The sequence below is a fragment of the Thalassospira sp. genome (assembly GCF_002709775.1).
GTDB lineage: Bacteria > Pseudomonadota > Alphaproteobacteria > Rhodospirillales > Thalassospiraceae > Thalassospira.
In genome coordinates this window covers 1-115,343 of sequence record NZ_PAQR01000008.1, presented here as the reverse complement: position 1 = coordinate 115,343, position 115,343 = coordinate 1, and the positions used below count along the sequence as shown (strand labels likewise).

The 115,343-nt window shown below is 56.6% G+C and carries 74 protein-coding genes, 1 tRNA gene, 1 pseudogene and 1 riboswitch (1 of these 77 running past the window's edge); of the genes and pseudogenes, 33 read left to right on the top strand and 43 right to left on the bottom strand.

Going from position 1 to position 115,343, the window contains the following annotated elements:
• The 6 genes from phoB to CMO10_RS04530 form a co-directional block, all read right to left on the bottom strand.
• Positions 1-487: the 5' portion of a phosphate regulon transcriptional regulator PhoB gene (gene phoB / locus CMO10_RS04555; protein WP_033067877.1), read on the bottom strand. Its footprint begins 212 nt before the window's first position; the window shows 487 of its 699 coding nt (coding positions 1-487); it begins with the start codon at positions 485-487; its stop codon lies off the left edge, out of view.
• A gap of 17 nt (positions 488-504) precedes the next feature.
• Complete coding sequence (phoU, locus tag CMO10_RS04550) at positions 505-1,227, bottom strand: phosphate signaling complex protein PhoU (protein ID WP_297019085.1); 723 nt, start codon at positions 1,225-1,227, stop codon at positions 505-507.
• A gap of 21 nt (positions 1,228-1,248) precedes the next feature.
• On the bottom strand, positions 1,249-2,052 hold the full coding sequence (gene pstB / locus CMO10_RS04545; protein ID WP_082049784.1) for a phosphate ABC transporter ATP-binding protein PstB: 804 nt from the start codon (positions 2,050-2,052) through the stop codon (positions 1,249-1,251).
• A gap of 1 nt (position 2,053) precedes the next feature.
• Positions 2,054-3,403, bottom strand: a complete 1,350-nt coding sequence (pstA, locus tag CMO10_RS04540; RefSeq protein WP_297019083.1) for a phosphate ABC transporter permease PstA — start codon at positions 3,401-3,403, stop codon at positions 2,054-2,056.
• On the bottom strand, positions 3,396-4,775 hold the full coding sequence (pstC, locus tag CMO10_RS04535; RefSeq protein ID WP_297019081.1) for a phosphate ABC transporter permease subunit PstC: 1,380 nt from the start codon (positions 4,773-4,775) through the stop codon (positions 3,396-3,398). Before pstC ends, pstA begins: the two co-directional genes overlap by 8 nt.
• Positions 4,776-4,911: 136 nt before the next feature.
• Positions 4,912-5,946 carry a PstS family phosphate ABC transporter substrate-binding protein gene (locus CMO10_RS04530; RefSeq protein WP_297019079.1) on the bottom strand — a complete coding sequence of 345 codons (1,035 nt, stop codon included), beginning with the start codon at positions 5,944-5,946 and terminating at the stop codon, positions 4,912-4,914.
• 417 nt (positions 5,947-6,363) lie between these two features.
• On the opposite strand from CMO10_RS04530, the gene CMO10_RS04525 reads away from it, so the two are divergent.
• Positions 6,364-6,663, top strand: coding sequence for a hypothetical protein (locus tag CMO10_RS04525; protein WP_297019078.1), 300 nt, complete (start codon positions 6,364-6,366; stop codon positions 6,661-6,663).
• A gap of 108 nt (positions 6,664-6,771) precedes the next feature.
• Here the strand turns inward: CMO10_RS04525 and glcF are convergent, their stop codons facing one another.
• The 4 genes from glcF to CMO10_RS04505 form a co-directional block, all read right to left on the bottom strand.
• Positions 6,772-8,097, bottom strand: a complete 1,326-nt coding sequence (gene glcF / locus CMO10_RS04520) for a glycolate oxidase subunit GlcF (RefSeq protein ID WP_297019076.1) — start codon at positions 8,095-8,097, stop codon at positions 6,772-6,774.
• A complete protein-coding gene (gene glcE, locus CMO10_RS04515) occupies positions 8,097-9,356 on the bottom strand; it encodes a glycolate oxidase subunit GlcE (RefSeq protein ID WP_297019074.1) in 1,260 nt (419 codons plus the stop codon). The genes glcF and glcE overlap by 1 nt, the downstream gene beginning before the upstream one ends.
• Before the next feature lie 101 nt (positions 9,357-9,457).
• Complete coding sequence (locus CMO10_RS04510; protein ID WP_297019150.1) at positions 9,458-10,942, bottom strand: FAD-linked oxidase C-terminal domain-containing protein; 1,485 nt, start codon at positions 10,940-10,942, stop codon at positions 9,458-9,460.
• 15 nt (positions 10,943-10,957) lie between these two features.
• Positions 10,958-14,428 carry a pyruvate carboxylase gene (locus CMO10_RS04505; RefSeq protein ID WP_297019072.1) on the bottom strand — a complete coding sequence of 1,157 codons (3,471 nt, stop codon included), beginning with the start codon at positions 14,426-14,428 and terminating at the stop codon, positions 10,958-10,960.
• Positions 14,429-14,862: 434 nt separating this feature from the next.
• Here CMO10_RS04505 and CMO10_RS04500 point away from each other — a divergent pair, with 434 nt between their 5' ends.
• From CMO10_RS04500 to CMO10_RS04490, 3 genes are all read left to right on the top strand, one after another.
• The gene (locus tag CMO10_RS04500; protein ID WP_297019070.1) at positions 14,863-16,266 is read left to right on the top strand and encodes a cache domain-containing protein; all 1,404 of its coding nucleotides are present in this window, start codon (positions 14,863-14,865) and stop codon (positions 16,264-16,266) included.
• Positions 16,267-16,317: 51 nt separating this feature from the next.
• A complete protein-coding gene (locus tag CMO10_RS04495) occupies positions 16,318-16,998 on the top strand; it encodes a response regulator transcription factor (RefSeq protein WP_297019068.1) in 681 nt (226 codons plus the stop codon).
• A gap of 168 nt (positions 16,999-17,166) precedes the next feature.
• Positions 17,167-17,895: a Crp/Fnr family transcriptional regulator gene (locus CMO10_RS04490; RefSeq protein ID WP_297019066.1), complete on the top strand. Its 729-nt coding sequence runs from the start codon at positions 17,167-17,169 to the stop codon at positions 17,893-17,895.
• Between the two features lie 18 nt (positions 17,896-17,913).
• Here the strand turns inward: CMO10_RS04490 and CMO10_RS04485 are convergent, their stop codons facing one another.
• The 4 genes from CMO10_RS04485 to CMO10_RS04470 all read right to left on the bottom strand — a co-directional run bounded on the left by CMO10_RS04485 (position 17,914) and on the right by CMO10_RS04470 (position 20,849).
• Complete coding sequence (locus CMO10_RS04485; protein WP_297019065.1) at positions 17,914-18,639, bottom strand: hypothetical protein; 726 nt, start codon at positions 18,637-18,639, stop codon at positions 17,914-17,916.
• 104 nt (positions 18,640-18,743) lie between these two features.
• Positions 18,744-19,103 carry a TraR/DksA family transcriptional regulator gene (locus CMO10_RS04480; protein WP_044829254.1) on the bottom strand — a complete coding sequence of 120 codons (360 nt, stop codon included), beginning with the start codon at positions 19,101-19,103 and terminating at the stop codon, positions 18,744-18,746.
• A gap of 98 nt (positions 19,104-19,201) precedes the next feature.
• Positions 19,202-20,416, bottom strand: coding sequence for a hypothetical protein (locus CMO10_RS04475; RefSeq protein WP_297019063.1), 1,215 nt, complete (start codon positions 20,414-20,416; stop codon positions 19,202-19,204).
• 133 nt (positions 20,417-20,549) lie between these two features.
• The gene (locus CMO10_RS04470) at positions 20,550-20,849 is read right to left on the bottom strand and encodes a hypothetical protein (protein WP_297019061.1); all 300 of its coding nucleotides are present in this window, start codon (positions 20,847-20,849) and stop codon (positions 20,550-20,552) included.
• Between the two features lie 486 nt (positions 20,850-21,335).
• Between CMO10_RS04470 and CMO10_RS04465 the strand changes: the two genes are divergently transcribed.
• From CMO10_RS04465 to CMO10_RS04450, 4 genes are all read left to right on the top strand, one after another.
• Complete coding sequence (locus tag CMO10_RS04465; RefSeq protein WP_297019059.1) at positions 21,336-23,204, top strand: ABC transporter substrate-binding protein; 1,869 nt, start codon at positions 21,336-21,338, stop codon at positions 23,202-23,204.
• 46 nt (positions 23,205-23,250) lie between these two features.
• On the top strand, positions 23,251-25,611 hold the full coding sequence (locus tag CMO10_RS04460) for an ATP-binding protein (protein ID WP_297019057.1): 2,361 nt from the start codon (positions 23,251-23,253) through the stop codon (positions 25,609-25,611).
• Between the two features lie 270 nt (positions 25,612-25,881).
• Positions 25,882-26,106, top strand: coding sequence for a hypothetical protein (locus CMO10_RS04455; protein WP_044829258.1), 225 nt, complete (start codon positions 25,882-25,884; stop codon positions 26,104-26,106).
• Between the two features lie 171 nt (positions 26,107-26,277).
• On the top strand, positions 26,278-26,505 hold the full coding sequence (locus CMO10_RS04450) for a hypothetical protein (RefSeq protein ID WP_044829259.1): 228 nt from the start codon (positions 26,278-26,280) through the stop codon (positions 26,503-26,505).
• 119 nt (positions 26,506-26,624) lie between these two features.
• Here the strand turns inward: CMO10_RS04450 and gltB are convergent, their stop codons facing one another.
• Together gltB and CMO10_RS04440 are read right to left on the bottom strand one after the other, a co-directional pair.
• Positions 26,625-31,175, bottom strand: a complete 4,551-nt coding sequence (gene gltB / locus CMO10_RS04445) for a glutamate synthase large subunit (protein ID WP_297019052.1) — start codon at positions 31,173-31,175, stop codon at positions 26,625-26,627.
• 28 nt (positions 31,176-31,203) lie between these two features.
• Complete coding sequence (locus tag CMO10_RS04440) at positions 31,204-32,634, bottom strand: NAD(P)-dependent oxidoreductase (RefSeq protein WP_297019050.1); 1,431 nt, start codon at positions 32,632-32,634, stop codon at positions 31,204-31,206.
• Positions 32,635-32,899: 265 nt separating this feature from the next.
• On the opposite strand from CMO10_RS04440, the gene CMO10_RS04435 reads away from it, so the two are divergent.
• Together CMO10_RS04435 and CMO10_RS04430 are read left to right on the top strand one after the other, a co-directional pair.
• A complete protein-coding gene (locus CMO10_RS04435; RefSeq protein ID WP_044829262.1) occupies positions 32,900-33,730 on the top strand; it encodes an undecaprenyl-diphosphate phosphatase in 831 nt (276 codons plus the stop codon).
• 48 nt (positions 33,731-33,778) lie between these two features.
• Positions 33,779-34,324, top strand: coding sequence for a GNAT family N-acetyltransferase (locus tag CMO10_RS04430; protein ID WP_297019049.1), 546 nt, complete (start codon positions 33,779-33,781; stop codon positions 34,322-34,324).
• Here CMO10_RS04430 and CMO10_RS04425 read toward each other — a convergent pair.
• The 7 genes from CMO10_RS04425 to CMO10_RS04395 form a co-directional block, all read right to left on the bottom strand.
• Positions 34,321-35,082 carry an enoyl-CoA hydratase/isomerase family protein gene (locus CMO10_RS04425; RefSeq protein ID WP_297019048.1) on the bottom strand — a complete coding sequence of 254 codons (762 nt, stop codon included), beginning with the start codon at positions 35,080-35,082 and terminating at the stop codon, positions 34,321-34,323. The two genes, CMO10_RS04430 and CMO10_RS04425, sit on opposite strands and share 4 nt — an antisense overlap.
• Complete coding sequence (locus CMO10_RS04420) at positions 35,079-36,389, bottom strand: phenylacetate--CoA ligase family protein (protein WP_297019047.1); 1,311 nt, start codon at positions 36,387-36,389, stop codon at positions 35,079-35,081. The genes CMO10_RS04425 and CMO10_RS04420 overlap by 4 nt, the downstream gene beginning before the upstream one ends.
• Entirely contained in the window at positions 36,386-37,081 is a 696-nt protein-coding gene (locus tag CMO10_RS04415; RefSeq protein WP_297019046.1) for a TetR/AcrR family transcriptional regulator, read from the bottom strand. Before CMO10_RS04415 ends, CMO10_RS04420 begins: the two co-directional genes overlap by 4 nt.
• 131 nt (positions 37,082-37,212) lie before the next feature.
• On the bottom strand, positions 37,213-37,488 hold the full coding sequence (locus CMO10_RS04410) for a DUF3572 domain-containing protein (RefSeq protein WP_297019045.1): 276 nt from the start codon (positions 37,486-37,488) through the stop codon (positions 37,213-37,215).
• A 28-nt stretch (positions 37,489-37,516) separates the two neighbouring features.
• The gene (locus tag CMO10_RS04405; protein ID WP_297019044.1) at positions 37,517-37,909 is read right to left on the bottom strand and encodes a hypothetical protein; all 393 of its coding nucleotides are present in this window, start codon (positions 37,907-37,909) and stop codon (positions 37,517-37,519) included.
• 68 nt (positions 37,910-37,977) lie between these two features.
• Entirely contained in the window at positions 37,978-40,719 is a 2,742-nt protein-coding gene (locus CMO10_RS04400) for a cation-transporting P-type ATPase (RefSeq protein ID WP_297019043.1), read from the bottom strand.
• A gap of 264 nt (positions 40,720-40,983) precedes the next feature.
• Positions 40,984-41,070: transfer RNA gene (locus CMO10_RS04395), tRNA-Leu, on the bottom strand.
• A gap of 470 nt (positions 41,071-41,540) precedes the next feature.
• Between CMO10_RS04395 and CMO10_RS04390 the strand changes: the two genes are divergently transcribed.
• The 3 genes from CMO10_RS04390 (at position 41,541) to CMO10_RS04380 (ending at position 44,058) form a co-directional block, all read left to right on the top strand.
• Positions 41,541-42,944 (top strand): hypothetical protein, encoded by a 1,404-nt coding sequence (locus CMO10_RS04390; protein WP_297019042.1) that lies wholly within the window; start codon positions 41,541-41,543, stop codon positions 42,942-42,944.
• A 136-nt stretch (positions 42,945-43,080) separates the two neighbouring features.
• Positions 43,081-43,767, top strand: a complete 687-nt coding sequence (gene bluB / locus CMO10_RS04385) for a 5,6-dimethylbenzimidazole synthase (RefSeq protein WP_044829268.1) — start codon at positions 43,081-43,083, stop codon at positions 43,765-43,767.
• Positions 43,768-43,803: 36 nt separating this feature from the next.
• Positions 43,804-44,058 carry a hypothetical protein gene (locus CMO10_RS04380; RefSeq protein ID WP_297019041.1) on the top strand — a complete coding sequence of 85 codons (255 nt, stop codon included), beginning with the start codon at positions 43,804-43,806 and terminating at the stop codon, positions 44,056-44,058.
• A 47-nt stretch (positions 44,059-44,105) separates the two neighbouring features.
• On the opposite strand, the gene CMO10_RS04375 is transcribed toward CMO10_RS04380, so the two are convergent.
• The 5 genes from CMO10_RS04375 to CMO10_RS04355 form a co-directional block, all read right to left on the bottom strand.
• Positions 44,106-44,450 (bottom strand): hypothetical protein, encoded by a 345-nt coding sequence (locus CMO10_RS04375; RefSeq protein WP_297019040.1) that lies wholly within the window; start codon positions 44,448-44,450, stop codon positions 44,106-44,108.
• Positions 44,451-44,520: 70 nt separating this feature from the next.
• Positions 44,521-45,282 (bottom strand): competence/damage-inducible protein A, encoded by a 762-nt coding sequence (locus CMO10_RS04370; RefSeq protein WP_082049786.1) that lies wholly within the window; start codon positions 45,280-45,282, stop codon positions 44,521-44,523.
• Between the two features lie 62 nt (positions 45,283-45,344).
• Positions 45,345-45,776 (bottom strand): 8-oxo-dGTP diphosphatase MutT, encoded by a 432-nt coding sequence (gene mutT / locus CMO10_RS04365; protein WP_063088498.1) that lies wholly within the window; start codon positions 45,774-45,776, stop codon positions 45,345-45,347.
• A gap of 85 nt (positions 45,777-45,861) precedes the next feature.
• Positions 45,862-47,736 (bottom strand): O-linked N-acetylglucosamine transferase, SPINDLY family protein, encoded by a 1,875-nt coding sequence (locus CMO10_RS04360; protein ID WP_297019039.1) that lies wholly within the window; start codon positions 47,734-47,736, stop codon positions 45,862-45,864.
• Between the two features lie 39 nt (positions 47,737-47,775).
• On the bottom strand, positions 47,776-49,818 hold the full coding sequence (locus tag CMO10_RS04355; protein ID WP_297019038.1) for an O-linked N-acetylglucosamine transferase, SPINDLY family protein: 2,043 nt from the start codon (positions 49,816-49,818) through the stop codon (positions 47,776-47,778).
• Between the two features lie 240 nt (positions 49,819-50,058).
• Here CMO10_RS04355 and CMO10_RS04350 point away from each other — a divergent pair, with 240 nt between their 5' ends.
• Positions 50,059-50,940, top strand: a complete 882-nt coding sequence (locus tag CMO10_RS04350) for an alpha/beta hydrolase (protein ID WP_297019037.1) — start codon at positions 50,059-50,061, stop codon at positions 50,938-50,940.
• Between the two features lie 62 nt (positions 50,941-51,002).
• Here the strand turns inward: CMO10_RS04350 and secA are convergent, their stop codons facing one another.
• On the bottom strand, positions 51,003-53,711 hold the full coding sequence (secA, locus tag CMO10_RS04345; RefSeq protein ID WP_297019036.1) for a preprotein translocase subunit SecA: 2,709 nt from the start codon (positions 53,709-53,711) through the stop codon (positions 51,003-51,005).
• 335 nt (positions 53,712-54,046) lie between these two features.
• Between secA and CMO10_RS04340 the strand changes: the two genes are divergently transcribed.
• From CMO10_RS04340 to argJ, 4 genes are all read left to right on the top strand, one after another.
• Complete coding sequence (locus CMO10_RS04340) at positions 54,047-55,162, top strand: hypothetical protein (RefSeq protein WP_297019035.1); 1,116 nt, start codon at positions 54,047-54,049, stop codon at positions 55,160-55,162.
• Positions 55,163-55,216: 54 nt separating this feature from the next.
• Positions 55,217-56,350: a hypothetical protein gene (locus CMO10_RS04335; protein WP_297019034.1), complete on the top strand. Its 1,134-nt coding sequence runs from the start codon at positions 55,217-55,219 to the stop codon at positions 56,348-56,350.
• A 277-nt stretch (positions 56,351-56,627) separates the two neighbouring features.
• The gene (locus CMO10_RS04330; RefSeq protein ID WP_044829274.1) at positions 56,628-57,494 is read left to right on the top strand and encodes a peptidylprolyl isomerase; all 867 of its coding nucleotides are present in this window, start codon (positions 56,628-56,630) and stop codon (positions 57,492-57,494) included.
• Positions 57,495-57,694: 200 nt separating this feature from the next.
• Positions 57,695-58,924, top strand: coding sequence for a bifunctional glutamate N-acetyltransferase/amino-acid acetyltransferase ArgJ (gene argJ, locus CMO10_RS04325; RefSeq protein WP_044829275.1), 1,230 nt, complete (start codon positions 57,695-57,697; stop codon positions 58,922-58,924).
• A gap of 81 nt (positions 58,925-59,005) precedes the next feature.
• Here the strand turns inward: argJ and CMO10_RS04320 are convergent, their stop codons facing one another.
• Both CMO10_RS04320 and CMO10_RS04315 read right to left on the bottom strand, forming a co-directional pair.
• Positions 59,006-60,280: a pentapeptide repeat-containing protein gene (locus CMO10_RS04320; protein WP_297019033.1), complete on the bottom strand. Its 1,275-nt coding sequence runs from the start codon at positions 60,278-60,280 to the stop codon at positions 59,006-59,008.
• A gap of 188 nt (positions 60,281-60,468) precedes the next feature.
• Positions 60,469-61,734, bottom strand: a complete 1,266-nt coding sequence (locus CMO10_RS04315) for a pentapeptide repeat-containing protein (RefSeq protein ID WP_297019032.1) — start codon at positions 61,732-61,734, stop codon at positions 60,469-60,471.
• 314 nt (positions 61,735-62,048) lie between these two features.
• On the opposite strand from CMO10_RS04315, the gene CMO10_RS04310 reads away from it, so the two are divergent.
• The 4 genes from CMO10_RS04310 (at position 62,049) to CMO10_RS04295 (ending at position 67,255) form a co-directional block, all read left to right on the top strand.
• Positions 62,049-63,272, top strand: a complete 1,224-nt coding sequence (locus tag CMO10_RS04310) for a response regulator (protein WP_297019031.1) — start codon at positions 62,049-62,051, stop codon at positions 63,270-63,272.
• Between the two features lie 129 nt (positions 63,273-63,401).
• Positions 63,402-64,625, top strand: coding sequence for a response regulator (locus CMO10_RS04305; RefSeq protein WP_297019030.1), 1,224 nt, complete (start codon positions 63,402-63,404; stop codon positions 64,623-64,625).
• A gap of 12 nt (positions 64,626-64,637) precedes the next feature.
• Entirely contained in the window at positions 64,638-65,840 is a 1,203-nt protein-coding gene (locus tag CMO10_RS04300) for an HD domain-containing phosphohydrolase (RefSeq protein ID WP_297019029.1), read from the top strand.
• A complete protein-coding gene (locus CMO10_RS04295; protein WP_297019028.1) occupies positions 65,840-67,255 on the top strand; it encodes a two-component system sensor histidine kinase NtrB in 1,416 nt (471 codons plus the stop codon). Before CMO10_RS04300 ends, CMO10_RS04295 begins: the two co-directional genes overlap by 1 nt.
• Positions 67,256-67,260: 5 nt before the next feature.
• On the opposite strand, the gene CMO10_RS04290 is transcribed toward CMO10_RS04295, so the two are convergent.
• The 3 genes from CMO10_RS04290 to CMO10_RS04280 all read right to left on the bottom strand — a co-directional run bounded on the left by CMO10_RS04290 (position 67,261) and on the right by CMO10_RS04280 (position 69,211).
• Positions 67,261-67,581 carry a YnfA family protein gene (locus tag CMO10_RS04290; protein WP_297019027.1) on the bottom strand — a complete coding sequence of 107 codons (321 nt, stop codon included), beginning with the start codon at positions 67,579-67,581 and terminating at the stop codon, positions 67,261-67,263.
• A 25-nt stretch (positions 67,582-67,606) separates the two neighbouring features.
• A complete protein-coding gene (locus CMO10_RS04285; protein WP_297019026.1) occupies positions 67,607-68,617 on the bottom strand; it encodes an asparaginase in 1,011 nt (336 codons plus the stop codon).
• A 171-nt stretch (positions 68,618-68,788) separates the two neighbouring features.
• Positions 68,789-69,211: a response regulator gene (locus tag CMO10_RS04280; RefSeq protein WP_044829281.1), complete on the bottom strand. Its 423-nt coding sequence runs from the start codon at positions 69,209-69,211 to the stop codon at positions 68,789-68,791.
• 285 nt (positions 69,212-69,496) lie between these two features.
• A riboswitch (cobalamin riboswitch) is annotated at positions 69,497-69,675 on the top strand.
• A gap of 123 nt (positions 69,676-69,798) precedes the next feature.
• Here CMO10_RS04280 and CMO10_RS04275 point away from each other — a divergent pair.
• From CMO10_RS04275 to meaB, 3 genes are all read left to right on the top strand, one after another.
• On the top strand, positions 69,799-71,847 hold the full coding sequence (locus CMO10_RS04275; RefSeq protein ID WP_297019025.1) for a methylmalonyl-CoA mutase family protein: 2,049 nt from the start codon (positions 69,799-69,801) through the stop codon (positions 71,845-71,847).
• A gap of 2 nt (positions 71,848-71,849) precedes the next feature.
• Positions 71,850-74,003, top strand: coding sequence for a methylmalonyl-CoA mutase (scpA, locus tag CMO10_RS04270; RefSeq protein WP_297019024.1), 2,154 nt, complete (start codon positions 71,850-71,852; stop codon positions 74,001-74,003).
• 68 nt (positions 74,004-74,071) lie between these two features.
• The gene (gene meaB, locus CMO10_RS04265) at positions 74,072-75,127 is read left to right on the top strand and encodes a methylmalonyl Co-A mutase-associated GTPase MeaB (protein WP_297019023.1); all 1,056 of its coding nucleotides are present in this window, start codon (positions 74,072-74,074) and stop codon (positions 75,125-75,127) included.
• Positions 75,128-75,187: 60 nt separating this feature from the next.
• On the opposite strand, the gene CMO10_RS04260 is transcribed toward meaB, so the two are convergent.
• Both CMO10_RS04260 and CMO10_RS04255 read right to left on the bottom strand, forming a co-directional pair.
• A complete protein-coding gene (locus tag CMO10_RS04260; RefSeq protein WP_297019022.1) occupies positions 75,188-75,340 on the bottom strand; it encodes a hypothetical protein in 153 nt (50 codons plus the stop codon).
• Positions 75,341-75,483: 143 nt separating this feature from the next.
• A complete protein-coding gene (locus CMO10_RS04255; protein WP_161794633.1) occupies positions 75,484-75,633 on the bottom strand; it encodes a hypothetical protein in 150 nt (49 codons plus the stop codon).
• Positions 75,634-75,838: 205 nt separating this feature from the next.
• Here CMO10_RS04255 and CMO10_RS04250 point away from each other — a divergent pair, with 205 nt between their 5' ends.
• The gene (locus tag CMO10_RS04250; RefSeq protein ID WP_297019021.1) at positions 75,839-76,837 is read left to right on the top strand and encodes a tRNA dihydrouridine synthase; all 999 of its coding nucleotides are present in this window, start codon (positions 75,839-75,841) and stop codon (positions 76,835-76,837) included.
• Between the two features lie 86 nt (positions 76,838-76,923).
• Here the strand turns inward: CMO10_RS04250 and CMO10_RS04245 are convergent, their stop codons facing one another.
• The 3 genes from CMO10_RS04245 to CMO10_RS04235 all read right to left on the bottom strand — a co-directional run bounded on the left by CMO10_RS04245 (position 76,924) and on the right by CMO10_RS04235 (position 103,323).
• Complete coding sequence (locus tag CMO10_RS04245) at positions 76,924-99,270, bottom strand: M10 family metallopeptidase C-terminal domain-containing protein (protein WP_297019020.1); 22,347 nt, start codon at positions 99,268-99,270, stop codon at positions 76,924-76,926.
• A gap of 244 nt (positions 99,271-99,514) precedes the next feature.
• Positions 99,515-100,822 carry an HlyD family type I secretion periplasmic adaptor subunit gene (locus CMO10_RS04240; protein ID WP_297019019.1) on the bottom strand — a complete coding sequence of 436 codons (1,308 nt, stop codon included), beginning with the start codon at positions 100,820-100,822 and terminating at the stop codon, positions 99,515-99,517.
• Entirely contained in the window at positions 100,822-103,323 is a 2,502-nt protein-coding gene (locus tag CMO10_RS04235) for a type I secretion system permease/ATPase (protein WP_297019018.1), read from the bottom strand. The genes CMO10_RS04240 and CMO10_RS04235 overlap by 1 nt, the downstream gene beginning before the upstream one ends.
• Positions 103,324-103,743: 420 nt before the next feature.
• On the opposite strand from CMO10_RS04235, the gene CMO10_RS04230 reads away from it, so the two are divergent.
• The 3 genes from CMO10_RS04230 to CMO10_RS04220 all read left to right on the top strand — a co-directional run bounded on the left by CMO10_RS04230 (position 103,744) and on the right by CMO10_RS04220 (position 105,817).
• Complete coding sequence (locus CMO10_RS04230; protein WP_297019017.1) at positions 103,744-104,637, top strand: M48 family metalloprotease; 894 nt, start codon at positions 103,744-103,746, stop codon at positions 104,635-104,637.
• Between the two features lie 6 nt (positions 104,638-104,643).
• The gene (locus CMO10_RS04225; RefSeq protein ID WP_297019016.1) at positions 104,644-104,979 is read left to right on the top strand and encodes an HNH endonuclease signature motif containing protein; all 336 of its coding nucleotides are present in this window, start codon (positions 104,644-104,646) and stop codon (positions 104,977-104,979) included.
• Positions 104,980-105,088: 109 nt separating this feature from the next.
• Positions 105,089-105,817, top strand: coding sequence for a MarC family protein (locus tag CMO10_RS04220; protein ID WP_297019015.1), 729 nt, complete (start codon positions 105,089-105,091; stop codon positions 105,815-105,817).
• Positions 105,818-105,888: 71 nt separating this feature from the next.
• Here the strand turns inward: CMO10_RS04220 and CMO10_RS04215 are convergent, their stop codons facing one another.
• Entirely contained in the window at positions 105,889-108,273 is a 2,385-nt protein-coding gene (locus CMO10_RS04215) for a transketolase (protein WP_297019014.1), read from the bottom strand.
• A 585-nt stretch (positions 108,274-108,858) separates the two neighbouring features.
• Between CMO10_RS04215 and CMO10_RS04210 the strand changes: the two genes are divergently transcribed.
• On the top strand, positions 108,859-109,761 hold the full coding sequence (locus tag CMO10_RS04210; RefSeq protein WP_297019013.1) for a substrate-binding periplasmic protein: 903 nt from the start codon (positions 108,859-108,861) through the stop codon (positions 109,759-109,761).
• A 91-nt stretch (positions 109,762-109,852) separates the two neighbouring features.
• Here the strand turns inward: CMO10_RS04210 and CMO10_RS04205 are convergent, their stop codons facing one another.
• Complete coding sequence (locus CMO10_RS04205) at positions 109,853-111,079, bottom strand: methionine gamma-lyase (protein ID WP_297019012.1); 1,227 nt, start codon at positions 111,077-111,079, stop codon at positions 109,853-109,855.
• Between the two features lie 225 nt (positions 111,080-111,304).
• Between CMO10_RS04205 and CMO10_RS04200 the strand changes: the two genes are divergently transcribed.
• Complete coding sequence (locus tag CMO10_RS04200; RefSeq protein WP_297019011.1) at positions 111,305-112,930, top strand: sigma 54-interacting transcriptional regulator; 1,626 nt, start codon at positions 111,305-111,307, stop codon at positions 112,928-112,930.
• Positions 112,931-113,039: 109 nt separating this feature from the next.
• Positions 113,040-113,822, top strand: coding sequence for a 3-hydroxybutyrate dehydrogenase (locus CMO10_RS04195; RefSeq protein ID WP_297019010.1), 783 nt, complete (start codon positions 113,040-113,042; stop codon positions 113,820-113,822).
• A 77-nt stretch (positions 113,823-113,899) separates the two neighbouring features.
• On the opposite strand, the gene CMO10_RS04190 is transcribed toward CMO10_RS04195, so the two are convergent.
• Together CMO10_RS04190 and CMO10_RS04185 are read right to left on the bottom strand one after the other, a co-directional pair.
• Positions 113,900-114,082 (bottom strand): YegP family protein, encoded by a 183-nt coding sequence (locus tag CMO10_RS04190; RefSeq protein WP_297019009.1) that lies wholly within the window; start codon positions 114,080-114,082, stop codon positions 113,900-113,902.
• 68 nt (positions 114,083-114,150) lie between these two features.
• A complete protein-coding gene (locus tag CMO10_RS04185) occupies positions 114,151-115,035 on the bottom strand; it encodes a LysR substrate-binding domain-containing protein (RefSeq protein WP_297019008.1) in 885 nt (294 codons plus the stop codon).
• A 121-nt stretch (positions 115,036-115,156) separates the two neighbouring features.
• Between CMO10_RS04185 and CMO10_RS04180 the strand changes: the two are divergent.
• Positions 115,157-115,343: pseudogene (locus CMO10_RS04180) on the top strand (S-(hydroxymethyl)glutathione dehydrogenase); the annotation flags it as partial.

The window sequence follows — 115,343 nt, the reverse complement described above, 5'->3', positions numbered from 1 at the left end:
GCAGACGGAATTCCGTCGGGCCAAGATGGATGGCCTTGCCATTGCGGCTGACACGGTGAGCGGCGAGATCCATTTCGATATCGGAATAGATCAACTGCCCTTGTGGTTGCGCCGGACCGGATCGGCGGAGAAGCGCACGGATACGCGCCAGCAGCTCGCCAATGGCAAACGGCTTGGTGACATAGTCATCAGCACCGGTATCAAGACCACGGATACGGTCGCCTTCTTCGCCGCGTGCAGTGACCATGATCACCGGCAAATCGCGGCTTTCAGGCTTGCGACGGATCTGACGGCAGACTTCGATGCCCGACATCACCGGCAGCATCCAGTCGAGCAAGACAAGATCGACATGGGTTTCAGCCATGATTTTCAACGCTTCGTCACCGTCTCCGGCTTCGACAACCTGCATCCCCTCTCGTTCGAGGTTGTAGCGCAACATGGTTACGATTGCAGCCTCGTCCTCGACGATAAGAACCGTTGGGTCCATCTTCCTATGCTCCAGTGTCACTCATTTGGTTCGACAACAGCGAAGTTCGCTGCGTCGTTTTTTGGCCGTTCAATGCCCGGCAGGTCTTCGCCCTTGATCCGGTAATAGATCGTTTCGGCGATGTTGGTGGCGTGGTCACCGATACGTTCGATGTTCTTGGCAATGAACAGCAAATGGGTCGACGCGGTGATGTTGCGCGGATCTTCCATCATGTAGGTCAGCAATTCGCGGAACAGCGAATTGTACATGTCATCGACTTCCTGATCGCGTTCCCAGACACGGTGGGCCTTGTCGGCGTCGCTTTCGATATAGGCGTCCAGGACATCCTTGATGATTTCCTGGGCCAGCTTGGCCATGTTCGGGATCGCCTGGACCGGGCGGATCGGCGGGATCTGGTTGAGCACCTGTGCGCGTTTGGCGATGTTTTTCGCAAGATCACCGATGCGTTCAAGATCGTTTGACAGCTTAAGGGCCGTTACGACCTGACGCAGGTCATCTGCCATCGGTTGACGGAGCGCCAGCAGACGGACGGCAAAGTCCTGGACTTCCTGTTCGAGAACGTCGATGCGCTGATCGGACAGGATGACTTTTTCGGCCAGCTCGGAATCGCGTTTGACGATGGAGCGGATCGAGGAAATAAGCTGGCTTTCGGCAAGCCCGCCCATTTGCGAGATGATGTTGTTCAGACGGGTCAGTTCCTCGTCGAACGAACTTACGATATGGGTATGTTCTTCAGCCATTTATGCGTACTCCTGGCTCACTTAACCGAAGCGGCCGGTAATGTAACCCTTGGTGCGTTCGTCCTTCGGGTTGGTAAAGATTTGATCGGTTTCGCCGACTTCGACCAGCTTGCCGAGATGGAAGAACGCGGTGCGCTGTGACACACGGGCAGCCTGCTGCATGGAGTGGGTCACAATCACGATCGTGTAGTTTGAGCGCAGCTCGTCGATCAGTTCCTCGACCTTCGCAGTCGCGATCGGATCAAGGGCCGAGCACGGCTCATCCATCAGGATGACTTCCGGGCTAACGGCGACCGCACGTGCGATGCAAAGGCGCTGCTGCTGACCACCGGAAAGACCGGTTGCCGGCGACTGCAGGCGATCTTTGACTTCTTTGAGAAGACCGGCACGCTCAAGCGAGGTCATGACGATTTCGTCAAGCTCGTCACGGGAATTGACCAGACCATGAATACGCGGGCCATAGGCCACGTTGTCATAGATCGATTTCGGGAACGGGTTCGGTTTCTGGAACACCATGCCGATGCGTGCGCGCAGCTGAACCACGTCGATGCGCTTGTCATAGATGTCGCGGCCATCAAGGGTGACTTCGCCTTTGATGGTGACACCGTCAATGGTGTCATTCATGCGGTTAAGGCAGCGCAGGAAGGTGGATTTACCACAGCCCGACGGGCCAATCAGCGCGGTTACCTGCTTTTCGGCGATATCCAGGTCGACCTCATACAGGGCCTGATTGTCGCTATAGAAAAGATCAAGGTTACGCGCAGTCATTTTCGGATTTTCGACCGACGGCTTTGCCGCCATTGCGCTCTGGGATACAGCAGCCATTTTACCACTTCCGTTCAAATTTTTTGCGCAGATACACAGCCAGTCCATTCATCAGGACAAGGAATGCCAGCAACACCATAATCGCTGCCGAGGTTTTCTCGACAAAGGCACGTTCCGGGCTGTCCGCCCACAGATAGATCTGGACCGGCAGAACCGTTGCCGGGTCAAGTGCCCCGCCCGGGATATCGACAATAAAGGCCACCATACCGATCATCAGAAGCGGTGCGGTTTCACCCAAAGCCTGTGCCATGCCAATGATCGTCCCGGTCAGGATGCCCGGCATCGCAAGCGGCAGGACATGATGGGTCACGGTCTGAACCGGGGATGCCCCAAGACCCAATGCAGCCTGACGGATCGACGGCGGCACCGCCTTGATCGCAGCCCGCGAGGCAATGATGATGGTCGGCAGCGTCATCAGGGCCAGCGTCAAACCACCGACAACCGGGGCCGAACGCGGCAAGTGCATGACATTGAGGTACACCTCAAGACCAAGCAGACCAAAGACGATGGACGGCACAGCAGCCAGGTTGTTGATGTTGACCTCGACAATCTGGGTGAAGCGGTTCTTCGGTGCGAACTCTTCCAGGTAAACCGCGGCCAGAACACCAATCGGGAAGGACAGGGCCAGGGTCACAAGCAGGGTATAGAACGAACCAACCGCAGCCCCCCAGATGCCAGCCAGTTCCGGCTCGCGGGAGTCACCGCTGGTGAAGAAGCGGGTGTGGAACTGTTTTTCCACCGCGCCGGCTTCGACGAGGTCGTTATACCAGCTGACTTCCTGATCATTGAGGCGACGGTCGCCTTCAGCAACGGTCGGATCGATATAGCCTTTGTTCAGCATATCGAAATCATCACCCGAGATCAGCCAGATGGTGCGCGTCTGCCCGATCAGGCTCGGATTTTCGAGAACCCGTTCACGCAGATCATAAGAAGCGCCACCCGATACGATGCCATAAAGGTCACGCTTGTCACTGCGCGAGGTCACGTCCGGGAAGCGATCCCGCAGGGACTGCTTGATCAGACCATCAAAGTTCGCACGGCCAATCACGGCCGGATCACCGGTGCCATCCGGATCAATCACCGCCGGATCGAAATGCACTTCGAGCTGAACATAGGTCTGGTAAAAGGCGCTGTAGCCTTTCGAGCCGATCGAGGTTGCCAGCATGCAAAGCGCCAGAAGCGCGATACCGATCGCAACCAGGCCATAGATTTTAAAGCGGCGTTCGGCGGCGTAACGTTTTTTGATGTTACGGGCGATTTTCGGGCTGTCCCAGTCAACCGGCTTACGCAGATTGTCAGAGATCACTTTGGCCGCAGCTCTGTCTTCCATAAGAGATGCCATATCAGTCATATTTCTCGCGATACTTCTGAACAACCTTAAGGGCAAATACGTTCAAGCCCAAGGTGACAAGGAAAAGAACCAGCCCCAACGCGAAGGCCGAGAGGGTTTTGGCACTGTCAAACTCCTGATCCCCGACCAGAAGGGTGACAATCTGCACCGTGACGGTTGTTACAGCCTGAAGCGGGTTTGCCGTCATGTTCGCAGCAAGACCAGCCGCCATCACAACAATCATGGTTTCACCAATCGCACGCGACACCGCGAGCAACACCGCCCCGACGATGCCAGGAAGAGCCGCCGGGAAAATCACGTTGCGGATGGTTTCCGATTTGGTGGCACCCAGACCATACGAGCCATCGCGCAGAGATTTCGGCACCTGCGACATGACGTCATCAGAAAGCGATGAGACAAACGGAATGATCATGATGCCCATGACCAGACCCGCTGCCAGCGCACTTTCGGAACTGACATCAAGGCCCAGGATCGCACCGTTATCACGCAGGAACGGTGCAACGGTGAGGGCTGCAAAGAAGCCGTAAACAACCGTGGGAACGCCTGCGAGGATTTCCAGTGCCGGTTTGGCAATCGCACGGAATTTCGGAGAGGCATATTCGCCCATATAGATGGCTGAGAACAAACCGATCGGCACCGCAACGCACATGGCGATCAGGGTAATCAGCAGTGTCCCGACAAAAAGCGGGATCGCGCCAAAGGCACCCTCGGATGCGACCTGATCGGCGCGGATCGCGGTTTGCGGGCTCCATTCCAGACCAAACAGGAATTCGAGCGGGTTGATCTTGGTAAAGAAGTGCAGCGCTTCGAACAGAAGCGAGAAGACGATACCGACCGTGGAGAGGATCGCAATCGCCGAGCAGGCAATCATCACATAGCGCGCGATGCGTTCGATATTGTTACGTGCGCGCATGTCGGCTGTGATCTTGCGATAGGAAAGCGACAGGCCAAGGACCGCGCCGCTCAGCATCACAACGACCAGTGCGGCGTTGGCAATCGTCTGGATGTTGGCAAGACGGCGACCGGCATCAACAATTTCCGGTTCGACCGTCAGGTGCTGGCCATTGCCCGCTGCAATCAGTGAAATCGAGTTCAGCGCAAGCGACAGACGGCCGGAGTCATCAAGAATTTCCTGCGGCAAGTCGGACACGATCAGGGCTTCGATGACCGAACCCTGGAACATGTACCAGATCAAAAGCAGTGCGAGTGCGGGAAGACCGCACCATGCTGCTGTGTAAGCCCCGTAGTGAACCGGCAAGGAATGAAGATTGCTGTGTCGGCCGCCCGAGAGCGCTACGGCCCGCTGGCGTCCAAAATAAAAGGACAGCGCACAAAGTGCGGCAACCGCGAGCAACAGGAAAGACAGGGACATTATGTTAGATCCGTTCGCCAGATGAGCCTGCAGAAGTCAGTTCGTGAGGCCAATAGGACAGAAACAATAAACAAATCAAGTCGAGAAACAAAGAAACCGGTGGCAGAACAAGGCTGCCACCGGTTGAAAGATCGCGTTACATGCTCAGCGGCGAAAGGTTCATCGCTGCGTTGCGAACGGCTTCACGCTCAGCTGCATCCATCGGGATGAGGCCACGGTCAGCAAGGTAACCTTCTTCACCAAATGCTTTTTCAGCGGTGAATTCAGCAAGATATTCCTTGATGCCCGGGATGGTGCCAACGTGCGCGTTCTTCACGTAGAAGTACAGCGAACGGGAAACCGGGTAGTCGCCAGCAGAGATTGCTTCGAAGGTCGGAGCAACGCCACCGATGAGCGAGCCCTGAAGCTTGTCACCGTTCTGGTCAAGGAAGGAGAAGCCGAAGATGCCGAGTGCATCGTGGTTAGCTTCGAGTTTCTGAACGATCAGGTTGTCGTTCTCGCCAGCTTCAACATAGCCACCGTCTTCACGAACGCCAGCGCAGACAGCTTTGAACTGGTCTTTGTTGGTTTCTTCAAGAGCGGCGATAACCGGGAACTCTTCGCAAGCTTCTTCGAGTACCAGCTCGGTGAAGGCATCACGGGTACCGGAGGTCGGCGGCGGGCCGAGAACTTCGATTTTAACGTCCGGCAGGCTCGGATCGATTTCCGACCAGGTGGTGTAGAAGTTGTCTACGAGCGACTGGCCATCTTTGGACGGAACGGTTTTAGCAAGAGCAAGGAAGATCTGCTCTTTGGTCAGGTCAAGCTGCGGCGCAGCGTTGGAGTTCGACAGAACGATACCGTCGTAACCAACTTTAACTTCGGTAACTTCCGAAATGCCGTTTTCTGCGCATTTCTCAACTTCGGACTTCTTGATGCGACGCGAAGCGTTGGTGATGTCCGGATGCTGTTCGCCAACACCGGCGCAGAACAGCTTCAGACCACCGCCAGAACCGGTAGATTCGATAACCGGCGTTTTGAAAGAGGTGGTTTTACCGAATTCTTCTGCAACTGCGGTTGCAAACGGGAAGACGGTGGACGAACCAACGATACGAATCTGGTCGCGTGCTTCGGCAGCGCCAGCAAAGGCAACGCTCATCAGCGCCGCAACAGCAAGAGTCTTCTTCATCATAAATTCCCCAATGGTAGTTCCACTTCGGAACGGTGCAACGATCTGCGAGGCGGACTCTACCGCTGGGTGCTTACGGTATTGTGTCGCTTTTGTTAACGTTATGTGACAACGTATCAGGGCAGTAAAAAACGCGACTTCGAGCACGTAAGATCAATGACTTAGCGGATTTACATGCGCACCTGAAAAGGATGGATTTTCGTTTCAACACGCCATTTACGGGTCATTTACGACAGACTGTAACAATAACTGTCACATTTGCCGGATCCAGCCGTCCGACAGCTGATCCATCGTGACCGGCTTAGCCAATTGGCGATAATTGCCACCTAGGCCTTTACATGGCTCCCATTACACGCAACTGTTGGGCAATAGGGACCAAAAAACGCCGCGCATTGTTTGCAGGCACAACAGGAGCAAGATATGAGCAACGCCTCACTCGACGAGATTCAGGAACTGATTCAGAAGCTGTCTGGCGAACTGGGCGATATGTCCGAAGCCGCATCGCGTCATATTGATGACCTTCATGTCGCCGTGAACAACGTGGCATCCCACGTTCTGGCAATTGAGGCGGTTCTGACCCAGGTTGCACAGAAAGTCGATGTCGATGAGGCCGCAGCCGTTCAGTGGATTCGCGACAAGACCTCGGCCTATGCCGAAGACAGCAGCGAAAGCTCGGCTGCTGAGGGCATTGTTAAAAGCCTGCTTGGCAACGAAGAATAATAAGCCGCCATCTGGCGCACCATCCAAACGCGGATGGTCAGATACAAAAAGGACGGCAAGGGTTTCCCTGCCGTCCTTTTTCTTTTGGCGATTTGAAGCGAAGGTGGCCTAGCCCGCCAGTTCGGTCGCTTCAAACCGGTTGCGCAGTTTTTCGGGCACCGGGCCACCGGCAGCCCAATCAAGCAGCTGAACGGTATGGATGACCTTAAGATCGTCGGTTTCGATCTGCACCATGCAGCCGATATTGCCGGTGGCGACCAGATCAGGTTGGGTCGCGCGGATATTGCCGCGTTTGCGTTCCTGAAGTTGGCCGGCGATTTCGGGCTGGAGCAGGTTATAGACCCCGGCCGAACCACAGCACAGGTGGCCTTCGGCGATTTCAGCGACATCAAAGCCGGCCTGCTTAAGAAGATCACGCGGCGGTCGGGTGATCTTCTGGCCGTGCTGCATCGAGCACGCCGAATGATAGGCGACACGGGGATTCCCGTGGGTCGCCCCGGCAAAGATCGCACCATCAATATCAAGGCTAGCGAGATATTCGGTAATATCCTTGGCAAGGCCGGACACCGTTGCCGCCTTGTCGGCATAGGCCGCATCATGGCGCAGCATATGGCCGTAATCCTTGATCGTCGTGCCACAGCCAGACGCGGTAATGACGATGGCATCAAGCCCCTCGCCCGCGACTTCAGCGGTCCAGGCGTCAATATTGCCCTTGGCCTGAGTATGCGATTGTTCTTCCTTGCCCATGTGATGGACAAGCGACCCGCAGCAACCGGCACCCTTGGCAACCACGACCTCGATCCCGAGGCGGGTGAGTAGACGAACCGTCGATTCGTTGATTTCGGTTTCAAGCACCTGCTGGGCACAGCCGATCAGGATGGCAACGCGGCCCTTGCGTTCACCAATCGCCGGGATCACCTGGGGTTTGTCGACCCAGCTTGGCGGATGCATGTGGCGTGCGCCCATCTTGACCATGCCCTTGAGCCGACCCGGCATCAGACGCGCAAAGGGTGCGGCAAATTTCGCCCCGATCAGCGACATCCGGAACAGGGTCGGGTTGGGCACGACAATCGACAGCAGCTTGCGCAGCAAACGATCACCTAGCGGGCGTTCATAGTTTTCTTCGATATGGGCGCGCGCATTGTCGATCAGGTGCATGTAATCGACACCGGACGGACAGGTGCTGGTGCAAGACAGACAGGACAGGCAGCGATCAAGGTGTTTGACCACCTTTTCGGTTGCCGGCTTGTCATTTTCCAGCATGTCCTTGATCAGATAGATGCGGCCACGCGGGCTATCGAGTTCGTCACCCAGTGTCACAAAGGTCGGACAGGTCGCAGTACAGAACCCGCAATGCACGCATTTACGCAGGATCTGTTCGCTTTCGGCAATCGCCGGGTTTTGAAGCTGTTCTGCTGAGAAGTTGGTTTGCATTATGCGCCCTCCCCGTTCTGAGAGATGGGAGCAATCCGCCCCGGATTGAGAATGCCATGCGGATCGAGGTTTTCCTTGATCTTGGCATTGATGCGCGCAAGTGCCGGGTTTTCCGGATGGAAGACCGGGATGGTTTTGCGCAATTCACCTGACGCCCGCACCAGCACGGCCTGCCCGCCAGCCGCAGCGGCGATATCGCGAACGGCACTTACCGTTGCCGCAGGGATGTCCGATCCGGGCACCTGCAACCAGATCAGGCCACCGGCCCAATCCATCATGGCCCGTCCGCCAGCCTTTTCGATCAGCTGGGCACAAACATCGCCCCCGCTTGCCGGCGGGACCGAGACGCGCCAAAGCGTGCTGTCACTGTTTTCAGCGGCCGCAAACGGGGCGACATCGGCGACCACCTTCCAGATGCTGTGGCTGTGACTTTCCGGGACTTCATGACATTCGCCGAAATCGGCCAGCGCGCGACAAAGCGCATCTGCCCGCCATGCGACAGAAGGTTGCGGGCCTTCGATACGCAGCACCACAAGGCCACTGCCATATTCACCAGCCAGCGGCACATCCAAATGCGGGGCGTCTTCAGGCGCGATCCAGGCAGCGGCGGAGACTTCGTTTTCACTGCGCATCGCCAATGTCATGGCCTTGCCCGCCGCGCGCGGGTCGCTGCAGGCGACAATCACGGTGGCGGATGTTTCGTCATTTGGCATGACCTTGAGCGTCACGGTATGCATGACCCCAAGGGTACCAAAGGCACCTGCCATCAGTTTGGAGAGATCAAAGCCGGTCACGTTTTTCATCACCCGGCCACCGGATTTGAAATCCTCCGCCCGACCCGAAACCGCTTCAAACCCCAAAAGGTGATCGCGGGCAGCCCCGACCTTGATCCGGCGTGGGCCTGCAATGTTGCAGGCAACAAGCCCGCCAATGGTTCCGGCATCCGGACCGTTTGAAGCGTCCAGAAGGCCCGGGAAATTGCCCGGTTCGAAATGGAATTGCTGATTCTTCTCGGCCAGGGCCGCCTTGATTTCGGCAAGCGGCGTTCCGGCGCGCGCGGAAATCACCAGTTCTTCGGGCTGATAAAACAGGATGCCCGACAGTTTTGAGCAATCCAGCACCGCGTTGGTCTGAACATTGTGGCCATAGGCACGTTTGCTGCCGGAACCGATGATTTCAAGCGGGGTCTCTGATCCAAGCGCCCAACCGACTGCATCGCGCAGCTGGTCCGGCGTGGTGGGGGAAAGTACGTCCACCATAACTCTCTTTTCCTCTCCTGAGCCTGATCAACCGGATTTGCGGGAGCCGATTGGCAGGCCTTTTGTTTTGTCTTCTTTGGTCTTGTCTTGATGCGCCAATCCTAGAAGCGCGGGATATCCGGGAACTTGTCAGCCACCGCCTTGGCATGCAGGGTTTTAAGCTCCCCACAGCCATGCAAGGTCGGGAATACCTTGCCGGGGTTGAGCAACTGGTCTTCGTCAAAGGCCATTTTGATGCGTTCCTGATGCTTCATGTCATCAGTTGTGAACATCTCGCCCATCAGGTCGCGCTTTTCGACACCGATGCCATGTTCACCCGACAGAACACCGCCGACCGCGACACAGAGTTTCAGGATGTCAGCACCGAATGCCTCGGCCTTTTCAAGGTCGCCCGGCTTGTTGGCATCAAACATGATCAGCGGATGCAAGTTGCCATCACCGGCATGGAAGACGTTGGCAACGCCGAGCCCATGCTGTTTCGAGAGGTTCTGCATACCGGTGAGAACTTCGGACAGGCGACCACGCGGGATGGTGCCATCCATGCACATGTAATCAGGCGAAATACGGCCAATCGCCGGGAAGGCGTTTTTGCGGCCCGACCAGAACAGCAGGCGTTCTTCCTCGTTCTCGGAAATGCGGGAATAGACCGCACCACAATCCTTGGCGATCTTGCCAACCCGGTCGATCAGGTAATCGACTTCGACCTGCGGGCCGTCGAGTTCGACCAGAAGCAGGGCTTCGACATCGAGCGGATAGCCGGCCTGAACGAATTCCTCGGTCGCCTTGATCGCCGGGGCATCCATCATTTCAAGCCCGCCCGGAATGATCCCGGCGGCAATGATGGCCGCAACGCAATTGCCGCCTTCTTCGGATGAATTAAAGCCCAGCAACAAAGCGCGTGCAGTTTCAGGTTTGCGCAGGATGCGCACCGTCACCTCGGTCACGATACCAAGCAGCCCTTCGGAGCCGGTGACGATGCCGAGCAAATCATAGCCCGCCTGATCAAGGCCCTTGCCGCCGATGCGCAGGATTTCGCCTTCGATGGTGACCATCTCGACGCCGAGCACATTGTTGGTGGTAAGGCCGTATTTCAGGCAATGCACCCCGCCGGAGTTTTCAGCGATATTGCCGCCAATCGAACAGGCGATCTGGCTTGAGGGATCGGGCGCGTAATAGAAACCTTCGTGTTCGACCGCGCGCGTGATGCCAAGGTTGGTGACACCGGGCTGCACGACGGCCGCCCGGTTGTCCCAATCGATGTCGAGCACGCGATTGAATTTCATCATACTGATGGTGATCGCATCGGCCATCGGCAGTGCGCCACCGGACAAGCCGGTACCTGCACCGCGCGGAACGACACGGATTTTATGGGTATGACAATATTTCAGGATGTCTGCGACCTGCTGTGTGTTTTCAGGCAGCACAACAATCATCGGCAGTTGGCGGTACGCCATCAGCCCGTCGCATTCATAGGGCCTGAGCTGATCATCATCGACAATAACCCCGCCCGGTGACGGGATGATGTCCCGCATGGCCGCGATAATGTCCTTGCGACGTGCAAGGGTGTTCTGATCAGGCTCAGGCATCCTAAGCATCGGTGGTTACTCCTCCAATTCGACCAGCAAATCCTTGCTGTCGACCTGTGTACCGGCAGGGGCGTGGATTTTGGCCACGGTCCCGTCCCGTTCCGCGTGAACCGCGGTTTCCATTTTCATCGCTTCGAGCGAGCACATGACATCGCCCGCCTTGATCTTCTGACCTTCGGAGACATGCACCTCGACCACGAGACCGGGCATCGGGGCTGCGATATGCAGCTTGTTGCCGTCTTCGACCTTTGGTTTTGCCTTGCCCGAACCGGCCAGTGTTTTATCGGCGACCTTGACGGTACGCGGCTGACCGTTGAGTTCGAAGAACACGGTACGGTTGCCTTCCTCGTCGCCGGCTTCTGATGTGGTCAGATAGCGGATGACAAGGGTTTTGCCCTTTTCAAGATCGACCGAAATTTCCTGATTCTGGTTCATCCCGTAGAAGAAGACCGGGGTTGGCAGAACCGAAACGTCGGCGTTGTGGCTGCGGTGTTCGGCGTAATCAAGGAACACCTTGGGATACATCACATAGGATGCAACCTCGGCGTCGGTGATGTTGCTGCGATGGGTCTTCTTTTCGATTTCCTTGCGGGTGGCTTCGAAATCAATCGGCGGCAGTGATTTGCCCGGACGATCGGTAAGCGCCTCGCCACCCTTCAGCACCTTGCGCTGCAGGGCGGGCGGGAAGCCGCCAACCGGCTGACCGATTTCACCCCGGAAGAAGGAAATGACACTGTCGGGGAAGGTGATGTCCTTTTTGGGATCAAGAACGTCTTCCTCAGACAAACCGGATGTCACCATCATCAGCGCCATGTCGCCAACAACCTTGGAGCTTGGCGTCACCTTGACGACATCGCCAAACATGCGGTTGACCGCAGCATAGGCCTTGGAGACTTCGGGCCAGCGATCCTCGATCCCCAATGCACGGGCCTGCTGACGCAGGTTGGTGTATTGGCCACCCGGCATTTCATGGACATAAACGTCCGAGGTGCCGCTGCGGATGTCGCTTTCGAAACCGGCATAGTAACGGCGGATCTGTTCCCAATAGGTCGAGACTTCCTTGAGCGCCTCGGTCTTGAGACCCGGATCACGCGGCTGACCGATATAGTTATTGGCAATCGAACCCAGGTTTGGCTGCGATGGCAGACCCGACATCGAATCCATCGCCGCATCGACCGCATCAACACCGGCATCAATGGCCGCAATCACGGTGGCGGCGGAAATGCCGCTGGTGTCGTGGGTGTGGAAGTGGATCGGGATATTGACCGTGTCCTTAAGGGCTGTGACAAGTTCACGCGCAGCCGCCGGACGCAGGACACCCGCCATATCCTTGAGACCGAGAATATGGGCACCGGAGGATTCAAGTTCCCGGGCCATATTCACATAGTAATCAAGGTTATATTTCGGGCGTTTGGTATCGTAGATATCGCCGGTGTAACAGATGGTCGCTTCGCAGAGTTTGTCGGTTTTGAGAACCGATTCCATCGCGACCTTCATGTTTTCAACCCAGTTGAGGCTATCAAACACGCGGAAGACATCCATGCCGTGTTCAGCCGCCTGCTTGACGAAGTAATCCACGGCATTGTCGGGATAGTTCGTATAACCAACGGCGTTCGATGCGCGCAGCAGCATCTGGGTTAAGATATTTGGCACACGTTCGCGCAGCTTGACCAGACGATCCCACGGGTCTTCTTTGAGGAAGCGCATGGCAACGTCAAACGTCGCGCCGCCCCAGCATTCAATCGAAAACAGTTCCGGCAGACCATGCGCGTAGTAAGGCGCAATTTCGAGCATGTCATAGGTGCGCATGCGGGTTGCCAGAAGCGATTGATGGGCATCACGCATGGTGGTGTCGGTCATCAGGACGCGTTCCTGATCCTTCATCCAGCGCGAGAAACCTTCGGGGCCCAACTGATCAAGCTTTTGCTTCGTACCCGGACGAATTTCGCCAAGATCGATTGATTTTGGCATGACCGGGTCATGCAGATTGGTCGGCACCACGCGGCCTTCGACTTCCGGGTTGCCATTGACCGCGACTTCACCGATGAAGCGCAGCAAACGGGTCGCACGGTCACGACGGCGCACGAACTTGAACAGGTCGGGCGTTTCGTCAATGAAGCGGGTGGTGTATTCACCGGCGCGGAATTTCGGGTGATTGATCAGGTTTTCAAGGAAGGCAAGGTTGGTGGCCACACCGCGAATACGGAATTCACGCAGCGCACGATCCATACGGTCCACGGCCTCGCGCGGGGTGCTGCCCCATGCGGTGACCTTTTCCAGCATGCTGTCATAGAACGGCGTGATCACCGCCCCGGAATAGGCCGTGCCGCCATCCAGACGAATGCCAAAACCGTTGGCCCCACGGTAAACCTTGATGATCCCGTAATCGGGGACAAAGTTGTTTTCCGGGTTTTCGGTGGTGATGCGGCATTGAAGCGCGTGGTCACGCAGCTTGATCTTTTCCTGCCAGGGGATACCGGTTTCGGACGGGAAACCGATGCGCCCGCCCTGGGCGATCAGAATCTGTGCCTTGACCAGGTCAAAGCCGGTGACGCATTCGGTGACGGTGTGTTCGACCTGAATGCGCGGGTTGACCTCGATGAAATAGAATTTGGATGTGTCGACATCCATGAGGAATTCGACCGTACCGGCATTGACGTAATTGGCCGCCTTGCCCAGACGAATGGCCGCGTCACAGATTTCCTTGCGCTGGTCATCATTCAGGTACGGAGCCGGTGCGCGTTCGACGACCTTTTGATTTCGGCGCTGCACGGAACAATCACGTTCATAAAGATGGACGAGGGTGCCGTGGGTATCGCCCAGCAGCTGTACCTCGACATGGCGGGCGCGGCGGATCAGCTTTTCAAAGTAAACCTCGCCATTGCCAAAGGCGGCCTCGGCCTCGCGGCGTGCGGCCAGCACCTGCCCCGCCAGATCCTTGCCATTTTCAATGACGCGCATGCCACGGCCACCGCCGCCCCAGCTGGCTTTCAGCATCAGGGGATAGCCGATATCCTCGGCAATGCGGGTGACTTCTGCCATGTCTTCGGGAAGCGCACTTGAGGCTGGCATGACCGGCACACCGGCACTTTCGGCCAGATTGCGCGCAGAGACCTTGTTGCCAAGGGTGCGCATGACTTCCGAGTCCGGGCCGATAAACTGAATGCCGGCTTCGGCGCAGGCATCGGCAAAGTCGGGATTTTCCGACAGGAAGCCATAGCCCGGATGGATGGCATCGACATCGGCATCGCGCGCAACGCGCAGGATGTCCTCGATATCAAGATAGGCACGAATGGGTTTGTTGCCCTTACCCACCGTGTAGCTTTCATCAGCCTTGAAACGGTGAAGGGCGAAACGGTCCTCGTCAGAGAAGATCGCGACTGTGCGAATGCCAAGTTCGTTGGCGGCTCGCAAAACACGAATCGCAATCTCGCCACGGTTGGCGACCAGAAGTTTACGGATACGCTTTGGTGCTGAACGCGTCATGGACACCGGGCTCCTACCACATTTTCCTGGCAGGAACGTGCCTGTGCGCGCCTGCCAAAACCTAGTGAAACGCCACGATATGGTCCTTGAATGCGTTGCGGTGCGGGGATGCCTGCAACGCCATACCTTTTGTGGCGATACGGGATGCCGGCACGCGGAGATCTTGTGCAATGCATCCAGAGCTTTCGGCGCCCGGTGGGCAGGCGACGGTTCTGGTATATGCGCATTGCCCTCTCCCTGTCAAAGCATGATCTCACGAATTGGTAATACCAATTTTCGAAAAGCCCGACCAGTTTCTTTTCACCATATGGAACAGGCTGCCCGGACCTTCTCAACCCGCGTGGCTTGAAAACCGCGATCTTTCAGCGACTTTTGGCGCGGATATGCTATTGTCCGCGATCAGAAAAACTGAAAATCCCGAAACGGTTAGACCCATGCCGAAGCTTAATCTTCGACTAAAGTTTTTGCTGCTCTCGATCCTGCCGCTGGTTCTTGCAGCTTCTGCGATCTCCTGGTTGGTCTTTGCCCAGGCCGAACGTCTGGCCGAGGCCGAGATCAGGACCTTTGAACGCAATATCCTGCAGGCCCGCAAGGATGAGCTTAAAAGCTATCTCGAGCTCGCGATGGCCTCGATCGATCACATCTATTCGGTGGCAAGCCCGCTTGATGCGGTTTCAAAGGAACGTGTGAAGGCGATCATCGAAGACCTGAGTTATGGCGAGGATGGCTATTTCTTTATTTATGATCGCGATGGCACGGCCTTGGTCGACCCGCCAGAACCCTGGCGCCTCGGGCGGACCTATTGGAACCTGCGTGACATCAATGGCAATACGGTTATTCAGGGCCTGATTTTCAATGCGGAAAAGGGTGGTGATTTCATGCGCCACGTCTGGGACAAGCCATCGACCGGGGAGCCCACCGAAAAGATCAGTTATTCCCTAATGCTTGATAAGTGGGACTGGATGATCGGGACCGGGATTTATATCGACGATATCGCCGAGCAGGTCACCGAGATCGAGACAGAGGTTTCCACCCATATCCGCGAAACCACCATTTCCATTATTGGCGTCACCATTCTGGCCGTTCTGCTGGTGGGGATTTCGGGCACGGTTGTCACCCTTTCGGAACGCAAGCTGGCCGACTCAAAGCTTAAGGAACTGACCCACCGAGTTGTTGATGTGCAGGAACAGGAACGCCTTCGGGTGTCGCGCGAGCTGCATGACGGCATCAGCCAGATATTGGTGTCGGTCAAATATTCCGTCGAAACCGCGATTGCGCGGATCACGCAAAACCGTGACAACGCGATGGAGCCGATGGAAAAGGCCGCCAAGCGATTGCAGGACGCCATTCATGAAGTCAGACGCATTTCGCGCGATTTGCGCCCGGCCGTACTTGATGACCTTGGCCTGAAACCGGCAATCGAAAGCATGTGTGCGGAACTGCAAGACCGGTCGGGCATCCTGATCGAGGTAAAATGCGACAATGTCGATGGTCAGCTTGATATCGGCAAGAAGACGACGCTCTATCGCGTGCTGCAGGAAACGCTAACCAATATCGAACGCCATGCCGATGCAACGGTTGTGAAAATCTCGATCAAGCGCGAAGGCCAGAGCATCATCATGCGCATTGTCGATAACGGCGTCGGGTTTGAAACCAACCGCTATATCCGCAACCGCGATCCGCGCGCCGGCATCGGTTTGCGCAACATGCGCGAACGCATGGAGTTCCATGGCGGCGGGCTTGCGGTGCGCTCCGAACCCGACGATGGCACGAAAATCACAGCATTTATTCCCGCCAACAGCCAGAATGCCCTACCAGAGGACGCAATCAGCGGTTAATCTGACCCAAGCACACCCCGGATAGCTACGCCACAGGAATATGTTCGACCCATGACCAATGCCCTAAATCCCAATGAAGTTTATTCCACCGATCGGCCATTGCGGATTTTGCTTTGCGACGATCATGCCCTTGTAATGGATGGCATCAGGTCGCGCCTGGAGTGCTTTGAACATATCAATATCGTCGGCGAAGCCGGCAATGGGGCGGAAGCGCTTACCATGGCGGGCGATCTGCATCCTGATATTGTTCTGATGGATATTTCGATGCCGGTGATGAACGGCCTTGAAGCGGCTGAAAAGTTCCGTGAAACCCTGCCCGGCACCAAGGTCGTGATCCTGTCGATGCATGAAAACCCGGAATATCTGCGCACCGCCCAGCAGGCAGGTGCAAAGGGCTTCATCCTTAAAGACGTGTCATCAAACGACATGGTGCGTGCGATTGAAACCGTTGCCAATGGCGGGGAAGCATACAGCTCCACCTTTGATCGCATCAGCGATGGCGAAGACAACAACAGCGATGGCGTGCCGCTGACATCGCGTGAACGCACGGTCTTGCGCCTTCTGGCCAAGGGGGCGAGCAACAAGCATGTTGCCCGTGAACTGGACATCAGTGTCCGCACGGTTGAAACCCACCGCCGCAACATCAAGCGCAAACTTGATATCGACAGTTCGGCCGGTCTGGTGCGCTACGCCATTGAAAAGGGTCTGGTCACCCTTGATTCCAACGGCTGAAATCACGATCTGGATCACAGTTGTGCTCCGACCAGCATGACTATGCATTGATTTCACATTCTGGTACGGTACATTAGGTTCAGGATTGGATTGATTAAACTTTTCAATTCCGACCGTATCCGGGCGTGATCGACCACCCAGATCAGCCCGACGTCATGGGTAGAGAGCGTGAACCATACAGCAAGCTACACATTCCGACCCGAACTTGCGCGGTGCCGCGAATGCGGTGTGCGGAAATTTGCCCTGTTCAACAACCTGACGGACGAGGATCTGAAACTTGTCCATATGCCGGTTGAAGACATCACGCTGCCCAAACGCAACACGCTTTATAATGCCGGTGACCAGGCACAATCGATCTTTACCCTGCGCAGTGGTCTGGTGAAACTTGTGCATTACCTGCCCGATGGCAATCAGCGGGTGGTGCGCCTTGTCAAACCGGGCGGGACCATTGGCCTTGAAGCATTGGTCAGTGATTGCTTCACCCACCATGCCGAAGCGCTTCAGGACAGCAGACTGTGCCGCATCCCGATTGCGGTGATCGAGAAGCTTGATAACGAAAGCCCGCGTTTGCACAAACAGGTGCTGAAACGCTGGCATCAGGCGGTGATGGAATCCGATAACTGGCTGACCCAGATGTCGACCGGGACCGCGCGCGAACGCGTCGCCCGGCTTTGCCTGTTTTTGCATGATGACGTGACCGATACCTGCACCCTTCCGGGGCGTGAGGATATTGGCGCGATGCTGGGCATCACCACCGAAACCGCCAGCCGGATCATTGCCGATTTCAGACGTCAGGACCTGCTGGAATTCAAATCGCGCAATATCTTCGGGCTTGATATGCCGGGACTGCGTGAGGTTGCCGGTGTTGAAGGCCCAGACGCAGACGGCATGGACTGACCCGAACCGCTCCCAAAGCTATCTCATCGCTTCCTGCAAGGTCGTCTGGAAGGCAGAGTTCGGACCACAGGCAAGTGACAGCTTTTCATATTCACGCGGTGTGTCGATCTGGTCATGGCGGAGCCGACTGCGCCTGCGAATATCATTCAGCCGCCTTTTGAAATCCCGACCATATTCCGACATCAGACGCCGCATGGCACGTTGTGCATTGTCAGCCGGCATCGGGAACATCGCGCCGACCTTTTGCACGACATCATTGACCAGATCATCAAGGGCCGCGCGAATGTCGGCTTCCATGCCCTGATTGATTTTGACGTGTTCGCCTTCATGGGCATAGACCACGTCATATTCACAGGTGCCGCGCTGAAGTTCGGATGCGACATAGACCAGATGTTTGACGACATCGACCTTGGGATTGACCCGCACCGGATCAAGGCAATAACGGCCAACTCCGACTTCGCGCGGTTCAAAGCGCATGTCAAATGACGCCTGCACTTCATATTCGGTGAGGCCCGTCACCAGATAACGCGGATTTCCGCCCGCACGACTGTTAAGCCAGCGTACCGACCGGTGACGGTCAAGCATCGGGTCCATGTGATTGAATTCAAGAAAAGCTTCGGGCGCGCTGATCGGTGCGCAACTGCCCTGTGCCCGTGCCGGTACGGGGATCAGCAGCAGCAGCAACATAAACAGACCGATCACAAGCGCGCACAAAATGCCGCCTTTTGAAATCTGTCCTGTCATGTTCTGCCCGAACGCTGGCAAACGTTGCTCCTGCCTTTAATGAAAATGCTGCGCACAGAACAATCTGCACGCAGCGTTCATGGATATGTCTTTACGGCGGAATGTCAGACGTGGCTCACATGGTCGGCACAGTCGACACAAAGCGGGGTGGTCGGATCAAACTCAAGACGCTTGGCCTGGATCAGTTCGCCACAATTATGGCAATGACCGTATTCGTCGTCATCCATGCGCTTGAGGGTCTTTTCGATCCGCTCCAACTCGATCGCGCGGCGGCGTTCCTGTTCAAGATGCATTTCCTGATTTTGCAGGGCGTCCATACGCGACAGACGACCGACTGCCTGCTGATCCAGTTCGACCGGCTTGCGGTAGTCTTCTGAATGCGTGGAATGCGCCAGAATCTCGGCCCGTCGTTCCTCCAACCGGGTGCGCAATTTCGCAAGATCAATGTCTTTTCGATCCGTCATCCGAAACCTCGTTATGTGTTGTTGTTCTTACCCTTTAATATGGGGACACAATGGCGTTCTTCGCCAATACATAGGTCAAATTATTCAAAAAAAGCCCATCACGTGCAATTGCCGCAGGCATCGACAAGCTTTTCAAGCGCTGCCTTGGCCTCGTCATCATCAAGGCCTTCGGATTTTATCTTTTTCTGGATTTTGCAACAAAGCGCCGGTCCATCCGGGAATGGCTTATCGGTCCAGAACGGTGCGGTCGTGCCGAAATATCCCGCCTGATCAAGGAACGAGACACCGTAATAATAGGCCGCCCCGACCGAGTTATAGAAAGTCGGGTCATCAATGAAGCCCCCATCGGGTGTCATGGATTTGGTCAGGCACCAGTGCAGCACCTGCGCAATGTCCTTTGACGCGGCATTCTGGGTCGTGCCATCGACACTTGCCCAGCCGAGATCAAAAATCTTGGTGACGTCGTAATTGTTGTGATTGTTGAAATCACCATTGTGCTTCCAGCCGAACGGATAGGCATCATCGCGGATCGCAAGCGTGGTGTTGAAAATCTGCGTCCACAGATCGACCTTGCCGTGCTGATAGGAAATATTGTGGAAGGTCAGGCTGAGATCATTGCTTTTAAGAACGCCCTGATCGGTCGTATCAAACCAGCCGCCCCAATAGCCGCTTTGGCCATCCTGCCAGTCATCAAGCCATGATTTATAGGCACTGATATAGTCATCAGTCAGATCAAAGCCCTTCACGTTGGCTTTGAAGTAATCGCGGATTTCGCTTTTAAAGCACATCTGCGACAGGGCCGCGGTCACAGCCCCCAGCGCATCACGGCGATCAAGGCCATCGGCAAAAATCCGCGATGTTTTCTGGCCATCCAGCCAGGCGATCATTTTCTCAGACGTTGCTATTGGTGCAAGAAATGTCAGCGGATATTCGGGCGCCTGCCCTTCGTCGGCCAGGGTATTGACCGCATCAATCATCGCATCGACCTTAAGGAACCATTGGTCGTAGCACGGCCCCCAGGAACCGTCGCTGGCGACCTGTTTCTCGGCCCATGCCTGATCGGGGTTTTCGAGCGAGTTGGCAAAGCCATCAAGCTTGGCGGCAAGCGTTTTCCAGTCGGCGGTATATTGCAAAAGCCATTTGCATTCGATCATCTGCTGATCAGAGGCGGCCATGCTGTTGCCGGTTTTCTGGGCGGCAATCAGCTTTTCCTGCAGGGGCTCCAGCTTTGCCGCATAGGCCTTTTGTTGCGCGATATAGTCGGGATCAAAGATGCAAAACTGGTCGGTGATCAGTTTACTGAAATCGGTCAAAGCCCGCCCCTTAATACTTGCCACATTGGTGTCTTTCCAAAACCATGACAAAAACCGGAGCATATCCAAAGCATTATCGACAGACGGCCGGTTGGCACCAACCGCATGTTTGCGTGCGGAATTGAAATGAAGATTATTCTTCGAGCAGCCAGTTGCGGATAACGCGCAGCGCCTGATCCGGGTCGGTTTCGACAATCTTGGCCGCGACATTGGCCTTCTTGCGATCAATCATGCCTTCGACCCCGGCAACACTGAAGCCATCCTGATCCACCTCCGCCGGCAAGTTTGATGCCGCCGATGAGCTCGCCCGCAATCGATCACGCAAATTCTGATCCGATCCCGATTCGTAGCGCGGGATCGGTGCCGAGGGCTTTGGCCCCGGCAAAAAGGACGGCCCGTCATCTGTTTGATCGGGTTTGTAAGATTGCGTCATCGCAAGAACTCTTGTCTCGTATTCTGCAAGACTAACATATCGTGTCGGACGGGCGCGGCTTAAATCCCACAGCTGGAATTCTGTCCCCGTCAGACAAGGTATTTCGTTATATTCGATTAAAGGAAACTTTGATTTCTGCGGGTCTGCGGTGTTAGGCTGGAATCCGAAAAATTAAAAATCAAAGATGGGCGTTGGACTGTTTATACAGATCATCCGACGTCCGAAGGGAAAAACGGCAAATCAAAAAGTACGACTAAAGGCGAATCACGGTTCGAGAGCTGCAATCATCACGCGTACTGAACCGATACAAAAAACGCAGAATTGTGAATTTTGTACTTTATCAAGTCGTCATGTCTTACTAGTTTGAAAGGATCAATACACCACCCCTTTTGGGTAGCTGTTGCGATACTTTCGAAGAAAGCACACAAATCCACGGGGGCGAAGGTTTTTGTGAGGCACCATACTGTTATCCTGATTGTTGCGGTTATGGCAATGCTGACCGGCATTGGCAACGCGCACGCCGTTGAATTCGGGGAGGCACCCGAGCTTGCCAAGCAGGTTGAGGACGGAAGTCTTCCGCCGGTAAAGGACCGTTTGCCGACCACGCCGATGATCGTCACACCAAATGATCGGATGGGCACTTATGGCGGGACTTGGAAGATGGCCCAGCGCAACAAGCGCGACCACGCCCTTCTGATCCGCAATATCGGATATGAGCCCCTGCTGCGCTGGACGCCGCAATGGACATCGACCATCCCGAATGTCGCGCTTTCTTTCCAGCCGAGCGGCGATGCGACCGAGTTCTTTTTCCGTCTGCGTCCGGGCATGCGTTGGTCCGATGGTGCGCCGTTTACCGCAGCCGATATTGTGTTCTGGTATGAAGACATTCTGAACAACCCGGCCTTTGCCGATACGGTGCCGGAATGGCTGACATCAGGGGATAACACCGTTCAGGTCGATGCGATTGACCCGCATACCGTCGCCTTTCGTTTCAGCAAGCCATACGGATTGTTCCCGACCGCCCTTGCGCGGCCCGAAGGCGTTGAGCCGGTGAGCTATCCGGCGCATTTCCTGAAACCGCTTTTGCCGAAATATAATGCCAATGCTGATGCCGAGGCCAAGGCACTGGGCTTTGCCGACTGGAAAGAACGATTCATCGACGTGTTTGGCCAGCCCGGCACCATTGATGATCCCACACGTTGGGATAATCCGAATGTTCCGACGCTGAATGCCTGGGTTCTGACCGGGGTGTATGGCGAGGATGATCCGCTGGTTGCCAAGCGCAATCCGTATTACTGGAAAATCGATCCGGCCGGTCGCCAGTTGCCCTATATCGACAGGGTTTCCATGACGCTTGTGCCGTCCAAGGATGCCGCGAGCGACGCCGCCATTGCCGGCAAGGTCAATATGCAGGAACGCCATGTGACCAACCGGGCAGATGAAGTTCTGGAAAAGAACAGCGACCTGCAGCCCTTTACACTGGTTGAAAGCGATATGAATGTCCTGACCTTGTCGCTGAACCTCAATGACAAGGATCCGGTGTTACGCGATATCTTCCAGTCGAAGGATTTCCGTATCGCATTGTCCTATGCGATTGATCGCGAAGCGATTATTGACCGCTTTGTCCCTGGCGCGGTGCCCCATCAGGCGGCACCGCGCCCGGAAAGCCCGCAATACCATACCGTGCTGGCCCGGCAGTTCATGGCTTATAATCTTGAGCTGGCCCAGACCTATCTGGCGAAGGCCGGACTGACTGAAAGAGATGCCAACGGCATCCTGCTGCGCCCGGATGGTAAGCCGCTTTCCTTTGCGATTGATACCGAAGGTGCGAACCGGTTTGAGATGCTACAGGCTGTGATGCAGTATTGGCGTGAGCTTGGCGTTGATGTCACCGCGCGCAACCTGCCGCGTGACGAGTTTGTCGCCCTTCGCGAAGGCAACGACCACCACGCCAGTGCATGGGGTGGTGACGGCGGCCTTGATGCCATGGTGATTCCGATCAACTATTTGCCGATGTCATCAGAATCATCTTGGTTCGCGACCGGTTGGGCGCACTGGTATCTGAACCCGGATGATCCGAATGCCATTACCCCGCCAGGCGAGGTCCGCGACCAGTTTGCGCTGTATGACCGGTTGAAGGCGACAGCCAGCGCCGAAAAACAGAATCAACTTATGCGCGATATTCTCGACATCAGCGCCGATCAGTTTTACGTTATGGGAATTGCATTGCCGCCAAACAGAAAAGGCGTGGTGGCCCGGGATTTCCACAACGTTCCCAAGGTCATGCCAGCTGCCTGGAGTTATGCGACACCTGCGCCGACCAACCCAAGTCAGTATTTTATTCAGGCCGAGTAAAATCCACGACAAAGACGCATCATTCTGAACGGGGAGCCGATTTAACTTGAGGACGCTGTTTGACCGTTTGATCGGCAGTCTGGTTTTCAAGATCGCCTTTGCGATCATTGTCGTGGAAACCATCCTGTTTGGCCTGTTTGGCGGGTATTACGTGAATTATTTCGGGGCCGAGATTGACCGCAGGATCGCGGAACAGATCAGCACGCCCGGTCGGCTTATCCAGCAGGAACAGCTCAAGGTCTCGGTTCTGAGTGATGCGCAGCAGATGGAGCTTCTGCTCGGCCCGCATTTGCAGCAGGCCATGGCGATCGGCTTTGACGGCACGGTTTACCACTCCACCGATCCGCTCAAGGTTGGTGCCTCAATCAGCACGTTACCGAACTTCCCGACCGACGAGCTTCGCGCCGACATGACTGACCAGGTCCTGTTTACCGTCGATGACGAAACGGGAATGAGCATGGTCAGCATCACGCCGATCTTTGCGCTGAATGCCAATCAGCCGTTCATGTATGTTTACCTCAAGGTATCCACCAAGGGGCTTGAGGAAAGCCAGCGACAGATGCAGTCGGTGTTGCTGATCGGCTCGTTGCTGTGTGTGCTTCTGACCTCGGCGCTGATTTTCCTGTTTACCCAGCATACGGTGCTGAAACGCCTGATCACCGCAGCCCAGTTTGTGAACAAGATCCAGATTGGCAAGCTGAGCTCGCGCCTGACGCCGATGGGCCGCGATGAGATCGGAACCCTTGAACGTGGCCTGAATGCCATGGCCGAAAGTCTGGAACGCCGCACCCAGCAACATCAGGAAGCCCAGAATGCGCTGCGCGACAGTGAAGAACGGTTCCGTGACTTTACGCTGTCATCAGCCGACTGGTATTGGGAGATGGGCAGCGACCTTAAGATCGCCTTTGCTTCCTACAAGTTTTACCAGCTGATCGAGGAAATCAACGGATCGCCGCAAGGGCAATCGTTTGACAAGCTTGGCCTTCATCCCGAGCATCCGGAAGGCTGGGCCCATCTTCAACGTCATCTTGATGAACATACGGCGTTTTACAATATCGAGTTTTCCTGGACATCGCGGAGTGGCGAAAAGCAGTTCGGGCGGATCAATGGTGTTCCTGTTTTTGCGCTGGATGGCAGTTTCAATGGCTATCGCGGGACGGGTAGTAACATCACCGACCAAAAGCGTGCCGCCGAAGAACAGCATGCGCTGCAGCGCCAGCTTGCGACATCGCAAAAGCTTGAGGCGGTTGGCCAGATGGCTGGCGGGGTTGCCCATGAATTCAATAACTGCCTGGCCGGGATCCTCAGCTTTGCCGAGGTTGCCCGGGCAAAGATTGATGACCCCGAAAAGGTGAAGGAATATATCGACCACGTGATCTCGCTTGGCGAACGGGCCACCGGGGTTGCCGATCAGCTTTTGATGTTCTCGCGCCGTCGGATTGATCAGCCCAAGAATGTCCGGGTTGAAGCCATCTTTGCGGAGATGGAAAAGCTTCTGGTGACTTTGCTTGAGCACCGGATTGATTTGCAGATGTGGTCCGATGAGCCGGATCTTTATACCCGTGTTGATCCGACACAGCTTTCGGCCTGCTTGCTGAACCTTGCGATCAATGCGCGTGATGCGATGCCTGATGGCGGCACCTTGCAGATTTCATGCAGCAGTGCCGACATCCCGCCACTCGCCCAGCGTGATGCGGATGAAGATGACGATATCTATCCGCCCGAAGTCGAGGGCCAGTTCGTTGTCATCACGGTGCAGGATACCGGCACGGGCATCCCCGAAGATGTTGTCGAGCATATCTTCGAACCGTTCTTTTCGACCAAGGAGCCGGGCAAGGGCACGGGGCTTGGTCTTTCGATCGTTCATGGCTGGGTCGAGGAGACGCACGGCTTCATCAATCTTGAAAGTGTCGAGGGCGAAGGCACGACCTTTTCGATCTTTTTGCCGCGCACCGAGCCGGGTGCGGAGCCCGTGCATGAGGTCGATGATATCGGCGAGTTCCCGGGAAATGGCGAAAATATCCTGATTGTCGATGACGAACAGGCGCTGCGCACGACAGCCCAGATCATTCTTGATGATGCCGGATACCGCACCGAAGCGGCCAAAAGTACCGAAGACGCCCTCATCATCCTTGAGCAAAGCACGGGTGAGAATGCATTTGATGTCATCCTGACCGATGTGGTTCTGCCCGGACGGAGCGGGCCGCAATTGGTGATTGAGGCGTTGCGTCAGAACCCGCGTTATGGGGTGGTGTTCATGTCGGGCTATCCGGCACGATCCCGCAAGGAACTTGATAAGCTTCTGGGCAATTATGTCTTTGTCAAAAAGCCGTTCCGCCCCGCCCAGCTGCAAAAGGCCGTTCATGATGCGATCAAGCTGGCGGCCGAGCGCGCCAAGACGAGTTAAGCGCGCCTGCCAAACGTCGAGTCCCCAACCCTGACCATCGGGGAGAGGCGCATTTTTCGCCGATTGGTTAAAAAAATCTTACCCGTTTATATTAGGCCAAATGCTTGTAAACCAAGCATTTGGCGCGTATTGCCTTAATCTCGCACTGGATAGTGTGACAACCATCACTTATATCAGGGGGACAAGCCCATACCGTAGGTTTCAGAGAGTTTCTAAAGCCCCCGGTAAAGACATGGGCATCGCCCAACCGGAACAAGTGATGAGGTCAGGATGATCGGCTCAGTTCAAGGTTCAGGACTTGGTCCCGCGGCACAGGCCGTGAATGATGCAATTACGCCCAAAGGTGGTGCAGACCCCTCTTTGCCTTTCGCAGCCGCAGAAGGCGCGATCAATAAGGCAACCGGTCTTGCCAAGGTCATCGGTTCGATTGTGACCGAGCACCAGCCGCTTGAAACCAGCGGCAACCGTGGCACCAAAGTTAATATCCTAACGTGATTTTTCCCTCTCGTTAGCTTCCTCCGGGGTGGTCTTGTGGCCACCCTTTTTTCTGTGGGAATTTTTTGGGCCAGTGCCGGCCATTACCGCCTTGGCCGCATCTGTTGCGCGATCATGACAAATGCCTGACCACGTGATAGGGTTAGCGCGTTTTCAAACGTGGATGGTCAGATGGCAACCAACAGAATCGGGACAGGCTCCTCGCAAACCGGCCTTCAGGATGCGCGCGCGCGTCCGCAGGGTGCGATTGCGTCGCGTGGCCGGGTCAGTGCCAATTCCGATCAGCCATCCTCGGACAGCTTCATCGCATCCCAGCTTGCCCGCCTGCGCAACCTGATCGCTACTGATCAGATTGATCATAATGCCCGGCGCGGGACGTATCTGAACATCCTGCTGTAACCAGCCCCCAGCCTTTCAAAACCATCCCCCGAAAAGAAAAAAGCCCCGTACCGAAGTACGGGGCGAGTTCAATTGTCCAGGTGTGTTGGACAAGGGAGCTTGCGCAAAAGCGTGAGGGATCACGCAGTTGCCTGGTTTTCGCTCTCGGAGCGAATGGGGTGTTCCAGCTTGTCGACGATTTCCTTCGGCACGATCTGCCAGAAGTTGCCGCGTTCGCGATCCCAGTTATCGAGGATGGTGCGCGCGAAACCGCTTTCGGTTTCAGCCACATGCTCTTCGATCAGAGAACGGCAATGTTCGTCCCAATGCTGGGTTTCAATGCGCTGATACAGGATGGAGCCATCATTGACGACATCGGCAAAGATGTTCTCGCGGTCATAGATGAACGCCATGCCACCGGTCATGCCCGCCCCGAAGTTTTCACCAACGGAGCCAAGAATGACGGCCGTGCCACCGGTCATGTATTCACAACCGTTCGAGCCACAACCTTCGACCACGACGGTCGCACCGGAGTTACGCACACAGAAACGTTCACCGGCCTGACCGGCGGCAAACAGCTTGCCGGCGGTCGCACCATAGAGAATGGTGTTGCCGATGATGGTGTTTTCGTTGGTCTTGAGCGGACTTGAAGGCCGCGGACGCAGAACGATCGTTCCGCCCGACAGACCCTTGCCGACATAGTCGTTGGCATCGCCCTGAACTTCGATCTTAAGCCCCTGAACCGCAAAGGCACCAAGCGACTGACCAGCCGAGCCACGCAGACGGACATGGAGATGGCCCGGTTTCAGGCCGGTCATGCCGTATTTCTGCGTGATCAGCGACGACATCCGGGTGCCAATCGCACGCTGGGTATTCTGGATGTTGTATTGCAGCTGCATCTTTTCGCCGTCTTCGAGAAGCGGACGAGCATCCTTGATCATCTGGGCATCAAGGGTGTCAGGCACTTCGTTACGGCCTTCGATGGTGCAGAAGCGTGCATGATCGCCAGCATCTGCCTGTGCGAGTAGCGGGTTGAGGTCAAGGTCAACAAGGTCCTTGGCGCCACGGTGAACCTGCTGCAGCAGATCGGAGCGGCCAATGACCTCTTCGAGACGGGTGTAGCCAAGCTCGGCCAGAACGTCTTTGACTTCCTCGGCCATGAAGGTGAACAGGTTGACCAGCTTGTCTGCGGTACCAACGAATTTGGCGCGCAGGGCCGGATCCTGGGTACAGACACCGACCGGGCAAGTGTTGGAATGACACTGACGGACCATGATGCAACCAAGGGCAATCAGGGATGCCGTACCGATACCGAATTCCTCGGCACCAAGCATCGCACCCATGACAATGTCACGGCCGGTTTTGAAACCGCCATCAACACGCAGTTTGACCTTGTCACGCAGGTTGTTGAGTGTGAGCACCTGGTTGACTTCCGACAGGCCCATTTCCCAAGGAACGCCTGCATATTTGATCGAGGTCTGCGGGCTTGCACCCGTACCGCCGTCATAACCGGAAATCAGGATCACGTCGGCTTTTGCCTTGGCAACACCGGCGGCAATCGTGCCGACACCCGAACGCGACACCAGCTTGACGCAGACGCGGCAACGCGGGTTGATCTGTTTGAGGTCGTAGATCAGCTGTGCCAGATCTTCGATCGAATAGATGTCATGATGCGGCGGCGGTGAAATCAGGGTCACACCCGGCGTTGCATGACGCAGTTGGGCGATTTCCACCGTGACCTTGAAGCCCGGCAGCTGACCACCTTCACCCGGTTTTGCACCCTGGGCGACCTTGATCTGAATTTCTTCGCAGTTGTTCAGGTATTCGGCCGTGACACCGAAACGACCCGATGCCACCTGCTTGATCGAGGAACGCGCATTGTCACCGTTCGCACGCGGACGGAAACGTTCACGCGATTCGCCACCTTCACCGGAGTTCGATTTCGCACCGATACGGTTCATGGCGATCGCAAGCGCTTCGTGCGCCTCGGTCGACAATGCACCATGGGACATGCCCGGCGTTACGAAACGTTTGCGGATTTCGGTGATGCTTTCGACCTGATCCTGACGCACACCTTCGCGGTCGGAACGGAAATCAAGCAGATCACGCAGATGCAGCGGTTCACGCGAACGCAGACCATCCGAGAATTTCTTGAACGAATGGTAGCTGCCCGAGGTGACAGCAGACTGCAGGGTATGGATCAGCGGACCGGTCCAGACATGGCGTTCGCCACTGCGGCGATATTTATAAAGACCACCAACCGGCAGGGTCACGACATTGCCGTTAAACGCCTCTTTGTGCTGGGCGATGGTGCGGCGCTGGATGCCCTGAAGGCCGATACCCGAAATGCGCGACGGCATGCCCGGGAAGAATTCAGCAACAAGCGAGCGCGACAGACCGATACTTTCGAAGTTATAGCCACCACGATACGAGCTGATGATCGAGATGCCCATTTTCGACATGATCTTGAGCAGGCCGGCATCAATGGCAGCCTTGAAGCGCTGCATGACTTCTGCGGTGCTGTTCACATTCGGGAACAGGCCACGCGCATAACGATCAAGCAGACCTTCCTGTGCGAGATAGGCGTTCACCGTGGTCGCGCCAACACCGATCAGAACGGCAAAGTAATGCACATCCATGCATTCGGCCGAGCGAACGTTAAGCGAGATATAGGTGCGCAGCGACGTCTTGACGAGGTGGCTGTGAACGCCGCCGGTTGCCAGGATCATCGGGATTGCCGCACGGGTTTCAGAGATACCTTCGTCGGTCAGAATGACGTGAAGGGCACCACCGCGAACGGCTTCTTCTGCTTCGCGCTGAATGCGCGAGATCGCTTCGCGCAGCGCCATCTTGCCACCATTGATGTCAAAGGTGGTGTCGATTTCGACCGCACTGTCGCCCATATAACCGCGCATCGCGTCATATTCGGAGTTGGTCAGAACCGGGCTTTCGAGCTGCAGCAGATCGCACTGGCTTTCATCCTCATCGAGGATGTTGCCAAGGTTGCCGAGACGGGTTTTCAGGCTCATGACGCGCGCTTCACGAAGACTGTCGATCGGCGGGTTGGTGACCTGCGAGAAGTTCTGACGGAAGAAGTGATGCAGGCCGCGATAACGGTCCGAGAGGATCGCAAGCGGGGTGTCATCACCCATCGAGCCAATGGCTTCCTTGCCGTCCTCACCCATCGGATGGAGGATCAGTTCAAGGTCTTCATGGGTCAGGCCCATCGACTTCTGCAGACGCAGCAGGCGTTCTTTTTCGAAATGAGCCGGCTCGGTGCGTTCCGGTGAAATCAGGTCATCAAGCACCTTGGTGCGACCAACCCATTTCGACCAGTCGCGACGGGCGGCCAGCTGATCTTTCAGTTCCGCGTCATGGAGCAGTTTGCCTTCTTCAAGGTTGACCGCAATCATCTGACCCGGGCCGAGGCGGCCTTTTTCAACGCAGGCTTCCTCGTCGATATGAACCATACCGGTTTCGGAACCCGCAATCAGAAGACCATTGCCGGTCACCGCATAACGCAGCGGACGCAGACCGTTACGGTCCGTACCACCCATCAGCCATTTGCCGCCATAAGCCGCAAGAGCAGCCGGGCCGTCCCACGGTTCCATAACCGCGTTGCAATAGGCATAAAGGTTTTTATAGCTGTCTGGCGTGGAGGCCTTTTTCGACCAGGCTTCCGGCACCATCATGGTTTTCACCATCGGCAGGTCACGACCGGCACGCACCATCAGCTCGAACACGGCATCAAGGGCAGCGGAGTCAGACGAGCCAGGCTGGATCACCGGTTTGAGGTCATCGATGCTATCGGCGTAGGCATCGTGTGCCATGCGTGCTTCGTGGCTTTTCATCCAGTTGACGTTACCGCGCAGCGTGTTGATTTCGCCATTATGGGCAAGAACACGGAACGGCTGTGCCAACGGCCAGCTCGGGAAGGTGTTGGTCGAATAGCGCTGGTGATAGACGCAGAAGTTCGAAATGAAGCGGCTGTCACGCAGATCCGGATAGAAGGTATCAACGTCCTCGGCAAGGAACATGCCCTTGTAGATCACCGAACGGCACGACATCGAGCAGATGTAGAAATCCTTGATCGCTTCGGAAAGCACGGCTTTCTCGATGCGGCGACGGATCGCGTAAAGGTCGATTTCGAACTTTTCTTCGCTGACATCGTCGCGCACGCCGATCAGGACCTGCTCGATTTCCGGGCGGGTCTGGTTGGCTTTTTCACCGATGACCGACACGTCAACCGGCACCTGACGCCAGCCAAGAATGCCGTAACCCTGCTTGAGGATTTCGGTTTCAACAATCGCACGGCAACGTTCCTGTGCCGACATGTCGATACGCGGCAGGAAGACCTGACCAACAGCGATCAGGCTATCGGGGGCTTCCTGGTTGATGACTTTAAGATAAGCCTTGAAGAAGTCCTGCGGGATCTGAAGGTGGATGCCCGCGCCATCACCAGTCTTGCCGTCAGCATCAACAGCACCACGGTGCCAGATGGCCTTGAGCGCCTCGATCCCGGCTTCGACCACTTCGCGACGCGGCTTGCCGTCAATCGCACCGACAAGACCCACACCGCAGTTGGCATGTTCTTCGGCCGGATCATACATCCCGCTGGCTTCAAGATGAGCCGCGTTCTTTTCAAAACGGGCGATATCGTGTGCGCCCTTGCTGTGAACGATCTTGTTCATAACTCTCTCTCCTAATGCGGCAGCGGGATTAAGCGGCAGCTTCTTTGCGCGCCAGCAAATATTCATCAATCCGGTCCGCCGCATCGCGGCCATCGCGAATTGCCCAGACCACAAGCGAGGCACCACGGGCAATATCACCCGCAGCAAACACGCCATCCAGATTGGTCATCATGGTGCGGAAGTCGATTTTGACCGTGCCCCAACGCGACACACCAAGTTCCGGTGAATCAAACAGGGTCGGCAGATCTTCGGGTTCAAAACCAAGTGCGAGGATGACCATGTCGGCATCCATGGTGTAGCTCGAACCTTCGATGATTTCCGGGCTCTGACGGCCACCGGCATCCGGGGCACCAAGGCGCATCTTGACCGCACGCACACCGGTTACCTTGTCATCACCAACGAAGGCTTCCGGGTTGGTCAGCCAGACGAATTCAACGCCTTCTTCCTCGGCATTGGCAACTTCGCGCTGCGAGCCCGGCATATTCGCACGGTCACGACGATAGAGACACTTGACCGATTTCGCACCCTGACGGATCGCGGTACGGACACAGTCCATGGCGGTATCACCACCACCGATCACCACAACGTTCTTGTCCTTGGCATTAAGGGTACCGTCTTCGTAGGCAGCAACCTTGTCACCCAGACCATGGCGGTTGGACGTGGTCAGATATTCAAGTGCGGGATAGACGTTCGAGAGTCCTGCACCCGGCAGTTTCAGTTCGCGGGCCTTGTAAACGCCGGTCGCGATCAGAACGCTGTCATGTTTCTTGCGCAGGTCTTCAAGGGTGGCGTCGCGGCCAACTTCGAATTCGGTGTGCATGACAACGCCACCGTCTTCGAGAAGTTTCACGCGGCGTTCAACCACATCCTTTTCAAGCTTGAAGCCCGGAATACCATAAACCAGAAGGCCGCCCATGCGGTCATAACGGTCATAGATATGGACTTCATAACCCTTGAGACGCAGCTGTTCGGCTGCGGCCATACCACCGGGACCACCGCCGATGATACCAACCGACATGCCATTTTCCTTGGCCGGTTTCGGCGGCTTCACCCAGCCATTCGCAAAGGCGGTATCGGTGATGTATTTTTCGACGGAACCAATGGTGACGGCACCATGGGTCGATTGTTCGATGACGCAGTTGCCTTCGCACAGGCGATCCTGCGGGCAAATGCGGCCCGTAACTTCCGGCATGTTGTTGGTTGCAGCCGAGATGGCATAAGCCTCTTCCATGCGACCTTCGGTGGTCAGGCGCAGCCAATCGGGGATGTTATTATAAAGCGGGCAATGCGCCTGGCAGAACGGCACACCACACTGCGAACAGCGTGATGCCTGATCGGCAGCATTGGCGTCCTCGAACGGAGCATAAATCTCGTTGAAATCCGTGCGGCGCTCGGACGCTTCTCTTTTGTGCGGATATTTTTGTTCAAGATGAACAAACTTCAGCATCTTTTCTGTCATGACGGCCCTCTGGAAGGGTTTTATGTTGCGGGTTTCGCTCTGTATACGTGTCGAATAGGCAAGAATCCAGCACAAAATACCATTTAGGTCAATAAAGCTGACTTAAATATCCAGATTAATTTTGCGGCTTTTCATCCGAACCGCAATCAAATCACCGTAAGATTGTTTCAATAGTACCATAATGGTACTATTTATGCGTTTCGCCAAAATGGGCTAAACTGCTATAAGCGATCAGTTTTTGCAGCGAACAGGCACAGAGGCGGGCGTGACCCTACAGCACATTATTCTTCTGGCGGTCGTTCAGGGGATCACCGAATTTCTCCCGATCAGCTCATCTGGCCACCTGATACTGGCCCCGGCCATGACCGGCAGCGCGGATCAGGGTTTGTTGGTAGACGTCGCGGTTCATGTCGGTACTTTGGCCGCTGTTTTGATCTATTTCTGGCGTGATGTGTTCGCCATGCTCGGCGGATTCGTCCGGCTGTTTACCGGGCGTATCAACGCTGGTGCCCGTCTTGCCATTCATATTGTGCTGGCCACCATCCCGGTGATCGCTGTTGGATTTTACTTCAAGGTGTCCGGGATCGAGGAACAGTTGCGTTCCGTTGAGATCATCGCATGGACCACGCTTGGCTTTGGTGTGTTGCTGTGGTTTGCCGACAAGGTGGGCATGACCATCAACCGCCTTGAGCATATGCGTTGGGGCGGTGCACTCTTTATCGGCCTCGCACAGGTCCTGGCACTTGTCCCCGGTACGAGCCGTTCGGGCATCACCATGACGGCTGCGCGCTTCATGGGTTATGAGCGATCCGACGCTGCGCAGTTTTCCATGCTGATGTCGATTCCGGTTATTCTGGGTGCCGGCTTGCTGGCAGGCATCGATCTGCATCAGGCAGGCGACATCAACCTGACCGAAGACGTCCTGCTTGCAGCGGGTCTTTCCTTTATCACCGCGCTGATCGCCATTGCCCTTTTGATGAGCTGGCTGAAGCGGTCCAGCTTCACACCATTTGCGATCTATCGCATTTTGCTTGGTGGTGGACTTCTGGTCTGGATTTACGTCTATGGCGGCGCACCCCTGCCCTTCATGGGCTAAGTCCCACACTTAAAACGCCGTTCTGATCGACAAACCAAAGTGCCTGAGATGTATCTGCACCCCCTTGATCCGGTAAGAGATGGCCCGGACCTGCACGCTATTTTTGGCGATGATGATTGCTGCATGTGGCTGCCCGAACCAGCCACCCCGGACACTGAAACGACCATCGCGAAGCTCAAGGATTGGTACGGTGACTTTGCCGACACATCATGGGTCGTTTGCGAGACACCCGATGGACCGGCCCGTGGTGTTATTGCCTTTTATAATACCGGGCGGGATGCGGATATCTGGGAAGCGGCCTGCATGATCCATCCGACAGCGCGCGGGAAGAACTATGCCGCCCGCGGATTGGCGGCCGCGACGGAAGATCTGTTTGCCAAAACGTCTGCCCGCCGGATCTTTGCCGATATCGACCCGGACAATCACGCATCGCAAAAGACGTTCGAGAAGCTGGGTTTCACCCGCGAAGGCATTTTGCGCGGCGAGTGGGAAACCCATATCGGCATCCGGGATTCGGTGATTTACGGATTGCTGCGCACCGACCCCAGACCCGATATCCCCGGCAAACCGGAACTGCTGGTACGCCGCAGCTAAAAGGCGCTGAGCAGTTCCGTGGTTTTCGGATCAAGGAAACCGGCAACCGTTGCATCGGTTTCAAGCTGAAGCGCGCGGTGCATATCCGCCGTTGCGACCGAATTCAGCACCCGCTTCATCGCGCGTACCGAAAGTTCGGGCAGATTGGCAAGGTCATTGGCGACTGCGGTTGCCTCTGCGATCAGGTCCGCATCATCGACCACGCGCCAGGCAACCCCAGCCTCATGCAATTCGGTGGCGTCATAGCGTTTACCAAAGAACAGCATTTCGCGCGCCTTGTTCAGACCAACAAGGGCGGGAAGCAAGGCGGTCACTGCACCGGTGACAAACAGGTTCAGCGAGACTTCCGGGAAGAAGGCACGCGCCGAACGCCCCCAGATCGGGAAATCGCAATTGATCGCCCATTCAAACCCGCCACCAACGGCCCAGCCATTGATTGCACCGACCACCGGCTTGGGACCAAGGGTGATGGCGTGGGTGGCGCGCTGGATGGCGTTGACAAGGTCGCGTGCCTCAGCCTCGGTTTCCGGGTGGACATGTTCGCGGCGATCATCACCCGCACAGAACGCCTTGCCCGCACCGGTGAAAATGATCACGCGCGTTTGCGGGTCTGCATTGGCATCCTCGAACGCGCGGGCGACATCATCAATCAGACCACGGTTCATGGCATTCAGGCTACCGGGGCGGTTGAGCGTAATGGTCCGGACGCCGTTTTCACCCAGTTCGCTCAGCACGGTTTCATAGGTCATCTGGCTCATTCGTAGCTCCTGATCACGCGTTTGGTTTTGCCTTCGGTCACCGGGAAGGATCCGGCAGGCAGGATGGTGACGCGGGCCGTTGCGCCAAGCACCTTTTTGATTTCGGCTTCGACCGTCGCCGCCAGACCCGATGGGATATCCCCCGCCTGATCCTTTGCCATTTCGACCGATACCGGCAGGGCATCATAAGGGGGCGGCTGATCGAGCAGGATGCGGTAATCGCCCGACAGCTGATCGAACTGGCCGATCACGGCAGCGACCATGCTGGGAAACAGGTTAAGCCCGCGGACCACAACCATGTCATCCGAGCGCCCAACCACCCGGAAGCGGAAACCGGTGCAGCCACAACTGCAGGGTTCGGTTTCATCAATGGCGATGATGTCACCGGATCTGAAACGTACCAGCGGCTGACAATCGCGGATCAGGTGGGTTAGAACCAGCTCACCCTTGGCGCCAGCGCGCAGTTCAATCGCGTCACCTGTGTCCGGGTCAATAAGTTCGGGATAGAGAACATCAGATGCCAGAAAATGCAGGCGCGTATCATGCGGGCATTGGGCGGCGAAATTCGAAAACACATCCGAAACGCCGTAATTGGCATTGCGGGGCTCCATGCCCCAAACAGAACGCAGCCGTTCGCGAAATGCCGGATCATCCAGCCCCGGCTCCCCGCCAAACAAGCCAAGCTTAAGCCCGAGATCACGCGGTTTTAGACCGGGGAACTTTTCAGCAATGACGCGCTCGAGAACAGCGGGATAGGACGGCGTGCAGGAAATGGCGGTGATACCGACTTCCTGAATGGTGCGCACCAGAAGCTCCGTCCCGCCAACGCCAAATGGCACGACGAGCGCGCCGGTTTCTTCGAGCGTCATATGGTCGGTCACCCCGCCCATCCACATCTGATAATTCAGGCAATGCACGACGGTATGGTCGGGTGTGAGGCCCGCAGTGCGATGACTGCGCCCGCCAACGATCTGGGTGATACTTGCATCACGTGCCGACAGGGCAAGGTTCATCGCCTGCCCGGTCGTGCCTGATGTGCGGTGCAGGCGCACAGCCGTTTCCCGGCCGGATGCCAGATAGTTGCCAAAGGGCGGATGTTCGGCCTGCGACACACGTAGCTGCGATTTATCTAACAATGGCAGTTCGGCAAGATCGCGGATGTCCTTGGGCGGTGCCTTGCCCTGCCAGAGGTCGCGATAGAGTTCGGAATTTTGCGCAACATAATCGGCCTGTTTTTCCCAGGACGATTGAATGTGGGGCAATAGTTGATCGATCGGTGTTTTGTCCGCGTCGCGCATAACAGTCATGGTTCAAGCCCCCGTTGCCACAGCAGACTGAGGGTATCAATGACCGCTTCGCGCCCCTGTGAAATGGTTACGAGTGTCGGGTCGCCGATCAACAGCAAGCCAGACAGATATTGATCGGTCATTCCTCCCAGCGCGTAGGCGCGGCGCATCAGCTCTTCATGGCTGATGTCATTTTGTTTGCCGTCCCTGGCCAGTCGGCGCTCGATCCGCGTGACCACGGTGGTGATCCATTCGCGGTTCAGCTTCTGGAAGGCTTCCTGGGCCTCCGGGAAGCTTTCGATGTTATGGACCAGACATTTCATCAGGCCGGGATTTTGTTCAAACAGCATGAAATAGGCGGCGGTCGTGGCGCGGATCGAGCTATCCGAATTGGCTTCGGCCACCGCAAGCATCGCCTGCTGCACAAAGCCAACAAAGCCCAGCGTCAGATCACTGACCAGAACATGGCGGTCGGAAAAATAGATATAGAACGTGCCATGGGCGACCTTGGCGGCCTTGCAGATGGCCGAGACCTTAAGATCAAACAGGCTTTCGCGATCAAGCAAATGACAGGCGGCGACGCAGATTTCAGCGCGCGTGCGTTCACCCCGGCGCTGGCCTTGAGCCGCTTCGCGCAACGCCACCGCGTAGCTGAAGCTTTCGGGGCGGTCGAAATCAAAGCTGAAGTCAAAATCGCCTGGCGTTGCGGTCATATTGCGGGCCTGCCTTATCGATCAATTTATGAACATGACATCAGTTTCATATTTTAGATCAGGCATAAGGTCAAGCCACTGCATGGATGCTCTTGCCGGAAGTTTTGGACAAAACGGATTTTAAGGCTGGATCAGTCCTGCCAGATCGGGCCGCCAGACAGGACGATTTGCGCGCGTGCCGGGTCTTCGGGGGCGTAATCCGAATCCTCGACAAAGCGCATCAGAAACGGTTCGTGCGACAGCAGAAATTCAAGGGCGCCACACTGCACTTCGCTTGATCCGATCCCGGCTTTGAGGTCATCAAGCCCCATGCCGGTTTGCGCGATCAGACCCTGCAGCAATTCCTCATCCCCGGCGATGTGGGCGATGGCTCGAATGGCAAGCGTTTCAGCTGCGTCCTTGTTCATGGTTTTGACTGCCTGCGTGAATACGTTTCTATTTAAACCACTGCGCCTTGGCCATGGCGCGCCAGATTACCAGACCGGCAATCACAATAACCGCTGCGGCGATGCCGCCAAGACCATTGCCCGCCATCAGAACCAAGCCCCAGAAGCCAACCGTGCCAAAGCCGATGGCGAGGCTTAGGAAGGCGGATTTGGTCAGGGTGTCCTGATTTTTCTGGGCCATTTCGGCGCGCTTGATCTCATCAACGATCTCATACCAGGCCAGCTGCTGCCAACGGGAATATTTCAGCCCCTTGCGCGGCCCTTTGCGCAGGAACTCATCGAGCTGTTTGACGATATTTGCCGCGCGCTCTTCGGGGGCAACATATTTGCCCACTCGTTCTTTCTTGCGCGGGCCTTCGTCTTCTTCATCAGGTAAGGGCATGGGGGCCTAGCACGTGGTTGCGGCGATGTGTCATGGATAGGCGACATCTGCTTTACATCCGGTAAACATCACCCTGACGTGCGTTTCTGCCAATGGCGCAGGACCGCCTTTTCAATCTCGACCAGGACAAAGACGCTAAACCCGACACCAACCGCCATCGCCCAGCCAAGCGGCGGGATGGCGACGCTTTCAAACAGATACTGCATCGGCGGGGCATAGGTGTAGATCAGCTGGAAAATCACGACCAGTGCCACCGCGATCAATACCGGCCGACTGCCGACAAGCCCCTGTCGATTGACGGCTGATGCTGTCAGGAAGCGGGCATTGAAAAGATAGAACAACTCGAACATGACAAGCGTGTTGACCGCGACCGTGCGCGAGACTTCAAGATCAGCACCCCGGTTCTGGAACCAGACGAACACGCCAAATGTCCCGGCAACCAAAATGAGCGAGACAAAAACCGTCCGCCAAATCAGAAAGCCCGACAGCAAGGGCGCGTCCCGCCGGCGCGGTTGACGCTTCATGACATTGTCTTCGGCGGGTTCGAACGCGAGTGCCAAGGCCAGTGTCACCGCCGTGATCATGTTGACCCAGAGGATTTGCGGGGCTGTGATCGGAAGCAACTGCCCCAAAGCCAGCGCCATGACAATCGTCAGGGCCTCCCCCCCGCTGCTGGGCAGGATGAACAGGATCGATTTGACGAGGTTGTCATAGACCGTTCGGCCTTCCTCGACCGCGGCGGCGATGGAGGCGAAATTATCATCGACCAGAACCATCTCGGCGGCTTCCTTGGCGGCCTCGTTGCCCTTCTGGCCCATGGCGACACCGACATCGGCACGCTTGAGTGCCGGGGCATCATTGACGCCATCACCCGTCATGGCAACGACATGGCCCTCGGCCTGCAGGGCCTTGACCAGACGCAGTTTATGTTCGGGACTGGTGCGGGCGAAAACATGCGATTGGCTGGCAACATCGCGCAGGGCGGCGTCATCAAGCCCGTCAAGCTCGTGGCCGCTGACCACCCGTTCGCCGTCGCCCAGCCCCAATTGGCGGGCAATCGCACCGGCGGTGATGGCATGATCGCCGGTGATCATTTTAACCGCGATCCCGGCTGCCCGGCATTTGGCAACGGCGGCGATGGCTTCTTCGCGTGGCGGATCGACAAGGCCATAAAGGCCGATCAGAACCAGATCCTGTTTGACGTCATCAAAGACCAGCTGGTGATGGCCGTTATGGGTCGGGCGGAAGGCCAGTGCGAGAACCCGCTGACCGTTTTCGGCCATTTCCTGCATGCGGGCTTCCCAATAGGGACGATCAAGAACCTCCTGATACTCCGGCCCGCCTTGCGAGCTGCACATGCCCAAAATGCGTTCCGGCGCGCCTTTGACATAGATGAAGCCATGGCCTTCGGCATGGTGATGCAGGGTCGCCATGAAGCGATGTTCGGATTCAAACGGGATCACATCATGACGGGGCAACAGACGGTTTTCCGCGCCCGGTTCCAGTTCCGCCTTCATGGCAAGGGCGACCAGTGCGCCTTCGGTCGGGTCGCCATCGACCGACCATTGGCCATCCGTTTCATGCAGACCGGCATCACTACACAGCAACGCCCCGCGGGCCATTTCGGTCAGGCCCGGATGATCCGCCAGCGTGACCGGCTTGCCATCCAGCTCAAACCCACCTTCGGGGCGATAGCCGGTGCCGGTTACGGCATAAAGATGCTTGCCCGTCGCAAGGGACTGCACCGTCATTTCATTGCGCGTCAGTGTCCCGGTCTTGTCCGAGCAGATGACACTGACCGACCCCAAAGCCTCCACCACCGGCAAGCGGCGAATGATGGCACGGCGCGATGCCATGCGCTGCACGCCTGTGGCAAGCGCGATGGTCATGATGGCAGGCAGGCCTTCGGGTATGGCGGCGACCGCCAGTGCGACCGCCCCGACAAACATGTCAGCCGCCCCGCGGCCATGCACCCAGACGCCAATGGCAAAAGTGACAAAGGCCACCGCCATGATCGCGGCACTGAGCTTCCGCCCGAAGGTCGACATTTGGCGCAAAAGCGGTGTGGTCAGCGTGGTGACCTCGGACAGAAGCGCACTGATACGCCCGATTTCGGTTTTGGCCCCGGTGGCAACGACCACGCCGCAGCCCTGCCCGTGGGTGACCATGGTGCCGGAATAGGCCATGGAAAACCGATCGCCAAGGGCGGCGTCCTCTGCCACCGATGAAACGGCCTTGTCGACGGGAACGGATTCGCCGGTCAGGATGGCTTCCTGAATTTGCAGGCCCTTGACCCGGATCAGGCGCAGATCCGCCGGGACCTTATCGCCCGACTGCAGATGGATGATATCGCCGGGCACGACGTCTTCGGCGGGGATTTCGGTCTTGCGCCCGCCCCGTTCAACGATGGCGGCCAGCGACAGCATATTGCGGATCGCCTCCAGCGCGCTTTCGGCCCGGCCTTCCTGAACAAAGCCGATGATGGCATTGATCACCACCACCGCCAGAATGACAGACGTATCGACCCAATGTGCCAAGGCCCCTGTGACGAGGGCGGCCAGCAGCAGGACATAAATCAGCACATTGTTGAATTGCGACAGAAACCGGATCAGCGGCCCGCGCCGGCGCGGCGGGTCCAGACGGTTCGGGCCATACTCCGCCAGACGCGATGATGCTTGCTTTCCATCAAGGCCTTGCGGGCTTGTCTGGAAATCCTCCAGAGCCTGCTCTGCGGGCAAAGCGTGCCAGGGCCGGTCTGATTGCACCGGTTTCTTGGAAATCTCGGCAGGTTTGGCGGCGACTTTGTTCATGGCAATGCTGGCCTGTTGATGGCGTGATCAGCACATCACAGATCCTATCGCACTGCAACATCAGAGACAAGCAGCCCCAAAACAATCATCAGGTTACGAATAGTGCGGCAGCGGCAATGACGCCAAAGGCAATCAGATGAACCATCATCATTCTCCTGCGTTCGTGGTCAAACGAGCATCACAGGATGAAATACAAAGCAGAGAATTTCAGGGCGGGAATTCGACAATTTGATGCCGGGACCGCAAAAGGGTCGACCGGTGCGCTGGTGCGGGCGGCCGGACTTGAACCGGCAAAGCCTTAGGGCTGACGGATTTTAAGTCCGCTGCGTTTACCAATTTCGCCACGCCCGCGACGCGCGTTGGAACCGGCCAAGGCCGGTGCAAAGCGTTCTAGCGCGGCTTGGTTTTTGACGCAACATTCTATTGGCTCGGATCGCAACCTTTGCCACGCGTTTGGCACCTCAGCCAGCAATGGGGCAGAACTGCCCGTCTTTCTCCACATTCCGTGCATTTTCCTGTGTCAGGTTAGGGTCAGGTCACATTGATTTGGTTTAAATGGTTGACCGGATTTGTGCGGATACGCGGAGCAAAACCACAGGAAGATATGCATCTTTCAAGGCTTTGCGACAAAGTAGACCGTGCAAATCCGGTCAATCCGAAGGACAGACGTTATGTTTGCGAACTCCTGCGTCAAACCCCTTGCCCGGGATACCGACCCGCTCTGCGGGATTTTCCTTGGATTTCACAAACATAACGTCTGCCATTCAAATCAATGAGGCCTGACCCTAATCACTGACCAGAACAGAGATGTTTAACGTCAGATGCACAGGCCTTTTCAAACTGCCGTGATTGCCACGGTCTGTCTGGCGGCCATCGCCTATGTCATTCGCCGCGAGACAAGTCAGCCTCCCATCATAACGCAGGCCCTGGCCAGCGATGATGGCGCGCGCCCGGATGCGCCGGTTTTGCGCAACAAGACCACGACGCGCAGCGAAAACCAGCGCCGCCACATGAACCGCCTTTACGACAAGATGGACGAGGACCTTTATGACAGCCGGGTGGCGCCGCTGCTGTTTGATGGCTACGTCTCCCCGCCGCAACAGGCGACCGAACATCTGCAATTTGGCACCGGCACCCCGACGCCAAGTGAAATTCTCGCCGGTCGGAGCGCGCTTTCATCACTGGCGCGCAGGCTCGATCTTGATAGTGCGGCAGGCACCTTCCCCGCCCAGTCGCGCAGTGCGCATGCCCCGATCAGCATCTGGCTTGCGGGCAATCATTCAGAACTTGAAAACCGCATCACCGGGTCGGGCTATGACCCGGGCTTAAGTGGTGACACCATCTCGATTGATAGTGGTGTTGATTATCTGGTGGATGACGGGTTGGTTCTGGGCCTTGGCATTGGCTGGGGCAGCACGGTTGGAGAATCCGGCACCCGGCAATTGCATTACCGCGAAAACAACCTGGCCCTGTCGCCCTATTTCGTTTCGCGCGTCACGGACTGGTTTAACCTGCGCGGCAGCATCAGTCTGGGTCAAAGCACTATCGCCCAATCGCCGATTGGCACTGTGCCCGATAATCTGCGCTATGCGGAAACGCTTGATAGTACCAGCATTTCAAACAGCATCGGGTTTGGGTCTAATTACGAATTCGGTGCGGTGCCGCTAAGCATTCAGCTTGATGGCGATGTGATCACGGCACGCGAATATGTTGACGCAGCGCGCGCAACAGATGGCGGGCTTGTGGCGGGTAGCACGGCAACCACGCAGCTTTTTGATGCCTCGGTCGAGGCGCGCTATCGCCTTGCCCTTGGCAATCATCAGATCATCCCGTTTGCCGGGCAGGAAGAGACCATCTCGCTTCTCAATCAGAATTACGGGCGCAGCGGATCGACACGATATTATGCCGGGTCGGAATATGCCTATGACCCGTTAAACTTCGATCTCAGCATTCAAGGCTTTCGCGATATTGCCACCGGGGCTGAGGACATTACCGGCATCCGTTCAGAATTCTCGCTGATCCATGATGTTGCACGGTCCTCGATGACGCTGGAACCGTTTGTCAGTGTTGAGAGCACCAACCTTTATCTTGATACCGGCGGCGGGATTACCCAGCAATGGAGCCGCTTCCCGGCCAGTGTCAGTTTCGAGCTGCGGCGCAAGCTGACCTATGAAGTGGCACACGGGGATTATACTGGGCTTCTCACCATAGATGTCCCGTTCTAGGCGCAACCAGCCGAATGCTTGCGCAAAATGTGACCGCATTCGCATCACGGCATCATCTTGCTATTGGCGAGATCGGCGCTGACAGGTAGGGTGCACAACAAATAACGTTACCCCGCAATTCCATCAGGCCCGCGCCATGACCAAACCAGATCAGATTGCCGCAAACAGTGCACAGGACAACGATCCGACGCCGCCGGTTTTCGACAAGGCCTTCCAGAAGCAGTTCATTGATTTGTTGCTGTGGCGGCGTGATGTTCGGCGTTTTCGCACCGACCCGATCCCGCAGGAAGACATCGACGATCTGATCAAGGAAGCCTGTTTGGCACCGTCGGTTGGTAATTGTCAGCCGTGGCGCTTTGTGAAGGTCAATGATCCCGAGCGCCGCAAATCAATCCGCGACAGTTTCGAGCGCGCCAATAACGAGGCGCTGAACGACTATCACGGCGAACGGGCCAAGCTTTATGCGTCGCTTAAGCTTCAGGGCATGGATCAGGCGCCGGTGCAGTTGGCCGTCTTTGCCGATGAAGAAACCGAAGCCGGCATGGGGCTGGGCCGCAAGACCATGCCCGAAATGCTTGATTATTCGGCTGTGGCGGCGGTGCAGTTGCTGTGGCTGGCCGCGCGCGTCAAGGGCATCGGGGTTGGCTGGGTTTCAATCCTTGAACCCGATGTTGTTGGCAAGACACTTGATGTACCCGATCACTGGCGACTGATTGCCTATCTTTGCATCGGCTATCCGGAACAGGATCACGTCGTACCCGAACTGGTGCGCGAAGGCTGGCAGGATCGCATTGATCCCGACGCGCTCACACTTGAACGCTGATCGGCAAAACAGATTTCGAAACACAAGGAAGACAGAATGTCTGGCGAACAAGGCCACCCGAACAACCCCGAGCAGCCGCCACAGAAAAAGGGCCTGTCGAACGGGGTCTATTTCAAGATCATGGGCTATCTTCTGACCGCGGGCTGGGTCGGGTTCATTCTGGCGGCATCGGGCGGCGATTCAAGCCACCCTCTGTTTGATTATATCTTTATCGTGCCGCTGGCGGGCTGGATCATCGGCATGCTGGTCGCGCGCGTGATTGCCAAGAAGTCCGGCACGGACCGGCCATAAGGCCGATCAGCATACCCAACGAAAGGCGCCACAGGTTGGCGCCTTTTTTAATACCGGTCACCTGAATTGCGATTGCGGGTGCGTTCATCGCGGTAGCGGTCATCATCGGAAAAACCGCCCATGGTCATGATGCCGATGCCAAGGCTGATGCCGCCAAAGGTCACAAACAGACCAAAGAACAACAGGAAGATAAAGATCGGCGCATCACGCGACGACATCGCCAAGGTGTAGATCCCTCCGATATCGAAGAATAACACCAGTGCTCCGAAGACCAGTGCGCCGAACCCGCCATAGGCCGTGTGTTCGATCATGAATTTCACAATCGAGCGTGCTTCGCGCGCGGCCTGACTGTTGCGCGCTTCATGATGCGGATCGTGGTTCTGGTCAGTCATGTTCTCTTCCCGTCAAAAGGTCAGAACAATTCTAGACGCAGTGTTTGGTGATTACCTTGACCAAACGCAATCAAACAGCGCCGGTATCTTCGATCACGTCCTTGCCGCCTTCGATGATGGCAAGGCGAATGCGCTCTGACGCCTGATTGACGTCGTCGGGCTCTTCGCCGCGCACCACCAATGTGGTGCCAAGTTTGCCTTCGCGCAGGAACGGATAGGACCCGATATCGGTTGCAGGGAAATCGCCCTGAATTTCGGCCAGCACCTTGGCGATCGTGCCTTCAGGGATGTAACCCCCGACAGAACGCGACACCATCGGCTTGCCGCCGATCAACTGATGCTTGATGCCCTGGAACATGGCCTGCATGATCATCGGCACGCCGGCCATGACATAGACATTTTCCATGCGGAAACCCGGTGCCTTGGAGATAGGGTTTTGTACCAGTTCCGCCCCGACCGGAATGCGCGCCATACGCAGGCGGGCTTCATTGAGGTCTTCGGGGTTTTCATAATGGCTTTTGAGCAATTCGTGTGCGTCGGCATTCAGCTCAATCTCAACGCCAAATGCCTTGGCGACACATTCAGACGTGATGTCGTCATGGGTCGGACCGATGCCGCCGGTGGTGAAGACATAATCAAACTTTGCCCGGCATTCATTGACCGTGGCAATGATGGTGTCTTCGATGTCGGGGATCACGCGGGTTTCGGCCAGACGCACGCCAAGCGTATTCAGCTCTTCCGCCAGATAGGGCAGGTTCTTGTCATGGGTGCGGCCAGACAGGATTTCATTGCCGATAATAATCAGGCAGGCACGGACCGGATCAGACATCATAACCCCACAACATCATTCAAATTCTTTTGCCCTGAACCATACGCCACAACGATGCAGCTGGCTCACAGGAAATCGCGCAGCATTGCCACAAGCGGCACATCAGCCGGCGGCATCGGATAATCGCCGAGACGCACCGGGCGCACCCATTTCACCTGCTGGCCTTCCATCGGCGTAATTTCGCCTTTCCAGACGCGGCAGAGATAAAGCGGCATCATCAGATGGAAATCATCATAGGTGAAGGACGCAAAGGTAAAGGGCGCCAGGCAGCTTTCGGTGATATCAATGCCAAGCTCTTCCTTGAGCTCGCGCACAAGCGCCATTTCGGGTGTTTCCCCGGCCTCGACCTTGCCACCGGGGAATTCCCACAGGCCTGCCATGGATTTGCCTTCCGGGCGCTGGGCGATCAGCACGCGATGATCAATGTCGACCAGTGCGACGGCACTGACGAACACGGTTTTTTCCGGGATTTTGCCCTGGCGCAGGTCAACCGACATGCAGCCTTTATCTGGTTGTTCTATTGTCATGGCACTGTTTTATCGCGCCATCAAACCTTCGCCAAGAGCTGAAAGCATCGCGCCATCAAACTTCAATGTCATCAGGTGCCAATCCCTTGAGGTATCGATCATACGCCGCTTCATACCCGGCTTCGAGATCGCGGGTGTAGCCTTCGGAATCAAACAGCGGGCAGGTTTTGCTTTGATCCTTCACCTTCTGCTTCAAGGCCGCGATTTTTTCGGGGTTACGCGCCAGATCAAGAGCGATGGCCTCGTACTCGGCTTCGTCCTTTGCAATCAGTTCCGGCAGGTTTGCCGCATGAAGGATACTTGCCGCCACCCGCGCCGCAAATTGTTCGCCCGGCAGGGTCACAAGCGGCAAACCTGCCCAAAGCGCGTCACTCGCCGTCGTGTGGGCATTGACGTTAAAGGTATCAAGCAACAGGTCGCCATGTTTGTGGCGGGCAAGGTGTTCCGCTGGTGACAGTTTTTCGGCAAAGACCAAACGATCCGGATCGACACCACGTTTTTGTGCCTCATTACGCAAGTTTTGCGCTGCGTAATCATTGCCCTTGAACAACCACAGAACCGACCCTTCAACCTGTTTTAGGAGCCGCATCCAGATATCGAATTCACGCGGGGAGATCTTGTAGGTGTTGTTGAAACTACAGAAAACGAACCCGTCATCCGGCAGGCCGAAATCAGCGCGCGTCGTGTTCGTTTCGGGGATGAGACGCTGATCATCGTTGGGCTGATAACAGTGCGGCAGATAGATCGGCTTTTCCGAGAGATACTGTTTGTGCGTTTCGGGAACCGTGACCTTATCAACGACCATATAGTCGATGAAGTGGGCCCCGATGGTCCCCGGGTTGCCAAGATAGTTGATCTGAAGCGGAGCGGCACGGCGCGCGAAAATGCCGATCCGGCCCAGTTTTGTATGGCCTTTGAGATCAACCGCGATATCAATCTTCTTTTCGCGCGCAAGTGCGACAATCGCGTCATCCGATGCCCGCTCAACATCGGAGAAACTTTCAAAGTAACCTTTTGCCTGATCAAGGCTTTGGCTTTCCTTGATCAGGCCATATGAAAAGGCATGAATTTCAAACTTGTCGTGATCATGATGGCGCAGAAGCCCCATCATCAGCGAAAGCGTCGCGTGATCCTGAAAATCGGCGGAAAAATAACCGATGCGCAGCTTAGCCGGCCGTTTGGCTGGGCGGGGCAACTGCCATTGGGTACCGCGACCGAAATTAACCATCACCAGACGCTGGCTTCTGAGCAATTGCCGTTCCGGTACGTCTTCGAGTTTTAACAGCGGAAATGGTGAAACGACTTCCCCCTCAACGCCCAATGTATCGGCGGCACGCGAAAAGGCTTCAAACCCGGACCAGTCACACATCATTGCCATGGTGTAATACTGATTGGTCAGAGCACTTTTCATCGTGGGGGCAATAGAATACGCCTTGGCGTATCCTTGGGCCGCGGCCTGCAAATGACCCTTGATGAAGAAAGCTTTGCCCATGTTGCTATAGGCGTCGGCAAGTTGAGGATCGAGCTGAAGCGCCTTGGCAAAATACTGTAGTGCTGTGTCAACCTGCCCCACCTTCAGCAGAACATTGCCTGCACTGTTATAGGCTAGTGCATAGTTGGCATCACAGTTTACCGCACGCTGAAAGCATTGCAGTGCTTCGTTGAACTTGCCGATGCTTTGATAAAACATGCCAAGGTTCTGATGGGATTTCGGGCTTTGCGGTGCAAGTTCAACAACCTTCTCAAAGCTCTGCGCGGCCTCAACATAGTCCTTTTTCAGGAAATGGGCATTTGCCAAAAGGTCCCAAAGCACGACTGCATTGGAATTCGTTTTCAGCTGTTCTTTGCAAATGGAGATCGCCAGATCAGGATCATTGCTGCGCATGGCCTTTTCAATGCGCGCCACCACCTTTTCCATCGCCGTGCTCAAAACGTCTTCCCCATTCCCGGATCAAAATTCGCCAGTATGTTACGAACTTGCAAGGTCAATGTCTGCAGGAGCCTTGCCCGCGAGATAGCGCTCATAGGCTGCGTCATAGCCCCGCTCGAGATCAAGGGTATATGTTTTGGTGTCAAACAGCGGACAGGCTTTTACGTTTTCCGCCACCTTGGCCTTCATGGCAGCCAGCTTTTCCGGATGAAGCGCCAGATCAAGGGCGATGGCCTCGTAATCTTCTTCGGATTTGGCAATCAGCTCGGGAAGGTTTGCGGCCTTTAAGACGCTTGCTGCCACACGGGCGGCGAACTGTCTGCCGGGCAAGGTCACCAGCGGCAACCCGGTCCAGAGCGCATCACTTGCCGTCGTATGCGCGTTCACATTGAAGGTATCAAGGAACAGATCGGCATGTTTGTGGCGGGAAAGGTGCTTTGCTTCTGGCAGGTATCCTGCGAACACGAGGCGCGCTGGATCGACACCACGTTTTCCAGCTTCTTTTTGAAGGTTGAGCATTGCGTCTTCGCTTCCTTCAAACAGCCACAGCACAGAGCCATCGACCTTATTAAGAAGCCGCATCCAGATATCAAACTCACGCGGCGAAATCTTGTAATTGGCATTAAACGAACAGAAGACAAAACCATCTTCAGGCAAGCCGAGCTCGCTTCGGGTTTGTTTATTTTCCGGAAACTCGCGACCGCCATCATTTGGCTGATAGCAATGCGGCATATAGATGATTCTTTCGGAACAGGCGTTTTTGTAGTCGTCGGGAATGATGGTGTGATCAGCGATCAGATAGTCGATATAATCGGCCCCCAACGTTCCGGGATAACCAACATAGTTGATCTGGATCGGCGCCATCCGCGGGGCAAATAGTTGCGGTCGTCCGTTCTGGGTATAGCCCTTGAGATCGATCGCAATATCGACCCCCTGGTCACGGGCGTGCTGAACAATTTCCGCATCGGACGCATTGCGGACATCCCAGTTGTAATCAACCAGTTTTTGGAGCTGACCACGGCGCCAACCATCGGTCACGCTGCCATAGCTGTAGGCGTGAATTTCAAAGCGGCTTCTATCGTGCGCGCCGAAAAGCCCCATCATCAGGGAAAGCGTCGCATGATTGTGAAAATCAGCAGAGAAATAACCGATCTTCAGTTTTTCAGGGCGCGCTGCAGGGCGCGGAAACTGTTTAACGGGATCACGCACGGCAAGTTCCTGCGCCCGGTTTTCCGAGCGTTTTTTCTGCGCGTATGGATCGTCCTCAAAATGCAGTAAGGAAAATGGCGATACCGAATTTCCCGGCTTTCCAATTGGCTTAACATTTTGGAATTCGGGTGCGAGCGGATCCCAGTCACAGATTTGCGCGCGCGCATGAAGAAAGTCGGAAAGTGCGGTCATATTATTCGGGCGGAGTTTCGCAACTTGCTCGAACGCCTGTTTGGCAGCGCCGCGCTTCTTATTGCGATACAGGATAATACCAAGATTTTGATATGGTTTGGCCAGCTCCGGATCGTTCTTAATGGCCTGCACACAGAACTTTTCGGCTTCGTCCAAGCGCCCCATTTCCAACAGAACGCCACCGATGGCACACAGAACCCCTGCGTTCTCAGGTTCAAGATACCTGGCATTCTGAAAGGCTTGCAGAGCTAGTTCGTACCTGTTCTGCTCGGAAAACAATGTCGCGATATTGACCCAGGCCATGCCAAAGTTTTTATCGAGATCTATGGCTTTGCGCAGGCACCTTTCGGCTTCTACCGGGTTCTGATTTCTGGAGTAGCCAAGTCCCAAAAGGTTCCACACCTGGGCACTGTCCGGTGCGCCCTCGACCAGTTTCTGGGCGAGTTCGATGCCCTTTGCATATGCGCCCTGATCAATGAATTCCCTGGCTTTTACAAAAGCCTGCTGGGCCGACATGCCAGCACCCGATTTGGCATCCTGCAACTTTTCAAGTGCTGCCTTTGCACGTGTGTTTTTCGGGAAGTCTTGAAGAAACAGTTCATAAAGCTTGATGGCCTCATCGATCTGGCCCTGTTTTTCCAGCTTTTTGGCACGCTTGGACAGTTGATCAAAAGAGGACACTTTTACTGGATCTCCGTAATTGTAATTCGCGCGAAAAGTCTAGGAGCAGGCCATTAAGGACTGATAAACACAGGCCCCAATAATACGCATTGGATAGCTGGCTTTACACGCTTTGGTTGGTTGCCGCAAAGACACGCTTGTGTGATTCCCGCGGATATCGAAAGAATTGTTTTAAACGGATCGTGATCGGCTAACGTATTGAAGATACGAAATTTGAATTTGCACTGGTCCGTAATCCGTATGTTTCCAAAGAAAATCCTGAGCCTGACCACCAGCTCACTTGTCGCAATGGTGCTGCTGGCAGGCTGTGACAAGCTGGCTGCCTATAACCACTGGCAGGCGGGCGATATCAAACCCGATGTGGCGGCGCTTCCCTATGGGCCGGAGGCGCGGCAGGTTCTTGATCTTTATTTGCCGGATACATCGATGCAGCCCGCACCGCTTCTGGTGTGGTTTTATGGTGGGTCGTGGGATTCCGGAGATCGGGCGAAATATGCCTTTATCGCTCGGCGCTTTACCGAGCTTGGCTATGCAGTCGCCATTCCCGACTACCGGTTGGTGCCCGATGTGCGTTTCCCGGCCTTTATCGAGGACGGGGCATCGGCACTTGCGCAGATGAAAGACTATGCCGGGCAGAACCCGGATCAGATCAGGGACGTCCCGTTCCTGTTGGCCGGGCATTCTGCCGGGGCCTATAACGCGGTTCATATGGTGGCCGATCCGAACTATCTGCAACCGGTCGGGCTGGATGCGGATGATATTGCCGGGATTATCGGACTATCGGGGCCGTATGATTTTTATCCCTATGATGTTGCCGCAACTCAGAATGCGTTTGGCGATACACCCGCGCGTGACAGCCAACCGGTCGAGATGGATCTGGCGCATATGCCACCGTTGCTACTGATTACCGGCACGCGTGATCATACTGTGTTGCCGCGCAATTCGCGCAGGCTGGCGGAACTAGCACCAGAGGCCGAACTTGTTGAAGTTCCCGATACCGGTCATGCCGGAACGCTGATTGCGTTGGGTTTTTATCTGACAACCGATAATGCGGTGTTGGGGCCAGTCAAACAGTTCCTGCGCGATACATTGCCAACCGGGGTGGCAACCGCAAGCAACTGACAAAGAAAAAGCGCGCATCCTTTTAAAGATGCGCGCTTTTTATACCGTCTTGCCAGCTTCGATCAGCTCAGCTGACCGTGGCAATGTTTGTATTTCTTGCCGGACCCGCATGGGCAAGCCTGGTTACGTGCAACGCGGCCCCAGGTCGACGGATCGTTGGGGTCAACATTACCCGATGCCTGACGGGACTGAACGGTAGCAGTGTCGGTGCCCTGTTCTGCCGCTTCAAGCTCGTCACGGTTTTCGTGCATTTCCTGCTGCGGACGGCGTGCTTCAAGGTCTTCGGGGCGCGGGGTCGATTGCAGTTCGACATGCGAGAGCATCTGGGTCACGCGTTCGCGGAGCGACACCAGCATGGCTTCAAACATGTTAAAGGCTTCGCGCTTGAACTCATTGAGCGGATCACGCTGACCATAAGCACGCAGGCCAATGCCCTGACGCAGGTGATCAAGTGCCAGAAGATGTTCTTTCCAGGACTGATCAAGCAGCTGCAGGACGAGGCTTTTTTCAACCTGGCGCATGATATCAGCACCATAGTTGGCAACCTTGGCCGCCATTTTTTCGTCTGACGCCTTTTCAAGGCGTTCGCGCATGACTTCCTGATCGATGCCTTCTTCCTTGACCCAATCTGCAATCGGCAGATCAAGGCCCAGAAGACGGGTGACTTCTTCGTGCAGGCTGGTAGTTTCCCACTGCTCCGGATAGACCTTGGCCGGGCAATATTTGTCGACCATGTCTTCGATGACTTCGGCGCGCATGTCGGCCACGTCTTCGGCGACGTTTTTGGCCTGCATCAGATCGCGGCGCTGTTCATAAACGACCTTACGCTGGTCATTCATGACATCGTCAAACTTCAGGACGTTCTTACGAATGTCGAAGTTGCGGGCCTCAACCTTCTGCTGGGCCTTTTCGAGCGCCTTGTTGATCCACGGATGGTAAATCGCTTCACCTTCCTGCAGACCCAGTTTCTGGAGCATGCTGTCCATGCGCTCGGAGCCAAAGATGCGCATCAGGTCATCTTCAAGCGAGAGATAGAATTTCGAACCACCCGGGTCACCCTGACGGCCGGAACGACCACGCAGCTGGTTATCAACACGGCGTGATTCGTGACGTTCGGTACCGATCACAAACAGACCGCCAGCCGCCAGGACCTTTTCCTGATCGGCTTTGACCTCTGCCTTGATCTTTTCAATCGCGGCTGCACGTTTGGCTTCGTCGGTGACGTTGGCCAGTTCGTGTTCGACACGCATCTCGACGTTACCGCCAAGTTTGATGTCGGTACCACGGCCGGCCATGTTGGTCGCAATGGTGATCGCACCCGGCGCACCGGCCTGGGCCACGATCAATGCTTCGCGTTCATGCTGTTTGGCGTTGAGAACTTCGTGCGGGACTTTCTTCTTTTTCAGAAGGTCCGAAAGGATTTCCGATTTCTCGATCGAGACGGTACCGACAAGGGCCGGCTGGCCCCGTTTGTGGCAGTCTTCGAGCTGTTCGGAGATCGCAATCCACTTTTCATTGGCGGTACGATAGATTTCGTCATCGGCATCCTTACGGGCGATCGGGCGATGGGTCGGGATTTCGACAACCTGAAGGTTGTAGATTTCCTCGAATTCTTCGGCCTCGGTCATCGCCGTACCGGTCATGCCAGCAAGGGTCGGATACAGACGGAAATAGTTCTGGAAGGTGATCGATGCCAGAGTCTGGTTTTCGTTCTGGATCTTGACCTTTTCCTTGGCTTCGAGTGCCTGATGCAGGCCATCGGAATAGCGGCGGCCTTCCATCATACGACCGGTGAATTCGTCAATGATGACGACCTTGTCGTCCTTGACGATATAGTCGGTGTCTTTCTGGAACAGCTTGTGCGCCCGCAGGGCCTGGTTGACGTGATGGACAAGGTGAACGTTGGCAACGTCATAAAGCGTGCCTTCGGTCAGGATTTCCATTTCCATCAGAAGCTGTTCGGCGTGTTCGGTGCCTTCTTCGGTCAGGGTGACGGCGCGCGCCTTTTCATCCTTCTCAAAGTCTTCCTCAACCAGTTTCGGGATCAGTGCATCAATCGCGCGATACAGCTCCGAACTGTCTTCGGCCGGGCCGGAAATGATCAGCGGGGTACGGGCTTCGTCAATCAGGATCGAGTCGACTTCATCGACGATGGCGAAGTTGAACGGGCGCTGCACCATGTCTTCGAGACGGAACTTCATGTTATCGCGCAGATAATCAAAGCCGAGCTCGTTATTGGTCGCATAGGTAATGTCACACGCATAGGCTTCGCGGCGCTGGTCATCGGTCATGCCGTGCATGATCACGCCAACGGTCAGACCAAGGAAGCCATAGACCTCGCCCATCCATTCCGCGTCACGACGGGCCAGATAGTCGTTCACGGTCACCACGTGAACGCCCTTGCCTTCAAGCGCGTTCAGATAGACCGGAAGGGTCGAAACAAGGGTTTTACCTTCACCGGTTTTCATCTCGGCAATTTTGCCGGATGTCAGAACCATGCCGCCCAGAAGCTGCACATCATAATGACGTTCGCCGCGGACACGTTTGGATGCCTCGCGGATGGTGGCAAAGGTATCAGGAAGGATATCGGTCAGAGTCTCGCCATTCTTGAGACGTTCGCGCAGCCAATCGGTACGGGCGCGCAGTTCGTCATCAGAAAGCTTTTCGACTTCGGGTTCCAGGGCATTGATTTGCTCGACCGTGGCCCGCAGGGCTTTGACTTCACGATCGTTAGCTGAACCGAAAATTTTCCGGGCAATAGCGCCGAGCATTAATACGTTCCTGAACAAATAAATTAAGACACAATAGGCACCGACAGAAAGCGGAGCCCGATCACAGATAGAACCCTGCCTGCCATCTGTCAACGGAACGAACCAATATCGCTAATGCAGAGCGGGAAATTAGGCGTTTTCGCACCGGATCGCAGGCAAATCCGGGCATCTTCACGTTTTCGTTTCTGCTGTTTGATCCCTTCTTGCTTGAGAAATGCGAAGAATAGTCGTATTATTCGCGTCATAGTTTTACACCCTAACAGAGCATGTAGCTCGTTTTGGCGCGCAACGGCATTTCCGATACGCTGCCAAATCACATCCTCAGGAGGAGGATTATGGTCGATTTCTCAGCGCTTAATCCGTTTCGACAGGGGCAATCCGCCCTGCAGGATGCGCGTCAGCCCCTTGGCAAAAACAGTCCCGATGCCGGTGATACCGCAGCACAAGCGCGCCCGGATGCGCGCACGCGCATTGATCCGGTGGCCCTTTCTGATGACGCCCTTGCCGCACACAACGATAGCCAAAAGCTTGCCCCTGCGACGAGCAAGGCGCTTTCCAGCGAACCACTGACCACAGACGAGCTGTTTGAACGCGCACTTGATGCGTCGCTTGAACTGATCCGCGGCAGTGTCGAGGAAATGTTTGCGCTTTCGGGTATGTCCGAAGAAGACGCCATTGCCGCAACCGATGCCATGTTCAATGGTATTCGCGATGCCGCCAGCGGCCAGGACCAGTTCGAATTTTCCTTTGATCAGGCAATCGCAAGCCATAGCAAAACCGCCATTTCATATGCCGGTGCCAATGGTGCTGCCGTCGGTGTTTCGGAATCCGCGATGATGGCGGTTCAGTCGCTTGATATCAGCATTAACAATGAAACCGGCGAATTCTCGTTCAATTACGAGGCTGCGAAGGTTGAGGTTGTTCGCACCGAAGCGGTCGCGATTGGCAACAGCATGGGTGCCGCCCTTGGCGCACTTGGCACTGTCATGGACGGACTGGGTGGCGGATCGCTTGTCGATATGCTGGGCAACCCGGCCAGTGCCGGTGATGGCGGGCTTCTGTTTGATATCAATGATAACGGAGTCGCCGAATTCATCCGTGAACTGATGAACGCAACGGTCGGCAGTGATGATGCATCGGAAGACGGCGAAGACGGTGCCGCAGCCGGTGCAGCCCAGACCAGTGGTCAGGCGCTTGCGGCCGAACGTATGGCAGCGCTGAATGCCCAGATCACCGAACAGTTCATGGAACAGGCTACCCTGATTGTACGCAGCATCAATCAGCCCGCACCGGAAGCCGGCGAAGGTAACGGCCCGCTTCAGCTGACGGTTGATATGATGATGCCGATGGGCCGATTTGGTCAGGATAACGGCAATGCGACCTTCACCTTCCCGAATGGTGAAACCGTGCCCGTCATTGACCCGACACAGGAACAGGATGTTCTGATTTAACAGCAACGGGATGTCGACCCGACATCCCGCAGCCCTTCAGGAAGGAGGCGCTGAATGTTTGAGCACACAACAGCTTCAAACCATACCGCAGCGGATAGTGCCGCCGGGATCGCCGCCTTGCGCGCGACTGCCAACAGTGCCGTGACAGCAAGCAGCGCGCATACCGATGCGGATGCTACGGACCAAACCGAAGCAGCATTGGCGCGACAGCGCACCATTTCCGATCAGATTGATCTGAGCATGGAAGCCAACGAGCGCATCGAAAGTGCCCTTGGTGAATTCCAGCGCCCGGTATTTGAAATCAATACCGCACCGCTTGAAGCCTTCAAGGGGCTTCGACCCGCCCTTGATGAAGCCCAGACGCGGATGAACCGCGATGCCTTTATCATTCTGGCGATGATGGGCGTGCCACCCGCAAAGGCGCGCGAAATTGCCAATGCCATGACCGGCGGTGATCCGGCCGAGCTTAAGGCGGTTGGTGCGACAGGTGCGCAAGCGGCGATATCGATGCAGGATCTTTCGATCAACATCGCCCAGGGCAACAGTTCGATCAATCTGGGTCAGGTTTCCGTATCCTCGCGCAGTTTCGAGATTGATTTCAGCGCGATCGAAACCCGCTTTTCGAGCCTTGCCGGGACGACGGATATCTCGATCTCGGAATTTCATGCCCATATCGAACTGATCCGCATCGAGATTTCCCAGATGTTCCAGCAGGACCCGCTGATCCTTGATCTGGATGGCAACGGGATCGACATCACCAGCGTGATGGACGGCAAGCGTTTTGACATTGATGGCGATGGCAACCTTGATCAGACCGCCTGGGTTTCGGGCAATGATGCCTTGCTTGCGCTTGATCGCAATGGCGACGGGGTCATCAATGACGGGCGCGAGCTGTTTGGCGATCAGAACGGTGCCAAGGATGGTTTTGCGGAACTGGCGAAATATGACGACAACCTTGATGGCGTGATTGATGCCACCGATGACGTGTTCAGCTCGCTTGTTTTGCTGCGTGCGGATGGCAGCCAGCAAAGCCTTGCCGATGCCGGGATCAAGTCGATCTCGCTATCGCTGATCACCCCGCTTGATGAGCGTCTTGTTGGCGGCAATCTGGTGGCCGGATCACGTTTTGAACGCGAAGATGGCAGCACCGGGCAAGTCGGCGAAGTCTTCTTTGACGTTAAAGCCTGAGCCGCTCCCCTTCATCAGATTTCATCTAACCGTCATCTCATCGCCCGGCGTTTTGAAGCGCGCGGGCGATGATCGTTTTGCGGCGCCCGGTTCAACCACGGCGGATCATTGCGCATATATCAAACTTCATACTTAAGCGTTTCACATTTTGGACAGAATGCTTTGTCAAAAGGTGCGTCATCCACGGCGAAGCCTTGTGCAGGCAACACTTATGTGTTTTACCCGTGGGCAGAGGCATCGGGCACAAGCCCGTCTGAAATTAAAGTCTGGAGAAACTATGCTGCGCAAATCCCTTCTTGCCGCGTCCCTGGCAACCGTCATTTTTGCATCCCCTGCCATGGCGCAGGACGCTGCACCGGCAGAAGACCCGGTGCTGGCGACGGTCAATGGTGAGGAAATCCTTGAATCCGAAGTCCGCGCAACCCAGCAGGGCCTGCCGCAACAGTATCGCCAGCTTCCGTTTGAAATGCTCAAGGCGGATCTTCTGACCCGCGAGATTAACCAGCGCCTGCTGATGAAAGCCGGCAGCGACGCCGGTCTTGCCGATGACGAGGAAGTCAAAGCACAGATCGCAGCGCTTGAGCGCCGCCTGATTGCGGAAACCTATCTTGATCGCGCACTGAATGATGCGATCACCGATGAAGCGGTTAACGCGAAATACGAAGAATTCATCGCCACGAATGAGCCGGAGCCGCAGGTTCACGCCCGCCACATCCTGCTTGAAAGCGAAGAAGACGCACAGGCGATCATCGCCGAGCTTGATGATGGTGCCGACTTCGAAGAACTCGCCAAGGAAAAATCGACCGGTCCGTCCGGCCCGAACGGTGGCGATCTTGGCTTCTTTAACCGTGGCGACATGGTTGCACCGTTTGCCGATGCCGCCTTTGCCATGGATGCAGGCACCTATTCCAGCGAGCCGGTTCAGACCCAGTTCGGTTGGCACGTGATCAAGGTTGAGGAAGTCAAGGAAGGCACCCAGCCGTCAATCGACGAAGTCCGTCAGCAGCTGGTGGCTGAAATCAGCCGCGATGCGTTTAACGGTCTTGTCGAAGACCTGCGCGATGATGCCGAAATCGTCAACTTCGTCGAAATCGAAGCCGAGAAAGCAGCAGAAGAAGCTGCCAAGGAAGCACCGGCTGAATAAGACAGGAAACACGGCGGTCGCATTGTCCTGACCGCCCCTGACTTTCCAAAAGATCAAAACGGGGTGTGGCCATTGGCTTCACCCCGTTTTTTGCAGATCACTTTGCAGGTCACTGTGATCCGCAAACTGATTCTGCCGCTTGCTTTTCGCCACCATTGCGGCAGGATAAAGCTACTTGTTCAATAAAGGAATTTGCACCGATGGTTGCGACTGCCATTTCACCGCTTGCCCCTGCGGCATTCCCCGATCTTCCGGCGATTGCCGGTGTCAAACTGCATACCGCGACCCTTGGCATCCGCTATAAGGGCCGCCCGGACGTGCTGTTGGCAGAACTTGAAGCCGGAACCCAGGTCGCAGGTGTTTTCACCACATCGACCACAGCATCGGCTGCTGTGCGCTGGGGCCGTGAAGCACTTAAGGGTGGCAGTGGCCGTGCATTCTTTGTCAATGCGGGCAACTCGGTCGCCTTTACCGGCAAGGCGGGTGAAAAGTTCGTCGCCGACAAGGTCGAAACCGCGTCCAAGGCACTTGGCTGCGCCAAGACCGAAATCTTTACCGCATCGACCGGGGTGATTGGCGAACCGACCACGGCAAACCGCATCACCGATGCGATGGATGACATTCTGGCCAATGACGCAAGCTGGCTTGATGCCGCCAAGGCGATCATGACCACCGATACCTTCCCCAAGGGCGCGTCGGCCACCGCGACCATCAATGGCAAGACCGTCACCATCGCCGGGATCGCCAAGGGATCTGGCATGATCGAGCCGAACATGGCGACAATGCTGAGCTTTGTCTTTACTGATGCCGCCCTGCCGCACAGCGTTCTGCAGACCATTCTGGCCGATTGCAACAATCGCAGCTTCAATGCGATCACGGTTGATAGCGATACCTCGACCTCGGACACGCTTCTGGTGGCAGCCACAGGCAAGGCGGGCAATGACGTCATCAATGATGTCAACGATCCGGCACTGGCGGCGTTTAAAGCGGCATTTGAAGACGTGCTGCGTGATCTTGCCCATCAGATCGTGCGTGACGGCGAAGGCGCATCAAAGTTCATCACGGTTAATGTCACCGGTGCGGTGAGCGAGAAAGAAGCCAAGACTGCCGCCAAGGCGATTGCAAACTCCCCGCTGGTTAAAACAGCCATCGCCGGTGAAGACGCCAACTGGGGCCGTATCGTCATGGCGGTTGGCAAATGCGGTGTTACGGCCGATCCGAACAAACTGACCGTTGCCATTGGTGGCATTACGCTTGCCAAAAATGGCGAACGCGTTGCCGATTACGACGAAGGCCCGGTCGAAGCCCATATCAAGGGTCAGTATATCGATATTGATGCCGATCTTGGCTTTGGCGATGGTGCAGCCACGGTCTGGACCTGTGACCTGACGCATGGCTATATCTCGATCAATGCGGATTACCGCAGCTAACGATCAAAGATCGCAAAAAATCAAAAACGCCGCCTTCGATGAGGGCGGCGTTTTGCATTTCCGGGGACTGCGCAAGAAAGGTTATTTCTTGCCGGGGATATAGCCATTCAGGATAAGGCCGACATTGGCCCCTTCGAGTTCGACCTCGGTCAGGTCGGTTGCGCCAAAGGCCACGCCGGCAACGTTCGCCTTGGTCAGGTTGGCACCCTTCATCTTGGCTTCGTGGAAGACAGAGTTCCGCAAATCCGCCTGTTCGAAATTGACGCCTGACAGATCGGCCTGCCAAACGGTTCCGGTTTTCTCACCCTTTTTGTCGCGCTGATCGACACCGCCGAAGTGAACCCCCTGAAACACGCCTTCGGTGCAATCCGATCCCGCCATGCGCACGCCATCAAGTACCGCGCCATTCATGCGGATCTTTTGCATGTCGGCTTCGCGCATCGAACACATGGCAAGGATGGTGTCGATGAAAAGCGTGCCGCGCATGATGCATTTGTCAAACACCGCACCGGACAAATCCATGCCCGAGAAATCCATCCCCGAAAGGTCACGGCCCGCCGCAATCATCGGCATGCCGGTCTTGCCACCGGTAGACAGCCACTCGCTATGGCCATTGACCAGAGCACGGATGTCGTCGACCAAGGGTGCACTCGGCGTGCCGCCCCCAATGGAATAGGACGTGTTGGCCTGGGTCAGATCGACATCCTGCAAATCAACATTTCGCAGGTTGGCACCACTGAGATCCGCACCGACAAGTTCCGTTCCGGCAAGTTTCGCGCCCTTGAGGTTGGCATTGCGAAGCTTGGCGCCATTCATCTTGCACCCGGTCAGGTCGGCACCTTCGAGGTTGACGGCAAACATGTTGGCGTCACTCATATCGGTGTTGGCAAGACGCGCACCAGACATGTTGGTGCCAGCCATATTGGCCCCCCACATCATCGCGCCTTCAAGGTCGGCATTCGACATATCGGTTTCGCGTTTGACGGTACGCTCACGCGTGCCTTCGAGAACCACCATGATGCCCGCGCGCAGGTCAATACCGTTCAGGTTGGCATTGCGCAAATTGGTCCGCGCCATGTTTGCACCGCGCAAATCGGCACGTTCAAACGTCGATCCTTCAAGATCGGCTTCGACAAAGTTGGCGCCAAAAAGATCGCAGAAATCAAAGCAGACATCGCGCGCACTTGCCTGAATGAAGTTCGCGCCCGGCAGGACAGCTTCTTTCAGGCTGATCTTGTTCATCTTGATGCGGGAAAGGTTGCCATTGCGCAATTGCATGCGCACGCCGCCCGGCTTTTGATTGAGATATAATTGATGCTTCTTGATCGCATCGATCAATTCCGAACGCGATGACATGTGGCGGATAGCCCCCAAGCTCTAAATCAGTTTTTTATTATTAAGCATTATAGAAAGCAGCAGAACGCCCGCAACGCAATATGTTTAACGCGTTGTATGGAAACGTTTCTGGATTGTTGGGGTATTTGGGCCAAAGCCCTATCCGGATGCACAGCATATCTGCCAGAAAGCGGTGTAAAGACCTACACCTAGTCAGGGATGGTTCCGGTCAGAATCGAGCCGATATTGGCCCCTTCAAGTTCGACTTCGCTAAGATCCGTCTCGCCAAACGCGACACCGGCGACATTGGCCTTACTTAGATTCGCGCCCTTCATGCGCGGTTCATCAAAGACCGAATTGCGAAGATCGGCATGGGAGAAATCGGTTGATTGCAAATCGGCCCGCCAGACTTCACCGGTTTTCTGGCCCTTGGCATCGCGTTGTTCGACCCCGCCGAACTTGACCCCCTGGAACACCGATTTTGTGCAGTTGGCATAGGACATGCGCACACCATTCATGACCGATCCGCTCAGCCGCGCACGGGACAGATCGGCATTGCGCATTGATGCCATCACCAGAATGGTATCAACCAGCAACACACCGCGCAGGATGCAATCATCAAAGCAAGCGGCTGACAGATCAAAACCGGTGAAATCAAGTTCGGTCAGATCGCGCCCCGTCACATCAAGGCGCGCACCCGCAACCCCGCCGCTGGTCAACCATTCGGTATGGGCATTGAGCAAAATACGAATGTCTTCGGGAAGCGGTGTTACCGCCTTGCTGCCGATCGAGTTCGATGTATTGGCCTGCGACAGATCGACATTGGACAAATCAACATTGCGCAGATTGGCCCCGGACAGATCTGTTCCCAACAGAAGGGAGTCCTTGAGCTTGGCCCCCTTGAGGTTGGCGTTTTTGAGCTTTGCCCCCGAAAGGTTACAGCCCGAAAGATCCGCCCCGGCAAGGTTGACGGCAAACATGTTGGCGTCACTCAGATCCGCATCGGCAAGGCGCGCACCGGACATGTTGCTTTCCGACAGGTTGGCACCCGACATCACCGAGCCCTGCAGATCGGCATTGGCCAGATCGGTGTTGCGTTTGACCTTGCGTTCGCGTCCGGCATCAACGATGACCATAACCCCGGATCGAAGGTCCGCCCCCTTGAGGTTGGCGTTGCGCAGCTTTGCACGTGCCATGTTGGCCCCGCGCAAATCAGCCCGCATGAAGCTTGACCCTTCGAGGTCGGCCTCGACGAAGTTGGTGCCGAACAGATCACAGAAATCGAATTTGACGTCGCGGATTGCGGCCTGGATGAAGTTGGCACCGGGCAATACAGCATCTTCAAGACTGATCTTGCTCATCTTGATTCGTGACAGGTTGCCATTGCGCAATTGCAATCGCCGCCCACCCGGTTGCTTCATCACATAGAGCTGATGCTTTTTGATGGCATCAACCAGTTCCGTACGCGTTGTCATTTAGGAGATCGTACCCCCCGGTCGATCAAAAACGGCGATTGATCGCCTTACGTTTTAAAGTCGTTAAAATTGTACCCGTGCTTTGCATGTTACATTCTGACAAAATATGACATTCACACCACAAACAACCTTTATGTAAGTGGTTGATGTTGCTTTACTTATACTGACGTATGTGTTTCCGAAGGCAAAACCTGCGCGTGACAGTCAATTGCTGTGCGGAGAAGGGCAAAATCTTCGAAAATCTGTTATCCTTAAGGATCGAGTCGCTCCGCCGTTCTGCCATCTGCAAATTACCCCAAGAAGAACAAGGTCCGATGCACCACATTCTGTTTGTCGATGACGATACCAACATCCTGAGCGGCTTGCGCCGGCGCTTGCGCAGTGCGCGTCCCGACTGGAATTTGTATTTCGCCAATAGCGGACCAGAGGCCATCGAACTTGCCGAAAGTCGGGATTTTGACGTTATCGTTTCGGACATCCAGATGCCGGGCATGGATGGGGTGACCTTGCTGGAAACCTTGCAGAAAACCCATCCGGATGCGGTGCGCATCATTCTGACCGGTCATGCCGACAACGCATCCTATCTGCGTACCATCGGCCCGGCGCATCAGTTTCTAAGCAAGCCGTGCGACAATGAAACGCTGATCGAAAGCATCGAGAACGCGCTTGGCCTGCGTCAGTTGTTGCGCAGCCCCGAACTTCGCACCCTTGTTGCGGGTTCCAAAAGCCTGGCATCGCCGCCTGATACCTATATGCGGCTTGAAACCGCGTTTTCCGATCCGAACTACTCGCTTGAGACCATCAGCAAGATCGTTGAATCCGACATCGCGCTAACCACCGAAGTTCTGAAACTGACCAATTCATCCTATTTTGCGGTCACACAGAATGTGTCATCGGTGGCACATGCGGTGCGGATGCTGGGCATGGAAACGCTTAAGGCGCTTGCGCTTTTTGTCGGGCTGTATCGCGGGTTTAACGGCCCGCCCAGTCAGGCGGCCAACCTTAAGCGCCTGTGTCATCGATCGCAGCAGATTGGCGTCACAGCCGCGCTGATTGCCGAATATGAACACCTGCCGCGTGAGATTTGCCATGCGGTGCCATCGATCGGGATGTTGAGCCACATCGGGACATTGATCCTTTACACCAACCGGCCCGATGAAATGCAGGCAGTTGTTGAACGGGTCGAAAAGGAAGGCATTTCAATCGATCAGGCCGAGGCCGAACAATTTGGTGCCGGGCATGCCGAAATCGGTGCCTATCTGCTTGGGCTTTGGGGGTTCCCTGCCCCGGTCATTCAGGCGGTTGCCTATCACCATCGGCCAATGGATTTGCCGCACCGGGAAATGACGGCACTGACCGCGATCTATGTTGCGCAACATCTGACCCGGGAAATCGCCGACCGCGATGCCGGCCACGCAGTTGAAAGCACAATCGACCACGATTACCTGACCCAGATCGGCAAGGACGGCCATCTTGACGAGTGGGCCAATATCGCCGCCGTGGTTTCGGAAAAGTATCGCGAACTGACCAACAGCTAGGGCCGCTTAGCCGTCAGGGTGACGGATAAAAAAAGCGGTCCAAAGACCACAACCCTCCACATATGCGGACTATCAAAGACCTCTTGCAGGCCCCATGTATGAAACATGGAGCACACGCATGAGGTGAAAATGAGCGTCATCCTTTTTGTCGATGATGACAAAAATATTCTGGATGGCTTGCGCCGCCGGTTCCGGTCTGTCCGCGCGGGGTGGGAGCTGCTGTTCGCCCATGACGCGGAAAGCGCGCTTGCCAAGGCGGACGAGATCGAACCCGATGTGGTGGTTTCGGACATGCGCATGCCCGGAACCGATGGCGCTGCGCTTTTGACGATCATGCAGGAAAGACACCCGCATACCGCGCGTATCATCCTGTCGGGCTTTGCCGAGGAAGAAGCCATTTTGCGCACGGTTGGCCCGGCACACCAGTATCTGGCCAAACCATGCGATGATCAGATGCTGATTGAAACCATCGAGAACGCCCTTGATCTGCGTAACCTTCTGACCAATCCGGAACTGCGTGCACTTGTTGGCGGGATCGATGCACTGGCATCACCGCCGACCACCTATACCAATCTTGTGAAGGCACTTGAAAACCCGCTGGTCAGCAATGATCAGCTGACTGCGATTGTTGCATCCGACATTGCCTTGACCGCCGAGATCCTGAAGCTGACCAATTCGGCCTATTTTGCGGTCAGCATGAAAATCACCTCGATCTCGCAGGCGATCCGCATGATCGGGATTGATACGCTTAAGGCGCTGGCGCTGTTTATCGGCCTGTTTAGAAGCTTTGATGGCCCCAAACCCGCTGTCGCGCGCATGATGCAGCTTTGCCAGCGCAGCCAGCAGCTTGGCGTGGTGGCGACCCTGATTGCCGAACAGGAAAAACTGCCCAAGGAAGTGATCAACGTGATGGCCGCGGTCGGCATGCTTAGCCACACCGGCAGCCTGATCCTTTATGCCTATCGCGCCAATGAAATGGCCGAGGTCGTCAAACGGGTCGAGGCGGAAAACATCCCGATCTATGTCGCCGAGCGTGATCAATTTGGCGCGGCTCATCCGGAAATCGGCGCCTACCTTCTGGGGCTTTGGGGCTTTCCGAGTGCGATGGTGCAAACGGTTGCCTATCACCATCGCCCGCAAGATACCCCGCACAGCGAAATGAATGCGCTGAGCACGATTTATGTTGCGCAGCATCTGGCGCGCGAAGTCGCGATTGAAGGCAGGACTGGCAAGGCACCGGAAAGCCGGATTGATCTTGAATATCTTGAACGTCTGGGCAAGGCCGACCGGTTGCCGGTCTGGCGCGAAACCGCGCGCGTTGTCGAACAGAAATACCGCGAAATGGACAAGTGAGGGAGACAGATGATGACACAGAATCCCCCTGTACTCTTTGTTGATGACGATGAAAATTTGCTGATGGGGCTCAAGCGCAAATTGCGCGGCAAATTCGAAGTCGACACGGCCGTCGGCCCGCTTCAGGCACTTGATAAAATCAAGGCTGGCCGGAAATATGCCGTCTGCGTTGCCGACATGCGCATGCCCGAAATGGATGGTGTGCAACTGCTTGCCGAGGTCGCCAAACTGAGCCCCGATACGGTGAACATGATGCTGACCGGTAATGCTGATCAGCACACCGCGGTCGAGGCGATCAATCGCGGCCATATCTTTCGCTTTTTCAACAAGCCCTGCGAAGATGAAGACCTGATTGCCGGGGTAAATGCGGGATTGCGTCAGTACCAACTGATCACGGCCGAAAAGGCCCTGATCGAGCAGACCTTGGCCGGCAGTGTAAAGGTCCTGACCGAGGTCCTTGCCCAACTCAACCCGACGATTTTTGGCAAGGCGATGCGTGCCAAGACCTGGTGCGATAAGATTGCAAAGGCAATCCAATATCCCCATCCGTGGGAATTGGGGCTGGCCGCACTGCTCGCCCCGATTGGTTATGTTTCCCTGCCGCCGGAAATCCTTGCGCGCCTTGGGGATGAAAAGCCGCTTCAGCCGCTTGAGCGCGATGTGGTTCGGCGCACGCCGGAAGTCGCGCGCGGTCTTATTTCCAATATCCCGCGCCTCGAACAGGTTGCAGGCATCGTCTATTTGCAGAACCGCAATTTTGATGGATCAGGCTTCCCGGCCGAGGGCCCGGTAGGCACGAACATTCCGCTGGGTGCGCGTGTGCTTCGGATCTTCAATGACCTTGGCAAGATTGTGGATAGTGATCTTGTCGTCAAACAGCACTTTGACGAGCTGCGCCATAAACCTGAACGCTATGACCCGGACTTGCTGGATCAGATCGAGGCCATCCTTGCGACAGAAGACCCGTCTTATGACAAGGTCGCCTATCCGCAAGGGACCGAACATGACATCCTGCTCAAGAACCTGCGCATGGGTGATTTCCTGCTGACCGATATTGAAACCCGTCAGGGGCATATCCTGCTGACACACGGCAATTATGTTTCCGAAATTCAGCTGCAGCGGCTGCGCGTGTTTCAGGAACTGCATCAGTTCCACGAGCCCATTCGCGTCCGGCGCGGCGGCGATGACCCGGTTTCCGCAGGCGGAGCAGCCTGATGTCTGACAAGATTGAAAACTTGCACGACACCAAGATCCTGAGCGGCACCTCCGATCTCTCATTGGGCTCGGATCTGCTTGAGGCGGCACAGGAAATTGACGCACCTGAGGATGTCCGCGCACGTTTCATGGCGCTTCTGACCGAGCAAAAACGCCGCAAACAGGAAACTACACAACGGCTCAAGACCATTCTTGATAGCGTTGTCGAGGGTATCCTGATTATTGATGCCACGGGGATGATTCAGGATTTCAACAAATCGGCGGCGGAAATCCTGCGCGCGACCGGCGATGAGCTTCTGGGGACATCGGTCGATGTCATGTTCATTGATCGCAAGGCCACCGTGCGCCACAAACTTCTGAACCGCTGCATCAATATCAGCAGTGGCGTTCTGAAATATGATTATACCGAAACCATGGCCCAGCGCCTTGATGGTGACAGCTTCCCGATGGAAATCATCGTCAGCCCGGCCAATTTCAGCTCCGAGATGAGCTATCTTTACATCTTCCGCGATATCACCCGCCGCAAAACCGCCGAAGAAGCACAGAAGAAGCTTGAGGAAGACCTGCGCGAGGCACTCAAGCTTGAAGCGATTGGTCATCTGGCTGGCGGCATTGCGCATGAAATCAACACGCCCAGCCAATATATCCGCGATAACCTGAAATTCCTTAATGACAGCTATGGATCGCTGTCACGGATGCTGGGGTCAGCACTTCAAACGCTTTGGAAGAACCGTGCGCATCTGCCGCCCAACACGTTTGAGGATTTCGCCCGCCAAATGCGTAGTTCCGATCTGGAATTCCTGCTTGAGGAAATCCCGCACGCGACGCAGCAGTCGCTTGACGGGATCAATCAGGTCGCCCGGATCGTGCTGTCGATGAAGGAATTCTCCCACCCCGGCGGGGCCGAGAAAACCACCACCGATATCAACCGGGTTCTTTCGAACGTGATCGTGATTTCGCGCAATGAATGGAAGCACAATGCCGACATCACTGAAAAGTTCGATCCGGAAATCCCGCATATCCCGTGCCATATCAACGAGGTCAATCAGGTCTTCCTCAACCTGATCGTCAATGCCGCGCAGGCCATTCAGGCCGCCGGGCGCAAACCCGATGAAGGCCATATCACGGTCAAGACGACATCGCTTGATGACAGCATCTTGATTTCGATTTCCGATAACGGCACCGGCATTGCCAAGGAAGATCGGTCAAAGGTCTTCAACCCGTTCTTCACCACCAAGGAAGTCGGCAAGGGCACGGGACAAGGGCTTTCGATCACCCATGACATCGTCACTGTGCGGCATGGCGGGCGCATCTGGTTTGAAACCGAAATCGGCAAGGGAACGACATTCCATGTCCTTCTGCCCGCCGAAGACAGGACCGGCAAAAAGCCCGAGGAAAAAGCAGCGAAAGCCTGAAGACGTTATCGCGGGGCAAACAGGATAATGCCCGCCCCCAAAAGGCAAACCAGCAAACCGGTCACATCCCAGCGATCGGGCATGCTGCGTTCGACCACCCACATCCAGAAGATCGAGGCGGTGATATAAACCCCGCCATAGGCGGCATAGGCCCGCCCGGCAAAGTCGGCTTCAACCCGGGTCAGAAGCCAGGCAAAGACAATGAGCGAGAGGACACCGGGCACGACCCAAAGGATCGATTTGCCGGACCGCAGCCAGGCCCAGAAGGCAAAACATCCGGCAATTTCGGCAATGGCCGCAACGATATAGGCCGCAATGCTTTGCATTCGTTCCCCGTTTGGTGATGAGCAATCAGAAGGCCGGGCGCAAGTCACCCGCATATTTGCCCGCCCAGTTGGTCAGAACCGGGGTGAGATGTTTTTTAAGCACCTCGGCACGGGCATCATCAATCACGCCATGTTTGCGCAAGATCGCGCCCATCGCAACCTCTGCCCCGCGCTGGGTGCCATCGTCAATCTTGAGCGCCACACCAAGTCCCTGTTTCGGGAAGGCCGCGCAATAAACGCCCTCTGCCCCGACCTTGACCAGCGCGTCCTCGCCGCATTCTTCCATGATCGCACTGCAGAACCGCCCGGTCCCCGCCACCATGAACGGTGCTTTTGCGCAGCCCTTGCGAATGCGTTTGATGGCATTTGCGCGCGTTTCGGAAAGACCCGCAGGATCGGCCATGCGGGCCATAGCAAGACCCAGATCACGAAGGCGCATACCGATCACCGGAATGCCGCAGCCATCAATACCGCGCGGGCTGGAAGACAGATCGCAATCACCCATTTCCTCAAGCACCTTGATCAGGCGCTGCTGCACCGGGTGCTGTTCTTCAATATAGCCTGCGGGATCTTCGCCAAGATGCTGCGCGGTCGACAGGAACCCGGCATGCTTGCCCGAGCAATTATTATGCGCCTTGGTCAGTTTGACATGATCAGCGGCCTGCTTGATCGCGGCATTCAGGCTAAGTGAATAATGCGGTGCGCATTCAAGCGTATCAACCGACAGCCCGACATGGTCAAGCCATGCAGCAACCGTATTGGCATGTTCTTCCTCGCCATTATGCGAGGAGCAGGCCAATGCAATGTGTTTATCCTCAAGACCAAAGGCATCGGCCGCACCACTTTCAATCAGCGGGATCGCCAGAAGCGGCTTGATGGCAGAACGTGGATACATCAGCGCGTCAATATCGCCGCCTTCATCAATTACCGTGCCATCCGATTTCATCACCACGTAACGACCACGGTGAAAACTTTCGACCATCGCACCACGGGTGGCTTCGACAAGGATCGGGTTGGCAGCAATAGACTGGGGCATTGCGGGGAGCTCCGGGACTTGATGGATTTGGCGGTGGACCGGGGTATGAACCCCGATCATGCTATGCCCGAAATATGGGAATGAAGGCAAGCAAGACCAGCCTTTGCAGATATAAAAAAACGCCCTGCCAGATGCAGAGCGTTTGTCGCCTTAATATGATGATATACGCGCTTAACAGGCGCTCATGGAATTGCCCAGAACGCGGTTGAGCTGTTCGAGTACAACCTTCGGGCTGGCATCCTTGCTGATGAAATCAGCAGCCCCCAGCGCATCGGCCTGTGCCCGGGTATCGGCGTCATAATGGGCCGAGAAGAAGAAGACCGGCACATTTTCGCTATTGGGATAGCGGCGGCGGATTTCGCAGAAGGCTTCAAAGCCGCTCATGCCCGGCATTTCGATATCCAGAATGATGGCATTCGGACACATGCCGTCAAGCTGATCGATCAGATCATCGGCACAATCAAAACCGGCCACGTCATATCCGGCGCGGCGCAGCACTGTTTCAAGGGCTGCCTTGGCGCTGGGACTGTCGTCGGCGAACGCAACAAGTCCATCAGGACAGAATTGCGACGGCATGGCGCTGAGCGCGTTCATGGATGGCGATACTCCGAGAATTGGGACAAGTCCAAACTGGCAGATGAAAATGTCAAATTGGTTAAACCCGCCAAATTTTTGCCACGCAATGTTCTGCCTTCATCCCGATCTTGCACCTGTTCCGCGAAAGTATAAGGCCGTTATGAACCTCGCCACGTGGCACGCCAATCTCACCAGACCCGGTAAAACCCAATGTTTCCGGCGACATAACGTTACGGAAACCTGATTTGCCGGGTGGCATATCCGCCTAAATAGGTATTTCCATGCCTATTTACGGAATTAGGAGCAGGTGCTATAAACCGCCATGTCGCGAATGTGACCGGAAAACATGGTCGGGAATCTGGTGCGGCCCTGCCCTTTTACGGGTGGCCAAGCCCGGAACTGCCCCCGCAACTGTAAGCGCAAAGGCCTTATTTGCAGGCGTTTGCACGAGTCAGAATACCGATGGTGTTTTCTTGGCATGAATGGGCCGGGCGGGGTGTACCGGGTACTGGGAATCCGTAGTAGAATAGAATTTGGCAACGTTCCGGGCAGAGACCCCATATGGAGTCGCATAATGGCCGGAACAAACCAAGCCGGGAGAAACCATGTCCGACCCGCTAAAGCTCGCATCCGAATTTCCATCTGCTGATTACGCAAGTTGGCGCAAGCTTGCCGAGGAGGCCCTTAAAGGCGCCCCGTTCGAGAAGAAGCTTGTCACCAATACGCTTGATGGTTTTTCCGTCCAGCCGATCTATACCGCCGATGATCAGGATGACGCGACCCGGCTGATCCATGAAGTTCTTAATGCCACGGTCGAGCCGCGCGAAACCGTTACCGGGTGGGACATCCGCCAGCTTCATACCCATCCCGATCCCAAGGCGACCAATGCCGCGATCCTTGAGGATCTTGAAAACGGCGCCACTTCGATCACGCTGAAACTTGATGCCGCTGCCCGCGCCGGGCGCGAAATCAGTTCTGCAGAAGTGGGCGTGGACGGCATTGCCATTCATTGTCTGGCCGATCTCGATGCTGCCCTTGATGATGTTTACACCGACCTTGCCACCGTCGGGCTTGATGGCGGGGCGGCTGGCGTCCCGGCCGCAGCCCTTCTGGCCGCACATATTGCCAATACCGATGGTGCAGATGAAGCAGCACCGACCTTTAACATCGATCCGATCGGAACCCTGGCCGCGACCGGCACCCTGCCCTGTGGCGCCAAGGAAGCGGTTGATCATGCGGCAAGTGTCGCGGTTGAGCTGATTGATCTGTTCCCGCTAGCAACTGCGATTTCGGTGAATGGTGCACCTTATTATAATGCCGGTGCCACCGATGGTCAGGAACTGGCCTGCCTGCTGGCAAGCGGGGTGACCTATTTGCGGGCCCTGACCGATGCCGGGATGGCCGTTGATCAGGCCGCAGGTGCGATGGTGTTTAACGTTGCCATCGGCACCGACTTCTTTGCCGGGATCGCCAAGCTGCGTGCGCTTCGCATGATGTGGAGCCGCGTTCTTTCGGCATCGGGTGCACAAGATGCGACGATCACGATCAATGCGGTTTCGGCCGAAATGGCGATGACCAAGGTTGATCCGTGGGTCAATATGCTCCGCACCACAGTCACAAGCTTTGCCGCCGGTCTGGGCGGTGCGGATAGTGTGACCTGCCTGCCCTATGATCATCTGGTCGGCCTGCCCGATGGCTTTGCACGCCGCATTGCGCGCAACACCCAACTGATCTTGCAGGAAGAAAGCAATGTGCACCGGGTGATCGACCCGGCAGGGGGTTCGTGGTTCATCGAAAACCTGACCAAGGAACTGGCAAAGACCGCATGGTCGAAGTTCCAGGCACTTGAATCATCTGGCGGGATCCTGAGTGCGCTTGCCGATGGCAGCCTGAAGACCGAGATCGAGACCGTCTGGAACGCACGTGAAAAACGCCTTGCCACCCGTCGTGATCCGCTGACCGGTGTTTCGGAATTCCCCAATATCGCGGAAGCCAAGGTCGCGTGCGAAGCCCCCGACCTTGATGCGATCATTGCCGATGCCAAGGCGCGCCAGACCAAGTTTGACGGCACGGTCGGCAAAAGCCTTTCGGCCATGATCGAGGCCGCCCGCGAAGGCGCCACCATCGGGCATATGTTTACCGATCTTTATGGTACCAGTGCTGCGACCCGTATCGGCGCACTGCCTGCCCATCGTCTTTCGGAAAGTTATGAGGCGCTTCGCAAGCGCTCCGATAGCCACAAGGCAAAGACCGGTGCCTTCCCGCAGGTCTTCCTCGCCAATCTTGGCAAGGTCGCCCAGCACACCGCACGCGCGACCTTTGCACGCAACTTCTTTGAAGCAGGCGGCATTGAAGCCATCACCAATAACGGCTTTGAAACGGCCGATGCGCTCGCATCCGCCTTTGCCGAAAGTGGCGCCAAAATCGCCGTGATTTGCGGGTCCGACCCGCAATACGCAGACATGGCAGCCGACGTTGCCAAGGCACTTAAATCCAAAGGGGCCAGCCTCGTTTATCTTGCCGGCAATCCCGGCGATGCGAGGTCCGCTTACGAGGCCGCCGGCATTGATGAATTTGTCTTTGTCGGGGCCGACGTTCTTGGCATTTGCGGTGCCGCACTTGATCATCTTCTTGGCAAACAGGGGGAGAAATAACCATGACCCGCATTCCTGATTTCTCCGACCTTCCGCTGTTTGATGGCGCATCCGCCGGTGCCAAGGACCCGTTTGAAAGCACGCCCTGGACCACGCCAGAAGGGATTGATGTCAAATCATCCTATGGGCCCAGGGATCTGGACGGGATTGACCATTTAAACACCATGCCGGGCATGCCGCCGTTCTTGCGCGGTCCTTATCCGACCATGTATGTGCAGCGTCCATGGACGATCCGCCAATATGCCGGTTTCTCGACCGCAGAAGAATCCAACGCGTTTTATCGCCGTAACCTTGCCGCCGGGCAAAAGGGCCTTTCGATTGCCTTCGATCTGGCCACCCACCGTGGCTATGACAGTGATCATCCGCGCGTTGCGGGCGACGTTGGCATGGCCGGTGTGGCGATTGACAGCATCTATGACATGCGCACCCTTTTTGATGGCATCCCGCTTGATCAGATGTCGGTTTCCATGACCATGAATGGTGCGGTTCTGCCCGTCATGGCGCTTTATATCGCAGCCGCCGAAGAACAGGGCGTGAAGCATGAACAGCTTTCGGGCACCATTCAGAATGACATTCTGAAAGAATTCATGGTGCGCAACACCTATATCTATCCGCCGAAACCATCGATGCGCATCATTTCGGACATCTTTGCCTTTACCTCGCAAAACATGCCGAAATTCAACTCGATCTCGATTTCCGGCTATCACATGCAGGAAGCCGGTGCGACGGCCGATCTTGAGCTGGCCTATACACTGGCTGATGGCATTGAATATGCCCGTGCCGGTCAGGCGGCGGGTCTTCCGATTGATAAATTCGCACCGCGTCTGTCGTTCTTCTGGGCGATTGGGATGAACTTCTTCATGGAAATCGCCAAGATGCGTGCCGCACGCATGATCTGGGCCAAGCTGATCAAGCAGTTCGATCCGCAAAACCCGAAATCGCTGTCGCTGCGCACCCACAGCCAGACCTCGGGCTGGTCGCTGACCGCACAGGACGTGTTTAACAACGTCATCCGTACCTGTGTTGAGGCGATGGCATCCACACAGGGCCACACCCAGTCGCTGCATACCAATGCACTGGATGAAGCATTGGCGCTACCGACCGATTTCTCGGCCCGGATTGCCCGTAACACCCAGTTGTTCCTGCAACAGGAAAGCGGCACCACCAATGTCATCGATCCGTGGGGCGGTTCATATTATGTCGAACGCCTGACGCGCGATCTGGCCGAAAAGGCATGGGCGCATATCGCGGAAGTCGAAGAACAGGGTGGCATGGCCAAGGCGATTGAGGCCGGCATTCCGAAAATGCGCATTGAAGAAGCCGCGGCACGCACGCAGGCCCGCATCGATAGCGGCCGCCAGAGCCTTGTGGGCGTAAACAAATACCGTGTGACCGATGATCGCCCGGTCGATGTTCTTCAGGTCGATAACGCCGAAGTCCGTCGCCAGCAGATCGCGAAACTTGAACGCTTGCGCGCAGAACGTGATAACGCTGCTGTTGAAAGTGCGCTGACGGCGCTGACCAATGCGGCCGATGGCGGCAATGGCAACCTGCTTGAGCTTGCTGTCGAAGCTGCCCGTGCAAAATGCACGGTGGGCGAGATTTCCGATGCGCTTGAAAAGGTCTATGGCCGTCATCAGGCGGTGATCCGCTCCATCTCGGGCGTTTATAAAACCGAAGTCGGGGCCGATAACGAAGCGCTGGCCAAGGTTGATCGCCTGATCACAACGTTCGAGGCCAATGAAGGCCGCCGTCCGCGTATCCTGATCGCCAAGATGGGTCAGGATGGTCATGACCGTGGTCAGAAGGTGATTGCCACCGCCTTTGCCGACTTGGGCTTTGATGTTGATATCGGCCCGCTGTTCCAGACCCCGGAAGAAGCCGCAAAGCAGGCGGTTGAAAACGATGTTCATATCGTTGGGGCAAGTTCGCTTGCGGCTGGTCACCTGACGCTTGTGCCGCAATTGCGGGCGGAACTGGACAAGCTTGGCCGTGAAGACATCATGATTGTTGCCGGGGGCGTGATCCCGCCGCAGGACTTCGACAAACTGTTCGAAGCCGGGGCCGAGGCGATCTTCCCGCCCGGAACGGTCATTGCCGAAGCTGCGGGCGACCTGCTAGAAAAGCTTAATCAGTCTGGTGAGGAAGCGGCTTAACCGCCCCTTCCCTGCCACGATACCCCGCTTTGCTGGCAGAAGACGCGCCAAATTCTAAGGAACGCCTGGTGAAAGAAACGCTGCGTACCATACCTGCAGGCTCGGGCCGCACGGTCAGCCCGCGCAAGGCCGTGCGCAGACGTGTGCTTTCGACCGATGAAATCGTCAAAGGTGTTCTTGCAGGTGATCGCACCATTTTGTCGCGGGCCATCACGCTGGTCGAAAGCCGCAATCCCAAACATTTCGAGCAGGCGCAAGCCGTGCTGGCGCAATTGATGCCCGACACGGGCGGGTCGCAGCGCATTGGCATTACCGGTGTGCCCGGTGTCGGCAAATCGACTTTTATCGAGGCATTTGGCAAGAACCTGACCAAGGCTGGTAAAAAGGTTGCCGTGCTGGCGGTTGATCCGACCAGTGCGCGATCAGGTGGCTCCATCCTGGGCGACAAGACCCGGATGAACGAGCTTTCGATTGATCCCAATGCCTATATCCGCCCATCCCCCAGCAGTGGCTATCTGGGTGGGGTCAATCGCATGACGCGTGAGACGATCCTGCTTTGTGAGGCGGCCGGTTTTGATGTGGTTCTGGTTGAAACCGTGGGGGCCGGGCAAAGCGAAACCATGGTCGCGCAGATGACCGACTTCTTCCTTGTTCTGATGTTGCCCGGTGCGGGCGATGAGCTTCAGGGCATAAAGAAGGGCGTTCTTGAAATTGCCGATCTGATCGCGGTGAACAAGGCCGATGCCGATCCGGCCAAGGCGCGCGAAGCCAAACGTGAATATTCGTCTGCCCTTCGGATCATGCAGCCAACCAGCAAGCATTGGCGGCCGCAATCGGTGATGGTTTCGGCCCTCATCAATGACGGGCTTGACAACATCTGGGATCTGATCAACCAGCACCGCACGGTGATGGAAAAGGAAGGCGAATTCGCCGCCAAGCGTGCGCGTCAGCAACATGACTGGATGTGGACGATGCTGCGCGACCGGTTGCTTGAAACCTTTACCGCGCGTGATGACGTGGCAAGCCGGCTTCAGGCGCTTGAGGATGACGTGTTATCCGGCACCACCAACCCGACCGCCGCGGTCGAGGAATTGCTGGGTCTCATCAAGACCGCTGCCAAATAGGCAAAACAAAAGGCCGCACGCAAAGCGATACGGCCTTTAACGAGCTGGATGGTCAGCAGCTTACTTGCTTTCTTCAGCCTTGAGCTTTTCCTTCAGGATTTTAAGCTTTGCCACCGCATCATTGATTTCCTGATCAAGATGCTTGAGGCCTTCGCGCTTTTCGCTCGGCACGGCTTCGAGTTCATCCAGGGCTTTTTCTACGATATACAGCATCCCACGATCCTCCTTATTTCGATATCGGCGACGTTACATTGGTGCTTGCGCACCACGAACGTTCACGCTGGTTAACATAGCACCTAGCATGGACCAACCGATGTTTAAATTCCAAGACATGGATCAAGAATAATCCGAAACTGTCAGCTTGCGGTCTGTTCGAGACGTTCTTTTAGAACCTGAAGGCTCTCGGATGTGGATTGCAGGATCTGATCAAGGCCGGATAGTTTTTCGCGGGTTTCGCGTGATACAGCTTCGACTTCGTCAAGCGCGCTTTCAAAGATATAGAGCATGAAGTTGCCCTTTCATTGTTGTTTTTGATGGTTCAAAGCTAGCGCTTAAATTCGCTGAAACCGTGTCAGCAATGCGCTATTTCTGCCGCATTTCGCAAAGCGTACGCGCAGGACGGCAAGGCTGGTCTGTGATTTTTCACCGGCAGGTTTGGGCCAATTATGGTAAAAGCCGCCAACTGATTTTCTGAGACTGGGTTAAACCGCGATGACGCACCTGGTGCTGGCACCAATGGAGGGACTTGTTGACTGGCGCGTTCGGCAATTGCTGAGTGCGACCGGCGGGTTCGACCTGTGCGTGACCGAGTTTATCCGGGTGTCGCAGAACCTGTTTCCAGCCCACGTGTTTCATCGCTATTGCCCGGAACTTCTCAATGGCGGCAAGACGCTTTCGGGGGTGCCGGTTCTGGTACAGTTGATGGGTCATGACCCGGAACTGATGGGCGAAAACGCCGTTGTTGCGGTCGAGCTTGGTGCACCGGGCATTGATATCAATTTCGGCTGCCCGTCCAAGACCGTGAACAAGCGCGAAGCCGGTGCGTCGCTTTTGAAATGCCCGGAAAATCTTTATGAAATCGTCTCGGCCGTGCGCCGAGCGGTCCCGGACCACATCCCGGTCAGCGCCAAGGTTCGGCTTGGATATTCCGACAAGGAGATGTTCCTTGATATCGCGCGTGCGGTCGAGGCCGGCGGGGCACAGCATCTGACCGTGCATGCGCGCACCAAGATGGAAGGCTATAAACCGCCAGCCCATTGGGAATACCTTGCGCGCATCCGCGAAGCCATTTCGATCGGCATGACCGGCAATGGCGAAATCTGGGATGTGGCGGATTACGAGAAATGCCGCGACATTTCCGGCTGCGACAGCTTCATGCTGGGCCGTGGTGCGATTGCCGCACCCGATCTTGCAAGCCGCATCAAGGCATTTGAAAATGGTACGCGGGTGCCACGCGAAAGCTGGTCTGATGTATTGGCGATGCTGCTGGCCTATTGCGATTTGATGGCGTCAGACGGTGCATCGGAAAACCATCAGGCCGGGCGCATCAAACAATGGATGGCCCTGATCCGCAAAAGCCATCCGCAGGGCGAAACCTGCTTTGACGAGATCAAACGCATCCGCGCGATTGACGAACTGCGCGCCAAGCTGCGCTTTGATATGTCATTACCGGAAAATCAACGGACAAATGACCTGATTGCTGCGGAATAGCCAATCTATCGAGCCAATAACCCTAAAAGAAAACGGGCGGTCGTCATGACCGCCCGTTTTTATTCGATCAGACTGTCAGGCTTGGATCAGTTGCCAAAGCCGAAGTCATCGGCATCAAGATCATCCGGATCATTGATGCCCATCAGGGTGACAGAGGCATCATTGCCCAGCTCGATAACGACATTGCCATCGGTATCCATGTGCATGTCATTGAGGATCTGGTTGAAGTTGTTGTAGTTCCACTCCGACAGATCAATGATGTCTTCGCCCGGCGTGAAGTCGGTAATGATGTCGTGACCATCGGTTTTACCAATCTGGAACGTATCCCAGCCAGTGCCACCGGTCAGGGTGTCATCGCCAGCACTGCCATACAGATGGTCATTGCCAGAACCACCAAGCAGCAAGTCATCACCGGCATTGCCCCACAGAGTATCGTTGCCCGAGCCGCCATCAATCGTGACGTCGCCATAGGTTTCGATTTCGCTGGTCAGGTCAACGATGTCATCACCGTCACCGGCTTCGATCACTTCGATGCCGCTGATGCGGACATTGTCATGCGCGTCGCTGACACTGTCGCGGATGAACAGGGCATCATTGCCATCGGTCATCTGCAGGGTGTCGACACCCTCGCCACCGATAAAGACATCGTTCGACTGGTTGTAGCCGCCGAGATTGACGTAGTCGCCGGTACCTTCATCACCATCGCTGTCATGGCCCCAGCCATTGCCGTTATAGTGATGATGTCCCCAGCCACTGTCGTTCTGATGGCCATCTTCGCCCGGCGAACCGTCATTCACGGCATACCAGCTGCTATCCCAGACGCCGTCTGCGTTGTATTGCAGAACGTCATCGCCGGCACCGCCATTGAGAACATCTTCACCGGCACCACCCGTGATCGTGTCATTGCCAGAGCCACCCCACAGGGTGTCGTCGCCCGAACCACCATCGATCACGTCATCGCCCGCGTTGCTCCAGACGATGTCATCGCCGGTGCCACCCATGATTGTGACATCGCCATAGGTCAGCGTATCGCTGGTCAGGTCGATGATGTCATCACCGTTGCCGGCATCGATCACTTCGATGTTGGAGATGCGCGGGCTGGTGCCCGGATCAGTTTGGGTATCATCAAGGAACAGGGCGTCGTTACCACTGGTCATGGCCAGCGTATCGGTACCATCGCCACCATCAATGATGTCTTCGGAACGGTTGTAGCCAGACAGATTGATCTGTTCGTTGGTGCCATCCATGCCCGGATCGCCAACGTTCTTCGCGGCATAGCTGCCGGTCCAGCTCGCATCTTTCTGGTATTCGATATAGTCGTCGCCAGCACCGGCATCGATCACATCCGAACCGCGACCGCCATTGATGCTGTCATTGCCATCGCCGCCCCAGATGGTGTCATCCCCGTCGTCACCGCCAAGGATGTCATTGCCATCAAGGCCCGAGAGCAGGTTCGCGCCATCATCACCGAACAGGTAATCGTTGAAGTTCGATCCGATCAGATCCTCGATCGAGTTCAGCTTGTCATTACCGTTGCTGCTGCTTGCCGTGCCGGTTTCAAGGTTTGCCGCCACTGCCGTGGTCGAGCTGGCATAGCTTGCAGTATCGCGACCGGCACCACCATAAAGGCTGTCATGACCGGCACCGCCATCAAGCGTGTCATTGCCGGCATCGCCATACAGCTTGTCGTCGCCATTGCCGCCATAAATGGTGTCATCGCCATCGCCGCCATAGAGACGGTCGTTGTTTTCACCGCCATCAATCACGTCGTTGCCAGCACCGCCCAGGATGCTGTCATCACCGGTACCGCCATTGATGGTGTCATTGCCGGCTTCGCCATACAGCTTGTCCTGACCCTGACCACCGGTGATGGTATCTGCACCCTCGCCACCCCAGACGCGGTCGTCACCCGAGCCGCCATCAAGGGTATCGTCGCCGGTACCACCGGTGATGCTGTCCTGACCACTGCCGCCTTCGATCAGGTCATTGCCTGCATCACCCGAAAGCGTGTCGTCGCCATCACCACCGTAAAGGCTGTCATTGCCATCCATACCGGTGATGGTGTCCTGACCATTCAGGCCATAGACTGTGTCATCACCCGAAAGGGCTGCAATCGTGTCATTGTTGCTGGTGCCATAGAGCAGATCATCATACGGCGTCGGGCCGGACGACTGTTCAACACCGACAAACATGTCAGCATTAAGCTGGCTCATCGAGACACCGACAAGCGTCAGCGTGCCCTGACCATTGAGGTTGATCACGGTGTCATTGCCGACCTGGCTCATCTGGTCTTGCAGATCACCCCAGTCATCAATGTCGAGCGACGCGAGATTGATCGTGTCTTCATTGACGTTGAAGTCGGTGACGACCTTGTCGCCGGAATTGTTGGACACAATGATCTGATCCGCACCCGAACCACCGGTGTAGGTGTCATCACCCGCACCGCCATCAAGCGTGTCATTACCAGATCCACCCAGCAGAGTATCCGTGCCATCGGTTCCGGTCAGGGTGTCGTTACCGGCACCACCATCCAGAAGATCATTGCCATTGCCACCCGACAGAACGTCATCGCCTTCACCGCCCAGCAGCGTATCGTCCCCATCACCACCAAGCAGCGTGTCATTGCCAATGCCACCATCAAGGGTGTCATTGCCCGCATCACCCGACAGCAGGTCATTGCCAGCACCGCCAGCGATGCTGTCATTGTCATCACCGCCATAGATAACGTCGTCGCCGCCTTCGCCATCAAGTGAGTCATTACCGGCAGAGCCATAAATGGTGTCGGTGTCATCGCCACCGGTGATGGTGTCGTCACCTTCCATGCCGTCGATGTAATCATCGCCGCCGCCGCCATCCATGACGTCGTTACCGGCATGACCAATCAGGGTATCGTCACCGGCATTGCCTTCGATGACGTCATCGCCTTCATTGCCTTCGAGGCTGTCATTGCCCGAACCGCCAGAAATGACGTCATTGCCGCTGCCGCCCGTGATGGTGTCATCGCCATCACCGCCAGAAAGCGTGTCGTCGCCTTCCATGCCATTGAGCGTGTCATTACCGGCACCGCCATCGACGGTGTCATCACCGGCCAGCGCATCGATATAGTCATCTTCGCTGGTGCCCAGCAGGACATCGTCAAACTGCGTCGGGCCGCCATCATTTTCGATGCCGATGAACATATCCGACGATACATCATTCAGGCGGACACCACGCAGGGTGACAGAGCCCTGATCACCAAGATCAATGACCGTGTTGCCATTCACTTCGGACAGAAGCGGTGCCAGTTCGGACCAGGTGCTGATATCGAGTGCATCAAGCGAGATCTGATCGACGCTGGTATTGAAGTCCATGACGACCTTGTCACCGATCAGGCTGGTGACCTGAACAACGTCGGCACCGGAACCGGTGTGGATTTCATCGTCGCCTTCGCCACCATCAAGGGTGTCGTTGCCTTCACCGCCATAAAGCTTGTCGTTGCCGGTTCCACCATCAAGGTAGTCGTCACCGCGTTCGCCATGCAGCGTGTCATTGCCTTCGCCACCGATCAGGGTATCGGCACCATCGCCGGTCCAGATCAGGTCGTTGCCTTCGCCGCCATCAACGGTGTCTTCGCTGATGTCTGCTTCGACATTGTCAAAGGTGTCATTGCCTGCACCCAGATCGACTTCGTTGTTCTGGCTGTTGCCATAAACATAGTCGTCATGGGCAGATGCGATGACCTTTTCGAAGTTGGCAAGGATATCACCAACCGCATCACCGCCAAAGGCACGTCCGCCTTCACCCGGGTTGTGCGTGTGGGTGTCGGTATCGCCAAGGAAGATTTCGACACCGGCATCCGATCCTTCGTAGCTGATGGTGTCACGGCCTTCGCCGCCATCAAGATAGTCGCCACCAGCGCCACCTTCGATGGTGTCATCACCGGCACCACCCAGAAGCGTGTTGTCGCCATCCGATCCGGTCAGGACATCATCGCCATCCGAACCGATGACGTTTTCGATGTTGCTGATCGTATCCGAACCGGTTTCAGCAGAGGTCGCCGTACCAGCCGACAGATCAACCGTCGCACCGTCTGCGGCAGACATATCAAGCGTGTCTTCGCCGTCGCCACCATCAAGGGTGTCGTCACCAGCCGCCGCCATCAGGGTATCGTCACCGGCACCGGCATCGACAACGTCGTTGCCCGCGCCATCATCAATGACGTCTGCACCGTCGCCAGCCGCAATCGTGTTGTTGGCCGCGTCACCAGTGATGGTGTCTGCGGCAGCACTGCCGATTACGTTTTCGAAGCCGGAAATGGTGTCACTGCCGGTTTCAGAACTGCTTGCCGTACCGGCCGCAAGATCGACCGTGGCACCGCTGGTGGCCTCAGTTAGATCAAGGGTATCATCACCTTCGCCACCGGCAAGGGTATCATCACCCGCACCTGCCATGACGGTATCATTGCCCGCACCGCCATCGACGATGTCGGCACCAGCACCGGCATCGATCACGTCGCTGCCTTCGCCGCCATTGATGGTGTCATTGCCTTCGCCGCCATCAAGGGTGTCGTCACCGGCACCACCTTCAAGCACGTCATCGCCAGCACGACCCGACAGGATGTCGTTGCCCAGGCCACCGGTCAGGGTGTTGTTATCAGCCGAACCGGAAAGCGTATCGTTACCATCCGAACCAATCAGGTTCTCGATGCTGGAAAGCTGATCGGTTTCGTTGGCACCAACCTGTGCCGTACCGGTTGCAAGATCGGCATTTACCGCAGAGCTTGCATCACTGTAGTCGGCGGTATCGTTACCGTCGCCACCAATCAGGACGTCATTGCCCGCACCACCCGCAAGCGTGTCGTCACCGGCACCACCATTGAGGATGTTGGCTTTGGCATCGCCGGAAATCGTGTCGTCATGATCCGAACCGGTGACGTTTTCGACCTGATAGATCGCGTCATTACCGGCACCACCGGTTGCGGTGTAGTTCGCCAGATCGACATTCACACCAGCGGTCGCATCGTCATAGGTGACGGTGTCTTGGTCGGCACCACCAACGATGATGTCATTGCCTTCACCACCGCTGAGCGTGTCTTCGCCGGTACCACCGAGCAGCGTGTCATCGCCAACACCGCCATCGATGATGTCATCGCCATAGCTGCCATCAAGGTAATCGTTGCCGGCACCGCCATCCAGATTGTCATGGCCAAGGCCGCCATTGATGGTGTCGTCGCCAGCGTTACCCCAAAGGGTATCGTTGCCCGCACCGCCATTGATGGTGACATCGCCATACGAAATGGTGTCGCTGGTCAGGTCGACCACGTCATCGCCGGAACCGGCATTGATGACTTCAACCCCGTCAAGGCGTGCGCCATCGGTCGTGGTTTCATCGACGGTGGTGTCGAAGCTGATCGAGCGGACGAAGAAGTCACTGCTGTCAGAACCGGTCGAGCCATTGGCGTAGGGTTCGCTTTCAAACGCGATATAGCGGAATTCAACCGGATTGCCGCTGCCATCGGTGGCATTGATGGTCGCCGTACCGACACCGTTGCTGGTGTAGTTGATCGTGCTGTCATCAAGGGTTCCGGAAGCAACAAGGTTGCCATCGGCATCAAAGGCCTGCCAAGAGCCGATCTCGCCGCCGCCCTCATTGGCCATCAGATTGGAAACCTGAACCGTCGCGGTCGAGGCATCTGCGCCAAGATCAACAACGATGGCTTCGCTTTCGCCGGACTGGGCATCGTGGTTGATCTGACCACCGGCCGTACCGCCGCCGTCATTACCGATGCCATTGCCGTCGAAGTTGACGGTGTCATCAGCCGCGGCAAGGTTCAGCTTGCCATCGCCATCGACATAGGACGTGCCGAAGTCAAAGGCATAAAGGTCGGCATCCGACCATGCGGCTTCGACATCTGCCGAGCTTGCCGGATCGGTCAGGCCAAGGGTCCGGGTTTCGGTCGTCGGCGTGGTGGTTTGACCATCGCCAAGTTTCGAACCATCAAGAACCAGCGCATCGTTGCCTTCAGACATATCAAGGGTGTCATTACCCTCGCCACCGATGAAGGTATCATCGGAGATGTTCTTGCCGCTGATATCGGCAACATCGCCGGTACCATCAACGCCCGGGCTGCCGGTGTTTTCGGTGGTATCGCCGCTGTCAGCGGTTTCGTCGGCTTCGAAGTTCAGAACGTCGTCGCCCGCACCGCCATCAAGGGTGTCGTCACCGGCACCGCCGCTGAGTTCGTCATTATCGGCACCACCGGAAAGCGCATCGTCGCCTTCGCCACCCGACAGGGTGTCGTTGCCAGCTCCACCATCCAGGCTGTCATTGCCGGTGCCACCGTAAAGGGTATCCGCACCGTCATTGCCCAGCAGGGTGTCATCGCCAGCACCACCGGCAACCGTATCGTCACCGGCAAGGGCATCGATGGTGTCATCGTCGTCGGTGCCCGAGAGGATGTCGTCATTCGGGGTCGCGCCATCGGTGATGTTGTTGAAGTCATCAGCGCTGAGATCGCTCAGAGCGACATCAACAAAGGTCACCGTGCCGCCCGCCGGCAGGTTCAGAACCGCGTCACCGTTGCTGTTTTCGCTTAGCAACGGAACAAGGTCGCCCCAGTTATCGATGCCAAGATCATCAATGGAAATCTTGTCTTCGCCAGGGGTGAAGTCGCTTACGACATCATCATCGGTGCCATCGGCAAAGATGAAGGTATCCGCACCTGCACCACCGGCAACCGTGTCATCACCGGCACCGCCATCGATGGTGTCATCACCGGCACCTGCATTGATGACGTTATCGCCGTTCGAGCCAGTAATCTGGTCATCGCCAGCACCGGTCGTAACATTTTCGAAGTTCGAGAACTGATCATTACCGGTGTCAGCCGAGCTTGCCGTACCCGCACCCAGATCGACAACCGCATCGCCCGATGCGTTCGACAGATCAAGGGTATCGATGCCGTCACCACCATCAAGGCTGTCATTGCCTGCACCGGCGATAACCGTATCGTCACCGGCACCTGCCAGGACAAGGTCACTGCCCGCGCCATCGGAAATGACGTCGTTGCCTGCACCGCCATCGATCAGATCGATGCCATCGCCACCATCAATGGTGTCGGCACCGTCACCGGTCGAAATAGTGTCATTGGCACTGCTGCCGGTAACGGTATCATCACCGGCACCCGTGGTTACATTTTCAAAGCCGGAAATGACGTCATCGCCGGTTTCGCTGCTGTGGGCAGTGCCATCCTGCAGATTGACTGCGATGTCGGCCTCGACATCGGACATATCAAGCGTGTCAAAGCCGTCGCCACCCGAAAGCGTATCGTTGCCCGCATCGCCGACGACCGTGTCGTTGCCTGCGCCGGCATCAACGATGTCATTGCCCGCACCGGCATTGATGTGGTCATTGCCATCACCGCCGCTGATGCTGTCATTGCCTTCGTTGGTCCAGACGGTGTCATCACCCGTTCCGGCATTCACCGTGACGTCGCCATAGGATTCCGTCTGGCTGGTCAGATCAACAACGTCATCGCCAGCACCGGTGTCGATCACCTCGACATCGGAAATCGACGGTGCGTTTGATCCGTCTGCATGATCGTTATCAAGAATGATCGCATCACCAGCCGACGTACCGACAAGGGTATCAATACCTTCGCCGCCATCGAACTGATCATCGCTCAGACCAAGGCCTTCGAGATCGGCAACATCACCGGTGCCATCCACACCCGGGCTACCGGCATGGTCGGTTTCATCGCCAGCCTGACCGATACGGTCGGCTTCGAACTGAAGGACGTCGTTACCGTCGCCACCATCAAGGGTGTCGGTTCCTTCGCCACCGCCAAGCGTATCATTGCCGCCACCGCCAATGACGGTGTCGTCACCCGAACCACCACCGACAGTGTCATCACCATCGCCGCCGTCTACGGTGTCGTTTCCGTCACCACCATCGACCGTGTCATTCCCGGCACCGCCGCCAACAGAGTCATTACCACTGCCACCGCCAACGGAGTCATTGCCGTCGCCACCATCAACAGTGTCGTCGCCGTCACCGCCGTCGACCGTGTCATCACCGCCGCCGCCGCCAACAGAATCATTGCCGCTACCGCCACCGACGGAGTCATTACCTTCGCCGCCGTCAACGGTATCATCGCCGTCGCCGCCATCGACCGTGTCATTGCCACTGCCGCCGCCGACAGAATCGTTACCACTGCCACCGCCAACGGAGTCATCGCCGTCACCGCCATCAACGGTATCGTTGCCATCACCACCATCGACGCTGTCATCACCCGCACCACCGTCGACCGAGTCATCGCCGTCGCCACCGCCAAGGGTGTCTTCACCCGGCGTGCCGACATTGTCGATACCGGTGAAGTGATCCGGGGTCAGGTCGCCAACGGCCACACCCGACAGGGTCACCGTGCCACCGGATGGCAGGGTAATGACCGCACCATCAGGGCCGTCAGACAGCAGCGGCTGCAAATCGGTCCAGGTCGAGATGCCCAGATCCGGCAGAGAAATAGCGTCCGCGTTCAGATCGAAATCAGTGACAAGGTCGGTATCGGTGCCGTCTTCGAAGACGAAGGTATCCGCACCATCACCGCCCGAAAGGGTATCGTTGCCTGCACCGGCTGCGATGGTGTCATCACCCGCGCCGCCAGACAGAATGTCGTCGCCGGCACCACCATCAAGCGTGTCGTTGCCCGCACCACCGTCAATCACGTTGGCATCGTCCGAACCGGTAATGACATCAGCATCATCCGAGCCGGTGACATTTTCGAAGTTGGCAATGGTGTCCGATCCGGTATTCGCACCGCTTGCCGTACCCGCCGCCAGATCGACCGTCACGCCACCGGTGGTGCCAGACAGATCAAGGGTATCAATACCGTCGCCGCCATCGATGTCGTCATTGCCGCCATCAAGGGTAACGGTATCGTTGCCTGCGCCGGCATCAATCGTGTTATTGCCAGACGATCCGGTGATGGTGTCATCACCATCGGTCGCGATGACATTTTCAAAGCCGGAGATGCTGTCGCTGCCGGTTTCATCGCTGCTTGCGGTGCCTGCGGCAAGATCAATGGTCGCGCCGTCAGCAGCGGACAGATCAAGCGTATCGTCGCCGTCACCACCGATCAGGATATCGTCACCAGCACCTGCTGCGATGGTGTCATTGCCAGCACCACCGTCGATGGTGTCAGAACCTTCGCCGCCATCCAGGACGTCGTCACCGGCACCACCATCAAGGGTGTCGTTGCCAGCACCGCCATTAATGTTATCGGCACCTTCGCCGCCCAGAAGGACGTCATCACCATCGTTTGACCAGATGGTGTCATCACCCGCGCCGCCATCAACCGTGACATCGCCATAGAAATGGGTGTTGCTGGTCAGATCGACGACGTCGTTACCGTCGCCAGCATCGATGTTTTCGATATCAACGATCGACGGGTTGGCCGCACCGTTTTCATGATCACGATCAAGAATGATCGCATCGTCGCCGGAGCCGGCCACAAGCGTGTCATTGCCTTCGCCACCAACGAAGCTGTCATCAGACAGGTTCTTGCCGGCGATATCGGCAACTTCGCCGGTACCATCGGTGGTCGGGCTGCCGACATGGTCGGTGGTATCGCCGTCCGCGGCAATGCTGTCACCTTCGAACGACAGAACGTCATCACCGGCACCGCCATCAAGCAGGTCGGCACCTTCGCCACCGGCAAGGGTATCGTTACCAGCACCGCCCGAAAGCGTGTCGTCACCGGCACCACCATCAAGGACGTTGTCACCGGTCGAACCGATCAGGGTGTCATCACCGGCACCACCGGTCGCACCTTCGATACCATCAAGGGTATCGGTGCCATCGGTTGCCGTACCGGTACCGTTTTCAAGATCAACAACAACGCCGTCTGTCTGGTCGGAATAATCGACAATATCGTCGCCTTCGCCACCGATCAGGGTGTCATTGCCAGCACCGCCCGAAAGCGTGTCATTGCCAGCACCGCCATCAATGACGTTGTCGAATTCATTGCCTGCCAGCGTGTCATCATGGTCGGACCCGATCAGGGTCTCGAAACCGTCAATCGTGTCATTACCAGCACCACCGGTTGCCGTTCCGGCATCCAGGTCGACATTGACACCACTTTCGGCGTCTTCGTAGGACAGGACGTCGTCGCCTTCGCCGCCGATCAGCGTGTCATCGCCGCCATTGCCAAAGACCGTGTCATTCCCTTCGCCACCATCAAGGATGTTGGCGTTTTCATCACCGATCAGAACATCATCGCCATCACCGCCGGTGACGTTTTCGATGCTTTCAAGCGTATCGTTGCCAGCTTCACCCGTCGCGGTGCCAGCACCGAGATCAACGGTAACACCTTCGGTCGTATCGGAATAATCGGCGGTGTCAGATCCTTCGCCGCCGCGCAGGGTATCGTCGCCTGCGCCACCGATCAGGGTGTCGTTGCCTTCGTCACCATGGATATCATCGTTGCCAGCCTGACCATCGATGATGTCGTCGCTTTCAAGGCCGTAGATTTCATCACTGAGCTGGCTACCGGTGATGTTATCTTCGAACTCGGTACCAATGATGGCGTCATAGCCAAAGAAGTTCTTCTGACCAAGATCGTCGACCGAGACACCTTCAAGCGTGATGCTGTCACCATCGCCAAGGGTGATGACGGCATTGCCGTTTTCATCATCGGCCATCTGGTCACGCAGGGTGGCAAAATCCTCGATGCCATAGGAAGACAGATCGATGATGTCTTTATCGACGTCAAAGTCGGTCGCGGTGTCATGTCCGCCGCCCGGCTCCAGCACGATCAGGTCTTCGCCTTCGCCGGTGATCAGGACATCATCGCCGGCACCGCCAACAAGGGTATCGTCGCCCGAACCACCATCAAGGGTGTTGACCCCGTCGCTGCCGACCAGAGTATCGGTGTAATCGGTACCAATGACGCGTTCGAAGTTGCGAACAACGTCGTCGCCACCGCCGCCGGTCGCATATTCCTTGACCAGATCGACGGTCACACCGGCATCGACATTGGAGTAATCAATGGTATCGAGCTCACCGTCGCCACCATCAAGGATGTCATCGCCGGCATCGCCATAGACCCAGTCATCACCAGCGCCTGCTTCGACAATGTCGTCACCTTCGCCGCCACTGATGGTGTCATCACCGGCGCCACCCAGAAGGATGTCGCCACCGGCACCACCATTGATGATGTCATCGCCTGCACCGCCGCTGATTTCGTCGATACCTTCGCCGCCATCAATGACGTCATCACCGGCTCCACCATCAATCGCGTCGCCACCAGCGCCGCCGGAAATGGTGTTGTTGTTTTCGTCACCGGCAATCTTGTCGTTGAAGTCCGAACCAACGACATCTTCGATATCGATCAGGGTGTCATTGCCCTGCCCGGTTGCGGTGCCCGCCGCCAGATCAACGTCAATGCCCTGATCGGCACTGCTGTAATCGGCGGTATCGGAACCTTCGCCACCATCCAGCACGTCATCACCCGCGCCACCAACAAAGGTGTCGTCACCGGCAAGGCCGGTCAGGGTGTTGTTTTCTGCGTTACCCGACAGGGTATCGTCAAACAGGGTACCGGTGACGTTTTCGATGCCTTCAAGGACATCATCGCCGTCACCACCGGTAACAGTGCCTGCCTCAAGGTCGGCAACAATGCCTGCACCCTCGGTCGAGTAATCTGCGGTGTCATTGCCTTCACCACCGCGCAGCACGTCAGAGCCGGCATTTCCAACCAGCGTGTCATCGCCGGTGCCACCATCGATGGTGTCATTGCCTTCGCCACCGATCAGGCGGTCATTACCGGCACCGCCATCGATGCTGTCATCACCTTCAAGGGCGTTGATGATGTCATCGCCGCTGCCGCCGATCATTTCATCGGCGTTTTCAGAGCCAAGGCGAACATCGACACCGACGAAATTATCTGCACTCAACTCTGCCGGGATGACCCCTTGCAGGGTGATGGTGTCACCACTGTCAAACGTGATGGTCAGATCGCCATTGGCGTCCGTGCCAAACATCTGTTCCAGCGCACCGTAGCCCGCGATATTGAAGCTGGTCAGGTCGATGGTATCGACCGCCGGGTTGAAATCAGTGATCGTGTCTTTGCCGTCACCCGGATTGAAGATCACCTGGTCGGCACCTTCGCCGAGCGTCAGGGTGTCATTGCCTGCACCGGCATCAAAGGTGTCATCACCCGCACCACCGATAAAGGTGTCGCTCTGTCCACCACCGATAAAGGTATCGTTGAAGTCAGACCCTTCGATGGCCTCGATACCCTCAAGCGTATCGGTGCCGGTTGCCGTGCCCGAAACGGTGTGGTTGCTGGTATCCACCGTAACGGCAGATTCAGAGTCGGCATAGCTTGCGGTATCAAAGCCTTCGCCACCGATCAGGCGGTCATCGCCTGCCCCGCCCAGAAGGGTGTCGTTGCCGTCACCACCATCAAGCGTATCAGAACCCGCACCGCCGGAAATCGTGTCATTTCCAGCGCCACCTTCGACAAGGTCATCGCCGCTGCCCGACGAAATGACGTCGTTGCCGTCACCACCCGTGATGGTATCGGCACCCTCGCCAGTATTGATGATGTCATTGCCAGCACCGCCATCAACGATGTCGGCACCTTCGCCAGTCGTGATGACGTCATTGCCTTCGCCTGCATTGACGGTGTTGTCACCATCACCGGCATTGATCACGTTGCCCGTGTCATCGCCAATAATCAGGTCATCGCCGTCACCGGTGGTGACATTTTCGATGTTGGTAAAGGTATCGGTATCCGTGCCGTCAGAGGCCGTACCGTTGGTGAAATCGACAGTCTGATCGCCAGAAAGATCGCTGAGATCAAGGGTATCGTTGCCCGTGCCACCGTCGATGGTGTCGCTACCGGCACCACCGCGCAGCGTATCATTGCCCGCACCACCCAGCAGAACGTCATCACCCGCGCGACCGTCAAGGATGTCATTGCCCGCTTCACCCGAAAGGGTGTTGCGACCGCTATCGCCGCGCAGGGTATCGGCATTTCCGGAACCAGTAACATTTTCGAAGTTCGAAATGATGTCGCCGGTGCTGGTTACGCCCGTCTGCAGGTCGACCGAAACAGCGGATTCATCTGCGAAGGAAAGGGTATCTTCGCCCGCACCGCCATCAAGTGTATCGATGCCAGCACCGCCGGAAATGGTATCATTCCCAGCACCACCTTCGATCACGTCATTGCCGGCACCGCCGGTCACGATGTCATCGCCGTCGCCAGCAAGAATGGTGTCGTTGCTGCCACTACCGGCAATTACGTCATCATGGTCAGATGCAATGATCTGTTCGATGCCGCTGAAGGTATCGGTACCGGTATCTTCGCCAGTTGCCGTGTTGGTGCCCAGATTGATGTTCAGACCGGACGCAGCGTCCGAGTAATCAAGCGTATCGGCACCCGCACCACCAATATAGGTGTCATCGCCAAGTTCACCGACGAAGCTGTCATCGCCTTCGCCACCATCCAGGATGTCGTCGCCTGCACCGCCGGTCAGCATGTCGTTGCCGGCGCCACCATTGATCACGTTATCGGCGTCATCGCCCGTGATGGTGTCGTTATATTCTGTGCCGGTGACGTTTTCGAAACCGGAAATCGTGTCATTGCCATCCGCACCGGTCGCGGTTCCCGCAGACAGATCGATGTTCTGACCACCGGTTGCCTCGGCATAATCAAGGGTATCGGTCCCCTCACCACCCGACAGGGTGTCATCCCCGGCACCACCGGAAATCACGTCATTGCCTGCACGGCCTTCAATCGTGTCATCGCCAGCCCCACCCGAAAGGGTGTTTGCCTCATCCGAACCACCGATGCTGTCATCGGCGTCCGAGCCAAGCACGTCTTCGATGTTGCTCAGCAGATCGGTACCGTCGGCCTTGGCGGCCGAACCGGCTTCAAGGTCAACATCGACACCGGTTTCGCTGTTGCTGTAATCAATCACGTCCTGACCAGCACCGCCGTCAATCACGTCATCGCCAGCACTGACATTGATGGTGTCGTTGCCCGCACCGCTCAGAATGATGTTATCCGCATCCGAACCGGTGATCGTGTCATCCTGATCCGAACCAATGGCATTTTCGACATTGAGAACCGTATCACCGGTCGCGGCATCCGTTTTACCGGTGCCAAGATCAAGGGTAACGCCGTCTTCGGCATCAGAGTAATCAACGGTATCGATACCCTCACCACCATCAATCAGGTCGTTGCCCGCGCCACCGCTCAGCGTATCGTCACCGGCACCGCCAAGCAGGGTGTCATTACCGCCGCCACCCGACAGGATGTCATCGCCATCTTCACCGGACAGGACGTTATTCCCCTGATTGCCGGTGATGGTATCGTCATAGTCGGAACCGATCAGGTTCTCGATGTCTTGGATCTGATCGTTGCCAAGCCCGGAAACCGTGCCGGCCGCAAGATCGGCCGTAATGCCTTTGGCCGCGTTGCCATAGTCGACGGTATCGATGCCGGCACCACCGTTCAGAACGTCATCGCCACCGCTTGCGATCAGGGTGTCATTGCCAACGCCAGCTTCAATTTTATTGTCACCGCCATCACCAATCAGCGTATCGTTAAAGGCCGAACCGGTAACGTTTTCGATGCTTTCAAGAGTATCTTCGCCAGCCGCACCCGTTGCGGTTTGCGCAGCAAGGTCAACCGTGACACCACCCGTGGCATTGGCATAACTCGCAGTATCGCTGCCTTCGCCGCCCGAGAGGGTGTCGTCACCATCAAGGCCTTCAAGGATATCGTCGCCTTCGCCGCCAATCAGGATGTTGTCGGCATCAGAACCGGTCAGCGTATCGTTGCCTGTCCCGGCCACAATATTTTCAATATTGCGAATGGTATCGTTGCCACTATAGGCGAATGTTGTTCCCGCCTTAAGATTGACTGCGACGTCACCGGCTTCATCGGAATAGTCGACGGTATCAATGCCGTCGCCACCATCAAGGATGTCGCGGCCTGAACCACCGTTCAGGGTGTCGTCGCCAGCACCGCCGAAGATGCTGTCATCCTCTGCAAGACCGTAAATGATGTCGTCGCCATCAAGACCCGACAGGGTGTCCTGACCATCAGTACCAGACAAGAGGTCATCACCCGACGTTCCGACAATGTCACGTACACCGATAAAGTTATCTGCGGTGATGTCATCCTTGCTGACACCTTCGAGCACCATCGACGTGCCTTCAGCAAAATCGATGACTAGATCACCGTTTTCGTTTTCGTACATGTTTTCGTAGAGCTCGCCATAGGTATCAATACCCAGCGCACGAATATCAATCTGGTCTTCGCCAACCGCGAAGTCGGTGATGGTGTCTGTGCCATCCTCCGGACCGACAACATAGACGTCTGCACCTGAACCACCGCTCAGGGTGTCGTCGCCACCACCACCAGAAATGGTATCTGCGCCGGCACCGGCAGTGATGATGTTATCGCCAGCATCACCGGTAATGACGTCGTTCTGGCTCGAACCAATAACGTTTTCGACACCACTGATACTATCGGTGCCATCGGCATCAGTTGCCGTGCCTTCTGACAGATCGATATTGACTGCACTGCCACCTTCATAAGTGACGGTGTCATTGCCAGCACCACCTTCGACGGTGTTGCTTCCAGGACCACCAACCAGCAAGTCGTCACCAGCACCACCATCAAGGATGTCGTCGCCAGCACCACCGTAAAGTGTGTCATTGCCTGCACCACCTTCGATGGAGTCACTTCCCGCACCACCCGACAAGGTGTTGTTGGCGCCATCCCCGATCAGGGTATCATCGTGGTCAGAGCCGCGAATGCTCTCAATGCTTTCGAGCGTATCGTTGCCAGCTGCACCGCTTGCAGTCCCTGCCGACAGATCAACCGTTACCGAACCGTCTGCATCACTGTAATCGGCGGTATCAAAGCCATCACCACCCACCAGGGCGTCGTTGCCAGCCCCACCGGAAAGCGTGTCGTTCCCGGCACCGCCCAGTAGTTCGTCATCACCTTCACCGCCCGAAAGCGTGTCATTCCCGGCACCGCCAAGCAACGCATCGTCACCGGCACCACCAGAAATGATATCGCTACCGCCACCGCCGGACAGGGTGTTCGCCCCGCTGTCCCCGATAAGGGTGTCGTTCAGATCGGAACCAATGACGTTTTCAATGTTGCTGAGCGTGTCCTGGTTGCCAAGGCCACCACCAGCACCGGTTTCCAGATTGACGGAAACACCGCCACCGGCCGAGTAATCAACCGTATCTTCGCCGTCACCGCCATCAATGACGTCCTCGCCAGCGCCACCACTAATAATGTCGTCGCCGGCACCACCATCAATGGTGTCGTCGCCGGCACCACCGTCAATGGTGTCATTGCCTGCCAGACCATCAATGATTTCGGCCGCCTCGGATCCTTGCAAGACGTCATCGCCATCGGTTGCACCGAGGGAATCGATATCAATGAAGTTATCGGCGGTCAGATCTTCCGGAGAGACACCGTTCAGAATGATCGTTTTGTTGTTGGCGGTGATGACCGTATTGCCGTCGTCATCAGTGCCAAGCATTTTCTTGAGCGCTTCGAAGTTCGGCACATCAAAGCCGGAAAGATCGATCTTGTCTTCTGCCGGATCAAAATCTGTGATGGTTGTTCTGCCGGCTTCGTTATCAAAGACAAAGGTGTCAGCACCCTCACCGCCAGAAACGACATCATCGCCAGAACCTGCATTGATGGTGTCATCGCCTGCACCACCTTCAAGGACGTTATTGGCGCTGGAACCGCTTAGAACATCGTCGAAGTCCGTCCCGATGACGTTTTCAATCGAGTTCAGAGTATCGTTGCCATCCGCACCCGATACGACACCGGACGCAAGGTCAACTTCTACACCACCGGATGCGTCCGCATATGTAACGGTGTCCGATCCAGAACCACCGGAAAGCACATCATCGCCCGCGCCACCGGCCAGCGTGTCGTTGCCGGAACCACCATTAAGAACATCATCTCCGCCACGTCCGGACAGAACGTCATTGCCGCTGCCGCCATTCAGGACGTTGGCATTGTCATCGCCTGAAAGGGTGTCATCAGACGTGGAACCCGTGACATTTTCGAAATTGGCAATCGTATCGGAGTCTTCACCCGTGGTTGCCTGACCGGTTTCAAGATCAACATCAACACCACCCGCAGCATCCTGATAGCTCAGCGTATCGTTGCCTTCGCCACCATCAAGATCGTCGCTGCCAGCACCGCCACTGATCACGTCATTACCGGCACCACCGGTGATGGTATCCGTACCGGTTCCACCGGAAATGACATCATTGCCATCGCCGCCGTCAATCGTGTCGTTGCCTGCGCCGCCGGAAACCGTATCGTTGCCTTCTTTGGCGGTGATCACATCACTGCGGTCTGTACCGACAAGGATGTCTTTGTTTTCGGTACCTTCGAGTGAGCGGATGCCCTTGAAGTTTGCAAAAGTCAGGCTGTCGGGATCAACACCTTCAAGCGTAATGACAGCATCGCCAACCGTGACCGTAGCGTTGCCTGCTGCGTCTTCACCGATGAAATCGGCGATGTCCGAGAACAGCTCAAGCCCATCAATACCTTGAATATCAATGATATCGTTTGCCGGATCGAAATCGGTGACCAGATCATTGCCACTGTCAGACCGGACAACGAACGTATCAGCACCCAAACCACCGGTGAAGGTATCGTCCCCGCCGCGGCCATCAAAGGTATCGTCGCCTGCGCCACCGTCGAAGCTGTCATTGCCACTGCTGCCCAGCATGGTGTCGGCAGAAGCACTACCCTCAATCTCTTCGAAACCGGAAATCTGATCGGTGAAGGTGTTACCGGTGACCGTTCCTTCTTCGAGGTCGACCGTGATACCCGCGCCAAGACCTTCGGCACCGGAGCTGTAGCTTAGCGTATCGTTGCCTTCGCCACCGATAAGGGTGTCGTCACCTGCACTGCCAAATACCGTATCGTTGCCAGCACCGGTATCAATGATGTTGTCTTCATTATTGCCATAGACGACATCGTCGCCGGAGCCGGAAGCAACGTTTTCAAATCCTGAAATCGTGTCATTGCCATCACCGGTCGCCGTGCCACCGGCAAGGTCAACAGTGACACCACCATCAACATCGGAGTAATCGACGGTATCAATGCCGTCACCACCCGACAGATCATCATCACCGGCACCACCGGAAATGGTGTCATTGCCCGCACCGCCCAACAGAACGTCGTCGCCGCCGCCACCGGAAATGATATCATCACCGCCCAGACCCGAAAGGGTATTGGCAGCGTCATCACCGGAAATCACATCGCTATTGCCGGAACCAATGACATTCTCAAAGTTGGTAACCTGGGACGCACCGGAATCCGTGCTCACCGCGCCGGTTGCAAGATCGACATTCAGGCCGGTCACATCGCCAAAGCCGATCGTGTCAGTACCTTCGCCGCCATCGACGGTATCGTTGCCACCAACATTGCGAACGATGTCGTCGCCGGCCCCGGTCGAAATGACGTTGTCATCTGCAGAAGCCAGAACGGTGTCGTCACCCGCACCGGTAATGACGTTTTCAATGCTGCTCAGGGTATCAGTTTCACCGGTTGCACTGTCGCGCGCAGTACCGCCAGCAAGATTGACATCCTGGCTGCTTTCGCGCGCGCTCAGATCAAGGGTATCACTGCCTTCGCCACCGATAATGACATCGACGCCATCTTCGCCAATGAACAGGTCGTCGCCATCGCCACCATCAAGGATGTCATTGCCGCCGCGACCGACAATCGTGTCATTGCCCGCACCACCGCGCAGCACGTTGGTGCCATTGTCCCCATAGAGTTCGTCGTCATAGTCCGAGCCGGTCGCGTTCTCGATGCGATCAAGGACATCGTCGCCATCAGCACCGGTCGCGGTTCCAGCACCGAGGTCAACCTGCACGCCACCGTTTGCGCCCGAATAATCAACGGTATCAATACCTTCCTGACCGCGCAGGGTATCGTTGCCTGCGCCGCCCGAAACCGTGTCATCGCCATAGCCGCCCGACACAACGTCATCACCGGCACCACCGCTGAGCGTATCGTCGCCGCCATAACCATACAGTGCGTCATTGCCGTCCGTGCCGGTACCGACGTCATTGTCTTCGGTCTCAAAGATGCGTCCGAAACCGCGGAAATCATCCGCGCTCAGGCTGTCGCTGCCAACCCCTTCAAGGGTGAGCGTGCCCTGATCGCCGAAATCGATAACGGTGTTGCCGTTACCATCATCGGACATCATGGTTTGCAGGGTTGCGAAGTCCTGAATGCCAAGTTTGGACAGATCGATAATGTCTTCCGAACCGGCAAAATCGGTAATCGTGTCGTTGCCGAAATTCTCGGTCAGTTCAAAGTCATCGGCGCCCGCACCACCGGTCAGGGTATCGTCACCCGCACCACCGGTCAGCGTATCGATACCCGCACCGCCTTCAAGAACGTTATCAGAATCGTTGCCCGAAATGTGATCGTCATAGTCGGAGCCGACGACGTTTTCGACCATCTGAACAACGTCATTGCCCGCACCGCCTGTCGCGGTTTCGTTGGCAAGATCAACGGTTACAGCACTTTCGGCATCGCTGTAGCTGACAGTATCAACACCACTGCCGCCCTGAATGTGGTCGTCACCTTCGCCACCGCGCAGGAAGTCATTGCCCGAACCGCCGGCCAGCACGTCATTGCCGGAACCACCAACCAGAAGGTCATCGCCGGCACCGCCCTGCAGCATGTCGTCATTGTCGCCGCCAAACAGGCTGTCGCTGCCATCGCCACCCTGCAGGATGTCATTACCGCTTTCACCGCGCAGAACGTCGTCACCGCCACCACCTTGCAACAGGTCGTCGCCAGAACCGCCTTCAAGGGTATCGTCGCCGTCATTGCCCTGAAGGGTATCATTGCCAGCGCCACCGCCAAGAATATCGGTCTCGTCACCACCCTGAACCAGGTCAACGCCAGTTGTCGGCTGATTGTCATAGGCATTGGCGTCGCCGTCATCGGCGTCAACCACACCACCATCGGCTTCACCTTCGGCATCGCCGGATGCTTCGCCAGCGGCTGCATCCTCGCCAGAGGTCGTATCGCCCGTAGTATCGCTTCCGGCATCACCTTCGGAAGTAGCACCTTCTTCACCAGCACCAGCTTCGCTATCACCAACCGGCGTATCGCCAGATGCGGGTTCTTCAACCGTGGTTTCTTCGCCAGTCGTCTCGCCGGAAGAAGCATCCGCACCGGACGTCTCATCCCCAGCCGCACCAGCATCACCCGATCCGGTCTCACCCGAGCCTTCAGCGGGTGTTTCTTCGCTGCCCTCGCCCGAAGTTTCGGAACCGGCTTGCGGATCGGTGGTCTCACCGCTGGTTTCTGCGCCAGCTTCGACACCCGCCTGCGCACCGCTATTGGTGTTGTCTTCGGTGGTCTGATCGCTCTCGCCCGTCGCACCTTCGGTACCGGTTTCTGCGCCAGAAGTTTCTTCGCCAGTGGTTTCTTCACTAGCGGCGTCACCACCGGAAGTCTCTTCACCGGTTGCTTCGTCTACCGCCTGCTCTGAACCTTCACCGGTAGTCTCACCGGAGTCGGTGCTGCCGGTTTCCGATCCGCCAGTTTCGGCATCGCCACCAGATTCTTGCGAACCAGCATCGCCGGAACCAAGGGCATCATCACCGCTGCTGCCCGCCGCGCTGTCAGAACCGCTTTCGCCCGTCGTGTCACCGCCAGATGCGCCTTCACCGGAGGTCTCGCTGTCCGCGCCGGTACCGGTTTCAGAACCAGCGTCGGTCTCGGAACCTGCAACAACTTCGTCACCGCCGGCGGCATCACCGGAACCGGACTCACCTGTGGTTTCGGTCTCACCGGATGCGGTTTCGCCGCCTGTGCTGTCGCCTTCGGTGGAGCCAGTGGTTTCACCAGAAGATGCACTGGTATCCTCACCCGTTCCTTCGGAACCGGAGTCAGTGCCGGCATCGCCGGTGCTGCCTGTTTCACCAGTATCGCCCGTGCTTTCCGAACCGCCGGAAGTGGCCTCGCCCGAGGTGGTATCTTCCTGCGTTTCAGAATTGCCGGTCGAACCGGTTTCAGCGCCCGTATCGCCAGAGGCGGCTTCACCGGAATCACCCGTGCCCCTGTCGCTTGCACCACTGTCGGTGCCGCTTTCAGTCTGACCGGTTTCTTCGCTGCCTGATGCACCGCTGGCTTCATCACCAGAAGGCTCGCCAGAGGTTTCACCGGATCCGGTTGAACCCGTTGAGCCTGTTTCCTCGGAAGTGCCTGCACCGGTTTCCGTGCCACCGGTCTCGGTTTCACCCGCGCCAGTTTCACCCGTCGCGTCACCACCCTCGGAACCGTCCGTGGAGCCATCCGCTGTCGAACCGGTGTCGCCTTGGGACGTAGACTCTTCGGCATCGCTGGTGCGACCGGTGCCGGAATCGAGATTAACCTCAACACCCTGACCAGACTGGCTGTAATCAAGGGTGTTTTCGCCCAAACCACCGTCGATAACGTCCGCGCCGTCACTTGCGCCAAAGGTGTCATCACCCGCGCCGCCAGACAGGCTGTTATTGCCGGAGTCCCCGGTAAGCACGTCATTCCCCGACGTACCGCGCAGATTTTCAATATTTTCAAACGAAGTACGGTTCGCACCGGTGGCATCCGTCGAGGTGCCCTGCGACATATCGGCGCGCACGCCATCAGCCGCCCCGTCAAACGACAGGGTGTCTTCGCCGGCACCGCCGTCAATGTTGTCGGAACCGCCGCCCGATGAAATGATATCATCGCCGTCAGAGCCAACGATGGTGTCATCACCTTCGCTGCCCTCAATTACGTTGGCTTCGCCCTCGGCAGCAGTATCGCCGCCGTCGGTGGCAACAGAAACTTCGTTGATCTGCGGTGCTTCAACCAGCGTGACGTTGGCAAGTTCTGCCTTCGAAACGCCTTCGAAAATAACCTTGTCACCGGTCGAGAAGACGATGAATGCATTGCCCGCCGCATCCTCATCGACCAGAGCCATCAGTTCGCTGACGCTGTCGACACCAAGATCGCTTAGTGCAAGTTCGTCTTCATCAACGTTGAAATCGGTAATTGTGGTCTGCTCGAAACCGCTTTCGAGCACAAAGGTATCACGGCCCTCGCCGCCGGTCACAACATCCTGACCCTCGCCCGATTCGAGGATGTCGTCGCCTTCGCCGCCAATCAGCGTGTTGTCACCACCATCGCCCACCAGAACATCGTCATAGGCACTGCCAATGACGTTCTGAATGTTGGTGAAAACCTGGGTTGCTGCAGATTGGGGATTGCCTTCGCCAGAAGCGCTGGCGCCAGAATCAGTTTTGACCGCGTCAGAATCACCTTCCGAGCGGTCATCAAGTACCTGATCAATGTCGGTGTCGGTGATTCCAACACCATCGTCTTGGTTGGCGGGCGAGACCAAAGCACATACTCCCTACATGGGAATTGTTTTTACCAGTACTGCGGCGGACATCCGCCCCAGAATCGATTTATACCGTAGTATAAATTAGATATTTGCGAATCAGCAATAGCAAATGACTCGCCCGGGGACGGATAATTCGTTTTTTCTCATGTTTTCTGGCGCTTTGGAAGGAAAAAGCCCGGCCTGTCAGAATCTGTCAGGTTGTATAGATCGACCCACCCCGACCTATACGTTCTTTGCTTCTTTACTGTTCGCGGAATGCGCGATCGAAGCTGGTGGTGATCGGTGAAAACAGATAGGCAAGAATCGTTCTGGCCCCTGTCACGATCTCGAGCTGGGCAGGCATGCCGGGCGAAAGAATCATGCCTTCATGCTCGGCCAGGCTCTCTGCGTCGATCTCGACCATCGCCTGGAAATAGGATCGGCCTTCAGAGTCCGTCAGACGGTCTGGTGAAACGTCGGTGACCGTGCCCTTGACTGGTGCGAACCAGCGCTGGCTGAACGAGGTCACCCGGATATTGACCGGAAGTCCGGCCGAAACGACGTCAATGTCGTTGGGCGAAACGCGGGCTTCGATGACAAGACGATCATCGGCCGGCACGATTTCAAGCACCTGCGCACCCGGCGGAATAACCCCGCCGACGGTGGTGAACTGCATGTTGGTCACCGTGCCGTTGCGCGGTGCCTTGATGTCGGACCGCACCAGGATATCCTCGGCCGATCGCAGACGTTCGTTCAGGTCGGAAATCTCGCTTTGCACGTCGCGCAGTTCGGTATTGATCGACTGCAAATGATCGCGCATCAGCTGCGACTGGCTGGCCTTGACCTGCTGGATTTGTTGTTCGATCCGCGCGATATCGGCGGAATAGCGACCAATATTGCCAAGGGTCTCAACCAAACGGCTTTCAAGCTGCAACAAGCGGGTCCGTCTGGCATAGCCAAGGTCCACCATCGGTTTGACCATGGCGAGCTCTTCCTTGACGATGCCGACCTGCTGTTCGGCGGCAATCTTTTGCTCGCGCGTGCCGACAATCTCGCGCCGTAGCTCCTTGATCCGCTCGTCATAAAGCTCGACCTCGCCCTTGAACGCGCTGCGGCGGCTTTCAAACAGGGTGGTTTGCGCATCCGTGATCGAGAAGTAACGCGGGTCTTCAAGCGGCTGTGGGAAGGTCAGATGATCTTCCTGCGCACGTTCGGCAACAAGGCGCGTCTGGGTCGCCAGCGCATTGAGATAGCGGTTGTTGAGCAGATCAAAGCTAGCACGCGATCGGGTGTCATCAAGCCGTACCAGAACGTCACCCGCCTGAACCCGTGATCCATTGCGCACCAGAATTTCACGAATGATGCCGCCTTCAAGATGCTGCACACTTTGACGGCCGGAAAATGGCGCGACCACGCCACTTGCCGTTGCCGCCGAATTGACCTCGGCCGTGCCCGCCCACAGCAGGACAGAGCCAAACCCCAAAAACAGGATCAAAAACCCGATCCGCACCAACGGCTTGACGTCAGTGCTAAGCTCGCGCGCGGTTGGAAGTTGCACACCACCAGACATCAGGCACCACCCTGTCGACGCTCGGCCGATCCTTCAACCACACGCAATTGCGGGCGGCCGCGTCGTGCGGTTTGTGCCCGCACCTTTTCGCGTTCTGCCGGGCGATCTTCCGCATCTGCTGGTCTGCGGCGCGGCGCCCGTGCGGCGGCGGCCCGTTCGGCATCCTCACGCACTTTGCGCATGCGCATTGCCGCTTCTTCGCGCGCCTTGGCGATGGCTTCGGCCTCGCTCATTTTGCGCTGCGCTGCGGGCTTGCGGGCCGGTTGGGCGGCGCGTTCGGGCTGTGTTTTCGGTTTGGCTGCAGGGCGTTTGGCCGCAAGATCGGCGGCACTGGCCGGACGGGCTTCACGCGACGGCCGGGCTGGCGGATCCTTGCGCGCGGCATCCTGTGTCGCCGCTTCCTTTTTGCGTACCGGGCGCATGGTCATCATCGTGCCGCCCGGGGTCGGCTGCGGCTTCATTTCCGTTTTGGCAATCCCGGCGGCCTGTTTGGCGGCCTGCGCCCGGCCCGATCCGGTTTCGCCAGTCGATCCGAAATCGGCAATTTCCGGCATTTCCTCGATCTCGGGCTCAGCTTCAGGCGCGGGGGCGCTCATAGCGGCTGCCAGATGGGTGTTGGGCGCGCTGTTCTTTTCAACAATCGGACGCGGCGCATCCGGATTGGGAACGGCGATCTGTTTTGGCGTGATCCGCATTTGCCCATCGGACGGCGGCACATCCGCCGCAGCCGGGCGGGCACTTGGCGGCAGGCCACGGGCAATTTCTGCGCCGGTAATTTCATCGTCTTCACTGGCTGGTTTCGGTATTGCCGGTTTGGCACCACCCTTGACCGGGACCACCTGAATCTGACCGTCTGCTAGTGCCAGAATGGCATCGGCACGCGCCAGAATTTCGCGTTCGTGGCTAACGATAAAGGTCGTAATACCATTGCGGCGCAAGACTTCGATCAGTTCGCTGATATGGGCGACACCACTGTCATCAAGGGCGGTTGTCGGCTCATCAAGCAGCAACAGGCGCGGACGCGAAAACAGGGCGGCCGCCAAGGCAATCAATTGCCGCTGCCCACCCGAAAGGTTACGCCCACCGCGATCCACCCGCGTGTCGTAACCATCTGGCAGATCAAGGATGAACTGATGCGCACCGGCAAGCTCAGCCGCCTGAATGATGTCGCGCATTTCCGCATTGCCCAGACGGGCAATGTTTTCGGCAATCGTACCGGGGAACAGGAACGGGTTCTGCGCCAGATAGCCGATCTGCGCCCCCATTTCGGTGCGATCGACCCGTGATGCTTCAACATCATCAAGCTTCACCGACCCGGAACCGGGCAACCAGATGCCCATGATCAGTTTCAGAAGGGCGGTTTTACCAACCCCGTTAAACCCGGCAAGCGCAATGATCTGCCCCGGTCCCGCCTTGAACGAGAACCCCTTGAACAAGACATTGCGGCTGTTGGGCGGCGCAAAGACAAGCCGGTCCACACTGACCGCCATGCCACGGCCACGCGGCATCGGGGCCGGGACGGTCTGACGTTTTTCAAGCAGGATGTTGTTAAGGCGCTCAAACGAACTGCGCGCTGCATTCCAGCTGCGCCACGCGGTCACCGCCCCATCAAAGGGTGCCAAGCCGCGCATACCAAGGATCATGGAAGCCACCATGATGCCGATTGTGATGCTTTCGGACAGAACCAGATAGGCCCCGACACCGATAAAGCAGACCTGCATGGCAAGTCGGACAAAATGCGAAAGCGTGGTCGATGTGCCGACCCGGCGGCTGGCCTGACCTTCCCAATAAAGCGAATCAGATTGGCCCGCCTGCCAGCGCTGACGGGCCGACTGGGTCATGCCCATCGCTTCCATCGCCTCGGCATTGCGGACATAGGTTTCTTCCTGCGCAATGCCGCGGTTCTGGCTTTCTTCCGACCGGTCGACCGAGATTTTGGCGGCCGCCTCGTTGGCGATCGCGATCACGATCAACAGCAACGCACCGCCACAGGCCACCATGCCAAGACGGGTGTCGAAAATGAACACCACCCCGATATAGACCGGCGCCCACATGAAATCGATCAGGGCAAAGGGCCCGCTGCCGGTCAGAAAACCGCGCAATCCATAAAGATCCCGGAGCGGGCGCTGACGCATCTGGCTGCCGCGGGCTGATTGCTGCACGACATGGGCAAACAGCTCCCCACCAAGGCGCAGATCAAGTGCAGTCCCGACCCGGATCAGAACCCTTGATCGCAGCTGTTCCATCGATGCGATGAAGACCAGAACAAGACCGATACCAAGTGTGAGCAGGGCCAACGTATCAACCGACCGGCTGGAAAGAACGCGGTCAAACACCTGCATGGAATAGATCGGGATCACCATGTTGAGCAGGTTGATCACCATCGAGAATCCGCCGACAAGCGCGATCGACCGCCAGAACAACCGTTCCAGCGGGGTACGATCCCCCTCGCGTCCCGCATCCGATTTGCGGGTTGGCCGGATTCTATCCAACAGGCCCATTCGTTCCTTCCGCTATATCCACCCATGAAACATGGGCGAAACCCTTATATTTGTTGCCTTTGGCCATTTGCCAATCACGCATGGCAAACCACCCGCGCAGCGAAGCCACAACGGGTATCCTAGCCAATGGCATACTCCCACTATTCTAGTCGAATATATAAGGATGTGTTAAAATTTTGCCGCAAAGCCCTTTATTTCATTGCCTTACCGCATCCTCTGACCGGACCATTTCAGCCAAATTCTGGCACCGAATCCTGTGCCACAAAGACCTGCCAAAATCTGTGCTGGATCAATGCCCTTAACACCCTGCCTGATATAGCCTTTTTTCAATCCCGTGCGATGTGCCATTTGCGCAATTGCCCCTTCGCGCCCTATCTTTGGGGTATCGCGCCAACACCAAACCCGACAGGCAAACCCTTCATGGCTGACAACACGCCGCAACTTCCGGGCTTCATTCAACGGTTTCTCGCCATCGAGCCGGGCGGAGTCTCTCACGCGGGCGGGCTGATGGCCTGCATGATCGGTGTGCTTGCCGCCTGTGCCTGGATGCTGGGCGGAGTATCGATGATGATCTCGGCCGGTGTTGCGGTTGCCTTGATGCTGGCCCTGTCGCCGATGATCTCGCCGGACGTGCTCATGAAAATGCTGCGCGCGAGTCCGCTATCGGGTGAAGATTATCCCGCCATCCACGAAATGAGTCGCCTGCTTTCCGAACGCGCCGGCCTTGGTCACAAGCCAAAGCTGTTTTTGCTGCCCGGCAAGGGGGTCAATGCCATCACGACGGGCACCGATGACAACACGACGATTGCGATTTCAAGCGATGCGGTGCATGGCCTTTCCCCGCGTCAGATGCGCGCCATTCTTGCCCATGAAGTGGCGCATGCCTGGCATGGCGACACGCGCATTTTGCTGATTACCGATGTGCTTTATCGCGCAACATGGACGATTGCGCTGTTTGGTCTGGCGATCTTTATCTTTGGCGATTTCAATCCACCGGCCTGGATGATTGTCCTGTTTGGTGCCGTGCCGACCATCAGCTTCCTGTTTCAGCGCGCCGTTATCCGCGACCGCGAATTTGCCGCCGATCACGGGGCGAGTGATTTGCTAAATGGCCCGGAAGACATGATTGATGCCCTGCTTCACATCGATCAGATCAATCGCAAGCGGCTTGGCCTTGTTCCGTATCGCAGCACTCAGCCGCCCAGCCTGCTCGATACTCACCCATCCGTCGGCTCACGCATCAAGGCGCTCCGTGACCTTAAGCCCGGCACCTGGCAGAAATTCTTTGAAAACCGGCGCGTGCCGCCGCAATAATCGGCCATGGCAGCAGCGGACAACTCCAACAGCTCTGATCTTGGCACCTGCGCGATCTGTGGGCGCGCGATGATCGCCGGTCCCAGTGTGGATCGCCATCACTGGCGCCCGAAATCGCAGGGCGGGACCGAAACCGAATGGCTGCACCGGGTGTGCCACCGCATGATCCATCGCCTGTTTGATGAAGCCACCTTGGCGCGCGACTACGACAGCCCCGCAAAACTTCTGGCCCATCCCGACATCATCAAGTTCGTCAAATGGGTGCGCAAGAAACCCGATGATTATGTCGACTGGCCGGAAAGTGCCGGGCGCTATGGCCGCAATCGTGGCAAGCGCCGATAAGCTGCTGCGTTGGTGCGCGGGGGAAAGAACTGCCAATTTAACCATTTACCTGCCAAGATAGGCGCAATATACGCGTCAAACGCGAAACCGCCGACAGCAGGAAACACCGATGCCAATGCTTAATGAACTGATCCCGGTCTTTGTCACCCTGTTCGTGATCATTGACCCGCTGGGTCTGGTACCGGTCTTTATCGTCCTGACCCAGGGCACAAGTGCCGCCCATCGTCGGCGCATGGCAATCCGGGCCTGCTTGACCAGCTTCTTTATCCTCGCGGCCTTTGCCCTGATCGGTGAAGGGTTGCTGGGTGTGTTTGGCATTCATATGCCCGCCTTCCGGATTGCCGGGGGCACGTTGCTGTTTTTGATCGCGCTTGAGATGCTGTTTGAAAAACGCAGCCAAAAACGTAACGAGCGCGCCGAACAGGTCCATCAGGAACTCGAAGAAGACCACGAGGCGGAAAAGGCCGCAAAAACCGCCAAGGCCAAAGCCAAGAAACCCGCCACCAAAACCGCAGACGGCCCGACCATCCCCGATGACGAGGCCGACGATATCTCGATCTTCCCGATGTCGATCCCGTTCCTGTCAGGTCCCGGTGCCATCGCATCCGTGATGCTTTTGATGGGCAAATTCGAAGACAATATCGCCATGCAGGCCAGCGTGATTGGCGTTGTCGCCGTCGTGATGGTGATCGCCTTTGTCTTCTTCCTGCTGGCAAACGTCGTTGCCAAACGCCTCAGCCCGACGGTCGCCACCGTCGTATCGCGCCTGCTTGGCATGATCCTGGCCGCATTGGCCGTCCAGTTCATCATTGATGGTGTGAAACAGGCGTTTTTCTGAGATATCCGATACCAACCCAAACAAAAAAGGGAGGGCAATCTGCCCTCCCTTTTGCGTTCTATATCGCCTAATCAGTCCCAACGCTTCGCCGCGCGCAGGATGGCCTCGGTGCCGATCTGGTAGTGATCGTAAAGGGCGATGCTGTCGCCGCACTGGCCAAAGGCATTGACGCCAAGCGGTGCGACCGCGTGACCGCGCACACCGCCAAGCCATGCAAGGGCGGCCGGGTGGCCGTCGATCACCGTGACAAGGCGGGCATCCGGGGCGAGTGGTTTGAGCAGGTTTTCCACATGCGACATCTTGCCATCGGCCTTGCCCTCAAGACGAGCACGTTCGAGATCCTGCCATTCATTGTAAAGGCGATCGGTCGAGGTGACAGCCAGCAGGCCCAAGCCCGGATGGTCTTCGGAAAGCTTTTCCCAGGCGGCAATTGCTTCAGGCGCCATGGCACCGCAATAGGCAATCGCCATCTTGCAATCCTCGCCCGGCTGGCGCAGCCAGTATCCACCCGAAATAATTTCGGTCTTTTGCGTTTCTGACAGGTCACGTTCCGGCTGCGACAGCGGCTTGGTCGACAAACGCAGGTAGATCGAGCCACCTTCCGGGTCCTGCATATGGTCAAACGACCAGCCCATGATGGCCGCCAGTTCATCCCCAAAGCTTGGCTCAAAACTGGTCAGGCCCGGCTGGCCCATGCCGATCATCGGGGTTGATATCGACTGATGCGCCCCGCCTTCCGGCGCCAGCGTAATGCCGCTTGGTGTTGCCACGACCATGAAACGCGCATCCTGATAGCACGCGTAATTCAACGCATCGAGACCGCGCGCAATGAACGGATCATAAAGCGTGCCGATCGGAAACAGGCGCTCGCCAAACAGGCTGTGCGACAGGCCAAGGGCGGCGAGATTGAGGAACAGGTTGTTTTCGGCAATGCCGAGCTCGACATGCTGGCCGCTTGGGGAGCGGATCCATTTCTGGGCCGAGGGGACCTTGCGTTCCTTGAACTCATCGGCCAGTTCTTCGCGGCCAAACAGACCGCGCTGGTTCACAAAGCCGCCAAGGTTGGTCGAGACCGTCACGTCGGGCGAGGTCGTGACAATTCGATCAGAAAGATCACTGTTCTTCATCTTGGCCAGTTCATTCAGAACCTTGCCAAAGACTTCCTGCGTGCTTGATGTTTCCGTCCGTGCATAGGGCATGTCGGGAATGGTGATGTGCTTGGCCGACTTGTTGCGCGGGGCATCATCGTTAAACGGTGCCTTGGCAATGTAATCGCGAAGTGCATCTGCACTGATATCAAGGCCAGCTGCGATATCCCATTCCTGCCCGTCGGCGACCTTGTTCTGCAGCTTGAAGGCGTCCATTTGCGGCACATTCATCAGGCCCGCATGGTTGTCCTTGTGCCCCTGAAGCGGCGTGCCATACCCTTTGACGGTATAGGCGATAAAGACGGTCGGCTTGTCATTGGGAACTGCGTCAAAGGCGCTCAGCACCGCTTCCATGCAATGCCCACCCAGATTGGTCATCAGATCATGCAAGGCATCATCGTCATACTGCCCCAGAAGATCTGCCAGCGCGTTGTCGCCGGGCATGTCGGAGGTAATCTGTTTGCGCCATGCTGCGCCGCCCTGGAAGGTCAGCGCGGAATAGATGTCGTTCGGCACGTCGTTCAGCCACTTTTTCAGTGACTTGCCGCCCGGCTTGGCAAAGGCATCATGCAGCTTGCGGCCATATTTGATGGTGATCACGTTCCAGCCGACCGCGCGGAAGAACCGGCCAATGACACGGAACAGATGGGCATCAATCATACCATCAAGGCTTTGGCGGTTATAATCGATCACCCACCAGACATTGCGAATGTCATGTTTCCAGGTATCAAGCAGCGCCTCATAGATATTGCCTTCATCAAGTTCGGCATCCCCGACAAGGGCAACCATGCGACCAGGTGTTTCGCCCTTGGGCAGCATGTCCTTGTAGCGCAGGTAATCCTGTGTGAGGGCTGCAAAGTTCGTCACCGCCGCACCAAGGCCAACAGAACCGGTCGAGAAATCAACCTGATCACCATCCTTGGTCCGCGACGGATAGGATTGCGCCCCACCAAAGGAGCGGAAGCTTTCAAGCTTTTCCTTGGTCTGGCGGCCAAACAGGTAATTGATCGCATGAAAGACCGGGCTTGCATGCGGCTTGACCGCCACCCGGTCCTGCGGGCGCAGAACATTGAAATAAAGCGCCGTCATAAGGGTCGTCATCGACGCACAGCTGGCCTGATGGCCGCCAACCTTGATGCCGTCGCGCTTGGGGCGCAGATGGTTGGCGTTATGGATTGTCCAGCTTGAAAGCCAGCGCACTTTCTTTTCAAGCAGACCGAGCATCTCAAGGTCCTTGGCATTGATGTTGCCGGTGCTGCTTGCTTCGATGATTTCACCGATTTCCGGTGCGGCTTCTTGTGCTGACATTTCCGTATATTCCCTATTTTCGATGCGTCAGTTATCTGCTTTTTGGCTTATTCACCGCAGGCAGCGCAGATTTGCCCACGGTGTTTCAGATGCGTTTTGCTGCAAGGGTCGATTTTTAAGGCGGGCTTAGGAAAATCAAGCACCCGGCCCCGCTTTTCACAAAACCTGCGGCAGTTTGACCAAAGCCTTGGAATCGGCTGCGACGATCGGGCGCAAACTGTCGAATTTCCGGTCTGAAACATTATTTCGCGCACCCTAAAACGCCCATTCGGGTGGGACGATTCGCAAAAAGGCGGATTTTTCAACGACCGTTTCAACCCAAGAGCACTCAGGCCAGAGCGCGCAAAAACCCGCGCAAAGCCAACGAAACCAACGCCACCACTTGCAAAAAATCGCCCCAGCCATGCGTTGAAACGATTTGCCTTTGCCTGCCCTATTAGCCAAAAGTCGCATTCCCAAACGGATAGGTCGCCCCGCAACCTGACCAAACGTTCAAGATTTCTCCCGACCGGTGCTTCATTGATCAACCTGCCCAGCACAGACCCGCAAAAAACTGCGTCGTGTGACCATGCCGATTGGCTTGGCATGCTTGCGCGCGTTCTTGTGGTCGCGATGCTGATGCTGGTGGGTGTTTCAAACATGGCAATCGCCCAGAACCGGTCGGACGCGCTTGTCGTCAAACTGCCGATGGATGTCGGATCCGATTACTGCCAACGCAAAGTCGCCTGGGATCAGTATTCGGAATATCATGTTGATCTTTTGCGCCTTGCCGCACGCCTGAGCAGCGAAGACATCACGATTACCCCGATCTGCATGGATTACCCGACCGAGGAACGCCGCATTCCGATGCTTCAGGCCGGCAAGGAAATCAACACCGTCTTCTTTGGTACCAACGCCAAACGTGAAGAGGTTCTGCTGCCCGCCTATGTGCCGATCTATCTTGGCACGACCGGCGTGCGACTGTTCATGACGCGCGAAGACATGCTGGATGATCTTTCGGATGTGCAATCGGTCGAAGATTTGCAAAAATTCTCCATGGGTCAGGGGCTTGGCTGGCCAGATAATGCCATCCTGGAAGATAACGGTTTTTCGGTTGCGGTCGGGCGCTATGCCACGTTGCACCGGATGTTGGCGGCCAACCGGTTTGATCTGTATCCGCGGGCCTATTGGCAAATTCATGCTGAATGGAACTGGATGAAGGAACAGGCCAAGGGCATCGTGATTGCGCCGGAAATCGCGCTTTATTATCCCCAGCCGATCTATTTCTTTTTCAGCCCCAATGAACCCCGCCTGCGCGATGCGATCGAGGCCGGATTAAAGCGTGCCTATTCCAACGGCCTGCTGTTTGACCTTTTGAAAACCAACTGGGAAACCGCCCCGTCCTTCCAGAACATCAAGCTGCGCGACATCCGGGTTTTCCGCATCCGCAATGACAAGATCACGCCTCAATCGACAGAAGCGCTGCGGCAATACGGCATCTACGACTAACTAAAGGCCCGGCAGGTTCACCGCCCCGAAATGATCCGGGGCATGGCAAACCTGCACAGGCTAAAAGTCAGCGAAACGTCACGCGTAAGCGTTACTCGGCCGCAATCGCCATCTGATCACGATCAAGCGCATTCGACAGATCCGCCAGAATATCACCGATGCTTTCAAGCCCGGCCGACAGGCGGATCAGGCCATCGGTGATCTGATATTCCGCGCGTTCTTCGGCGGTATAGGTTGAATGGGTCATCGATGCCGGATGCTGGATCAGGGTTTCCGCATCGCCAAGGCTGACCGCGCGGGTGATCATGTTAAGCCCGTTCATCAGTTTACGGCCTTCCTCGATGCCGCCCTTAAGCTCAAACGCGATCATGCCTCCAAACCGGTCCATCTGTTTTTTGGCAAGCTTGTGGTGCGGATCGCTTTCAAGCCCCGGATAGAAGACCTTCTCGACCTTCGGATGTTTGGCGAGGAAATCGGCGATCTTTTCGGCATTGTCGCAATGGCGTTCCATGCGAAGCTCAAGCGTTTTAAGACCGCGCATCACAAGGTTGGCATCCTGTGCCGACAGGACCGCACCGGTCATGTCCTTCAACCCGACCAGACGCACCTGCGTCATGTCTTCAAGCGTTCCGATCACCGCACCAGCCATCAGATCGCCATGGCCGCCAAGATACTTGGTCGCGGAATGCACAACGATATCGGCCCCAAGCTCAATCGGGCGCTGCAGATAGGGCGTGCAATAGGTGTTATCGACAACGACCTTCGCCCCATGCTTGTGCGCGATTTCGGAGACGGCTTCTATATCAACCAGACGCATGTTCGGGTTGGCCGGGGTTTCGAAATAGACAATCTTGGTCTGATCCGAGATCGCCTTTTCCAGTTCCGCCGGATCGGTCAGATCGACATGGGTGTGCTTGATGCCGAACTTTTCCAGACCATGACGGAAATAGGCAAATGTGCAGCCATACAGCGTGCGATCAACAATGATCTCGTCACCCGGCTCGATAAAGGTCCAGAAGACCGACGTAATCGCGCCCATGCCCGATGCGGTCGCAACTGCAGCTTCACCGCCTTCAAGCACGGCCAAACGCTTTTCGAGAAGATCCAGCGTCGGGTTGGCGATACGCGAATAGATAAAGCCCTGCTCGTCACCGGCAAAGAACCGCCCGCCCTGCTCGGCTGTTTCGAACGCAAAGGTCGAAGACATGTAAACCGGCGGGTTCAGTGCGCCATTATGGCTTTGCGGATCGTAACCGTGATGGATCGCACGGGTGGCAAAACCGGTTTTGGCACTGTTGTGTTTATCATGAGCAGACATCGGAAGGCTCCTTGAAATGCGTTTATTCTGCCTACATCACCGCAAGCACCGTGCCAGATTTAAAAATTGTTTGCTTTCAAGAGTTTGGCGAAACTGTCTGATTTGATGGTGTAAATTTTTATTTACACTCTGGTGCATTCCAACGCCGCACATGTCAAAGACGCTGGATTTCAGAAGCTTAAAACTGTATATTTTATCTTACAGTGTAAATTTATCGGTACAGTTATGCGGTTTGAAATTCGCGGTGAAAACAGGCTTGGCATTACGCGCGACGTGATTAATGTCCTGACTGATCAGGGCCTGGACATCCGTGCTTTTGAAGTCACCACCCATCATATCTATGCCGATATTCCCGCCGTGCGCCCGGAACGCTTTCTGCTTCTGTCGCACGCGCTCAAACAAATTCCCGGTATTTTCGACATTACCGAAATCGACCGCCTGCCGACCGAACGCCGTCGCGCACAGTTGCACGCAACCCTCGCCGCCCTTGGCGATCCGGTGATTGCGGTCGATGCCAACGGCCTGATCGCGCAGGCTAACCCGGCCGCACAGGCGATTTCAGCCACCCCTGAAAAACCTCTGCGTGATCAGGATATTGCGAGCATTCTTGTTGAACCATCCATTGAAGATTTACGCCAAGGCGGCTTTCACCTGCCGGAACGCGAAGTCACGCTGGGCGGGCAAACCTATCTTTTGCAGGTCGAACCAATCGGTCATGTCGATGACGGATCCGATAGTGCCGATGATGCCCCTTGGGGCGGGGTGATGGTCTTTCACCGCCCGGCCCGATTGGGGCGCGTGATCACCGCCCTTCAGGATCGCAGCCATACCGGCTTTGACGACATTATCGGCACCAGCCGCGCGATGCTGCGCGTCAAATCACAGGCCGAACGTCTGGCGGCCATTGATGCCCCGATCCTGATCCTGGGCGAAACCGGCACTGGCAAGGAGCTGTTTGCCCGCGCCTGTCACCGCGCAAGCGCACGCGCAGATCAACCGTTTCTCGCCCTTAACTGTGCCGCCATGCCCGAAGGTCTGGCTGAAAGCGAGCTGTTTGGTTACGCCGCCGGGGCCTTTACGTCGGCGCGTCGCGGCGGCAAGCCGGGGCTTCTGGAACTGGCCGATGGCGGTACTTTGTTCCTTGATGAGATCGGAGAACTGACCCCGTATCTGCAGGCAAAGCTTCTGCGCGTGCTGCAGGATGGCCGCTTCCGGCGTGTGGGCGGCACGGATGAAATCACCGTTGATGTCCGCATCATCAGTGCGACCAACCGCGATCTTGAAGCTATGTCGCATGACGGCACCTTTCGCGAGGATCTTTATTTCCGCCTCAACGTTCTTGGCATCACCCTGCCGCCCTTGCGTGATCGGGTCGAAGACATTGCCGATCTGGCTGCCTTTTTCATCGACCGCACCGCCCAGCAGACCGAACGCAGCACACCACGCCTGGCGCGTGACGGGCTTGACTGGCTCTGCGCCCATGACTGGCCGGGCAATGTGCGCGAACTTGAAAACACCCTGTTTCGCGCCGTCGCCCTTCTGGATGGCAACACGCTTGGTGCGCGCGACCTCGCCGATGCTGCCAGCGGCACCGCCCGCACATCAGAAGCCCCGGCACAGAGCACATCCGATACCGTGCAAGACACCCCCACCCAAACAACCGAGCCCCCCGACCTGATCGCCACCGCGCTCGCGCAAAGCGATTTCAACAGCGGCATGGATTTGCTCGAACGTGAAATGCTCGCACGACTTTATCCGGATTATCCAAGCTCGCGCAAACTGGCCGATCGGCTGGGCGTTTCACATACCTCAATCGCCAACAAACTGCGCAAATACGGTATCGGGAACTAAAAAGCCGCACGCCCCACAACAGCATTTCTTGCCACTTACATTGCACTGCGGCATGATCCACCTAACTTAACAAGAGGATCAAACTCCTCACATACAGGGAGAAGACAAAATGCTGACAGGTAAACGCGCACTCGTCACCGGCTCAACCAGCGGGATCGGCCTTGCCATGGCCAAGGCACTTGCGGGCGCTGGTGCGGATGTGATGCTCAATGGCTTTGGCGATGCTGATGAGATCGAGGCAACCCGCAAGGGCCTTGAAACCGATTACGGTGTCACCGCGCACTATAACGGTGCCGACCTGTCCAAACCGGACGAGATCGAAGCGATGATGAAGGACGCCGAAGCCAAGTTTGGCGGCGTCGACATCCTGATCAACAATGCCGGCATCCAATACACCGCCAATGTCGAAGAGTTCCCGCCTGAAAAGTGGGACGCAGTGATTGCGATCAACCTGTCATCGGTCTTCCACACCACCCGCCTTGCCGTGCCCTATATGCGCCAAAAAAACTGGGGCCGCATCATCAACACGGCATCGGCCCACGGCCTTGTCGCATCGGTCCAGAAGGCCGCCTATGTCGCAGCCAAGCATGGCGTGATCGGACTGACCAAGGTGACAGCGCTTGAGACGGCTGAAACCGGCATCACGGCCAATGCCATCTGCCCGGGCTGGGTGCGCACCGAACTGGTCGAACGCCAGATCGAGGCGCGCGCGAAGGAAAACAACATCTCGGTCGAGGAATCTGCAACCCGCCTTGTTTCGGACAAACACCCGTCCAAACAGTTCGTAAGCCCCGAACAAATCGGTCAGACAGCCCTCTTCCTGTGCTCAGACGCCGCATCACAAATGACCGGCACGCACCTTTCGGTCGATGGTGGCTGGACGGCGCAGTAACGCGCAGGCTCTCCAAAACACCAAAGCCCCGCCAGCACAAGCTGCGGGGCTTTTTCTTTGCGCCGATTGCACGAGACCTAGCTCAAATCGCAATCACATCCGTTGCGCTTGGCATTTGCGATGCAGTCGGATTTATTCGAATAGCCCTGTGTCGCGGCCCCGACGATATTGCCATTACTCGCCGTCCGCCGCCAACGCCAGCCATCCTTTGCCTCATAAAGCTCCCACAGATCACCTTTCGACCCAGTGCACTTTGACATCGCTCGCCTCCTTCAAACCGAAATGCATTGAGGGTTTGACGTAGGAGAAGAGTAGTTGTGACAGAAAATCAGGATGACTGACCCAAATACCGCCCAAGATGCTCCACCAGCATCCGGATTTTCGGGCTGAGGTGGCGGTTAGTTGGATATATCGCCCAGATGCCTTCATCGGATGGCTGGTATTTGGTCAGCACTGGCACCAGGTCACCACTCGCAATCCATGGATCGACGTAATAGTCGGGCAATTGCACGATGCCGATGCCCTTGCGCGCCGCATCGAGAAGCGCCTGCCCGCTATTGGCGTGGATGGAGCCGTGAATACGCACCGTGCGTTCACGGCCATCTTCTTCAAAGCGCCAGTAATCAAGTGTCCCGACCAGACAATTATGGTGGTGCAGCTCCGAGAGTGAATAGGGCTCGCCGCGCTTGGCGATGTAGCTGGGTGCGGCACAGGCATAAAGGCGCCGCGTTGAAAGCTGCTGGGTCATCAGGCTGCCCGTGGTGCCTTCCAATCGGCCCAGGCGGATCGCCATGTCATAGCCTTCAAGCACCAGATCAAGCTTCTGGTTGGTAAAGCGGCACTGCACTTCCAGATCGGGATAGCGGGTGACGAAATCATTGACCAGCGGGGCGATCACCGTCTCGCCATAGGTGGTCGGCGCGGTGAGTTTGAGCTTGCCGCGCGGCAGCTCGGTCAGATTACCAATCGCGCGCTCTGCCTCGTCCAGACCATCAAGCAGCTGTCGGCAATGTTGATAGTAAATCTGCCCGGCCTCGGTCACGCTGACCTTGCGCGTCGTGCGGTAGAAAAGCTGTACGCCCAGCTTTTCCTCAAGCGCTGTGACCTGTCGGCTGACCTGGGCGACCGAAATGCCAAGTTGCTTGGCAGCGGCGGTAAAGTTTTGTCGTTCGGACACGGCGATAAATTCGCTGATCCCGTCCCAGGCATTCATCGCCCGACCCCATCTTGATTATTACACATACGTAAAAGTGAATTACCAAAATAGCGGATTATCACATCAAGGGAAATAAATAGACTGTTGGCATTACACATCCAAACATCGGAGTAGCGTCATGAGCGCCGAAACCATTACCTGTAAAGCCGCCATCGCCTGGGAAGCAGGCAAACCGCTGTCGATCGAAGAAGTTCAGGTCGCCCCGCCGAAAGCTGGCGAAGTGCGCGTCAAGATCGTTGCGACCGGCGTTTGCCACACCGATGCCTTCACCCTGTCGGGCGACGATCCCGAGGGCATCTTCCCGG

Coding starts and splice junctions, on each gene's coding strand:
- phoU (WP_297019085.1), bottom strand. CDS start 1,227: ATGGCTGAAGAACATACCCATATCGTAAGTTCGTTCGACGAGGAACTG.
- pstB (WP_082049784.1), bottom strand. CDS start 2,052: ATGGCTGCTGTATCCCAGAGCGCAATGGCGGCAAAGCCGTCGGTCGAA.
- pstA (WP_297019083.1), bottom strand. CDS start 3,403: ATGACTGATATGGCATCTCTTATGGAAGACAGAGCTGCGGCCAAAGTG.
- pstC (WP_297019081.1), bottom strand. CDS start 4,775: ATGTCCCTGTCTTTCCTGTTGCTCGCGGTTGCCGCACTTTGTGCGCTG.
- CMO10_RS04530 (WP_297019079.1), bottom strand. CDS start 5,946: ATGATGAAGAAGACTCTTGCTGTTGCGGCGCTGATGAGCGTTGCCTTT.
- CMO10_RS04525 (WP_297019078.1), top strand. CDS start 6,364: ATGAGCAACGCCTCACTCGACGAGATTCAGGAACTGATTCAGAAGCTG.
- glcF (WP_297019076.1), bottom strand. CDS start 8,097: ATGCAAACCAACTTCTCAGCAGAACAGCTTCAAAACCCGGCGATTGCC.
- glcE (WP_297019074.1), bottom strand. CDS start 9,356: ATGGTGGACGTACTTTCCCCCACCACGCCGGACCAGCTGCGCGATGCA.
- CMO10_RS04510 (WP_297019150.1), bottom strand. CDS start 10,942: ATGCCTGAGCCTGATCAGAACACCCTTGCACGTCGCAAGGACATTATC.
- CMO10_RS04505 (WP_297019072.1), bottom strand. CDS start 14,428: ATGACGCGTTCAGCACCAAAGCGTATCCGTAAACTTCTGGTCGCCAAC.
- CMO10_RS04500 (WP_297019070.1), top strand. CDS start 14,863: ATGCCGAAGCTTAATCTTCGACTAAAGTTTTTGCTGCTCTCGATCCTG.
- CMO10_RS04495 (WP_297019068.1), top strand. CDS start 16,318: ATGACCAATGCCCTAAATCCCAATGAAGTTTATTCCACCGATCGGCCA.
- CMO10_RS04485 (WP_297019065.1), bottom strand. CDS start 18,639: ATGACAGGACAGATTTCAAAAGGCGGCATTTTGTGCGCGCTTGTGATC.
- CMO10_RS04480 (WP_044829254.1), bottom strand. CDS start 19,103: ATGACGGATCGAAAAGACATTGATCTTGCGAAATTGCGCACCCGGTTG.
- CMO10_RS04470 (WP_297019061.1), bottom strand. CDS start 20,849: ATGACGCAATCTTACAAACCCGATCAAACAGATGACGGGCCGTCCTTT.
- CMO10_RS04465 (WP_297019059.1), top strand. CDS start 21,336: ATGGCAATGCTGACCGGCATTGGCAACGCGCACGCCGTTGAATTCGGG.
- CMO10_RS04455 (WP_044829258.1), top strand. CDS start 25,882: ATGATCGGCTCAGTTCAAGGTTCAGGACTTGGTCCCGCGGCACAGGCC.
- CMO10_RS04450 (WP_044829259.1), top strand. CDS start 26,278: ATGGCAACCAACAGAATCGGGACAGGCTCCTCGCAAACCGGCCTTCAG.
- gltB (WP_297019052.1), bottom strand. CDS start 31,175: ATGAACAAGATCGTTCACAGCAAGGGCGCACACGATATCGCCCGTTTT.
- CMO10_RS04440 (WP_297019050.1), bottom strand. CDS start 32,634: ATGACAGAAAAGATGCTGAAGTTTGTTCATCTTGAACAAAAATATCCG.
- CMO10_RS04430 (WP_297019049.1), top strand. CDS start 33,779: ATGTATCTGCACCCCCTTGATCCGGTAAGAGATGGCCCGGACCTGCAC.
- CMO10_RS04425 (WP_297019048.1), bottom strand. CDS start 35,082: ATGAGCCAGATGACCTATGAAACCGTGCTGAGCGAACTGGGTGAAAAC.
- CMO10_RS04420 (WP_297019047.1), bottom strand. CDS start 36,389: ATGACTGTTATGCGCGACGCGGACAAAACACCGATCGATCAACTATTG.
- CMO10_RS04415 (WP_297019046.1), bottom strand. CDS start 37,081: ATGACCGCAACGCCAGGCGATTTTGACTTCAGCTTTGATTTCGACCGC.
- CMO10_RS04410 (WP_297019045.1), bottom strand. CDS start 37,488: ATGAACAAGGACGCAGCTGAAACGCTTGCCATTCGAGCCATCGCCCAC.
- CMO10_RS04405 (WP_297019044.1), bottom strand. CDS start 37,909: ATGCCCTTACCTGATGAAGAAGACGAAGGCCCGCGCAAGAAAGAACGA.
- CMO10_RS04400 (WP_297019043.1), bottom strand. CDS start 40,719: ATGAACAAAGTCGCCGCCAAACCTGCCGAGATTTCCAAGAAACCGGTG.
- CMO10_RS04390 (WP_297019042.1), top strand. CDS start 41,541: ATGCACAGGCCTTTTCAAACTGCCGTGATTGCCACGGTCTGTCTGGCG.
- bluB (WP_044829268.1), top strand. CDS start 43,081: ATGACCAAACCAGATCAGATTGCCGCAAACAGTGCACAGGACAACGAT.
- CMO10_RS04380 (WP_297019041.1), top strand. CDS start 43,804: ATGTCTGGCGAACAAGGCCACCCGAACAACCCCGAGCAGCCGCCACAG.
- CMO10_RS04375 (WP_297019040.1), bottom strand. CDS start 44,450: ATGACTGACCAGAACCACGATCCGCATCATGAAGCGCGCAACAGTCAG.
- CMO10_RS04370 (WP_082049786.1), bottom strand. CDS start 45,282: ATGATGTCTGATCCGGTCCGTGCCTGCCTGATTATTATCGGCAATGAA.
- mutT (WP_063088498.1), bottom strand. CDS start 45,776: ATGTCGGTTGACCTGCGCCAGGGCAAAATCCCGGAAAAAACCGTGTTC.
- CMO10_RS04350 (WP_297019037.1), top strand. CDS start 50,059: ATGTTTCCAAAGAAAATCCTGAGCCTGACCACCAGCTCACTTGTCGCA.
- secA (WP_297019036.1), bottom strand. CDS start 53,711: ATGCTCGGCGCTATTGCCCGGAAAATTTTCGGTTCAGCTAACGATCGT.
- CMO10_RS04340 (WP_297019035.1), top strand. CDS start 54,047: ATGGTCGATTTCTCAGCGCTTAATCCGTTTCGACAGGGGCAATCCGCC.
- CMO10_RS04335 (WP_297019034.1), top strand. CDS start 55,217: ATGTTTGAGCACACAACAGCTTCAAACCATACCGCAGCGGATAGTGCC.
- CMO10_RS04330 (WP_044829274.1), top strand. CDS start 56,628: ATGCTGCGCAAATCCCTTCTTGCCGCGTCCCTGGCAACCGTCATTTTT.
- argJ (WP_044829275.1), top strand. CDS start 57,695: ATGGTTGCGACTGCCATTTCACCGCTTGCCCCTGCGGCATTCCCCGAT.
- CMO10_RS04320 (WP_297019033.1), bottom strand. CDS start 60,280: ATGTCATCGCGTTCGGAATTGATCGATGCGATCAAGAAGCATCAATTA.
- CMO10_RS04315 (WP_297019032.1), bottom strand. CDS start 61,734: ATGACAACGCGTACGGAACTGGTTGATGCCATCAAAAAGCATCAGCTC.
- CMO10_RS04310 (WP_297019031.1), top strand. CDS start 62,049: ATGCACCACATTCTGTTTGTCGATGACGATACCAACATCCTGAGCGGC.
- CMO10_RS04305 (WP_297019030.1), top strand. CDS start 63,402: ATGAGCGTCATCCTTTTTGTCGATGATGACAAAAATATTCTGGATGGC.
- CMO10_RS04300 (WP_297019029.1), top strand. CDS start 64,638: ATGACACAGAATCCCCCTGTACTCTTTGTTGATGACGATGAAAATTTG.
- CMO10_RS04295 (WP_297019028.1), top strand. CDS start 65,840: ATGTCTGACAAGATTGAAAACTTGCACGACACCAAGATCCTGAGCGGC.
- CMO10_RS04290 (WP_297019027.1), bottom strand. CDS start 67,581: ATGCAAAGCATTGCGGCCTATATCGTTGCGGCCATTGCCGAAATTGCC.
- CMO10_RS04285 (WP_297019026.1), bottom strand. CDS start 68,617: ATGCCCCAGTCTATTGCTGCCAACCCGATCCTTGTCGAAGCCACCCGT.
- CMO10_RS04280 (WP_044829281.1), bottom strand. CDS start 69,211: ATGAACGCGCTCAGCGCCATGCCGTCGCAATTCTGTCCTGATGGACTT.
- CMO10_RS04275 (WP_297019025.1), top strand. CDS start 69,799: ATGTCCGACCCGCTAAAGCTCGCATCCGAATTTCCATCTGCTGATTAC.
- scpA (WP_297019024.1), top strand. CDS start 71,850: ATGACCCGCATTCCTGATTTCTCCGACCTTCCGCTGTTTGATGGCGCA.
- CMO10_RS04260 (WP_297019022.1), bottom strand. CDS start 75,340: ATGCTGTATATCGTAGAAAAAGCCCTGGATGAACTCGAAGCCGTGCCG.
- CMO10_RS04255 (WP_161794633.1), bottom strand. CDS start 75,633: ATGCTCTATATCTTTGAAAGCGCGCTTGACGAAGTCGAAGCTGTATCA.
- CMO10_RS04250 (WP_297019021.1), top strand. CDS start 75,839: ATGACGCACCTGGTGCTGGCACCAATGGAGGGACTTGTTGACTGGCGC.
- CMO10_RS04240 (WP_297019019.1), bottom strand. CDS start 100,822: ATGTCTGGTGGTGTGCAACTTCCAACCGCGCGCGAGCTTAGCACTGAC.
- CMO10_RS04235 (WP_297019018.1), bottom strand. CDS start 103,323: ATGGGCCTGTTGGATAGAATCCGGCCAACCCGCAAATCGGATGCGGGA.
- CMO10_RS04230 (WP_297019017.1), top strand. CDS start 103,744: ATGGCTGACAACACGCCGCAACTTCCGGGCTTCATTCAACGGTTTCTC.
- CMO10_RS04225 (WP_297019016.1), top strand. CDS start 104,644: ATGGCAGCAGCGGACAACTCCAACAGCTCTGATCTTGGCACCTGCGCG.
- CMO10_RS04220 (WP_297019015.1), top strand. CDS start 105,089: ATGCCAATGCTTAATGAACTGATCCCGGTCTTTGTCACCCTGTTCGTG.
- CMO10_RS04215 (WP_297019014.1), bottom strand. CDS start 108,273: ATGTCAGCACAAGAAGCCGCACCGGAAATCGGTGAAATCATCGAAGCA.
- CMO10_RS04210 (WP_297019013.1), top strand. CDS start 108,859: ATGCTTGCGCGCGTTCTTGTGGTCGCGATGCTGATGCTGGTGGGTGTT.
- CMO10_RS04205 (WP_297019012.1), bottom strand. CDS start 111,079: ATGTCTGCTCATGATAAACACAACAGTGCCAAAACCGGTTTTGCCACC.
- CMO10_RS04200 (WP_297019011.1), top strand. CDS start 111,305: ATGCGGTTTGAAATTCGCGGTGAAAACAGGCTTGGCATTACGCGCGAC.
- CMO10_RS04195 (WP_297019010.1), top strand. CDS start 113,040: ATGCTGACAGGTAAACGCGCACTCGTCACCGGCTCAACCAGCGGGATC.
- CMO10_RS04190 (WP_297019009.1), bottom strand. CDS start 114,082: ATGTCAAAGTGCACTGGGTCGAAAGGTGATCTGTGGGAGCTTTATGAG.
- CMO10_RS04185 (WP_297019008.1), bottom strand. CDS start 115,035: ATGAATGCCTGGGACGGGATCAGCGAATTTATCGCCGTGTCCGAACGA.